Annotated in this window: 96 protein-coding genes and 2 tRNA genes (2 of these 98 running past the window's edge); 29 read left to right on the plus strand and 69 right to left on the minus strand. The window is 70.3% G+C overall.

Annotated elements, in window-relative coordinates:
* On the minus strand, positions 1–3,602 hold the 5' portion of the coding sequence (gene hrpA, locus PROPJV5_RS03050; RefSeq protein ID WP_119714856.1) for an ATP-dependent RNA helicase HrpA. Its footprint begins 295 nt before the window's first position; 3,602 of the gene's 3,897 nt are visible here — the first part of the coding sequence; it begins with the start codon at positions 3,600–3,602; the stop codon falls past the left edge of the window.
* Positions 3,603–3,650: 48 nt separating this feature from the next.
* Positions 3,651–4,604, minus strand: coding sequence for an AEC family transporter (locus PROPJV5_RS03055; protein WP_119714857.1), 954 nt, complete (start codon positions 4,602–4,604; stop codon positions 3,651–3,653).
* A gap of 134 nt (positions 4,605–4,738) precedes the next feature.
* Between PROPJV5_RS03055 and PROPJV5_RS03060 the strand changes: the two genes are divergently transcribed.
* Entirely contained in the window at positions 4,739–5,689 is a 951-nt protein-coding gene (locus PROPJV5_RS03060; protein ID WP_119714858.1) for a sugar-binding transcriptional regulator, read from the plus strand.
* Between the two features lie 21 nt (positions 5,690–5,710).
* Here the strand turns inward: PROPJV5_RS03060 and PROPJV5_RS03065 are convergent, their stop codons facing one another.
* From PROPJV5_RS03065 to glpA, 3 genes are read right to left on the minus strand one after another with little or no spacing between them, the layout of a single operon-like run.
* On the minus strand, positions 5,711–7,072 hold the full coding sequence (locus PROPJV5_RS03065) for an anaerobic glycerol-3-phosphate dehydrogenase subunit C (protein ID WP_119714859.1): 1,362 nt from the start codon (positions 7,070–7,072) through the stop codon (positions 5,711–5,713).
* Positions 7,072–8,370, minus strand: a complete 1,299-nt coding sequence (gene glpB, locus PROPJV5_RS03070; RefSeq protein ID WP_119714860.1) for a glycerol-3-phosphate dehydrogenase subunit GlpB — start codon at positions 8,368–8,370, stop codon at positions 7,072–7,074. Before glpB ends, PROPJV5_RS03065 begins: the two co-directional genes overlap by 1 nt.
* Positions 8,367–10,022, minus strand: coding sequence for an anaerobic glycerol-3-phosphate dehydrogenase subunit GlpA (glpA, locus tag PROPJV5_RS03075; protein ID WP_119714861.1), 1,656 nt, complete (start codon positions 10,020–10,022; stop codon positions 8,367–8,369). The genes glpB and glpA overlap by 4 nt, the downstream gene beginning before the upstream one ends.
* 296 nt (positions 10,023–10,318) lie before the next feature.
* Here glpA and PROPJV5_RS03080 point away from each other — a divergent pair, with 296 nt between their 5' ends.
* Positions 10,319–11,155: a patatin-like phospholipase family protein gene (locus PROPJV5_RS03080; protein WP_119714994.1), complete on the plus strand. Its 837-nt coding sequence runs from the start codon at positions 10,319–10,321 to the stop codon at positions 11,153–11,155.
* Between the two features lie 137 nt (positions 11,156–11,292).
* Here PROPJV5_RS03080 and PROPJV5_RS03085 read toward each other — a convergent pair whose 3' ends face one another.
* The 3 genes from PROPJV5_RS03085 to PROPJV5_RS03095 form a co-directional block, all read right to left on the minus strand.
* Positions 11,293–14,178 carry a vitamin B12-dependent ribonucleotide reductase gene (locus PROPJV5_RS03085; RefSeq protein WP_119714862.1) on the minus strand — a complete coding sequence of 962 codons (2,886 nt, stop codon included), beginning with the start codon at positions 14,176–14,178 and terminating at the stop codon, positions 11,293–11,295.
* Positions 14,179–14,308: 130 nt separating this feature from the next.
* Entirely contained in the window at positions 14,309–14,779 is a 471-nt protein-coding gene (gene nrdR, locus PROPJV5_RS03090; protein WP_119714863.1) for a transcriptional regulator NrdR, read from the minus strand.
* A 355-nt stretch (positions 14,780–15,134) separates the two neighbouring features.
* Positions 15,135–15,698 (minus strand): hypothetical protein, encoded by a 564-nt coding sequence (locus tag PROPJV5_RS03095; protein ID WP_119714864.1) that lies wholly within the window; start codon positions 15,696–15,698, stop codon positions 15,135–15,137.
* A gap of 350 nt (positions 15,699–16,048) precedes the next feature.
* Here PROPJV5_RS03095 and lexA point away from each other — a divergent pair, with 350 nt between their 5' ends.
* Complete coding sequence (lexA, locus tag PROPJV5_RS03100; protein WP_119714865.1) at positions 16,049–16,861, plus strand: transcriptional repressor LexA; 813 nt, start codon at positions 16,049–16,051, stop codon at positions 16,859–16,861.
* Positions 16,862–16,883: 22 nt separating this feature from the next.
* On the opposite strand, the gene PROPJV5_RS03105 is transcribed toward lexA, so the two are convergent.
* The 8 genes from PROPJV5_RS03105 to recA form a co-directional block, all read right to left on the minus strand.
* Positions 16,884–18,908, minus strand: a complete 2,025-nt coding sequence (locus tag PROPJV5_RS03105) for an ATP-dependent DNA helicase (RefSeq protein ID WP_239018372.1) — start codon at positions 18,906–18,908, stop codon at positions 16,884–16,886.
* Positions 18,909–18,960: 52 nt separating this feature from the next.
* Positions 18,961–20,370 carry a GTPase HflX gene (hflX, locus tag PROPJV5_RS03110; RefSeq protein WP_119714866.1) on the minus strand — a complete coding sequence of 470 codons (1,410 nt, stop codon included), beginning with the start codon at positions 20,368–20,370 and terminating at the stop codon, positions 18,961–18,963.
* On the minus strand, positions 20,367–21,272 hold the full coding sequence (dapF, locus tag PROPJV5_RS03115; RefSeq protein WP_420812709.1) for a diaminopimelate epimerase: 906 nt from the start codon (positions 21,270–21,272) through the stop codon (positions 20,367–20,369). The genes hflX and dapF overlap by 4 nt, the downstream gene beginning before the upstream one ends.
* Before the next feature lie 53 nt (positions 21,273–21,325).
* Complete coding sequence (gene miaA / locus PROPJV5_RS03120; protein ID WP_119714868.1) at positions 21,326–22,258, minus strand: tRNA (adenosine(37)-N6)-dimethylallyltransferase MiaA; 933 nt, start codon at positions 22,256–22,258, stop codon at positions 21,326–21,328.
* Complete coding sequence (gene miaB / locus PROPJV5_RS03125; RefSeq protein WP_119714996.1) at positions 22,255–23,754, minus strand: tRNA (N6-isopentenyl adenosine(37)-C2)-methylthiotransferase MiaB; 1,500 nt, start codon at positions 23,752–23,754, stop codon at positions 22,255–22,257. Before miaB ends, miaA begins: the two co-directional genes overlap by 4 nt.
* Before the next feature lie 145 nt (positions 23,755–23,899).
* On the minus strand, positions 23,900–25,654 hold the full coding sequence (rny, locus tag PROPJV5_RS03130; protein ID WP_239018373.1) for a ribonuclease Y: 1,755 nt from the start codon (positions 25,652–25,654) through the stop codon (positions 23,900–23,902).
* 55 nt (positions 25,655–25,709) lie between these two features.
* Complete coding sequence (locus tag PROPJV5_RS03135; protein ID WP_182858550.1) at positions 25,710–26,240, minus strand: regulatory protein RecX; 531 nt, start codon at positions 26,238–26,240, stop codon at positions 25,710–25,712.
* A 5-nt stretch (positions 26,241–26,245) separates the two neighbouring features.
* Positions 26,246–27,304 carry a recombinase RecA gene (recA, locus tag PROPJV5_RS03140; protein ID WP_119714871.1) on the minus strand — a complete coding sequence of 353 codons (1,059 nt, stop codon included), beginning with the start codon at positions 27,302–27,304 and terminating at the stop codon, positions 26,246–26,248.
* 223 nt (positions 27,305–27,527) lie between these two features.
* Between recA and PROPJV5_RS03145 the strand changes: the two genes are divergently transcribed.
* On the plus strand, positions 27,528–27,722 hold the full coding sequence (locus PROPJV5_RS03145; protein ID WP_119714872.1) for a DUF3046 domain-containing protein: 195 nt from the start codon (positions 27,528–27,530) through the stop codon (positions 27,720–27,722).
* 43 nt (positions 27,723–27,765) lie between these two features.
* Positions 27,766–32,403: an Lhr family ATP-dependent helicase gene (locus tag PROPJV5_RS03150; RefSeq protein WP_119714873.1), complete on the plus strand. Its 4,638-nt coding sequence runs from the start codon at positions 27,766–27,768 to the stop codon at positions 32,401–32,403.
* A gap of 26 nt (positions 32,404–32,429) precedes the next feature.
* On the opposite strand, the gene PROPJV5_RS03155 is transcribed toward PROPJV5_RS03150, so the two are convergent.
* The 9 genes from PROPJV5_RS03155 to leuC form a co-directional block, all read right to left on the minus strand.
* A complete protein-coding gene (locus PROPJV5_RS03155) occupies positions 32,430–32,729 on the minus strand; it encodes a helix-turn-helix domain-containing protein (RefSeq protein WP_119714874.1) in 300 nt (99 codons plus the stop codon).
* 94 nt (positions 32,730–32,823) lie between these two features.
* Complete coding sequence (locus PROPJV5_RS03160; RefSeq protein WP_119714997.1) at positions 32,824–33,354, minus strand: CinA family protein; 531 nt, start codon at positions 33,352–33,354, stop codon at positions 32,824–32,826.
* Positions 33,355–33,371: 17 nt separating this feature from the next.
* The gene (gene pgsA, locus PROPJV5_RS03165) at positions 33,372–34,007 is read right to left on the minus strand and encodes a CDP-diacylglycerol--glycerol-3-phosphate 3-phosphatidyltransferase (RefSeq protein WP_119714875.1); all 636 of its coding nucleotides are present in this window, start codon (positions 34,005–34,007) and stop codon (positions 33,372–33,374) included.
* A gap of 266 nt (positions 34,008–34,273) precedes the next feature.
* Positions 34,274–36,859, minus strand: a complete 2,586-nt coding sequence (locus PROPJV5_RS03170; RefSeq protein ID WP_119714876.1) for an FtsK/SpoIIIE family DNA translocase — start codon at positions 36,857–36,859, stop codon at positions 34,274–34,276.
* Between the two features lie 64 nt (positions 36,860–36,923).
* Complete coding sequence (locus tag PROPJV5_RS03175; protein WP_119714877.1) at positions 36,924–37,904, minus strand: thiamine-phosphate kinase; 981 nt, start codon at positions 37,902–37,904, stop codon at positions 36,924–36,926.
* Positions 37,905–37,963: 59 nt separating this feature from the next.
* Entirely contained in the window at positions 37,964–39,085 is a 1,122-nt protein-coding gene (locus PROPJV5_RS03180) for a D-alanine--D-alanine ligase family protein (RefSeq protein ID WP_119714878.1), read from the minus strand.
* 81 nt (positions 39,086–39,166) lie between these two features.
* The gene (locus tag PROPJV5_RS03185) at positions 39,167–39,964 is read right to left on the minus strand and encodes a lysophospholipid acyltransferase family protein (RefSeq protein WP_182858551.1); all 798 of its coding nucleotides are present in this window, start codon (positions 39,962–39,964) and stop codon (positions 39,167–39,169) included.
* A 34-nt stretch (positions 39,965–39,998) separates the two neighbouring features.
* Positions 39,999–40,643 (minus strand): 3-isopropylmalate dehydratase small subunit, encoded by a 645-nt coding sequence (gene leuD / locus PROPJV5_RS03190; protein ID WP_119714880.1) that lies wholly within the window; start codon positions 40,641–40,643, stop codon positions 39,999–40,001.
* Positions 40,644–40,656: 13 nt separating this feature from the next.
* Positions 40,657–42,057, minus strand: a complete 1,401-nt coding sequence (leuC, locus tag PROPJV5_RS03195; RefSeq protein WP_119714881.1) for a 3-isopropylmalate dehydratase large subunit — start codon at positions 42,055–42,057, stop codon at positions 40,657–40,659.
* Positions 42,058–42,109: 52 nt separating this feature from the next.
* Here leuC and PROPJV5_RS03200 point away from each other — a divergent pair, with 52 nt between their 5' ends.
* The gene (locus PROPJV5_RS03200; RefSeq protein ID WP_119714882.1) at positions 42,110–42,835 is read left to right on the plus strand and encodes an IclR family transcriptional regulator; all 726 of its coding nucleotides are present in this window, start codon (positions 42,110–42,112) and stop codon (positions 42,833–42,835) included.
* Positions 42,836–42,851: 16 nt separating this feature from the next.
* Here PROPJV5_RS03200 and PROPJV5_RS03205 read toward each other — a convergent pair whose 3' ends face one another.
* The 7 genes from PROPJV5_RS03205 to PROPJV5_RS03235 all read right to left on the minus strand — a co-directional run bounded on the left by PROPJV5_RS03205 (position 42,852) and on the right by PROPJV5_RS03235 (position 48,529).
* On the minus strand, positions 42,852–43,421 hold the full coding sequence (locus PROPJV5_RS03205) for a DUF2284 domain-containing protein (protein WP_119714883.1): 570 nt from the start codon (positions 43,419–43,421) through the stop codon (positions 42,852–42,854).
* Positions 43,422–43,513: 92 nt separating this feature from the next.
* Positions 43,514–43,589 (minus strand) — tRNA-Glu (locus PROPJV5_RS03210).
* A gap of 97 nt (positions 43,590–43,686) precedes the next feature.
* Positions 43,687–43,761 (minus strand) — tRNA-Gln (locus PROPJV5_RS03215).
* A gap of 66 nt (positions 43,762–43,827) precedes the next feature.
* A complete protein-coding gene (locus PROPJV5_RS03220; RefSeq protein ID WP_119714884.1) occupies positions 43,828–44,691 on the minus strand; it encodes a CPBP family intramembrane glutamic endopeptidase in 864 nt (287 codons plus the stop codon).
* A 203-nt stretch (positions 44,692–44,894) separates the two neighbouring features.
* Positions 44,895–45,737, minus strand: a complete 843-nt coding sequence (locus tag PROPJV5_RS03225) for a fumarylacetoacetate hydrolase family protein (RefSeq protein WP_119714885.1) — start codon at positions 45,735–45,737, stop codon at positions 44,895–44,897.
* A 51-nt stretch (positions 45,738–45,788) separates the two neighbouring features.
* Positions 45,789–47,390: a citramalate synthase gene (cimA, locus tag PROPJV5_RS03230; RefSeq protein ID WP_119714886.1), complete on the minus strand. Its 1,602-nt coding sequence runs from the start codon at positions 47,388–47,390 to the stop codon at positions 45,789–45,791.
* 53 nt (positions 47,391–47,443) lie between these two features.
* Positions 47,444–48,529, minus strand: coding sequence for a branched-chain amino acid aminotransferase (locus tag PROPJV5_RS03235; protein ID WP_119714887.1), 1,086 nt, complete (start codon positions 48,527–48,529; stop codon positions 47,444–47,446).
* 161 nt (positions 48,530–48,690) lie between these two features.
* On the opposite strand from PROPJV5_RS03235, the gene PROPJV5_RS03240 reads away from it, so the two are divergent.
* Both PROPJV5_RS03240 and PROPJV5_RS03245 read left to right on the plus strand, forming a co-directional pair.
* Entirely contained in the window at positions 48,691–49,749 is a 1,059-nt protein-coding gene (locus tag PROPJV5_RS03240; RefSeq protein WP_119714888.1) for a 3-isopropylmalate dehydrogenase, read from the plus strand.
* Between the two features lie 36 nt (positions 49,750–49,785).
* Positions 49,786–50,223, plus strand: coding sequence for a metallopeptidase family protein (locus tag PROPJV5_RS03245; RefSeq protein ID WP_119714889.1), 438 nt, complete (start codon positions 49,786–49,788; stop codon positions 50,221–50,223).
* A gap of 38 nt (positions 50,224–50,261) precedes the next feature.
* Here PROPJV5_RS03245 and PROPJV5_RS03250 read toward each other — a convergent pair whose 3' ends face one another.
* The 3 genes from PROPJV5_RS03250 to PROPJV5_RS03260 all read right to left on the minus strand — a co-directional run bounded on the left by PROPJV5_RS03250 (position 50,262) and on the right by PROPJV5_RS03260 (position 52,608).
* Entirely contained in the window at positions 50,262–50,519 is a 258-nt protein-coding gene (locus PROPJV5_RS03250) for a WhiB family transcriptional regulator (RefSeq protein WP_119714998.1), read from the minus strand.
* Between the two features lie 255 nt (positions 50,520–50,774).
* The gene (locus PROPJV5_RS03255) at positions 50,775–51,482 is read right to left on the minus strand and encodes a hypothetical protein (RefSeq protein WP_119714890.1); all 708 of its coding nucleotides are present in this window, start codon (positions 51,480–51,482) and stop codon (positions 50,775–50,777) included.
* A 46-nt stretch (positions 51,483–51,528) separates the two neighbouring features.
* Positions 51,529–52,608 (minus strand): mannose-1-phosphate guanylyltransferase, encoded by a 1,080-nt coding sequence (locus PROPJV5_RS03260; RefSeq protein WP_119714891.1) that lies wholly within the window; start codon positions 52,606–52,608, stop codon positions 51,529–51,531.
* A gap of 256 nt (positions 52,609–52,864) precedes the next feature.
* Between PROPJV5_RS03260 and PROPJV5_RS03265 the strand changes: the two genes are divergently transcribed.
* Positions 52,865–54,169 carry an LCP family protein gene (locus PROPJV5_RS03265; protein ID WP_119714892.1) on the plus strand — a complete coding sequence of 435 codons (1,305 nt, stop codon included), beginning with the start codon at positions 52,865–52,867 and terminating at the stop codon, positions 54,167–54,169.
* A gap of 17 nt (positions 54,170–54,186) precedes the next feature.
* On the opposite strand, the gene purE is transcribed toward PROPJV5_RS03265, so the two are convergent.
* Positions 54,187–54,696, minus strand: coding sequence for a 5-(carboxyamino)imidazole ribonucleotide mutase (gene purE, locus PROPJV5_RS03270; RefSeq protein WP_119714893.1), 510 nt, complete (start codon positions 54,694–54,696; stop codon positions 54,187–54,189).
* Complete coding sequence (locus tag PROPJV5_RS03275; RefSeq protein ID WP_119714894.1) at positions 54,689–55,855, minus strand: 5-(carboxyamino)imidazole ribonucleotide synthase; 1,167 nt, start codon at positions 55,853–55,855, stop codon at positions 54,689–54,691. The genes purE and PROPJV5_RS03275 overlap by 8 nt, the downstream gene beginning before the upstream one ends.
* A gap of 36 nt (positions 55,856–55,891) precedes the next feature.
* On the opposite strand from PROPJV5_RS03275, the gene PROPJV5_RS03280 reads away from it, so the two are divergent.
* Entirely contained in the window at positions 55,892–56,608 is a 717-nt protein-coding gene (locus tag PROPJV5_RS03280; protein WP_119714895.1) for a Type 1 glutamine amidotransferase-like domain-containing protein, read from the plus strand.
* Positions 56,609–56,644: 36 nt separating this feature from the next.
* On the opposite strand, the gene PROPJV5_RS03285 is transcribed toward PROPJV5_RS03280, so the two are convergent.
* The 3 genes from PROPJV5_RS03285 to PROPJV5_RS03295 all read right to left on the minus strand — a co-directional run bounded on the left by PROPJV5_RS03285 (position 56,645) and on the right by PROPJV5_RS03295 (position 58,648).
* Positions 56,645–57,265: a TetR/AcrR family transcriptional regulator gene (locus PROPJV5_RS03285; protein ID WP_119714896.1), complete on the minus strand. Its 621-nt coding sequence runs from the start codon at positions 57,263–57,265 to the stop codon at positions 56,645–56,647.
* A 102-nt stretch (positions 57,266–57,367) separates the two neighbouring features.
* Complete coding sequence (locus tag PROPJV5_RS03290; protein ID WP_119714897.1) at positions 57,368–57,871, minus strand: PH domain-containing protein; 504 nt, start codon at positions 57,869–57,871, stop codon at positions 57,368–57,370.
* Positions 57,872–57,928: 57 nt separating this feature from the next.
* Positions 57,929–58,648: a biotin--[acetyl-CoA-carboxylase] ligase gene (locus tag PROPJV5_RS03295; protein ID WP_420812714.1), complete on the minus strand. Its 720-nt coding sequence runs from the start codon at positions 58,646–58,648 to the stop codon at positions 57,929–57,931.
* A 145-nt stretch (positions 58,649–58,793) separates the two neighbouring features.
* Between PROPJV5_RS03295 and PROPJV5_RS03300 the strand changes: the two genes are divergently transcribed.
* From PROPJV5_RS03300 to PROPJV5_RS03310, 3 genes are read left to right on the plus strand one after another with little or no spacing between them, the layout of a single operon-like run.
* On the plus strand, positions 58,794–60,371 hold the full coding sequence (locus PROPJV5_RS03300) for an acyl-CoA carboxylase subunit beta (RefSeq protein ID WP_119714899.1): 1,578 nt from the start codon (positions 58,794–58,796) through the stop codon (positions 60,369–60,371).
* Positions 60,368–60,616 (plus strand): acyl-CoA carboxylase subunit epsilon, encoded by a 249-nt coding sequence (locus tag PROPJV5_RS03305; protein WP_119714900.1) that lies wholly within the window; start codon positions 60,368–60,370, stop codon positions 60,614–60,616. Before PROPJV5_RS03300 ends, PROPJV5_RS03305 begins: the two co-directional genes overlap by 4 nt.
* Positions 60,617–60,639: 23 nt before the next feature.
* Positions 60,640–61,278, plus strand: coding sequence for a Maf family protein (locus PROPJV5_RS03310; RefSeq protein ID WP_119714901.1), 639 nt, complete (start codon positions 60,640–60,642; stop codon positions 61,276–61,278).
* 32 nt (positions 61,279–61,310) lie between these two features.
* Here PROPJV5_RS03310 and PROPJV5_RS03315 read toward each other — a convergent pair whose 3' ends face one another.
* The gene (locus tag PROPJV5_RS03315) at positions 61,311–61,781 is read right to left on the minus strand and encodes a hypothetical protein (RefSeq protein ID WP_119714902.1); all 471 of its coding nucleotides are present in this window, start codon (positions 61,779–61,781) and stop codon (positions 61,311–61,313) included.
* A gap of 79 nt (positions 61,782–61,860) precedes the next feature.
* Between PROPJV5_RS03315 and PROPJV5_RS03320 the strand changes: the two genes are divergently transcribed.
* The 4 genes from PROPJV5_RS03320 (at position 61,861) to PROPJV5_RS03335 (ending at position 65,792) form a co-directional block, all read left to right on the plus strand.
* Positions 61,861–62,676, plus strand: a complete 816-nt coding sequence (locus PROPJV5_RS03320) for an Fpg/Nei family DNA glycosylase (RefSeq protein WP_119714903.1) — start codon at positions 61,861–61,863, stop codon at positions 62,674–62,676.
* 147 nt (positions 62,677–62,823) lie between these two features.
* Positions 62,824–64,605 (plus strand): acetyl/propionyl/methylcrotonyl-CoA carboxylase subunit alpha, encoded by a 1,782-nt coding sequence (locus PROPJV5_RS03325; RefSeq protein WP_220474312.1) that lies wholly within the window; start codon positions 62,824–62,826, stop codon positions 64,603–64,605.
* A 127-nt stretch (positions 64,606–64,732) separates the two neighbouring features.
* On the plus strand, positions 64,733–65,197 hold the full coding sequence (locus PROPJV5_RS03330; protein WP_119714904.1) for a Dps family protein: 465 nt from the start codon (positions 64,733–64,735) through the stop codon (positions 65,195–65,197).
* Positions 65,198–65,240: 43 nt separating this feature from the next.
* Positions 65,241–65,792, plus strand: a complete 552-nt coding sequence (locus PROPJV5_RS03335; protein WP_220474313.1) for a 2'-5' RNA ligase family protein — start codon at positions 65,241–65,243, stop codon at positions 65,790–65,792.
* 81 nt (positions 65,793–65,873) lie between these two features.
* Here the strand turns inward: PROPJV5_RS03335 and PROPJV5_RS03340 are convergent, their stop codons facing one another.
* Positions 65,874–66,881 carry a dihydroorotate dehydrogenase-like protein gene (locus tag PROPJV5_RS03340; protein ID WP_119714906.1) on the minus strand — a complete coding sequence of 336 codons (1,008 nt, stop codon included), beginning with the start codon at positions 66,879–66,881 and terminating at the stop codon, positions 65,874–65,876.
* Positions 66,878–70,876 (minus strand): pyruvate:ferredoxin (flavodoxin) oxidoreductase, encoded by a 3,999-nt coding sequence (nifJ, locus tag PROPJV5_RS03345; protein ID WP_239018375.1) that lies wholly within the window; start codon positions 70,874–70,876, stop codon positions 66,878–66,880. Before nifJ ends, PROPJV5_RS03340 begins: the two co-directional genes overlap by 4 nt.
* 217 nt (positions 70,877–71,093) lie before the next feature.
* Between nifJ and PROPJV5_RS03350 the strand changes: the two genes are divergently transcribed.
* Entirely contained in the window at positions 71,094–72,908 is a 1,815-nt protein-coding gene (locus PROPJV5_RS03350) for a DUF2207 domain-containing protein (protein WP_182858552.1), read from the plus strand.
* 21 nt (positions 72,909–72,929) lie between these two features.
* Here PROPJV5_RS03350 and PROPJV5_RS03355 read toward each other — a convergent pair whose 3' ends face one another.
* Together PROPJV5_RS03355 and metG are read right to left on the minus strand one after the other, a co-directional pair.
* Positions 72,930–73,835, minus strand: coding sequence for a Sir2 family NAD-dependent protein deacetylase (locus PROPJV5_RS03355; RefSeq protein WP_119715001.1), 906 nt, complete (start codon positions 73,833–73,835; stop codon positions 72,930–72,932).
* A 97-nt stretch (positions 73,836–73,932) separates the two neighbouring features.
* Positions 73,933–75,726, minus strand: a complete 1,794-nt coding sequence (gene metG / locus PROPJV5_RS03360; RefSeq protein WP_119714907.1) for a methionine--tRNA ligase — start codon at positions 75,724–75,726, stop codon at positions 73,933–73,935.
* 252 nt (positions 75,727–75,978) lie between these two features.
* On the opposite strand from metG, the gene PROPJV5_RS03365 reads away from it, so the two are divergent.
* Positions 75,979–76,902, plus strand: coding sequence for an enoyl-CoA hydratase/isomerase family protein (locus PROPJV5_RS03365; protein WP_119714908.1), 924 nt, complete (start codon positions 75,979–75,981; stop codon positions 76,900–76,902).
* A gap of 21 nt (positions 76,903–76,923) precedes the next feature.
* Here the strand turns inward: PROPJV5_RS03365 and PROPJV5_RS03370 are convergent, their stop codons facing one another.
* Positions 76,924–77,850 carry a ribonuclease HI family protein gene (locus PROPJV5_RS03370; RefSeq protein ID WP_119714909.1) on the minus strand — a complete coding sequence of 309 codons (927 nt, stop codon included), beginning with the start codon at positions 77,848–77,850 and terminating at the stop codon, positions 76,924–76,926.
* A 187-nt stretch (positions 77,851–78,037) separates the two neighbouring features.
* Here PROPJV5_RS03370 and putP point away from each other — a divergent pair, with 187 nt between their 5' ends.
* Both putP and PROPJV5_RS03380 read left to right on the plus strand, forming a co-directional pair.
* Positions 78,038–79,522 (plus strand): sodium/proline symporter PutP, encoded by a 1,485-nt coding sequence (gene putP, locus PROPJV5_RS03375; protein WP_119714910.1) that lies wholly within the window; start codon positions 78,038–78,040, stop codon positions 79,520–79,522.
* A 68-nt stretch (positions 79,523–79,590) separates the two neighbouring features.
* Positions 79,591–80,475 (plus strand): DUF2510 domain-containing protein, encoded by an 885-nt coding sequence (locus PROPJV5_RS03380; protein WP_119714911.1) that lies wholly within the window; start codon positions 79,591–79,593, stop codon positions 80,473–80,475.
* Between the two features lie 61 nt (positions 80,476–80,536).
* Here PROPJV5_RS03380 and PROPJV5_RS03385 read toward each other — a convergent pair whose 3' ends face one another.
* The 6 genes from PROPJV5_RS03385 to PROPJV5_RS03410 form a co-directional block, all read right to left on the minus strand.
* Positions 80,537–81,355: a hypothetical protein gene (locus PROPJV5_RS03385; RefSeq protein ID WP_119714912.1), complete on the minus strand. Its 819-nt coding sequence runs from the start codon at positions 81,353–81,355 to the stop codon at positions 80,537–80,539.
* Entirely contained in the window at positions 81,355–82,104 is a 750-nt protein-coding gene (locus tag PROPJV5_RS03390) for an ABC transporter ATP-binding protein (protein WP_119714913.1), read from the minus strand. Before PROPJV5_RS03390 ends, PROPJV5_RS03385 begins: the two co-directional genes overlap by 1 nt.
* Positions 82,094–82,501: a GntR family transcriptional regulator gene (locus tag PROPJV5_RS03395; RefSeq protein ID WP_239018376.1), complete on the minus strand. Its 408-nt coding sequence runs from the start codon at positions 82,499–82,501 to the stop codon at positions 82,094–82,096. Before PROPJV5_RS03395 ends, PROPJV5_RS03390 begins: the two co-directional genes overlap by 11 nt.
* A 110-nt stretch (positions 82,502–82,611) precedes the next feature.
* Positions 82,612–83,877 (minus strand): phosphotransferase, encoded by a 1,266-nt coding sequence (locus tag PROPJV5_RS03400; protein ID WP_119714915.1) that lies wholly within the window; start codon positions 83,875–83,877, stop codon positions 82,612–82,614.
* Positions 83,874–85,352, minus strand: coding sequence for a hemolysin family protein (locus tag PROPJV5_RS03405; protein ID WP_119714916.1), 1,479 nt, complete (start codon positions 85,350–85,352; stop codon positions 83,874–83,876). The genes PROPJV5_RS03400 and PROPJV5_RS03405 overlap by 4 nt, the downstream gene beginning before the upstream one ends.
* Before the next feature lie 185 nt (positions 85,353–85,537).
* Complete coding sequence (locus PROPJV5_RS03410; protein WP_119714917.1) at positions 85,538–86,752, minus strand: NADP-dependent isocitrate dehydrogenase; 1,215 nt, start codon at positions 86,750–86,752, stop codon at positions 85,538–85,540.
* Between the two features lie 246 nt (positions 86,753–86,998).
* Between PROPJV5_RS03410 and PROPJV5_RS03415 the strand changes: the two genes are divergently transcribed.
* Positions 86,999–87,985: a malate dehydrogenase gene (locus PROPJV5_RS03415; RefSeq protein WP_119714918.1), complete on the plus strand. Its 987-nt coding sequence runs from the start codon at positions 86,999–87,001 to the stop codon at positions 87,983–87,985.
* Positions 87,986–88,079: 94 nt separating this feature from the next.
* On the opposite strand, the gene PROPJV5_RS03420 is transcribed toward PROPJV5_RS03415, so the two are convergent.
* The 8 genes from PROPJV5_RS03420 to pcrA form a co-directional block, all read right to left on the minus strand.
* The gene (locus PROPJV5_RS03420) at positions 88,080–89,009 is read right to left on the minus strand and encodes an LCP family protein (protein WP_119714919.1); all 930 of its coding nucleotides are present in this window, start codon (positions 89,007–89,009) and stop codon (positions 88,080–88,082) included.
* A gap of 20 nt (positions 89,010–89,029) precedes the next feature.
* Positions 89,030–89,893: an LPXTG cell wall anchor domain-containing protein gene (locus PROPJV5_RS03425; RefSeq protein ID WP_182858553.1), complete on the minus strand. Its 864-nt coding sequence runs from the start codon at positions 89,891–89,893 to the stop codon at positions 89,030–89,032.
* 313 nt (positions 89,894–90,206) lie between these two features.
* Entirely contained in the window at positions 90,207–90,560 is a 354-nt protein-coding gene (locus PROPJV5_RS03430) for a DUF3017 domain-containing protein (RefSeq protein ID WP_220474314.1), read from the minus strand.
* Between the two features lie 2 nt (positions 90,561–90,562).
* The gene (locus PROPJV5_RS03435; RefSeq protein ID WP_119714922.1) at positions 90,563–91,420 is read right to left on the minus strand and encodes a bifunctional methylenetetrahydrofolate dehydrogenase/methenyltetrahydrofolate cyclohydrolase; all 858 of its coding nucleotides are present in this window, start codon (positions 91,418–91,420) and stop codon (positions 90,563–90,565) included.
* Between the two features lie 23 nt (positions 91,421–91,443).
* The gene (purH, locus tag PROPJV5_RS03440; RefSeq protein ID WP_220474315.1) at positions 91,444–92,994 is read right to left on the minus strand and encodes a bifunctional phosphoribosylaminoimidazolecarboxamide formyltransferase/IMP cyclohydrolase; all 1,551 of its coding nucleotides are present in this window, start codon (positions 92,992–92,994) and stop codon (positions 91,444–91,446) included.
* Entirely contained in the window at positions 92,994–93,617 is a 624-nt protein-coding gene (gene purN / locus PROPJV5_RS03445) for a phosphoribosylglycinamide formyltransferase (protein ID WP_119714924.1), read from the minus strand. The genes purH and purN overlap by 1 nt, the downstream gene beginning before the upstream one ends.
* Positions 93,618–93,626: 9 nt before the next feature.
* A complete protein-coding gene (locus tag PROPJV5_RS03450) occupies positions 93,627–94,910 on the minus strand; it encodes a cell division protein PerM (protein ID WP_119714925.1) in 1,284 nt (427 codons plus the stop codon).
* 90 nt (positions 94,911–95,000) lie between these two features.
* On the minus strand, positions 95,001–97,469 hold the full coding sequence (gene pcrA, locus PROPJV5_RS03455; RefSeq protein WP_119714926.1) for a DNA helicase PcrA: 2,469 nt from the start codon (positions 97,467–97,469) through the stop codon (positions 95,001–95,003).
* A gap of 129 nt (positions 97,470–97,598) precedes the next feature.
* On the opposite strand from pcrA, the gene PROPJV5_RS03460 reads away from it, so the two are divergent.
* On the plus strand, positions 97,599–98,855 hold the full coding sequence (locus tag PROPJV5_RS03460; protein ID WP_119714927.1) for a phospholipase D-like domain-containing protein: 1,257 nt from the start codon (positions 97,599–97,601) through the stop codon (positions 98,853–98,855).
* A gap of 21 nt (positions 98,856–98,876) precedes the next feature.
* On the opposite strand, the gene PROPJV5_RS03465 is transcribed toward PROPJV5_RS03460, so the two are convergent.
* Both PROPJV5_RS03465 and PROPJV5_RS03470 read right to left on the minus strand, forming a co-directional pair.
* Positions 98,877–99,578, minus strand: coding sequence for a response regulator (locus PROPJV5_RS03465; RefSeq protein WP_119714928.1), 702 nt, complete (start codon positions 99,576–99,578; stop codon positions 98,877–98,879).
* Complete coding sequence (locus tag PROPJV5_RS03470; RefSeq protein ID WP_147385332.1) at positions 99,575–100,948, minus strand: ATP-binding protein; 1,374 nt, start codon at positions 100,946–100,948, stop codon at positions 99,575–99,577. The genes PROPJV5_RS03465 and PROPJV5_RS03470 overlap by 4 nt, the downstream gene beginning before the upstream one ends.
* Positions 100,949–101,086: 138 nt before the next feature.
* Here PROPJV5_RS03470 and PROPJV5_RS03475 point away from each other — a divergent pair, with 138 nt between their 5' ends.
* The 3 genes from PROPJV5_RS03475 to PROPJV5_RS03485 are packed head-to-tail and all read left to right on the plus strand — an operon-like array spanning position 101,087 to position 102,800.
* On the plus strand, positions 101,087–102,217 hold the full coding sequence (locus PROPJV5_RS03475; protein WP_182858554.1) for a PspC domain-containing protein: 1,131 nt from the start codon (positions 101,087–101,089) through the stop codon (positions 102,215–102,217).
* Positions 102,214–102,528 carry a hypothetical protein gene (locus tag PROPJV5_RS03480; RefSeq protein ID WP_119714931.1) on the plus strand — a complete coding sequence of 105 codons (315 nt, stop codon included), beginning with the start codon at positions 102,214–102,216 and terminating at the stop codon, positions 102,526–102,528. Before PROPJV5_RS03475 ends, PROPJV5_RS03480 begins: the two co-directional genes overlap by 4 nt.
* Positions 102,528–102,800, plus strand: coding sequence for a PspC domain-containing protein (locus tag PROPJV5_RS03485; RefSeq protein ID WP_119714932.1), 273 nt, complete (start codon positions 102,528–102,530; stop codon positions 102,798–102,800). Before PROPJV5_RS03480 ends, PROPJV5_RS03485 begins: the two co-directional genes overlap by 1 nt.
* A 119-nt stretch (positions 102,801–102,919) precedes the next feature.
* Here PROPJV5_RS03485 and PROPJV5_RS03490 read toward each other — a convergent pair whose 3' ends face one another.
* From PROPJV5_RS03490 to PROPJV5_RS03520, 7 genes are all read right to left on the minus strand, one after another.
* Entirely contained in the window at positions 102,920–103,624 is a 705-nt protein-coding gene (locus PROPJV5_RS03490; RefSeq protein WP_119714933.1) for an LmeA family phospholipid-binding protein, read from the minus strand.
* 7 nt (positions 103,625–103,631) lie between these two features.
* On the minus strand, positions 103,632–104,369 hold the full coding sequence (gene dapB / locus PROPJV5_RS03495; RefSeq protein WP_119714934.1) for a 4-hydroxy-tetrahydrodipicolinate reductase: 738 nt from the start codon (positions 104,367–104,369) through the stop codon (positions 103,632–103,634).
* Positions 104,370–104,904: 535 nt separating this feature from the next.
* Positions 104,905–107,112, minus strand: coding sequence for a polyribonucleotide nucleotidyltransferase (locus tag PROPJV5_RS03500; RefSeq protein ID WP_119714935.1), 2,208 nt, complete (start codon positions 107,110–107,112; stop codon positions 104,905–104,907).
* A gap of 304 nt (positions 107,113–107,416) precedes the next feature.
* Positions 107,417–107,680: a 30S ribosomal protein S15 gene (gene rpsO, locus PROPJV5_RS03505; protein ID WP_119714936.1), complete on the minus strand. Its 264-nt coding sequence runs from the start codon at positions 107,678–107,680 to the stop codon at positions 107,417–107,419.
* A 103-nt stretch (positions 107,681–107,783) separates the two neighbouring features.
* Positions 107,784–108,713 (minus strand): bifunctional riboflavin kinase/FAD synthetase, encoded by a 930-nt coding sequence (locus tag PROPJV5_RS03510; RefSeq protein ID WP_119714937.1) that lies wholly within the window; start codon positions 108,711–108,713, stop codon positions 107,784–107,786.
* Positions 108,714–108,976: 263 nt separating this feature from the next.
* A complete protein-coding gene (glpK, locus tag PROPJV5_RS03515; protein ID WP_119714938.1) occupies positions 108,977–110,503 on the minus strand; it encodes a glycerol kinase GlpK in 1,527 nt (508 codons plus the stop codon).
* Between the two features lie 103 nt (positions 110,504–110,606).
* Entirely contained in the window at positions 110,607–111,389 is a 783-nt protein-coding gene (locus PROPJV5_RS03520) for an MIP/aquaporin family protein (RefSeq protein ID WP_119714939.1), read from the minus strand.
* Positions 111,390–111,944: 555 nt separating this feature from the next.
* On the opposite strand from PROPJV5_RS03520, the gene PROPJV5_RS03525 reads away from it, so the two are divergent.
* The 3 genes in view from PROPJV5_RS03525 to fdhF are tightly spaced (each overlapping or abutting the next) and all read left to right on the plus strand, a layout consistent with a single transcriptional unit that may run on beyond the window.
* Positions 111,945–112,454, plus strand: coding sequence for an NADH-quinone oxidoreductase subunit NuoE family protein (locus PROPJV5_RS03525; protein ID WP_119714940.1), 510 nt, complete (start codon positions 111,945–111,947; stop codon positions 112,452–112,454).
* On the plus strand, positions 112,447–113,715 hold the full coding sequence (locus tag PROPJV5_RS03530; protein ID WP_119714941.1) for a complex I 51 kDa subunit family protein: 1,269 nt from the start codon (positions 112,447–112,449) through the stop codon (positions 113,713–113,715). Before PROPJV5_RS03525 ends, PROPJV5_RS03530 begins: the two co-directional genes overlap by 8 nt.
* Positions 113,708–114,741: the 5' end (the start) of a formate dehydrogenase subunit alpha gene (gene fdhF, locus PROPJV5_RS03535; protein WP_220474316.1), read on the plus strand. It continues 1,795 nt past the right edge of the window; 1,034 of the gene's 2,829 nt are visible here — the first part of the coding sequence; the start codon lies at positions 113,708–113,710; its stop codon lies off the right edge, out of view. The genes PROPJV5_RS03530 and fdhF overlap by 8 nt, the downstream gene beginning before the upstream one ends.

Here is a 114,741-nt window from a genome sequence, read left to right on the forward strand (position 1 = left end):
GCGGTGAACGAGATGAAGCCGGGGAACACCAGGTTCTCCAGCTGGGCCGTCACGTCCTCGGCGGTGGCGGCCGACACGCCGGGCGCATCGGCGCGGATCTGCCGGGCCCAGCCGAGCGCCGCGGAGGCCGTGGCGACGACGTCGCGCATGACGTCAGCCTGCTCGGCGCGCACCTGGGTCGCCAGCGCGGCGAACCGCTCCTCGTCACGCACCTGGGCCGGGTCGGCGTGCGCCCGGGCGGCCCGGTCGACGGCCTTGAGCCGGGCATCGGCGAGCAGCTCGGGCACGCTCTCGTAGGGATTGTCGCCGAGCCAGAGCCGCTCCTGCCGACCGAGATGGGAGACCACCCAGCGCGTCGGGTCGGGGTTGACCAGGACGAGAAGCCGCCTGATCCCGCGCGCGTGCGAGTCCGCGGCGGCCTGCGGCGTGTCGGCCAGGAAGAGGGCGACGCTGTCGCCGTCATCGCGCAGGGCCGGGTACCCGACGGCCTGCAGGCCGCCGCGGCGGATCGTCCTGGTCGGCTCGATCGTCCCGAACACCCAGCTCGTGGCGCCGGTCCTGGCGGTGTCGCGCGAGGCCCTGGTGAGCGTGCTGGAGACGCGCTCGGCCAACTGCCGCTGCAGCTCGGCGAGGTCCTTGCCCTGCCCGGTGACCCGGTCCTTCTCGACGACCTCGAAGCGCACCCGCAGGTGGTGTGGGACGGCGTCGGGGCGCCACTGGTCGGGTTCGACCACGATGCCGGTCAGGGCGCGCAGGGCCCGGCCGAGTTCATCGTGGAGGAAGCGCGAGTGGTCGGCCCCATTGGCCTTGAGCCAGCGCAGCGCGGCGCGGGCGTGGTCGGGGGCCGGGACGAAACCGGTGCGCACCGCCTTGGGCAGCGCGCGGATCAGCTCGGTGGCGAGTTCGGTGCGCAGGCCCGGCACCTGCCAGCTGAAGGGTTCGGGGCGCAGCTGGTTGAGTTCGGCGAGCCTCACCCGGACCGTCACGCCGTCGGCGCCCGATCCGGGGTCGAAGACATAGCCGACGGGCAGGCGCAGCTCGCCGACCCGCCAGCTGTCCGGGAAGGCGCTGGTGTCGACGTCGTCCGCGTCCTCGCGCACCAGGTCGTCCATCGACAGGTCGAGCAGGTGCTGGTCCGGTTCGCGTGACCACCAGCTGTCGAAGGTGGCGCCCGAGTGGACGGTGGCCGGGATGCGGGCGTCGTAGAACTCGAAGATCGTCTGGTCGTCGACGAGCAGGTCGCGGCGCCTGGTGCGCTCCTCGAGATCGGCGACCTCGTCCCGCATCCGCTGGTTGTGCTCGATGAAGTCGTGCCGGACCCGGCCGCCGGTGGGCTGCCAGCCGTTCTCGACGAGCCCGGTGCGGATGAAGATCTCGCGGGCCTCGGCTGGGTTGACGCGCCCGTAGTCGACGAGGCGATCGGCGACGAGCGGTACACCGTACAGGGTGGCGCGCTGGCTTGCGAGGACGCCTGCCGAACTGCTCGACCAGTGCGGCTCGGCGTAGCCGTACTTGACGAGCGGGCCGGCGACCGACTCGACCCATTCGGGTTCGATCGCGGCGCAGGTGTGCGCCCACAGGCGGGTCGTCTCGACGAGTTCGACGGCCATGACCAGCGGCGGGTTCTGCTTGGCCAGCGCCGAGGCGGGGCTGATGGCGAATCGGGTGCCGCGCGCCCCGAGGTACTCGCGGGGGCCGCGGGGTTTGCGTCGGCCTCGGTGCCGGGCTCCCCTGGTGGTGTTCTCGGCCTCGAGGAGGCCGATGTGCGAGAGCAGGCCCGACAGGACGGATTGCAGGATGGCCTCGGTGCTCCCGGGGCGGTCATTGCGCTTCAGGTGCAGGTCGGCGCCGACTCCTGACAGCTGGCTGCGCAGGTCCTGCCATTCGCGGACGCGCAGGTAGTTGATGAACTCGGCGCGGCACAGGCGGCGGAACTGGTTTCCCGACAGGCGCCTGCGCTGGGCCATCAGATAGCTCCACAGGCGCCAGATGGCCATGACGTCACCGCCCGGGCCGACCGTGACCGGCTCGTCGAACTCGCCCTCGCGGCCGGTCTGCGGGGTGTAGCGGGCCGGCCGGCCCGGCCCAGGGGCGGGTTCGCCGGTGGGGCCGGTCAGGATGTCGTCGGTGAGGAAGCGGCGGTGCAGCTGGTCGGCCTGCTGGCGTTTCTCGGCGGGGCGTTCGCGCACGTCCTGGATGGCCAGGGCGGCGGCGATCACCTCGACCTCGCGCAGGCAGCCACGGCGGGAGGCCTCGATGAGCATGCGCCCCAGGCGCGGGTCGATGGGCATCTCGGCGAGCCGGTGACCGGTCCTGGTCAGGCGCGGTGTGCGCCGGTCCGGCCCCTTGAGGGCGCCGAGTTCGCCGAGCAGGCGCAGGCCGTCGGTGACCTGGGCCCGATCGGGGGCCTCGACGAACGGGAAGTCGTTGATGTCGCCCAGTTCGGCACTGGCCATCTTGAGGATGACCGAGGCCAGGTTGGTGCGCAGGATCTCCGGTTCGGTGAACTCGGGGCGGGTCAGGTAGTCCTCCTCGGCGTAGAGGCGGACGCAGATGCCGGGCCCGAGCCGCCCGCACCGTCCGGCCCGCTGGTCGGCGCTGGCCCGGCTGACGGGTTCGACGGGCAGGCGCTGCACCTTGGTGCGGGTCGAGTACCGGGAGATGCGGGCCAGGCCGGTGTCGATGACGTAGCGGATACCGGGCACGGTCAGCGAGGTCTCGGCGACGTTGGTGGCCAGGACGATGCGCCGGGTGCGGTGCGGGGCGAAGATGCGACGCTGCTCGGCGGCCGGCAGACGCGAGAACAACGGCAGCACCTCGGTGCCGTCCCCCAGATCGGCGCCGTCGAGGGCCGCGGCGGCCTCGCCGATCTCGCGTTCGCCGGAGAGGAAGACGAGGACGTCACCGCTCGGCCCGAGCTCGCGGACGGCCGACACGATGGCGGCGGGCATGTCCGGGTCGTCGTCGTCCACGGCCGGGGGCCGGTAGCGGATCTCGACCGGCCAGGTGCGCCCGGAGACCTCGACGATCGGCGCCGGCGTGCCGTCGGGGGCGGCGAAGTGCTCGGCGAAGCGGACGGTGTCGATCGTCGCGGAGGTGATGATGACCTTCAGGTCGGGTCTGGCGGGCAGCAGCTGTTTGAGGTAGCCGAGCAGGAAATCGATGTTGAGGCTGCGCTCGTGGGCCTCGTCGATGATGATCGTGTCGTAGCGCCGCAGCTGCCGGTCGTGGTTGATCTCGGCGAGCAGGACGCCGTCCGTCATGACCTTGACACGGGTCTGTTTCGTCGTCGCCCTGGTGAAACGCACCTGGTAGCCGACGACGTCCCCGAGCCTCACGCCCATCTCGTCGGCCATGCGTTCGGCGAGGGTGCGGGCCGCGATGCGCCGCGGCTGGGTGTGGCCGATGCGTCGGCGGCCCACCGCCAGGGCGATCTTGGGCAGCTGGGTGGTCTTTCCCGAACCGGTCTCACCGGCCACGACGACGACCTGGTTGTCCCGGATGAGCTCGGCGATCTCGTCGGTGTGGGCGCTGATCGGCAGGCCGGGATCGACCTCGATGTGCGGTTCACCGGAGGCCGGGGTCTCGTTCACGTCAGGCATGTCGGGTCAAGCATAGGTGCCCCGGCGGATCGGCCCGCAGCGGTGCGGTCAGGCGAGGGCGTGGATCACCGAGGCGTAGCAGGTGATCGCCGGGATCGAGCAGATCGTCGTGATGAAGATGACATCCCTGGCCAAGGGCACCTCGGTGTCGTAGCGGGTGCTGAACACGAAGACGTTCTGAGCGGTCGGCAGGCCGGCCATGACCACCACTGCGAGGGTCGTGGCCACGTCGAGCCCGACGACGCGGGCCAGCGCCCATGCGCTCACCGGCTGGACGACGAGTTTGAGCAGGCAGATGAACAGGGTCTCACCCCTGTTCTCGCGCCCGGGCAGCGGGCCGAGCCGCAGCGCGATGCCGAACCCGACGAGCATGCACGGCACGGCGACACCGCCCAGCAGATCGAGGGTGTCGGCGAGGAGCACCGGCATCCGCCAGCCCAGCAGGTTGATGGCCAGGCCGAGCAGGACGCCGATCGTCAGCGGATTGCGGAACGGCATCGTGATGTTGCGCAGCACCGACGTGCGCCGGCCGGTGCGGTGGGCGCTGTCGATGTCGAGCAGGGTCAGCCCCAGTGGTTGCAGGACGATCAACTGGATCATGAGCACGGGCGCCACCCAGCTGGTGTCCTTCATGACGTAGGCGGCGATGGGTACGCCCATGTTGTTGGCGTTGACGTAGGAGGCGCAGAAGGTGCCGATGGTCAGGTGACCGAGACCCGGGCGTTCGTGTCCGCCGAGCCGGGCCCGCAGCAGGCGCGCCCCGAGGTAGCCGCCGGCCGAGACGAGGATCGCCAGGACCGAGACGATGACATGGGTGCCGAACGTACGGCCCAGGTCCGCCCTGGACATCATCATGACCATGAGCGGCGGCAGCCCGATGAAGAAGGCGAAACGGCTGAGGATCCGCTGGGCGCTCTGGTCGAAGAGCCTCAGCTGGGCCGCCAGGGCGCCCACGCCGATCACCATCCAGATGGTGGCGAATCCACTGAGCACGTCCCGCACGGGCCGAGCCTACGCCGCGGGGAACCCGCGGTCACGCCCGCACGAACCGGGTGACGGCACGGCGGAATGACCCGGTCGCCGGCGGAACGTAGAATCCAGCTGGGAGCTGGCGCCGGGTGGAAGGACGGGCGAGCGTGTCGGATCGCGACGACGAGATGTACCGGGCGGCCGTGCTCTACTACGTGCAGGGCGAGTCGATGGACGCCATCGCCCGCCAGCTCGGCGTCTCGCGCTCGACCGTCTCGCGCAGTCTCAAGCAGGCCCGCGACACCGGCATCGTCCGCATCAGCCTCACCCATCCCCGCGACGCCTCCTCGGACGTCGAGCAGGAGTTCACCGAACGCTTCGGGGTACGCGCCCAGGTGGTCTCGGTGCGCGAGTCCGTCTCGGACGTCGCCCGCCTGGACCGGGTCGCCAAGGTGGCCGCCAACGCCATCGGCGAGGCGGTGGACGATCACACGGTCCTGGGCATCGCCTGGGGCACGACGATCGACGCAGTCGCCGCGCACCTGCTGGCCAAACCGGTGCGGGGCTGCACCCTCGTCCAGCTCAACGGCGCCGCGAATGACTCGACGACCGGCATCGACTACGTCTCGAACATCGCCTCCCGCTTCGCCAGCGCCTTCAACGCCCACTCGGTGCTGTTCCCCGTGCCGGCCTTCTTCGACTATGCGAGCACCCGGGACGCCATGTGGCGGGAGCGGTCCATCATGCGCGTCCGGGACACCCAGAAGAAGTGCTCGCTGGCCGTCTTCGGTGTCGGGTCCCTGGTCGGCGGGCTGCCCAGTCATGTCTACGAGTCCGGGTACTTCGACGAGGAGGACCGCGCCCAGATGGCCCGGGACCGGGTCGTCGGTGACGTCTGCACGGTGCTGCTGCGCCAGAACGGCTCCTGGGCCGACATCGAGATGAACACCCGCGCCTCGGGCCTGACCCCCACCCAGCTGCGCCGCATACCCCGCCGGATCGGGGTCGTCGCCGGGCGCGCCAAGGCCAAGCCACTGCTGGCGGCCCTGCGGGCGCAGCTGATGACGGACCTGATCGTCGACGACCAGACGGCCCGTCACGTCCTCACGATGACCTGAGGAGGGCCGAGCCCGCCGGCCTCAGACCTGCGGGCTGTGGATGTCCGACAGGCCGTAGGCCGCGTGGATCACGTGGATCGGGTGAACGATGTCCATCCCGGTGCCGGCGCGGATCTGCCAGCGGCAGGTCTCCGTGTCGCAGGCACCCAACTCGGCGCCGGACTCCTTGAACTTGTCGAAGAGGGGCCTACCGACCGCCTGGGCGACCTCGTACTTCTCCTTCTTCAGACCGTAGGTGCCGGCTATGCCGCAGCAGTTCTCCCCCGACTCGACCACGGTGATGCCCGGCACGAGTTCCATCAGGCGGATGGCGGGCATCCCCATCCCCTGCCCCTTGAGCTGGCACGGGGCGTGGTAGGGGATCGTCATCTCGATGCGTTCGAAGTCGGTGGGCAGTTCCCCGGCATCGGCGAGGGCGAGGAGGAACTCGCTGGTCTCACGCATGCGCGCGCCGATGTCGGTGACGGTCCGGTCCTCGACCCCCATGATCTCGCGGGCCTCGTGCTTGACCATGCCGGCGCAGGAGCCGGAACTCGTGACCACCGGAACGTGGCGGCCGCCCTTGGCGAGGTCACCGGCCAGCTTGACGACCGAGGAGCGGGCCTGGTCGAACAGTCCGTTCGACTGGCTGGCCAGCCCGCAGCAGCCCTGCCGGGGGACGATGACGGTGTATCCCAGGTGCTCGAGCACCTCGATGGTCTTCTTGCTGGTCTCGACCTCGAAGTAGGTGCCGGCGCACCCGGTGAAGAAGACCACCGGGCCGCGGTCGGGCTGTCCGGGACGTCGGGCCATGGGGCCCTCGCGGTGGCGGAGCCAGCCGCGGATCGACTGCGACTGGGCGACCGGCATCGGGGCGTCCCGGTGGACGCCGATGACCTTCTCGACGGCCACGCGCAGCGGCTTGCGCTGGAGCGCCCAGTTGGCCAGCGGCGCCACCGGTGTGAGGACGCGGCCCTCGAGACTGGTCTGGGTGATGAGGCGGTCGCGCAACGGCATGTGCCCCTGCTTCATGACGGCGCGGGCCATGGAGTTGAGTTCGGCGATCTTGACGCCCTGCGGACAGTTCAGTGTGCAGATGCCGCAGCTGGAGCAGTAGTCGAGGGTGTGGTCGACCGACTCGCCGTTGCGGAAGCGCTCGGCCTGCGGGCCGACGAATTTCGGGCCGGCGAACATCTCGGTGACTCGGGTGACCGGGCACTGCGTCTCGCAGATCGTGCACTTGACGCACTGGTCGAGGGAGAGCCGGTTGAGCTGCTGGGCCTCGTAGCTGTTGGGGTTGTTGTTGAGTCGCGGGCTGGCCTTCTTCAGGTGGTTCCAGACCGAGAACGACTCGCTGGGCTGCCCGTCGTTCTGGAGCCCGCGCTCGGCTGCGGTGGTGCTCATCAGGACTCCTTCAGCTGTTCGATGATCGAGTCGGCGGCGCGCACGGCGCTGGCCAGGGCGATGCCCTCGCCGGACTTCTCGTCCCAGCGCTGTGCACCGGCGAGGAAGCCGCCGGCCGCGTAGAGGTTCTCGTGGACGGGTTCGCCGGTGGCCGGTTCGACGACGCGCATCGTGCAGTCGGTGGCGACGCCGGTCCGGAAGATCGGCTGCTCGCCCGCCCAGCTGTCGTTGAGGAGCTCTGCGTCCGGTACCGCCAGGGGCAGCCCGAGCGCGGGCTCGTGCAGGCGCCCGTACGAGTCGAGCTCGATGGCGCCGGACTCGAACCCGCCGGGGGCGAGCAGGACGTAACGGGCCTCCAGGTCCGTCTCGTGCCCGGCCGTGCCGAGCCGCAGGGACCTGATCCGCCCCAGGCCGGTCTCGGCGCCGATGACGCGCGAACCGAGGATCATCTCGACCCGGTACGCCCTCGCCAGGTCGGTGAGTCTGTCGGTCAGGCGCATGCCCGCCACGCCCGGCGGCGGCAGCGGGATCTCGAAGACGGGCCTGCCGAGCCCGTCGGCGATTGCCGTGAAGGTCTCGTCGGTCAGGCCCAGGACGTTCGGGACGGCGATGGTCTCACCGCGGCGCGCGAGCCTGCCCAGCGCCGCCACGAAGTCCCGACGGCGCTCGGGGCGGTCGAGGGCACGGGCGATGGCGACGGCGTTCGAATCGGCCTCCGTTCCCCTGCCGGGGAAGCTGACCGATGCGGAGCGGGTCTCCAGGCGGCCTCCCCCGGGCAGCTCGATGGTCGCCAGGTTCTGGGCGACGAGCTGGCAGGAGAAGTCCTTGAGTTGCTCGATGCCGACGACCACGACCCGGCTGCCGTCGTGCAGCGCACCTGGGTCGGACGGGTCGAGACTCACCGTGCCGGCGGCCATGGAGGCCGGGTACAGGGTGGTGGGGCGCAGCCCGCCGAGAGCGGTCGGCAGCAGCACGTTCGTCTCGATGTCGCCAGCCATGGCCTCACCGACGAGTTCGCGCAGGAAACCAACGCCGACCCGGACGGGTTCGACGCCCAGCAGGTTGTACGGATGGGTGGGGCCGCCGCGGCGCTCCTCGAGTGCGCAGAACTCGCCCAGTTCGGTGAGCGGGTGCGCGACCAGGCTGGGCCGGTAGCCGAGCACGTCGATCGTGCCCTGCCCGAGCTGCAGGCCGCCGCGGCCCATGTGAACGAGCGTGGTGTGCAGGCCGGCGCGGCGCAGGCGCAGGGCGGCGACCAGGCCGGCCAGTCCGCCGCCGACGACAATGACGTCTCTCATGCCGGAACCTCCTGCCCGCCGATCACGGCCCGGGCACGGGCCCGGTCGCGTTCGTCGATCTCGGTGCCCACCGGGTACGGCTCGATGGGGTCGGTCTGGCCCGGGGCGTGGTCGATGTCGAGGGTGCCACGGGCGATCCACTCGTCGAGGGCGGCCTGACGCAGCTGGCCGCCGGCCAGGATCGGCCACAGCCCTATCCAGCGGTGCTTGAGGAAGCCCCGCAGCTCATCGGTGGCCTGCACGCTGCTGCGGGCACCGGCGGCGCACATGAGGCCGGCGGCCCGGGTCGAGCAGAAACCTCCCTGGCAGGGGCCCATGCCGAGGCGAAGCCGGCGGCGCAGGTCATCGAGCGTGGCCGAGGGGTCCTCCTCGAGGAGGTCGAGGAACATCGACTTGCTCATGAGTTCGCACTCGCAGATGATCTGGTCGTCACGCCGGTCCTTCTCCCGGTCCGCCAGCCGGTGCGTCACGGTGTAGGTCGGGGCGCCCTCGGCCGCCGGGACGGGCTCGTCGGCGGTCCGGCAGGGCCGGTCCTCGCCCATCTGCTCGCACATGATGTCGACGATGCGTTCGGCCATGAGGCGGTAGGTGGTGAGTTTGCCGCCGGTGATGGTGAGCATGCCCGCCAGGCCGTCGCGGCTCGCATGATCGAGCACCGACATGCCGCGGCTCATGTGGCGCGTGTCGGAGGCCGAGACGCGGGTGTCCTTGACCAGGGGCCGGGCCCCTGCCCAGGCGTGCACGGCGCGGGCCCGGCGGAAGCCCGGCACGAGCGCCTCGCCGGCGTCGAGCATCTGCTGCACCTCGGCGCGCGGGATCGGCAGCTTGTCGGGATCAGCGGCCTTCACGTCGGTCGTGCCGATGATGGCCACCGTGTGCACCGGGACGAGGATGTCGCCGTCCGCGGGTTTGATACAGCGGTTGATGACGGTGTTCACCAGGCGATGGTTCATCGCGATCATGATGCCGCGGCCCGGTACGACGTCGACGTCCTCGCAGCCGGCCAGGGCGGCGACGCGCCCCGCCCAGGGGCCGGCGGCGTTCATGACGAAACGGCAGGTGATCCGCTTGTCCGCGCCCGCCTTGACGTCGCGGACCGTGACGCCGACGACTCGGTCCCCGTCACGGTGGATGGCGGTGACCTCGTGGTAGGGCAGGATGTGGGCGCCGTAGGCGCGGGCCGACTCGGCCGCACCCCGCACCATCGCCCAGCCGTCGACGGTGCCGTCGAGCACCGCGAAGGCCCGTTTGATACCGGGATTGAGGCGGGGCTCGCGCGCCAGGGCCTGCGCGACGGTGATCTCCTCGGCCGGCACCTGGGCGCTCGCCGCTGCGGCGAGGAAGCCATCGGCGTACTCCTCGGAATCGTCCGGGGTGACGACGAACAGGCCGCCCGTCTGCTCGACCGCGTTCGCGTGGATCCGGGTGACGATCCTGTTCTCCTCAGCGCATTCGCGCGCCGACTCGGGGTCGGAGACCACGTAGCGTCCCCCGGAGTGGAGCAGGCCGTGGTACCGGGCGGTGGTGCCCTGGGCCAGGTCGGCCCGGTCCACGAGGGCCACGCTCAGCCCCCGCATCGCGACGTCACGGGCGACACCGGCGCCGGTCGCGCCGCCGCCGATGACGACGACGTCGACGGTCAGGTCAGCCATACGAACCTCCAAGCAGCTTCGGTTGGCACGGTCTATGCACGTCAGGTTAGGCCGTCGGCTCCCCCGGCCCCACACCGGCCGCCCCTTTGTGCACGCGAACGGTCCGTAATTGCACCGATGCGCAGCTGCGGGCCGCCGCCCTCCCGGGCGCCTCGGGCCCGGTCCGCTGGGCAGATGCCCTGGGCGGCCGGGCCGGTTCCTGGGACAATGGGCGGGTGACACAACCCCATGACACCGGTGGCAGCGCACCGACCAGCAATGTGACCGACACCGCGCTGATCTTCGAGGGCGGCGGCATGCGGGCCAGTTACACCAGCGCGATGGTCGCCGAGATGATTCGCGGGGAGATCTTCGTCGACTGGGTCGCCGGCATCTCGGCGGGCTCCAGCAATACGGCGAACTACCTGTCGCGCGACGCGGCCAGGGCCCGGGCGAGTTTCGTCGATCTGGTGGGCGACCCGCAGTTCGGCGGGTTCGGCACCCTCGTGCGGGGCAAGGGCTGGTTCAATGCCGAGTACATCTACCAGCGCACCGGCGGGCCGGGGCAGGCGCTGCCCTTCGACTTCTCGACCTACCGCACCAATCCGGCCCGGCCGAACTTCGGTGCGTTCCGTTGCGACACCGGCGAACAGGTCTGGTTCACCAAGGCCGACACGCCCACCATGGATGACCTGATGGTGCGGGTGCGGGCCTCCTCGACGATGCCCGGGCTCATGCCGACCGTCACGATCGGGGGTCTCGACTACGTCGATGGCGCGCTCGGCCCCGATGGCGGCATCGGACTCGACAGGGCCCAGGCGGCTGGTTTCGACAAGTTCCTGGTGGTCCTCACCCGGGACCGCGGCTATGTCAAACCGGCCCCGAGCCGTTCCCAGGCCGCGCTCTACCGGGTCCTGTTTCGCAGGTATCCGGCAGTGATCGACGCCCTCATGCATCGCCACGAGGGGTACAACGCGACCCGCGAGGAGCTGTTCGAACTGGAGGCCGCCGGCAGGGCCTACCTGTTCGTCCCCGACATCATGCCGGTCGAGAACGGCGAACGCGACACGGCCAAGCTGGCCGCCAGCCATGCGGCGGGTCTGGAGCAGGCCCGCCGTGAGCTGCCCGCGATCAGGGAGTTCCTTGGGCTGTGAGCCGCACCCCGGCGCCCGGGCGACGACACAGAAGGGCCGGCGCCGCCATGGCGCGTGGGTGGTGCCCCTGAGACGGCCGCAGGGGCCGGGAACTGTCGTCCCGGCCCCTGCCGCGATGCCTCTCCCCCGGGTCGGCGTCAGCTGCAGCCGCTGGTCGACCCGCAGCCCTCGCAGACATAGCAGGAGCCACTGGGACGCATCTTCGTGCCGCAGGTCATGCACAGCGGCGCGTCGAACGCGGTACCCGTGATCTTCTCCATCATCTCCGTCGTGGTGTGCGGAGCAGCGGGCTCGGCACCGGGGCGGGCGGGAGAAGGCGGGTCGATGAGGCTGGGCTGGCGGGCACCGCCGGTGTCCACCTTGATGTCGTCTCCGGCGTCGTTCTTGAGCTGCTCACTCTCGGGCAGCTCGGCCTCCTCCTCCTCGGACAGGTAGGAACCGGTCTCGACGTAGTGGGCGCGCTCGGCCGCGGTGTAGATGCCGAGCTCGGCCCGTTCGTCGAAGTCGAGGTAGTCCAGGGCCAGGCGGCGGAAGACGTAGTCGAGGATCGACTGGGCGATGCGCACATCCGGGTCGTCGGTCATGCCGGCGGGCTCGAACTTCAGGTTGGTGAACTTCTGGACGAAGCTCTCGAGCGGCACGCCGTACTGCAGCCCGATCGAGACGGCGATGGAGAAGGCGTCCATGACGCCGGCCAGCGTGGAGCCCTGCTTGCCGAGCTTGAGGAAGATCTCACCCAGTTTGCCGTTCTCGTACGCACCAGTGGTGATGTAGCCCTCGGCGCCGGCCACCGAGAAGCTGGTGGTGCGCCCGGCACGGCTCTTGGGCAGGCGCCGGCGGCGCGGACGGTACTCGACACGGACCTCCGGTTTGGGGGCCTCGGCCTCGGTCTTCTTGTTGTCGTCCTTGCCCTCGGAGCCGGCGCTCAGCGGCTGACCGACCTTGCAGTTGTCGCGGTAGACGGCCAGCGCCTTCAGGCCGAGCTTCCAGCCCTGCATGTAGACGTCCGCGATGTCCTCGACGGTGGCGCTCTCGGGCATGTTGACGGTCTTGGAGATGGCGCCCGAGATGAAGGGCTGGACGGCCGCCATCATCCGCACATGGCCCATCGGCTCGATCGCGCGGACACCCATGGCGGTGTCGAAGACCTCGTAGTGCTCCTGGGCCAGGCCCGGGGCCCCCACGACGTTGCCGTTGTCGGCGACATAGTCGACGATCTCGTCGATGGCCGCCTCGTCGTAGCCGAGGTTCTTCAGGGCGCGGGACACGGTGCCGTTGACGATCTGCATCGAGGAGCCCCCGACGAGCTTCTTGAACTTGACCAGCGAGAAGTCCGGCTCGATGCCGGTGGTGTCGCAGTCCATCATGAAGCCGATGGTGCCGGTCGGGGCCAGCACCGAGGCCTGGGCGTTGCGGTAACCGTCCTTGGCACCCAGTTCGGCGGCAGCGGCCCACTGGGCGGCAGCGGCCTCGTGGATCTCGCCGTCGAGCGCGGTGAGCGGACGGATCCGGTCGTTGGCCGCGCTGTGCTTGGCGATGACACCCAGGTGGGCCTCGGCGTTGGGCGCGTAGCCGTTGTAGGGGCCGACGACGGCCGCCAGCTCGGCGCTGCGCCGGTAGGCTGCGCCGGTCATCAGGGAGGTGACGGCGGCGGCCAGGGTGCGGCCGCCCTCGGAGTCGTATCCCTTGCCGAGCGCCATGAGCAGGGCGCCGAGGTTGGCGTAGCCGATGCCCAGCTGTCGGTAGTTGCGGGTCGTCTCGGCGATCGCCTCGGTCGGGAAGTCGGCGAAGCAGATCGAGATGTCCATGGCGGTGATGATCAGTTCGACGGCCCTGGTGAACAGCTCGGTGTCGAAGGTGTCGTCGGCGCGCAGGAACTTGAGCAGGTTGAGGCTGGCCAGGTTGCACGAGGAGTTGTCCAGGCTCATGTACTCCGAGCAGGGGTTCGACGCGTTGATCCGCCCCGAGACCGGGTCGGTGTGCCAGGCGTTGATCGTGTCGTCGTACTGGATACCGGGGTCGGCGCACTCCCAGGCGGCCTGGGCGATCTTGCCGAAGAGCTCGCGGGCGTCGACCTGCTCGACGATCTCGCCGGTGGTGCGTGCGCGCAGCCCGAACGTCGTACCGGCCTCGACGGCCCTCATGAACGCGTCGGAGACGCGCACCGAGTTGTTGGCGTTCTGGTACTGCACCGAGGTGATGTCGGCGCCGCCCAGGTCCATGTCGAAGCCCGCGTCGCGCAGGGCACGGATCTTGTCCTCCTCGCGGGCCTTGGTCTCGATGAACTCCTCGATGTCGGGATGGTCGACGTCGAGGACGACCATCTTGGCCGCGCGCCGGGTGGCGCCGCCGGACTTGATGGTGCCGGCCGAGGCGTCGGCGCCGCGCATGAAGCTGACCGGGCCGGACGCGGTGCCGCCGCTGGAGCGCAGGAGCTCCTTCGACGAACGGATCCGCGAGAGGTTCAGGCCGGCACCGGAGCCGCCCTTGAAGATCATGCCCTCCTCGCGGTACCAGTTCAGGATGGACTCCATGGAGTCGTCGACGGAGAGGATGAAGCAGGCGCTGACCTGCTGCGGGCTCGCGGTTCCGACGTTGAACCACACCGGGGAGTTGAAGGAGAAGTACTGGTGCAGGAGCAACCAGGTGAGCTCCTCGCCGAAGACCTGGGCGTCCTCGTCGGAGGCGAAGTAACCCTCGTCCAGACCGACCCGGGTGTAGGTGTTCACCACGCGATCGATGAGTTGACGCAGGCTCGACTCGCGCTTGTCGGTGCCGACGGCACCGCGGAAGTACTTGGTGGTGACGATGGTGGAGGCGTTGACGCTCCAGAAGTCGGGGAACTCGACGTCCTTCTGCTGGAAGACCGTCTCGCCGGTCTTCCAGTTGGTCTGCACCACGTCACGACGCTGCCAGGTGACCTCGTCGTAGGGATGCACGCCGGCGGTACTGAAGGTGCGCTCAACCGTGAGACCCGCGGACCTCTTGTCGTCGGCCTTGGTCGTGGCCACAGTCTGTGTCATCGTTCCCTCTCCGTATGGGTTCTCGGGCGATCCGCGCCCGACATGGTTGTGCTTCACACGTATGTATTCGGTTGTCGTGGCGGAAGGGCGCAGGGGACCTCCGCGGACGGAGTCCCGGTGCGCGTGAGCCTCAGCTGCCGGCCGTCTGCCGCTCCTGCTCGGCGGCCTGCAGCTTGGCGATCTCGGCCAGGAAGTCTTCCACGCACTGGAAGTGCTGGTAGACGCTGGCGAACCGCAGATAGGCAACGGGGTCGAGCTCGCTCAACGGCCCGAGAATGGCCACACCCACCTGGTCGGAGGGGATCTCGGCCATGCCGCTGGCCCGCAGCGACTCCTCGACCTGCTGGCCGAGCCGGGCCAGCTGGGCCTCGGTGACGGGCCTGCCCTTGCAGGCCTTGCGCACCCCGCTGATCACCTTGTCCCGGGTGAAGGGTTCGACGACCCCGGACTTCTTCACGACCACGAGCTGCATCCGCTCGATGGTGGTGAAACGCCGCTCACAGGCCAGGCACTGGCGGCGCCGGCGGATGCTCGCACCGCCCTCGGCGACCCGCGAGTCGAGGACGCGGGAGTCACAGGTGTGGCAGTAGGGACAACGCATACTGCTCGACTCCTTCGACCACTCGAACCCGCCTGTCACGCCCGCAAGACTTCGTGGCCACCCGATGGGGCCCTGTGGGCACCCTGTGGACAAGAACCACAACCTGTGGACGAACAACAGGCGTGTAACTACTAGATGTAGGTACACAGTACACCGTATGACCCAACGACAAGACCGACGCGCCCCGGCGGGTCCACACGGCCTTCTCACCGGGACTTCCCACCAGGTGGCCGCCACCACGGACCGGCCCGCCCCGCAGCGCCGCCGATCAGCACCGATCAGCGCTGAGGAGTCCAGCCGGGAACAGTACACCGGGCAACGCGTCCGGCGCACGGCGCCACTGCGGCGCGACGAATCAGCGTCCCCGATCGACCTGGACGACGGCAGGGCCCTGCCCGACCGGTTCGTCCGGGATCGAGAGGAAGGAGTGCACCACTCCCCCAAGACCCAGCACCAGCACGGCGACGAAGGAGGTCACGACGGCTGCCATGCCACGCTCGGTCAGGCGCCAGCCCCCGCTGCTCCGTGGCGGTTCGTCGCGCCGCGGCCGCGGCACGGCAGGGGGGACGCTCATGACGGGGGGCACGGCGACACAGGCGGCGGCCAGCAACTCGGCGCTGAGCACCTGGACGTGTTCGGCGTCATCGACCGGGTCGTCCCCCTGCACCGGCCCCGGCGATGACTCCAGGGGCAGCCGGCACGAACGGACACCCGCCCCCGGGCCGATCGGGATGAGCGAGGCCCCGGCAAGGCCGTGGCGAGCGGCCGGGGAGACGGGCTGCGCCGGGCGTGCGGGAACGACGGGCTGTGCCGGACGGCCGACCGGAACGGGCGAGCCGCCGCGTATCACGGGCCTGGCCCCGGCGGCGGACCCCTGCGCGACGTCGGTGATCCGGCCGTGCTGGTCGAGCTGATCCATGTCAACCTCCTACGAGCGAAGCGTTCAACCACCTGAACGACTCATCGCTCTTCGAACATCTGTTCGAGTGAAACAATAGTACATCTGTTCGAGATGTCCAGGGGTCCGCGCCGGTCGACGCGGGTGCCCCTGGCGGTCCCGTTCGGACAGCAGGAAGTCAAACAGTCGGCACCGACATTTCTTCGGTGCGCCCGGGGCCGCCGGATCCGGCGCCGGCCCCGGGCCGTGACCTCGACGGCTCGTGGCCGATCGCGTTCGCCGGGTCACCCCTGCGAAGACCGGAGCACGGAGCCGACACGCAGAGTCGAACAGTCGTTTGATTCATGGTGTCCCGGGCGTAGCATGCGGCCATGGGCACACCGAGTCATCCCTCCCCATCCCGGGCCCCGCGCAAGGCCGGCCGCCCGAGCAGGGAGCGCATCGACGCGGAACTGCAGGCGAGCAGCCCCAAACGCCGGATCGAGCGTCACGCCGCGCCCGGCGAGGGGCCGGCCGTGCCCCCCGACCCGGACCGGCTGACCCGGCGCCAGCGCCTCATCCTCGACTTCATCCGGACCAGCGTCGACGCCCGGGGCTATCCACCGAGCATCCGCGAGATGGGGGAGGCGGTCGGCCTCACGAGCCCTTCGAGCGTCGCCCACCAGCTCAAGGTGCTGGAGTCGAAGGGTTTCCTGCGTCGCGATCCGAACCGCCCGCGCGCACTCGAGGTCGTCGAACTCGGCCCGGACGGGCCCGAGGAGCCTGCGGAGGAGGCACTCGATCCCACCGGCCTCGGTGACGCCTTTCCCGAGGCCATCCATGTCCCCCTGGTCGGTTCCATCGCGGCCGGCACGCCGATCCTGGCCGCCGAGCAGGTCGAACAGGTCATGCCCCTGCCCCGCGACCTCGTCGGCTCGGGCACGGTCTTCATGCTCGAGGTGCACGGCGACTCGATGGTCGAGGCCGCGATCTGCGATGGCGACTACGTCGTCGTCCGCCAGCAGCCCACCGCGGACAACGGCGACATCGTCGCCGCCCTCATCGACGACGAGGCCACCGTCAAGGAGTTCCGCCGCGCCGACGGCCACGTCCTCCTGCTGCCGCACAACGCGCGCTACGAACCGATCGACGGCGACCAGGCGGCCATTCTCGGCAAGGTCGTCGCAGTACTGCGCCGCATCTGAGCCACCGCTTCACCGGAGGCCCTCAGGAGGGGCCGGCGAGCCGGCGCAGCGCACTGACCGTGAGCCCCAGGTCCGTCGTCGTCCAGAACCCCGGCAGGGATCTGCGCAGGTACGGTCCGTACCGGGCCGAGACCAGGCGGGAGTCCAGGACGGCCACCACGCCCCTGTCGTCGCCGCTCCGGATGAGCCGTCCGGCGCCCTGGGCGAGCCGCAGGGCCGCGTACGTGGCGGCGACCCGCATGAACCCATTGCCGCCGGCTCTCGCGACCGCCTGCTGACGGGCCTGGATGAGCGGGTCGTCGGGGCGCGGGAACGGGATGCGGTCGATGACGACCAGCCGGCAGGTGTCGCCGGGCGCGTCGATGCCCTGCCACAGCGACATGGTGCCGAACAGGCTGGTCGCGGGTTCGGCCATGAAACGGCGGGTGAGTTCGGGCAGCTGGGCCTCGCCCTGGCACAGGACGGGCAGGTCGGGCAGGGCCTCGCGGACGTGCCCGGCGGCGGTCTCGGCGGCGCGCTGGGAGCTGAACAGGCCCAGGGTGTGGCCGCCGGCGGCCCGGACGAGTTCGGTGAGCTGGGCGAGTGCGTCCTCGCCGATCCCCTCACGGCCCGGCCTGGACAGGTCTGCCGCGGTGTACAGGATCGCCTGCCTGGCGTAGTCGAAGGGGGAACCCACGTCGATGCCCCGCCAGGGCAGCCGGGCGTCCGGGTCGTCCTGGCCGGCGGCGGGCGCGGCACTCTCACCGGCGCCGAGGTGCTCGTCGGCGCGCAGCCCCAGCTGCTGGGCCATGGCCTCGAAGGAACCACCGAGAGCGAGTGTGGCACTGGTCGCGATGGTCGTCGCCCGGGTCATGATCATGCCCCGCAACAGCCCGGCGACCGACAGCGGGGCGACGTTGAGCCGACGCTCGGAACGCTCCGACGCCCCGACCCAGACGACATCGTCGGCCGACAGGGCGGCCATGCGCTCCGCGGTCTCGAAGATCTCGAGGGCGGCCGCGGATGTGGCGACACGCTCCGGGTCGGGCCGGGCCCCTGCCCCCGTCTGGGCAAGCTGGCCGGCGGCACGCCGCGCGGCGTCCCGGACGCGCCCGGTCGTCTCGACGAGACCGGCGTTCGCCGGGCCGATCCGGCCCGGCTCGGTGTCCTCGAGAGCCCCGCGCAGGGCGTCAGCCGCTTCGAGCAGGTCGAGGGCCGTCTCGTCGTCGAGCCAGTCGGCGCCCCGCCGCGCCACCCGCTCGATGTGCTGGGGGCCGAGCTCGGCGCTCGCGGCTGCGGTCACTCGGTCGGTGAGGTCATGGGCCTCGTCGACGATGACGGCGTCGTACTCGGGCAGCACGCCGCCGTGGCTCATCGCATCGATGGCCAGCAGGGCGTGGTTGGTGATCACGAGGTCCGCCTGACGCGCCCTGGCCCGGGACTCCTCGACGAAGCACTCGTCGTGGAAGGGGCAGCGGGCCCCGAGGCACTCGCGTGAGCCGATGGAGACCTGCGCCCAGGCACGCCCGGTGTGGGCGGGGGCGTCGTCGCGGTCGGCGAGGCCGCCGTCGGCCGCCTGCTCCTCGACCCAGGTGCGCAGGGCGAGGACCTCGGCGCCGAGCTCGGTCTGCGCACCCCGCGGGGCGGCCCCGGCCAGGTCGTCCGAGCCCAGCAGGGCGGACTGGCCGGGCGCGGCGCCCCCGCGCGCACGCATGAGGCAGGCGTAGTTGCTGCGTCCCTTGACGACGGCCGCCGTGGGTCGGTGGCCGGTCACCTCGGCGACCGCCTGCAGCGCGTCGGGCACGTCCTTGGTGGCCAGCTGGTTCTGCAGGGCGAGGGTTGCGGTCGCGACGACGACCCTGCTGTCCGTGGTCCGGGCGTGCACGAGCGCGGGCGCCAGGTAGCCGAGGGACTTGCCGGTGCCGGTGCCGGCCTGGACGAGCAGCTGGGTGCGCTCGGTGAGCGCCTGGGCGACGGCGTCGGCCATCGCGCGCTGGCCAGGACGCGCCGATCCCCCGATGGCCCTGACGGCGGCGTCGAGAACGCGGGTGTGCAGGGGCTGGGTCACCGGCACAGCCTATCCGTCCTCTCCGTCCTCGCCCCGGTGGGGCGCCGGGGCGTCACTGCCGGAGGGCGAACCCGGCCAGTTCGGATGCCAGGTCGGCGTGGACCCTGGCGACGAGACGGGTGCCGTTCTCGAGGTACTCGTCGGACTCGATCTCACCGAAGCGGTGGACCCGGTCGACCAGGTCGCCGCGGTCCCACGGGATGAGGACGTCGACCCGCTCGTGCGGTGCGGGCAGGCGCGCCTCGATGGCCGCACGGAGCCGCTCCACGCCCTCACCCGTGCGGGCGCTGGCCAGGACGGCGTCCGGGTACTCGGCTCGCAGCCGGGCGAGGACGTCCGGGTCGGCCCGGTCCGTCTTGTTGACGACGAGCAGTTCGGGCAGCCGGTCGGCTCCGATGCCGGTGAGCACCTCGCGGACGGCCCTGATCTGGCCCTCCGGGTCCGGGTCCGAGCCGTCGACGACGTGGACGAGCAGGTCGGCCTGCACCGACTCCTCGAGGGTGGACCGGAAGGCCTCGACCAGGTCGGTGGGCAGGTGCCTCACGAAGCCGACGGTGTCGGTCATCGTGTAGAGGCGCCCGTCGGCCGCCCTGCAGCGCCGGGTCGTCGGGTCGAGGGTGGCGAACAGGGCGTCCTCGACGAGCACACCGGCGCCGGTCATCCGGTTGAGCAGCGAACTCTTGCCGGCGTTCGTGTAACCGACGATGGCGGCCGAGGGGATGCGGTTGCGGCGCCGGCCCTCACGGCCGATGGCGCGCGTGGCATCCATGTCGCGCAGCCTGCGGCGCAGGAGCGCGATGCGCGTGTTGATACGGCGCCTGTCGGTCTCCAGCTTGGTCTCGCCGGGGCCACGGCCGCCGATGCCGACGCCTGAGGCGGCACGGCCGCCCACCTGACGCGAGAGCGAGTCGCCCCAGCCGCGCAGGCGCTGCTTGAGGTAGGTGAGCTGGGCCAGCTCGACCTGGGTCTTGCCCTCGACGCTGCGGGCGTGCTGGGCGAAGATGTCGAGGATGAGCGCGGTGCGGTCGACGACCTTGACCTGCACCCGGTCCTCGAGGTTGCGCAGCTGCGCCGGGCTCAGCTCACCGTCCGCGATGACCGTGTCGGCGCCGGTGGCGGCGACGATCTCGCGCAGTTCCTCGACCTTGCCCGTGCCCAGGTAGGTGGCCGGCTCGGGGCGCGAGCGGCGCTGGATGAGTCCCTCGAGCACCTGCGATCCGGCGGTCTCGGCGAGCGCCTTGAGCTCGACCATGGCGTTGCGGGCGTCCTCGGCCGTGCCGCTGGTCCACACCGAGATGAGCACGACCCGTTCCAGGCGCAGCTGGCGGTACTCGACCTCGCTCTGGTCCTGCAGCTCGGTGGACATGCCGGGCACGCGGGTGAGCGCCATCCGATCCGCGAGGTCCAGCTGATCACCGTCGTAGTCGCTCGTGCCGGGCGGGAACGGGCCGGTGCCGCTCATGGTCGTCCCGGTTCCGTCTCGGCGGCAGCGGCCTCGGCCGGCGCCGGATCGCCGGCCCGGCGGCTGGCGCGGTCGGGGACGAGTACCTCGCCCCGGGCGACGATGACGGCTGGTCCGATGAGTTCGGCCCGCTCGCCGTCGTATGCCACGTCGAGCCGGCCGCCGGGCACGGTGACCGCGTAGTCCCCGGACGGCTCGCCGATGGCGTGGGCCTGGGCCGCCGCGGTGGCGACGACCCCGGTGCCGCACGAGAGGGTCTCCCCGGAACCGCGCTCGTGGACGCGCATCGACAGGTCGTGCCGGTCGTTGACGTGGACGAATTCGACGTTGGCCCCGGCCGGGAAGACATCCGGGTCGAACTGCGGGGGGTGGCTCAGGTCCAGCAGCGACAGGTCGACATCGTCACCCAGCAGGACGACGGCATGGGGGTTTCCGACGTCGACCGCGGTGGCCTCGTAGCGGGTGCCGTCGTGCGCGACCCAGGTGGGTTCCGGGCCAACGCGGACGGCGCCCATCTGGGCGCACATGCGCCCGTCGGGCATCTCACGCACACCGCGCAGGCCGGCACGCGTGGCGATGACGAGTTCATTGGAGTCGACGAGGTCCTCCTCCATGAGGAAACGGCCGAAGACCCGCAGGCCGTTGCCGCACATCTCGGCGAGCGATCCGTCGGCGTTGCGGTAGTCCATGAACCACAGGTCGGGCTCGCCGTCCCAGCCCGGCACATGGCCGGCCTTGATCGCGCGGATGACACCATCGGCGCCGATGCCGCCGTGACGGTCGCACAGGAAACGAACCTGCTCGGCGGTCAGCGGCACGGAACCGGTGCGGTCCTTGAGCAGGACGAAGTCGTTGTGCGTGCCGTGCCCCTTGGCGAAACCCCAGGTCTCCATGTGACTCATTCTCCCACCCCGATCCAGTACGACCGCCCAGGGCGGCGCGTCGCCGGGACGGTTCAGGACCGGTCCGGTGGGAACAGGTCGGCGGCGATCGTCTGCGGCAGGCCGGGTGCGGTCGCGTCCAGCCAGCTGATCCGCGGGTCATGACGGAACCAGCCGAGTTGCTTGCGGGCGAATCGCCTGGTGCCGTCGATGGTCGCCCTGATCGCCTGGTCGAGGTCGATGCGTCCGTCGATCAGGTCGAGCACCTGCCGGTAGCCGAGCGCCCGGCTCGCGGTGGCGCCCTCGCGCAGACCAGCGGCCGCCAGCTGCCGCACCTCTTCGACCAGGCCCTGATCGAACATGGCGTGGACGCGGGACGCGATGCGTTCGTCCATGAGGTCCCGGTCGAGTTCGAGCCCGTACTGGTGGACGTTCTCGAGCAGGTACCGCGGCTCGGGCAGGCGCGGACTGTAGCGGCCAGTCAGTTCGATGACCTCGAGGGCCCTGACGATGCGCCGGCCGTTGCCCGGCAGGATCGCCCGGGCGGCCTGAGGCGAGGTGGCGGCCAGCACCTCGTGCAGGCCGGCCGGCCCGAGCCGCTCGAGTTCCGCCTCCCAGCGGGCCCGCACCCGGGGGTCGGTGCCCGGGAACTCGAAGTCGTCGGTGACGGCACGCACGTAGAGGCTGGAGCCGCCGACCAGGATCGGGATGACGCCCCGGGCGCGCAGTGCTGCGATCCGTTCGCGCGCCATGGCCTGGAACCCGGCGACAGTGCTCGTCTCGCGCACGTCGAGGACGTCGAGGAGGTGGTGCCGGACGCCGCCGCGCTCGGCCTGCGAGGGCTTGGCCGTGCCGATGTCCATGCCCCGGTAGAGGGCCATGGAGTCCGCGTTGACGATCTCGGCGCCATGCCCGTCCTCGGCCAGCAGCCGTGCCAGGGCGACGGCCAGGGCCGACTTGCCGGAGGCGGTCGGGCCGACGATGACGACCAGCGGTACGACGCTCATGCGCGGGGCATCGCGGGCAGCCCCAGGCCCACGCCGGCGGGCACGGGGGCGGGGTCGTTGCGGGCCGCCCAGGCGTCGCCGCCCGGGGTACGGCGAAGAGCGCGCAGGGGCGCGTCGGCCACCAGGTAGTGGGGGGCGCCGCGGGTGACCTCGACCTCGGCGATGTCGCCTGGGCGGGGGCGCTGCGCCGGATCGTCCGGGACGGCGACGTGGACGAGCCTGTTGTCGCGGGCGCGTCCGGACATGCGCTCGCGTTCGTCGTCCTTGCGACCCTCGCCGGTGGCGAACATGACCTCGACGGTGCGCCCCTCGAAGGCCCTGTTCTGCTCCCAGCTGATCTGTTCCTGCAGGGCGACGAGACGCTCGTAGCGCTCCTGGACGACCTCGCGGGGCACCTGGTCGGGCCGGGCGCCTGCCGGGGTGCCGGGGCGCACCGAGTACTGGAAGGTGAAGGCGTTGGCGAACCGGGACTGGCGCACCACGTCCATGGTGGCTTCGAAGTCCTCGTCCGTCTCCCCCGGGAAGCCGACGATGATGTCCGTGCTGATCGCCGCGTCGGGCATGGCGGCGCGGACCCGGTCGAGGATGCCGAGGAATTTCTTGGCGCGGTAGGAGCGTCGCATGTCCCGCAGCACCCGGTCGGATCCGGACTGCAGGGGCATGTGCAGCTGGTGCATGACGTTCGGTGTGGCGGCCATGGCCTCGATGACGTCATCGGTGAAGGCGGCCGGGTGCGGACTGGTGAAACGCACCCGTTCCAGCCCGGTGATCTCTCCGCAGGCGCGCAGGAGCTTGGCGAAGGCCGCCCGGTCGCCGAACTGCACGCCGTAGGAGTTCACGTTCTGTCCGAGCAGGGTGATCTCCTGAACGCCCTGGTCGACGAGCATCTCGACCTCGGCCAGGATCTCGCCGGGGCGGCGGTCGGTCTCCTTGCCGCGCAGCGCGGGGACGATGCAGAAGGTGCACGTGTTGTTGCAGCCGACGCTGATCGACACCCAGGCGGAGTAGGCGGACTCGCGCCGGGTCGGCAGGGTGGACGGGAAGGTCTGCAGTGCCTCGGTGATCTCCACCTGGCTCGCCTGCTCGACGCGGGAGCGCTCCAGCAGGACGGGCAGGGAGCCGATGTTGTTGGTGCCGAAGACGACATCGACCCAGGGGGCCCTGGCGGTGATGAGGTCACGGTCCTTCTGGGCCATGCAGCCGCCAACGGCGATCTGCATGCCCGGGCGCCTGGCCTTGATGGGGGCCATGTGGCCGAGGTTGCCGTAGAGCCTGTTGTCCGCGTTCTCACGGACGGCGCACGTGTTGAAGACGACGACGTCGGCCTCGGCGAGTTCGCCGCGCACCGGTTCGGGCGCGCGCACGTAGCCGGCCCCCTCGAGCAGGCCGGCGATGCGCTCGGAGTCGTGGGCGTTCATCTGGCAGCCGTAGGTGATCACCTGATAGGTGCGTCGGCCGTCGGCCGTGCGGCCGGTCAGGGCTGTGTCGTCGAGCATGTCCATGGCGGGTCCATGGTACGCGGCAGGGGACGTCCTGCCCCAGCCCTGGCCGATGCGGGCGGCGCACCGGTGGGAGCCGGCGGGCTGGGGCGCGGGTCGGTCCTGGGAGTGGGTGGCCCGGAGCCGGGTGTCGCGGGGCGCCTCAGTGGGCGAGCCGGGTGGCCCGTGACTCCCTCACCACCGTGATCTTGATGTTGCCCGGATAGGTCAGTTCCTCCTCGACCTGGCGGGCGATGGTCTCGGCGAGTTCGGCGCCGGCGGCGTCGTCGACGACCTCCGGGACGACCATGACGCGCACCTCGCGCCCCGCCTGCATGGCGAAGACCTTGTCGACGCCCTCGTGGGAACCGGCGATCTGCTCCAGGCGTTCGAGGCGCTGGACGTAGGCCTCCAGGCTCTCCCGGCGCGCACCGGGCCGTGACCCGGAGATGGCGTCGGCGGTCTGGGCTATGACGGCCTCGACGCAGTCCGGTTCGATCTCGTGATGGTGGGAGCCGACGGCGTTGACGACGGCGTCCGACTCGCCGTGACTGCGCAGCAGCTCCGCGCCCTCGAGGGCGTGCGAGCCGGCCCCGTCGGTGACGACGGCCTTGCCGATGTCGTGCAGGAAGGCCGCCCGCTTGCAGCTGGCGGGGTCGAGGCCGAGTTCGGCGGCGATGGAGCCGGCGATGCGACCGCATTCGATCATGTGGTCCAGGACGTTCTGGCCGTAGCTGGTGCGGTATCGCAGGGCGCCGATCGTGGGGTGGAGGTCGGGGTCGATGTCGGCGAGTCCGAGGTCGAGGCAGGCCTGCTCCCCCAGCCTGCGGCACCCGGACACGACCTGTTCGCTGCAGCGCTCGTGGACCTCCTCGATACGCGCCGGGTGGATACGGCCGTCGGCGATGAGCTCGACCATGGTGACGCGGGCGATCTCGCGGCGGACCGGGTCGAAGCAGCTGAGCAGCACCGAGCCGGGCGTGTCATCGACCATGACATTGACGCCGGTGGTCTGCTCGAAGGCGCGGATGTTGCGGCCCTCGCGGCCGATGATGCGGCCCTTCATCTCGTCGCTGGGCACCTCGACGGTCGTGACGACCGCACCGCTGGTGACCTCGGAGGCGATGCGCTGGATCGTCGTGATGATGATGCCACGGGCGATCCGGTCGGCATCGGCCTGGGCCTCCGCCTCGATGCGGCGGGCCCGCAGGGCTGCCGCCCGGCGGGCGTCCTGCTCGACGCGGGCGATCAGTTCGGCACGGGCCCGTGCGGCGCTGAGACCGCCGATCCGCTCGAGCTCCGCGGCGACGGCGGTGCGTTCGGCGTCAAGGGCCCTCCTGTCCTGTTCGAGCTGCTCCTGCCTGGCGTCGAGGCGGTCTGCGCGTGACTGCGCGGTGGCGCGCTCGGCCCCGAGCTGATTCTCCCGCTCGTCGAGGCGCCGGTCCCGCTGCCTGAGCGTCTCCTCGCGGGCTGCCAGCTCCGAGCCCTGCCGGGTGATCTCGGCCTTGAGTTGTTCGGCCTCGTCACGGGCCCGCTGGACCCTCCCGTCGAGCTCCAGCACAGCCCGCTCCCGCTCCGACAGGCCGGCGAGCCTGTCCCGGGCCTCCCGTTCGACCTGCTCGGCCCTGGCGCGGACGGCCTCCGTCTCCCGCCGCAGGGATTCCAGCTCCTCGGCCCTGGTCTCGAGCGTCCTGAGCCGCTCGACCAGCTCATCGGCCTGCCGCCCCGTGGAGTCCTGCCCGGCGGCATGCTCGGCGCCTGATGATGCCTGCCCGCCGCCTGGGGTGCTCAGCGCGCCGAGCGTTCTCACGAGAAGGACTCCCAGGACGGCGACGAGCAGCACGAGCACGATGAGAATCGCTGACGTCATCTTCGCCTCACTGCCGGTCGTTGTGCGGCGGGCACGCTGCCCGCTCATCCCGGCAGGATAGCCCCCGCCCCCGTGCCCGGCCGGCCGAGGGTGGGCGCGCGTGTCAGTCCTCCAGCTCGGAAAGCGCCCGGTCCGCGGCGTCGAAGGACACCGAGGGACCGTAGCCCTTGCGGGCCAGGGCCGCCGCGAGCCGCCGGTGTGCCGTCCGACGGTCCAGCCCCCTCATGCCGCGGGCCCTGGATCGTGCCAGGTCCAGGGCGGTGGCGGCCTCGCTCCCCGGGTCGAGGGCGGCGAGTGTCTCGGTGATGATCTCGTTGCTGACCTGCTTGGCCCGCAACTCCCGGGCGATGGCGCTGGCGGAGAGCCTGCGTGAGCGACGACGGGAGGCGGCCCAGGCCTCGGCGAAACGCCGGTCGTCGACGAGGCCGACCGATTCGAGACGATCGAGCACCTCGTCGACGTCTCCCCGGTCGCATCCCCGGCGTCTCACCAGGTACTCGGTGAGTTCGCCACGCGAATAGTCCCGGCGATCAAGACGGCGCAGAGCGATCTGTCGGGTGACCTCGACCGGGTCGGCGTCGGGTTCGTCGTCCCCGCCCCCGCCGGCACGGCGCGGAGCGGGCTCGCTGCTCACCGTGCTCACGCCCCGGTCGGCTCGCGCATCTCGCCGGTCTCGGGATCGACGCCCTCGGGCACGTCGGGGTCGGGGACCAGACCCAGTGCGACACGGATCCTGCCGTCGATCTCGTCGGCGACCTCGGGGTGGGCGATGAGGAAGGTCCGGGCGTTCTCCTTGCCCTGACCGAGCTGGTCGTTGCCGTAGGTGAACCAGGCGCCGGCCTTGCGGATGATGCCGGCGTCCACCCCCATGTCGAGCAGGCTGCCCTCGCGGCTGATGCCCTTGCCGTAGAGGATGTCGAACTCGGCGCGCTTGAACGGTGGGGCGACCTTGTTCTTGACGACCTTGACCCGGGTGCGGTTGCCGACGACCTCGCCGCCGTCCTTGAGGGATTCGATGCGGCGCACGTCGAGACGGACCGAGGCATAGAACTTCAGGGCGCGCCCGCCCGTGGTCGTCTCGGGGTTGCCGAACATGACGCCGATCTTCTCGCGCAGCTGGTTGATGAAGATGGCCGTCGTATTGGCGTTCTTGAGCGCGCCGGTCATCTTGCGCAGGGCCTGGCTCATCAGCCTGGCCTGCAGGCCGACGTGGCTGTCGCCCATCTCGCCCTCGATCTCGGCTCGTGGCGTCAGCGCCGCGACGGAGTCGACGACAATCAGTTCCAGCGCCCCCGATCGGACCAGGGTGTCGGCGATCTCGAGGGCCTGCTCGCCGTTGTCGGGCTGGCTGACGAGCAGCGCGTCGGTGTCGACGCCGAGGGCGTGGGCGTAGGTGGGATCGAGGGCGTGCTCCGCGTCGATGAAGGCGCAGATGCCGCCCTCGGCCTGGGCGCTGGCTATCGCGTGCAGGGCGACCGTCGTCTTGCCGCTGGACTCGGGGCCGTAGATCTCGACGATGCGCCCGCGCGGCAGCCCACCGATGCCCAGCGCGATGTCGAGCGCCACCGAGCCGGTGGGGATGCTCTCCATCTGCTGGGCCCCCTGGTCGCCCAGGCGCATGACGGAACCCTTGCCGTGGGCCTTCTCGATCTGGGCGAGCGCGGCCTCGAGTGCCTTCTGCCGGTCTGCAACGGCCATGTCTGTTTCCTCTCCTCGCGTCGGAGCGTGCCGACGAGTTCTCTCGACGCTTGCGACTGTAGGGACGGGGCCTGACAATTTTCCGCGCCACCCGTGCCTGTGGACAGCCTTGGGTGCCGCGCGCCGGGAACCGTCCCCACCCACTGTATACGAACACCCGTTCGAAGACCAGCGGCGGTTCGCGCACCAAGGGGACCCGGCGGAGCGGCGCTAGGCTGGCCGCATGCGCGAGACCGAGTTCTGGCGGCGGATGACGCGCCATCTGGGGGCGGGTTACGCCCGCGTGTGGGCCGACCAGACGGTGCTCACCGAACTCGACAACCGTACCGCCAGTGAGGCCCTGGCGGCCGGGGTCCCGTTCAAGACGGTGTGGCGCGCGGTGTGGGCCTTCCTCGAACTGCCGGACCGGGAGAGGTAGTTCCCGCCCGGAACTGTCAGCGCCTCGCGCAAGACTTGTACCCATGGCAGAACCAGGACGCGCACCGGCCCGGGCCCTCGACGGGTTCGGCCCCGCCACGCGCACCTGGTTCGGCTCGGTCTTCGACGCCCCCACCACCGCCCAGGCGGCCGCCTGGGCCGCCATCGGCTCGGGGGCGCACGCGCTCGTCATCGCGCCGACCGGCTCGGGCAAGACGCTCGCCGCCTTCCTGCACAGTCTTGACCGCCTCTCACGCGAGGCGTCGGCCCGGCGGCGGCTGTCGGCCCCGGACGGGGGCGCGGGCGTCAAGGGGCGCGAGTCCGCCGAACCAGCCTCGCGCCGGGGCGTGCGGGTGCTGTACGTCTCGCCGCTCAAAGCCCTCGCCGTCGACGTCGAACGCAATCTCACCGCACCGCTGCGCGGCATCGCTGCGACGGCCGAACGGCTCGGCCTGCCCACCCCCGAGGTCTCGGTCGCGGTTCGTTCGGGCGACACGCCCGCCAAGGGCCGCCAGGCCCTGATCACCCATCCCCCGCAGATCCTCATCACCACCCCCGAGTCGCTCTTCCTCATGTTGTCGAGCCGGGCGGCGGGCACCCTGCGCGACCTCGACACGGTGATCGTCGACGAGATCCACTCGCTGGCCGGCACGAAGCGCGGCGCGCACCTGGCACTGAGCCTTGAGCGTCTGTCGGCGATGCAGCGCGGCGACGACTTCCAGCGCATCGGCCTGTCGGCCACCGTCCGGCCGCCCGAGCGGATCGCCCGGTTCCTGGGCGGCGACCGCACGGTGCAGGTCATCGACCCACCGGCGGAGAAGAACCGTGAGCTGCGCATCCAGGTGCCGGTCGAGGACATGACGAACCTGCGGGTCGAGAGTCCCGCCGATGACCAGGGCGCCCAGGCGGTGCGCCAGTCGATGTGGCCTCCGATCGAACGGCAGATCCTCGACCTAGTGCACGCGCACCGCTCCACCATCTGCTTCGTCAACTCACGCCAGAGCGCTGAGCGGCTCACCGCCCATCTCAACGAACTGCACGCGGCCGACCTCGGGGTGCCGCCCGACGAGGACGTCGAGCCACCGGCCCAGGTGATGATCGCCTCGGCCGCGTCCAGGGGCATGGACGGCACCCGGGCCCCGGTCGTCGCCAGCGCCCACCACGGCTCGATCAGCAAGACGCGCCGGGCCCAGATCGAGGACGATCTCAAGGCCGGACGGCTGGCCTGCGTCGTGGCCACCAGCTCGCTCGAACTGGGCATCGACATGGGCGCCGTCGACCTCGTCATCCAGGTGCAGGCTCCCCCGTCGGTCTCCAGCGGACTGCAGCGCATCGGTCGCGCCGGCCACCAGGTCGGGGCCCTCTCGCAGGGCGTGATGTTCCCCACCTCGCGCGGCGAGGTGCTGCAGTGCACCGTCATCGCCGAGCGCATGGACGCCGGCCTCATCGAGCAGACCCCCGTCCTGCGCAATCCCCTCGACGTCCTCGCCCAGCAGATCGTCTCGGCCTGCCTGTCCGGGCCGGTGACGGCCGACGAGCTGTACGCCCTCGTGCGCAGGGCCCAGCCCTACACCGCCCTGCCCCGTTCGGCCTTCGACTCGGTCCTCGACATGCTGGCCGGCCAGTACCCGAGCGAGGACTTCGCCGAGCTGCGGCCGCGAGTCCACTGGGACCGGGTGAGCGGGTCCGTGGAGGCCCTGCCCGGGGCCCGGCGCCTGGTCACCACCAGTGGCGGCACGATCCCCGATCGCGGCCTGTACGGCGTCTTCCTGGTGGGCACCGAGAACGCCTCCGGGCGGCACGAGCCGGGTCGGCGGGTCGGCGAACTCGACGAGGAGATGGTCTTCGAGTCCCGTGTGGGGGACGTCTTCACCCTCGGCACGAGCAGCTGGCGCATCGAGGAGATCACCCCCTCGCAGGTCATCGTCACGCCGGCCCCGGGCCGGCCCGGGCGTCTCCCCTTCTGGCGCGGCGACTCGCTGTCGCGCTCGGTCGAGTTGGGCCGAGCGATCGGGGCGCGGATCCGTGAGCTCGGCTCCGTCGGGCGCGCCACGGCCCTCGCCGATCTCGAGGCCGGCGGGCTCGGGGTGAACGCCCGCGGCAATCTCATGGCCTACCTCGACGAGCAGCGCGAGGCCACCGGGGTCGTGCCGGATGACCGCACGATCGTCGTCGAGCGGTTCCGGGACGAGATCGGCGACTGGCGCCTGTGCGTGCACAGCGCGCTGGGCATGAGCGTTCTGGCGCCGTGGGCGCTGGCGATCCAGGCGGGGCTCGCCGACCGCTACGGGGTCGAGGCCCATGTGAACGCGACCAATGACGGCATCATCATCCAGCTGCCCGACGTCGACGCCGACCCGCCCGACTCCTCCTGGCTGGTGGTCGGGGCCGAGGAGGTCGAGTCCGTCGTCACCGAGCAGGTCTTCGGCTCCGCTCTGTTCGCCGCCCGGTTCCGAGAGTGCGCGGCCCGCGCCCTGCTCCTGCCGCGCAGGACCCCCGGCCGGCGTTCGCCGCTGTGGCGGCAGCGGCACAGGGCGGCCCAGCTGCTGGCCGTGGCCGCCGGCTACCGCGAGTTCCCCATCGTCGTCGAGACGATGCGCGAGTGCCTGCAGGACGTCTTCGACCTGCCGGCGCTGGTCCGGCTCATGAGTGACGTCGCGGCCCGAAGGGTTCGCCTGGTCGACGTCGAGACGGCCCAGGCCTCGCCCTTCGCGCGTCACATGCTCTTCGGTTACGTCGGCGAGTTCGTGTACGACGACGACCAGCCGCTCGCCGAACGCCGCCTCGCCGCGCTCAGCCTCGACGCCGGCATGCTCGCCGAACTCCTGGGCCGCGAGGGCGGCGGCGAGCTCATCGACGAGGAGGTCGCCGCCGCCTACGAGGCCCAGCTGCAGTACCTCGCCGCCGAGCGCAGGGCGTCGACCGCCGAGCAGCTGTGGGAGCAGATCCGCACGGCCGGGCCGTTCACCCTCGCCGAGTGCGTGGCGCGCTGTCAGGCCGATCCCGGGCCGTGGATCGACGAGCTGGTCGGTGCGCACCGCCTGGCGCGGGTACGCATCGGCGGCACGGCCATGTACTGCGTCGACACCGACGCGGGGCTGCTGCGCGACGCGCTGGGCGTGCCCGTCCCCACCGGCATCGGCGCCGGGGCGGTCCGCGAGGGGCCGCAGGCGCTCGCCGATCTCGCGGTCCGCTGGGCCAGGCGCCATGCGGCCGTCACAGCGGCCTCGTTCGCGCGCCGCTACGACATGGCCGAGGCGACGGCCGCGCAGGTGATGGCCCGGCTCGCCGACGACGGCACCCTGGTCACCGGGGCCGTCCTGGGCGCCACGGCGAGTGGCGGTGCGCTGTCCGCCCTGACCGGCGAGGGACCGCAGTACATCCACCACAATGTCCTGACGGTGCTCAAGAGGCGCACCCTGGCGGGGCTCCGCGCCCAGGTCGAGCCCGTGGAGCAGCGTCAGTTCGCCCGCTTCCTCGACGCCTGGCAGCAGCTGCCCGATCCCGACGAGGCACCCGGTGGCGACGCCGAGTCGACCCAGCGGCTGCTCACCGCGGTCGACGCCCTGGCCGGCTACCGGATCCCCGCCTCGATGCTCGAGACCGTCGTCCTGCCCGCCCGCGTCCCCGGCTACCGGCCGGCCCTGCTCGACCAGCTCCTGAGCTCGGGGCAGGTGAGCTGGAGCGGCGCCGGTGCCCTCGGCGCGAGCGACGGCTGGGTGTGCCTGTGGCCTGCCGACCTGTCCCCCACCGAGCCGAACGAACCCGTCGGACTGAGTGAGCCGGCCGGTCGCATCCTCGAGCGCCTCGATGCCGGCGGGGCCTGGCGCAGCACCGACTTCACGAGCGAGGACACGAGCCTCGCAGCGGCCCAGGACGCCCTGTGGGAACTCGTCTGGGCCGGCCTGGCCACCTCGGACAGCTTCGCCCCGTTGCGTGAGCTCAGCGCACGGGGCGCGGTCAGGCGCCCCCGGCCCGCCGCGCCGCGCCGCCGCCTCATGAGACCACGCGCGGCACGCTCCACGCCACCTGCGCCCGGGGTCCGCTGGTCACGAGTGACGACCGCCGAACGGACTTCCCAGGTGTTCCTCGACCAGGTCGACACCGAACTGGCCCGCTACGGCGTCCTCACCAGGGGCAGTGCCCTGACCGAGCCGGCCACGAGCAATTACTCTCAGGTCTACCGGGTGCTCAGCACCCTCGAGGAATCCGGTGCGGTGCGCCGCGGCTACTTCGTCGAGGGGCTGGGCGGGGCCCAGTTCGCCGTGCCGGGAGCGGTCGACGAACTGCGCAGGGCGCCGACCTCCCCGATGCGGCTGCTCGCCGCCTGCGATCCGGCGAACCCCTATGGCGCCGGACTCGAGTGGCCAGAGACGAACGCCCACCGCCCGTCCCGCAAGGCCGGCGCGCTCGTGGTCCTCGACGACGGGGCCCCGGTCATCTACCTGGAGCGCGGCGCGCACACGCTCGTCACCTTCGCCGGCGCCGAGCCCGAGGCGACGGGCCGCGCCCTGTCACTGGTCGGGGACCTGGTCGATGCCGGGCGTCTCGTACCGGTGGCGATCGACCGCATCGACGGTCGCAGCGCCCTTGAGGCGGCAGGCCTGCGCGGCGCCCTGGAGTCCGCCGGCTTCGTGATGAGCCCGCGTGGTTACCGACGCCGGCGCGTGGCGCGGGACTGATGAGCAGCGGCTTCGGCGTCCGGGCCTCACAACGCCGCCGGCACCTGACGCCTGTGCTGGGTGCCGAGGTCCTCGCCGTTCTCGATCTCGGCGACGAGCAGCTTCTCACTGACCCGACGGAAGATCTCCGACATCGGTACGCGGAGGGCCTCGCAGATTGAGAACAGCAACTCGCTCGAGGCCTCCTTCTGGCCCCGTTCGACCTCGGAGAGATAGCCGAGACTCACGCGGGCGGACAACGAGACGTCACGGAGGGTGCGCCCTTGACTCATACGGTGTTCGCGAAGCGCCTCACCCAGCAGTTCACGTACCAGCAGCGGTTTCACAGTGTCTCCCCTCAGGCCCGCGGAGCCGCCCTCGTGGCAGTCATTCCTACGGTCACGTCCTGGTTAACGCTCCGAGGTGCCATTTCATTCCCGCTCAGCGAACATCTCTCGACTCCGGTGGCCGCGTGGGGCCGCAGAGCTGGAGCGTCCCAGCGGCCAGCTGCAGGGCGCGCCGGATGGCGGCCCGCCTGATCTGGGCGCGTCCGCCGCCTGCCAGCAGGCGGTGGGCAGTCGTACCGTCCGGGGTGCGGATGCCGATCCACACGGTGCCCGGAGCCGTTCCGTCCTGGCCCAGTGGCCCGGCGGTGCCGGTGGCCGAGATGGCCACGTCCGCCCCGCAGGCCCGCGCCGCGCCATTGGCCATCTCACGGGCGGTGCGTTCATTGATGACCCCGTGCTCGGCGATGAATGCAGGGTCGACCCCGGCCAGCCGCGCCTTGAGCTCACTCGCATAGGTGATGAGCCCGCCCCGGAAGACGTCCGAGGCGCCCGGCACGCTGGTCAGCGCCCATCCGATGCCTCCCCCGGTGATGGACTCGCAGGTGGCCAGTCCCAGGCCGCGGCGGCGGCAGGTCTGGAGCAGCTGCTCGGCAGCGGCGCGGGTGGGCTCGTCGATTTCGCTCATCCCGGTCACGTCCGGCGTCAGTGCTGAGCGCTGTAGTCGATGGGATGACCGGCTCTGATGGCGTCACGACGCAGCTTGTAGGCGTCGACGACGTAGTCGATGCCGGTCAGCACGGTGAGCGCGAAGGCCGCCCACATGATGAACCAGCGCAGCGCCCAGAACCAGGTGACGGCATCGGGCACCCAGACCAGGAACATGGCCAGTGCGATGCCCTGCAGGGTCGTCTTGAGCTTGCCGCCCTTCTTGGCGGCCATGACACCGTACTTGAGCATCCGGAAGCGCATGAGGGTGATGCCCCATTCGCGCAGCAGGATGATGAGCGTGACCGGCCAGGCCAGTTCGCCGATGATCGACAGCCCGACGAAGGCCATCCCGGTGAGCGCCTTGTCGGCCACCGAGTCCCAGATCTTCCCGAAATTGGTGACCTGGTTGTACTTGCGGGCGATCTTCCCGTCGGCCAGGTCGGTGAGAATGGCGATGACGAAGACGACCGTCGCCCAGATCCGCCAGGGGTGGCTGTGGGGGTGTGTCAGCAGGACGACCCCCAGGACCGGCACGAAGATCAGGCGCAGGATCGTGAGGATGTTCGGGACGTTCCAGGCGAAGGCCAGTGTCGTGTCCTGTCCGGACTCAGTCACCTCAGGCTTGCTCATGCGCGCTGCCCCCTGCCCCGGCTCGTTCTGCGGACCCGCACCGGAACCGGCTGCGGGCTCGGCGGCCACATCGGCGCCGCCCGATGCCACAACCGTAGCCGCAACGGGGTCGCCGACACGAACAGGCGCACCGGATGAGTCGATGCGCGGTGCGGTGCCGCCATCGTCCTCGGGCCGGCGCACCAGTCCCGCCGGCCGCTGGAGGGCGGACCCGGCCCCCTCCGGCCGGATGGGACCGGTCCCCCTCGCCGCGCGGGGAGAACCGCTCAGCCCGCCTCGCCGGACAGGGAGGCGAGCACGCCATCGAGGTCGTCGGGTTTGACGAGCACGTCACGGGGCTTGGAGCCCTCCGAGGGGCCGACGACACCGCGCGTCTCGAGGATGTCCATGATGCGTCCGGCCTTGGCGAAACCGATGCGCAGCTTGCGCTGGAGCATCGAGGTGGAGCCGAGCTGGAGTTCCACGACCTGCCGGCAGGCCTCCAGGACCAGGTCGAGGTCGTCGCCGATGTCCTCGGCGACCTTCTTCTCGCCGGCCGCCGGAGCCGTCACGTCATTGCGGTACTGGGGTTCCAGCTGCGCCTTGACGTGCTCGACGATCTCACGGACCTCGTTCTCGGTGACCCAGCTGCCCTGGACGCGCTTCGGGTTCGCGGCGCCCATCGGCAGGAACAGGCCGTCGCCCTGGCCGACCAGACGCTCGGCTCCGGTCTGGTCGAGGATGACCCGGGAATCGGTGGCCGAACTCGTGGCGAAGGCCAGCCGCGAGGGGATGTTGGCCTTGATGAGGCCGGTGACCACGTCGACCGAGGGGCGCTGGGTGGCGAGCACCAGGTGGATGCCGGCGGCCCGGGCGAGCTGGGTGATGCGGACGATCGACTCCTCGACGTCGCGGGGGGCGACCATCATGAGGTCACTCAGCTCGTCGACGACCACGAGCAGGTACGGGTACGGGGCGAGTTCGCGTTCGGAGCCGGGCGGCAGCTGCACCTGGCCGGCGCGCACCGCCTTGTTGAAGTCGTCGATGTGGCGGAAACCGAAGGCGGCCAGGTCGTCATAGCGGTGGTCCATCTCCTGCACGACCCATTCGAGGGCCTGGGCGGCCTTCTTCGGGTTCGTGATGATGGGCGTGACCAGGTGCGGGATGCCCTCGTACTGGTTGAGTTCCACGCGTTTGGGGTCGACGAGGATCATGCGGACCTCGTCGGGGGTGGCGCGGACCATGATCGAGGTGATCATCGAGTTCACGAAACTCGACTTACCCGAGCCGGTGGCGCCCGCGACGAGCAGGTGCGGCATCTTGGCGATGTTCGCCAGGACGACGCGCCCCTCGACGTCCTTGCCGAGGCCGACGATGAGCGGCTTGTCGCTGTTGCGGGCCTGGGGGCTGCGCAGCACGTCGCCGAGCGAGACGACCTCCTTGTCCTTGTTCGGGATCTCGATGCCGATGGCGGACTTGCCGGGGATCGGGGACAGGATCGTCACGTCGGGTGAGGCCACGGCGTAGGCGATGTTGCGCTGCAGCGCCGTGACCTTCTCGACCTTGACGCCGGCACCGAGTTCCACCTCGTACTGGGTGACGGTCGGGCCACGCGTGTAGCCGGTCACCTGGGCGTCGATGCCGAACTCGGCGAACACGGACTGCAACGCGTCGACGAGCCCGTCGGAGGCCGCCGTCCGGGCCCTGGGCGCGGACCCGGGCTTGAGCAGGCCGAGATCGGGCAGCGTGTACTGCACGTCACCGGACAACTGCAGTTGCTCGACGCGTGAGGGCATCTGGGCGTGCTCCGGTGCGGCCAGGTCCGTCTCGTCGTGGTCGCGGGCCTGCGCCCCGGTGGCCGGCAGTGGCAGGGAGTGCTGCTCCGGCTCCGCGGCGGGTTTCTCGACGGCAGTCGCGGCGGCGGGACCGGAATCGGCGAAGGCCTCCGCGTCGAAGACCTCCTCGGGCTCGGTGGCGGGCGGCTGGGGCTTCTTCTGCCTGCGGGTCCGGGGTCTGTGTTCCTCGATGATCGGCGTGTCGTAGGCCTCGTCGACGCCGTACTTGAGTGCCCTGCGCTCCTGGCGCGCCGCCATGGCCTTGTCACGGCGTTCCTGAGCGCCCGAGAACGCGTCCCGGACCTGGTCGACGATCTCGTAGACCGGCTTGCCGACGATGACGAGCAGGCCGAAGAGGGCGACGAAGAACAGCAGGACCCCGGCAAGCCAGGCGGGCATGAGCTGGTTGAGCATGGAACTGGAGATATACCCGACGATGCCGCCACGGGCCCGCATGCGGTCTGCGGCGGCGGGATCGGGCAGCGGCGACTCGGTGACGTTGATAAGCCCCAGCAGGCCCATGAGGAACAGTGTCCAGCCGACGACCTGGCGGCCGGCCGGGCCGTTGGCCTCCGGGTTGCGCAGGGTGCGCCACGCCATGGCACCCAGCAGGAAGGGCAGGGCGTGGCTGACGGCGCCGAAGACCGTGCTGAAGGCGATGCGTACGCCGTGGCCGAACGCCCCGGGCACACCGAACCAGAATTCGGCGGCGACGACGATGGCCAGGACGAGCAGGCCCAGGCCGGCGCCGTCGCGCCGCAGGGCGGGGTCGATGTCCCGCGCGGACCGGCCGATACGGCGCACACCGGAGCCGAGTGCGCCCGCAATACCGGACCAGACCACCCCGAGCACGTGGAGCAGCGGGTTCGGGCGTGATGCAGCACCCCGTGCCCGGCCCTTGGCGGACCGTGCACGGGTGGACTTTGACTTACTGCTCCCGCCAGTGCGCGTGCCCGCGGCACGACTCGACGCGCTTGAGGAGCGCTTCGAGTTGCCGTGGGCGCCGGACCGCGACGGGGAAGACACGCGGGTCGCCATGGCGTTCAGGCTACTCTCCCTGCCGTCGGGGCTGCCAGCTCACGCGCCGGGCGGGGACGCGGTCTCAGGACCTGAAGTGCTCCCAGCCGCCGTCGGCACCGGTCCACGCGCCACCGTCCACGGTCACCTGGGGCGCGCTGTCCTCAGCGGCCTCGCGGACAACCCCGATCTCGACCCACTCGGATGGCACCGCGCCCGCGGGGAAGGTCGCGGCGAGCGCATGGTCCTCTCCCCCGGTGAGGACGAAACCGAGCGGGTCCTTCCCCGTGGCGGCCGCGACGGCCTGGACCGGATCGGGCACCTCGAAGGCGTCCGACCGCAGGTCGATGCGCACGCCCGAGGCGGCTGCGATGTGGCCGAGATCGGCGATGAGGCCGTCGGAGACGTCGAGCATCGCGGTGGCGCCGGCCTGGGCCGCCTGTCGTCCCGCCCCGTAGGGCACCAGTGGGACGCGCTGGGAGTCGACGGCGGCACGGGGGCTGCGGAAGCCACGACCGAGAGCCGCCAGACCCGCCGCCGCCCATCCGAGTCGGCCACGGTAGGCGACGACGTCACCGGGGCGGGCACCGCTGCGCAGAATGGGTTCACGGCCGACGGTCTGGCCGATGACAGTGACGCTGATGGTGACGTCCCGGGCACTGGTGGTGTCGCCGCCGACCAGGGTCAGCCCGGCGGCGTCGGCCTCGGCGCGCAGGCCCGTCGCGAAGTCGTGGACCCACTGCACGGGGAGATCCGCGGGGACGCCGAGCCCGAGTGTCAGGACCAGGGGGGTGACCCCCATGGCCTCGAGGTCGGCCGCGTTGACGGCTGCCGCCTTGCGACCGATCTCGGTGCCGCTGGACCAGTCGCGGCGGAAGTGCACGCCCTCGATGAGCATGTCGGTGCTCGTCACGGCCGAACCGTTCACGAGGTAGACGGCCGCGTCGTCGCCAGGCCCGACCGAGACGGCCGGTGGCATCGAGAGATCACGGATGATGTCGGCGATGATGCCGAACTCGCCGACATCGGCGACGGTACGGACATGGGAGGACGGACTGCTCGGCATGGGTCAACGCTAGCGTGGTCCGGCCCGCGGCTCACGCATGGACCCGCGGTGGGTCCGGGTCAGCGCAGCACCGTGGCGGGTCGCGTGAGCGCCTGGTCGACGAGTGCGTCGACCAGGTCCGGGTACTCGATCCCGGTGGCCCGCCACATGCTCGGGTACATCGAGTACGGGGTGAATCCGGGCATCGTGTTGATCTCGTTGACCACCACACGCCCGTCGGGCTGGACGAAGACGTCCACGCGGGCCAGCCCCTCGCAGTCGAGGGCCTCGTAGCAGGCGACGGCGATGGCCTGCACGCGTTCGGTGACCTCGGGCGGCAGGTCGGCCGGCACCTGCAGCTCGACCTGTTCCTCGGGCAGGTACTTGGCGTCGAAGTCGTAGAAGCCGTCCGCGGTGTGCATGACGATCTCACCGGGGCGGGAGGCCCTGGGTGCGGCGCCGGTGACGCCCAGGACACCGCACTCGATCTCCCGGGCACCCGTCACGCCCTGTTCGACGATGACCTTCGGGTCGGCGGACCGGGCCACCTCGATGGCCTCGGCGAGCCCGGCCGGATCGGTGACGCGGCTGATGCCCACCGAGGAACCGCCCCGGGCGGGTTTGACGTAGACGGGATACCGCAGCGCGTCGTTGACTCGATCGAGACAGCCCTGGCGGTCATCGCGCCACTGGCCCGGCGTGATCGTCACCCACGGCACGAGCGGCACACCGGCCTGTTCGAAGCAGGTGCGCATGAAGGCCTTGTCCATGCCGTTGGCGCTGCTGGCGACGCCGCAGCCGACGTAGCGCAGGCCGAGGATCTCGAAGTGACCCTGGATGCACCCGTCCTCGCAGTAGGCGCCGTGCATGACCGGGAAGGCCACGTCGATGCGGACCGACTCGGTCATGCGGTCGCCCTCAAGCGTGGCCAGGCGCACGCCGTCGAGGTCCCGCACCATGATGGCGCGCGGGTGATCGCCGCTGACCGACGGCAGCCGGCCGTCCTCGACGCGGAAGGCCTTGATCTCATCGGCCTCGTAGCGGCGCCAGACGCCCTGCTGGTCGATGCCGACGCCGTGCACCTCGTATCGGGACGGATCGAACGCGCCGAGCACGCCTGCCGCCGTCAGGCACGAGACCTGGTGTTCACTGGACTGACCACCGAAGACGACGGCGATCTGGATGCGTTCTGGTGCACTCATCGAGCGATTCCCTTCTGCAGGACAGCCCCCAGCCTATCGGCCGGGCCCCGGTCCGGCTCCCCGGTCGGCCGTGCGGCCCGCTCAACGCACTGCCTCGTCGGCCGGCACGCGGCTCCTGCGCCCGGGGTGCCAGCGTCCGGCAGGCGCCGTCGCGCCCCGGGCCAGCTCGGTCTGGGCGCAGATGGCGTCCATGATGCGCACCGTGGCCTCGCGAACCGCCTGACGGTCGTGTTCGCCGCGCCCGCTCAGGTCGGACAGGTCGACGGCACGACCCGCCCGGACCGTGACGTCGGTGCGCCCGATCAGGTGCGCCCTGCGCTTGTGCCGCGGCGGGATGATGAGGTTCGCGCCCCACTGCCCGATGGGGACGACGGGAGCGCCGGTGGCCAGCGCCAGCCTGGCGGCACCGGTGTGGCCCGCCATCGGCCACTCGTCGGGATCGTAGGTGAAGGTGCCCTCCGGGTAGACGATGACGGCCCGCCCCGCGGCGAGCATCTGCTGGGCCGCGGCGAGCGAGCCGGCTGCCCGCACCGAACCGCGCTCGACGGGGATCTGCTCTATGCCGCGCAGCAGGGGGCCGAGGCCCGTGACCCGGAAGAGGTTGGCCCTGGCGAGGAAGTGCGGCCAGCGTCCGGCGTAGGCGGTGTAGTGCCCCACGACCACGGGGTCGAGGTTGCACAGGTGATTGGGTGTCAGGATGAGTGGCCCGGTGTCCGGGATGTTCTCCTGGCCCGAGTAGTGCAGCCGGCACACCGGCGCCAGCAGCGCGCCGGCGATGGGCGGCAGCGACGCGAAGAGCCTCGTCGTCGGTTCCGTGTTGGAGCGCCCCAGCCTGCCCCGGTAGGGACGCGGGGCCGGGGCGCTCAGTGCTGTTCTCACCGCGTCAGGTCGTGGCAGCGGACCCCCACCGTCATCAGCCGCGGACGTCGACGGTGGTGGGAAGACCGGTGGACAGGGACTGGATGACGTGTTCGGGGGTGGTCGGCTTGAAGGGCAGGCGGCAGGCCTCATAGGCCGCGATGTCGGCCTCGTGCTGCAAGGTGACGGCGATGTCGTCGAGTCCTTCGAGCAGACGGTGCCTGGTGTAGTCGTCCAGGTCGAAGCCGTACGACGTGTCGCCGGCCCTGATGGCGCGGTCGACGAGGTCGATGGTGATGGCGCGGCCCGGCTCGTTCTCGCAGAAGGCCCACAGTTCCTCGACGACCTCCTGCGGCACGGTGGCCAGCAGCAGGCCGGCCTTGCCGGAGTTGCCGCGGAAGATGTCCCCGAACCGCGAACCGACGACCGCCTTGAAACCATAGTTCTGCAGGGCCCAGACGGCGTGCTCGCGGGAACTTCCGGTGCCGAAGTCCGGTCCGGCGACGAGAATCGAGCCGTGCTTCCAGGCGGGCCGGTTCAGCACGAAGTCGGGGTCGTCGCGCCATGCGCTGAACAGTCCGTCCTCGAAACCGGTGCGCTGGATGCGCTTGAGGTAGACGGCGGGGATGATCTGGTCGGTGTCCACGTTGGACCGGCGCAACGGGACCGGGACACCGGTGTGGGTCGTGAACTTCTCCATGTCAGTGTCTCCTTCAGTCCAGGTCCGCCGGGGTGGACAGATGGCCGGTGACGGCGGTCGCCGCGGCGACCGCCGGGCTCACCAGGTGGGTACGGCCGCCCTTGCCCTGGCGCCCCTCGAAGTTGCGGTTCGAGGTGGATGCACTGCGCTGGCCGGGGCTCAGCCGGTCGGGGTTCATGCCCAGGCACATCGAGCAGCCGGCGAAACGCCACTCGGCGCCGGCCTCGGTGAAGACACGGTCGAGGCCCTCGTCCATCGCCTGCTGACGCACCGCGGCCGAACCCGGCACGACGAGCATGCGTACCGAATCGGCGATCTTGCGGCCCTTTATGACGTCGGCGGCGGCCCGCAGGTCCTCAATGCGTCCATTCGTGCACGAGCCCAGGAAGACCGTGTCGACGGCGATGTCGCGCATCGGGGTGCCGGCCTTCAGGTCCATGTACTCCAGGGCCCGGGTGGCGGCTGCGCGGGCCGACTCGTCGGGGAAGTCCTCGGGGAAGGGCACTCGGGCGTCCAGCGGCACGCCCTGTCCCGGGTTGGTGCCCCAGGTGACGAAGGGGCTCAGCGCGGAGGCGTCCAGGTGGATCTCCTTGTCGTAATGGGCGTCCGGGTCCGAGCGCAGCGACCTCCAGTACTCGACGGCCGCGTCCCAGGCGGCGCCGCTGGGCGCGTGCCGGCGCCCCTTGACGTACTCGAAGGTCGTCTCGTCGGGGGCGACCAGACCGGCCTTGGCGCCCCATTCGATCGACATGTTGCAGATCGTCATCCGGCCCTCCATCGACATCTTCTCGATGGCCTCGCCCCGGTACTCGACGACGTATCCCTGGCCGCCGCCGGTGGTCTCCTGGGCGATGAGGGCGAGGATGACGTCCTTGGGCGTGACGCCGGGGCCGAGCTCGCCGTCGATGAACACGCCCATCGTCTTGTGCCGCGCCTGGGGCAGGGTCTGGGTGGCGAGCACGTGCTCGACCTCGCTGGTGCCGATGCCGAAGGCGAGAGCGCCGAAGGCGCCGTGCGTGGCGGTGTGGGAGTCGCCGCAGACGATCGTCATGCCCGGCTGGGTCAGACCCAGGCTGGGACCCATGACGTGGACGATGCCCTGTTCCCCGTCTCCCAGGGAGTGCAGCGGAACGTTGAACTCGGCGCAGTTCTCGCGCAGCGTCTTCACCTGGAGGGCGGAGACCGGGTCGGCGATCGGCTTGAGGATGTCGATCGTGGGGACGTTGTGGTCCTCGGTGCCTATGGTCAGGTCCGGGCGACGCACGGCACGTCCGGCAAGACGCAGGCCCTCGAAGGCCTGGGGACTGGTCACCTCGTGGACGAGGTGCAGGTCGATGTAGAGCAGATCGGGCCCGCCATTGCCCGACCGGACCACATGGTCATCCCAGATCTTCTCAACCAGTGTTCGTGCCATGCGGTCAGCCTAACCCTTGCCATATCAAAATTCGAGATGTTAGTCTCACTCCATGGACAAAACGAGTGGTGTCGGCGTTCTCGACAAGGCGGCTCTCGTCCTCACCGCCCTCGAACAGGGGCCGATGACATTGGCCGAACTGGTGCAGACCACGAGCCTGGCCCGGCCGACCGCCCACCGGCTGGCCGTCGCCCTGGAGCATCATCGCCTCGTCGGGCGCGACCTGCAGGGCCGCTTCGTCCTGGGGCCGCGCCTGGTCGAACTGGCCTCGGCCGCCGGTGAGGACCGTCTGCTGGCGACCGCCGGCCCGATCCTCGCCAGGCTGCGGGACATCACCGGTGAGTCCGCCCAACTGTACCGCCGCCAGGGCGACATCCGCATCTGCGCCGCCGCGGCCGAGCGGCCCAGCGGGTTGCGCGACACGATCCCCGTCGGCGCTCAGCTGACGATGAACGCGGGGTCGGCCGCCCAGGTGCTGCTCGCCTGGGACGAGCCCGAGCGCATCGCCGCGAGCCTGGTCAGCGCCAGTTTCTCGGCGATGGCGCTGACCACCGTGCGGCGACGCGGGTGGGCCCAGTCGGTCGGCGAGCGCGAGGCCGGCGTCGCATCGGTCTCGGCCCCGGTCCGCTCCCCCACCGGCAAGGTCATCGCCGCCGTCTCGGTCTCGGGCCCCATCGAACGCCTCACCCGCCAGCCCGGCCGCCTGCACGCGCCGGCCGTCATCGCCGCCGGTGAACGTCTGTCGGAGGTTCTGCGTCGCGCACACGGCGACGAGTGATTTCGCGTCCGCGCCCTTACAGCGCCGGCTCGTCACTGAGCAGGCCGACCGTCAGGTAGTAGGCGTCGGGCAACCGGGTTCCGTCGCTCCAGCTCATCTGGATGCCGAACAGCTCCCGCACCAGCTGCACGACGTCCCCGCCGATCGACTCGATCGAGTGCATGAGCTGCTCGGGGTGAGTGCAGGGCCTGCCCTCGAGACGGGTGCAGTGCTCGCACAGCTCGCAGGATCCCGCGAGCAGGGGCACCGATCCGGGGTGGGCCGCGCGGAGCACGGCGACGCGGTGACGCAGGCGCCGTTTCTCGCGGGTGAACATCGCCATGACCTGCGGCTGCAGCTCATCGGGGTCGAAACCGTTACGGCGTTGTCCGGCGGTGAAGGTGATGGTGCGGGTGATGACGTGGAACCAGCGTCGGCTCGTCCAGACCTCCAATGGATCGAAGTCGAACTCCGGGCAGGCCCAGGTGCGGCCGTAGGCGGGGCACTCGCGGCAGTAGCCGAGGAACCTGGGCACGTCGACGAACCGCTCGATGCACTGCGCCGTGTCAATCGTGCGTTGCTCGTCTCGGACCGCGTAGTCCAGCATGGTCCCAGGCTAGGTCGTTGCGGACCGGACCCTCAACGGTGCAGCGGGGTGCACACAGGGGCCGGCCCATGACGGGCCGGCCCCTGATCGCCTGGTAGCCCCGAGCGGATTCGAACCGCCGTTTCAGCCTTGAGAGGGCCGCGTGCTAGGCCGCTACACAACGGGGCCAGGATCATTGTTCACTTGTCCGGCCGGGATCGCCGACCGAAAGGCTAGCGTCCCGCGAGCCGCGTCTCAAACCCGTCTCGGGCCGATGCCGCTGCTCTGGCTGGGGTACCAGGACTCGAACCTGGACTGACGGAACCAGAATCCGTAGGGCTGCCAATTACCCCATACCCCATCGACCTCGGCGGGTCTCCCCGCGTCGGCGACGGACCAGAACTCTAGTGTATGCATGCACCAAGAATCAAACGGGGCCCCGGCCCGTTGTCCGATGCGCGCCCAGCAGCCGCGCCACGACCACCATGAGAGCGCCGCACACCACGTACGCCACGAGATTGGACGCCGTCGTGGACCACGTGGTCTCGGTGAGCTGGCGGGTCTGGGTGAGGGTCCCGGCGGCGATGGCGTAGCAGAAGCTGCTCACGTTGTTCGCCGCGTGGACGGCGATCGAGGCCTCCAGGCCACCGGTCGCCACGACCATGACCGCTGCCACCAGGCCGAATCCGAGCCGGTCCGCGAACAGGGCCGCGTTCTGGGTGCCGTGCATGAGGGCGAAGACCAGGGCACTGGCCCCGACGGCGATCCAGGCGCGGCCGGTGAGCGCCCCGACCGCCTGCTGCACGTACCCGCGGAAGAGGAACTCCTCCCCGGCCGCCTGCAGGGGCGAGGTGAGCACGACGAGCAGCACCCACACCCAGGCGTGTGCGGGCGGGTCGTGGTCCCACGCCTGGCCGAGACGAGTGAGCAGGTAGACGCCGTTGAGGACGACGAGACCGACCGCGAGACCGCACCCGACCAGCGCCGGTCGCAACCGCCCCTGCACCGAGCAGACCCAGCCCGGGGCGCGTCCGTTGACCCAGCGGGCGACGGCCAGGACGACGAGGATCATCGAGGCCAGCGCCAGGTTGACGACGACCACGCCCTCGACGACGCCGTAGGAGGCGACGAGCGCGTAGGCCTCGGTGAACGAGCCGTCGCGACCGCGGGCCAGCCATGAGACGGCACTTCCGGCGTACATGAGCAGTGTCGTGACGACCAGGTATCCGAACGCCACCGAGATCAGGCCCACCGCGGCCCGCGTACGGCAGGCGCCCGAGCCGTCGATCATCAGGGCGGTGTACCCGGCATCGGGGCCGGGAACACCGGGCCGAGCGCCGATGAGCGGTTCGGGGACCGGGCGGGCCTGAGGCGCGGGGCTTCTGCGCGCCGGTCGGCCGTCCGCCGGCCCGTTCGTCCCCGCGCCTTGCCGCGCAGGACGTGGCCGGGCGCCGGACCGCCCGCCCCTGGGGGCCCTCCCCCTCTTGCCGCTGCTCACCGGGACGCGGGTCCGTCCGGGACGAAGCTGTGGTCGTCCGCCGCGTCGATGACCGGATTGGTCAGGGTGCCGATCGACTCGATCTCGACGCTGACCTGCTGGCCGGGTTCCATCGGCCCCACCCCGACGGGGGTTCCGGTGAGGATGACGTCACCGGGCAGCAGGGTCGTGAACGCCGAGATGTACGAGATGAGCTCGGCGATGGAGTGCACCATGTCGGCGGTGTTGCCATCCTGACGCAGCTGACCGTCGACGCTCGTCCGGATGCCCAGGTGGGCTGCCGAGGCCAGATCGATGTGGGCGGCGATCCACGGTCCGAGCGGGCAGAAGGTGTCGAAGCCCTTGGCGCGCGTCCACTGGCTCTCGGCTCCCTGGATGTCACGGGCGGTGACGTCGTTGGCGCAGGTGAAGCCGAGGATGACCTCGCCGGCCCGTTCGGGTGGGACGTGACGGCAGATCCGCCCGATGACGACCGCGAGCTCGCCCTCGTAGTGCAGGTCGTGGGTCTGCACGGGTTTGACGATCGGTTCACCGGGGCCGATCACGCTCGTATTCGGCTTGAGGAAGAGCAGCGGCTCCTCGTCCACATGGTTGCCCAGCTCCGCCGCGTGCTCGGCATAGTTGCGGGCCACCGCCACGACCTTGCTGCGCGGTATCACCGGGGCGAGCAGGCGCACCTCGTCGAGCCGGTGGCGGGCGCCGGTGAAGTTGACGGGCCCGGCCAGTGGATCACCGGTGATCACGGCGATCGTGTCGGGATGTTGGCCGTCGTCGGCCGCCAGCTCGACGATTCCATAGGCCGGGTCCGCACCGGCCGCGGCGAAACGGGCAATACGCATGGGCCAAATCTATCCCGCACCCGGCGGCCTCAGGGGCCCGTCCGGTCCGGGTCAGGCCTCACCCGGGCCGTGGCCCTTGACCAGCCCGTACAGGAATGCCTCGGCGAGCGCCTCCCAGCTGGCCTCGATGACGTTCTCGCCGACACCCACCGTCGTCCAGGTGCGCCCCTGGCAGGCGGTGTCGATGAGCACCCGCACCGTGGCGTCGGTGCCGCGTCCGGCCCTCAGCAGGTTCGCGCGGTAGTCGACGAGTTCATAGGCCGTCACCTGCGGATGAGCGGCGCCAAGAGCACGGCGCAGTGCCTGGTCGAGGGCGTCGACGGGTCCCCTGCCCTCGCCCGCACTGGACCGTCGGAGGCCGTCGGCGAGGAGCCGGACGACGGCCCTGGTGGGGGCCGGCGCGTCGGAATCGTCGCCCTGCTGCTCCGTGGTGACGCGCCAGCCCAGCACCGTGAAGGGCGGCGTGTCGAGTTCTCCCCGCATCCGGCGCACGAGGAGTTCGAAACTGGCCCCGGCCGTCTCGTAGGCGTACCCGCGGGCCTCGCGCTCGCGGACGGCCTCGGCCACGTCGCGGGCGATGGCGTGGTCGGCCAGGTCGAGGCCGAGCTGGGCGCCGGCGACCTGGATGTTGGCGCACCCCGTCATGTCGGTGATGAGCAGACGCATGTCGTTGCCGACGCTGCGGGGGTCGGCGTGCTCGTGAAGATCGGCGTTGACCCTCGTCGCCGCCGCATGCCGACCGGCCCGGTGGGCGAAGACCGACTCCCCCACGTAGGGCTGACGCGGGTCGACGGGCTGGGCCGTGATCTCTCCGACGACCCGCGCCGTGCGCGTCACCTCCCTCAACTGCTCGGCCGTGACCACCGGCCAGCCGTACTTGAGTTGCAGATCGGGGATCAGGGTCGTCAGGTCCGTGGTGCCGGCGTGGGCTCCGTACCCGTTGACGGCGCCTTGAACGTGCACGACACCGGCGTCGAGCCCGGCGAGCGAGTTCGCCACGGCACAGCCGCTGTCGTTGTGGCAGCGCACGCCCAGGTCGACACCGATCGACGCGGCCGCCGACACGGCGTCACCGATCCAGCCGGGCACCATGCCGCCGTTCGTGTCGCAGAGCACGACGGTGCGGGCGCCGGCCTCCGCGGCGGCGCGCACCACCTCCAGGGCGTAGGCGGGGTTGCTCATGCACCCATCGAAGTAGTGCTCGGCGTCGACGATGACCTGCTTGCCCTCGGCGACCAGATGGCGGACCGTGTCCGACAGCATCGCCAGGTTCTCGTCCAGGCTGATCCGCGATCCCCGACTGACATGCTGGTCATGTGCCGTGGCCATGACGGTCACGAAACGCGTCCCGGCGTCGCACAATGCCCGGACCTGGGGATCGTCCCCCGCAGTGAGCCCCGGGCCGCGGACCTGACCGACGGCGACGAGGCTGGCGCTGCGCAAGGGGGTGCGGGTGGCCTGGGCGAAGAACTCCCCGTCCCGCCGGGAGGCGGCCGGCCGGCCCCCCTCGATGAAGGTGACGCCCATGGCATCGATCCGACCGAGCATGCGGATCCTGTCATGCACCGTCAGGGGCACACCGGTCCGCCAGGTGCACTCACGAAGAGTCGTGTCGTACAACTCCAGTGAGTCCGGGCGCAGCGGAATCATCATCGTCGTGGCGTCAGCTCGCGCATCGAGGGGGAAGGAGGAGACGGCGCCGGGGCTCAGCAGACCCGCTGCATCCAGCCGCGGGTGTCCTCGATACGCCCGTACTGGATGTCGAGCAGCCTGTTGCGCAGGGCGATCGTCTTCCCGCCGTCGGCGGGCACGGGCACCTCGTGCCGACCCTCCTCGTTGACGAGGGTGCCGATGGGGGTGATGACCGCGGCCGTGCCGCAGGCGAACATCTCGGCTATGGTGCCGTCAGCGATCCCGGCGTAGACCTCGGCGATGTCGACCGGGCGCTCCACCGGTTCGAGACCGAGCTCGGGGGCCAGGGCGAGCAGCGAGTCACGGGTGATGCCGGGCAGGATGTTGCCGTTCAGCGCGGGGGTGACGAGCTTGCCGTCGGCGGTGACGAGGCAGACGTTCATGCCGCCCAGCTCCTCGAGCCAGCGATGCTCGGCATTGTCGACGAACATGACCTGACTGCAGCCCTTGGCGTAGGCCAGCTCCTGCGGCAGGAGGCTGGCCGCGTAGTTGCCACCGCACTTGGCCGAACCCGTGCCGCCGTTGGCGACCCGGCTGTAGTGCGACTCGACCCAGATGTCGACGGGGACGATGCCGCCGGTGAAGTAGACCCCGACCGGTGAGGCGATGACGGCGTAGCGCACCTGGCGGGCGGGGCGGACCCCGAGATAGGCCTCGCTGGCGACCGAGAAGGGACGCAGGTAGAGGCTCTGCTCATGCCCGGAGGGCACCCAGGCGGCGTCGGTCCTCACGAGCTCGCGCACCGAATTCACGAAGTCCTCGACGGGCAGCTCCGGCAGAGCCATCCGCCTGGACGAGTCGGCGAACCGCCGCCCGTTGCTCTCGGGACGGAACAACCAGATGGAGCCGTCGGCGTGACGATAGGCCTTGAGCCCCTCGAAGACCTCCTGCGCGTAGTGGAAGACGGCGCCCGCCGGCGTCAGCGCGTAGTCGTTGACCGGCTCAACCCTGGCGTCGGCCCAGCCCTTCTCGTGGTGCCAGTCGACGACCGCCATGTGATCGGTGAAATGGGTTCCGAAACCGGGATCCTCATTGATCACCGCAATGTCCTGCTCGCTGGTCGGTGTGGACGTGCGCTGGATGCTGAACGTGAGTGCCATGGCAGACAGGTTAGTCCGCCCCCGGCCGGTCCGAACGGCAGGTTCACCTGCCGACTCGGCCCCCAGGACGGGCACGGCCGCAACGCACCGGCGGGTGAGCTGGGAGCCTGCGGGATGAGATCGTGGCCCAGCCGGTGAGGCGCTGACCCTACTCTTGGGCCATGACTTCTGATCGTCCATCCATCGCGGTGGTCCCCGGTGACGGCATCGGCCCCGAGGTCGTCGAACAGGCCCTCAAGGTGCTCGCCGCGGCGTGCGGTGAACAGGCCTTCGACCTGACCCATTACGACCTGGGCGCCCAGCACTGGCTCGAGACCGGCGAGGTCCTCGACGAGGAGACCCTCGCCGCTCTCGCCCGGCACGACGCGATCGTCCTCGGCGCCGTCGGCGCCGCACCCGGGTCGTCACAGGTGCCCTCGGGGCTGCTCGAGCGAGGGCTGCTGCTGAAACTGCGCTTCGCCTTCGACCAGGACGTCAACCTGCGTCCGGCCCGCCTGTACCCCGGCGTGCCCACCCCGCTGGCCCCGTCGGTCATCGACAGGGGCCCGATCGACTTCGTCGTCGTCAGGGAGGGCACCGAGGGGCTCTACGCGGGCAACGGCGGGACCCTGCGCAAGGGCACCGCGCACGAAGTGGCGACCGAGGTCAGCGTCAACACCGCGTTCGGAGTCGAACGGGTCGTGCGCCATGCCTTCGATCTGGCCGCCACCCGCAACAACAAGGTGACCCTCGTGCACAAGCACAACGTGCTGGTCAACGCCGGCGGCCTGTGGCGACGCATCGTCGACCAGGTCGCGCAGGACCATCCCGGCGTCGAGCACGACTACCTCCACGTGGACGCCGCGACGATCATGCTCGTCACCGACCCCCAGCGCTTCGACGTGATCGTCACCGACAACCTGTTCGGCGACATCATCACCGATGAGGCCGGGGCGGTCACCGGCGGCATCGGCCTGGCCCCGAGCGCCAACATCAACACCGCGGGCGACTTCCCCTCGATGTTCGAGCCGGTCCATGGCTCGGCGCCCGACATCGCGGGGCGGGGCATCGCCGACCCCACCGCCGCGATCAGCTCGATGGCCCTGCTGCTGCGCCACCTGGGCCGGCCGGCCGATGCCGACCGCATCGACGAGGCGGTGAGCGCCGACATCGCGTCGAACCGCTCCACACCGCGTTCCACCGGCCAGATCGGTGATGCGATCGCCGCCGCGTTGAGCTGAACCGGTGACGCCCCGGTGCGCACTAGGCTTGGTCGCATGCGCACCAGGGACCGTCATGAGCGGGGCATTCGTGGGCCCATGGCCCTGCCGAACGATCTGACCGACCGTCCACTGCGCGTGCCCTCACGCCCCCGGGGCCGCGAGTACTTCCTGCTGTGCGTGCGTGATGCCATCGCCCGCATCGCCGAGCACTGCCCGGATGTCATCGACACCATCGACATCGGCGTCGACGAGGTACCCGACGCACGAACACTGTGGCATGACCTGGGCGAGCACGACACCGTGCCCCTCGCAGCGGCGATCGAGTCCTCGCAGGCCCGGCACGCCCGCATCGTCATCTACCGCCGCCCCCTGGAGCATCGGGCGCTCGACCGCGCCGACCTGCCTGCGCTCGTTCACGAGACGCTCGTCGAGCAGATCGTCGCGCTCACCGGACGCAGCATCGACGAGATCGACCCCGAGAACGGGACGTGAGTGCCCAGACGCTCACCCCTGACCGGCCGGACCGGCCCTCACACGGCGCGGCGGCGCAGCTTGCGCCGCTCCCGCTCCGACAGCCCGCCCCAGATGCCGAAGCGCTCATCATGAGTGAGCGCGTACTCGAGGCACTCACCACGCACCGAACAGGCCTGGCAGACCCTCTTGGCCTCGCGCGTGGAACCGCCCTTCTCGGGGAAGAAGGCCTCAGGATCGGTCTGTGCGCAGAGGGCGCTCTCTCGCCATGAGAGCTCGCCGCTCTCACCGAGGTCCACCAGCGACAGCTCGTGCATCAGCACATCCTCTCCATCCGATCAGGGTGCCGCCGACATGCTGACACACGTCACCGGGATGGGCCGGGGCCTGCCTCATCACGGATGAACCCGCGAAACACGTCAGCGGAATTACATGGATGAAAGCTACCATGCACGCCATTGCGGCGCATGTCGAAGAAGATTCAAGCACTTCCCCGGCGCTGTGCCCCCGGCCCGGGCTGGACATCGGAAATACGGCCATGGCCAGGTGTTTCACACCCAACCGAGGTCGACTCATTCAGCTCTGAGAGAACGCCATCCCTGTGACTGCGGTGGACCGGTGGGGGCCTGCTCACCCGATGCCACCTGCCGGGCCGTCAGCCACGGCACGGCAGGTCCGCCGTCGCCGGACGAGGCCGGGGGTTTCAGCTCGGGCCCGTCATCGCGGGTGGGCCGCGGGTCCTCCCCCGCTGCGCCGGGATCGGCCGGAGCGGGAAGGGCGGCATCGCCCGCTCGGGCCCAGGTGCGCCCCGTGGCCCGTTCCGGGGCCCACAGGACCCCCTGGGCCGGCGAGCCCGGCTGGGCGTCCCGTTCGACCCCGGCGGGCAGGAGCCTCCACAGCACAACGGCCGCCGCGAACTTGGCGGCCGTCTCGAGCAGCCCCCCGACCGTCTCGAGGACGCGGGAGAAGACCGGGGCCTGGGCGCCGAGAACGCCCACGGCGAGGATGAAGACGTCGTAGCAGGCGGTGATCGACACGACGACCGCGGCGCTGCGCGTCAGCGCCCTGGCCCGTTCGATCGCCGCCGTACCGAAGATGCAGACCAAGACCATGGCGACGTCGACGAGTACCCAGACGAGCGGGACGGCCGTGCCGGTCCGGCGGGCCGAGGCCGACAGGCTCAGCGACTCGTGCACCATGTTCCACCCGAGATTCACGCCGCCGAGCACGACGTAGCCCACCGTGACGGCCAGGACGAGCCAGGCGATCGGCTCGCGCATCCGCAGCAGGGTACCGACGGTTCTGCCCCGGGACCTGCGGGACGGGTCAGGCGAGGTCGGCACCGTAGTGCTCCCTGACCTGCGCGACGAGGGACTTGACCTGCTGGGAGTCCGCCAGCGGGCAGACCAGGGTGGCGTCCGCGGTACGAACGACTGCCATGTCCCGCAGGCCGGAGACGGCGAGCACCGACTGCCCGGGGTCGGCGTTGACGAGCAGGCAGCCGGTGCTGCCCGAGACGACGACATTGCCCTGTCGGACATTGCCCTGGTCGTCCTGGTCGAGTTCGTCGTGCAGATCGGCGAAGCTTCCGACGTCAGCCCAGCGGGCGGCGAGCGCGACACCGATGACATGCGCGTCGGTCCTGCCCTGGCTCACCGGTTCCATGACCGCGAAATCGACGGAGGTCTTGTACAGCTCGGGATAGATCTGTTCGAGCCGCTCGGGATGGGCGGCGAGCTCAGTGATCTTCGCGTAGCTGTCGGGAAGCAGCACGCGCACCTGGTCGAGCAGGGTCCTGGCCCGCCAGACGAACATGCCGGCGTTCCACCAGTACTCCCCCGAGGCCAGGTACTGGGCGGCCAGGTCTGCGTCGGGCTTCTCCTTGAACTCGGCGATCCGAGCCACGTCCGTGAACCCCTCGACGGCGTCACCGCGGCGCAGATAGCCGTAACCGGTGTGCGGGCCGGTCGGGACGATGCCGAAGGTGACGAGCGCCCGGTCATCGGCCTCGGCGACCTCGAAGGCAGTGGTCAGCCGGGACGCGAACTCCTCGACCGGTTCGATGATCTGGTCAGCGGTGACGGTGGCGACGACGGCGTCCTCGTCGCGGCGGGCGAGCACGGCTGCCGGCCAGATGACCGCGTTGAGGGAGTCGCGGCCGACGGGCTCACCCAGCAGGTTCGCCGGGGACAACCCGGGCAGCTGGGCACCCACCTCATCGGCGTAGGCGGCACCCGTGCACACCAGGACGTTCTCCGGGCCGACGACCGCGGTGACCCGTTCGAAGGCCAGCTGCAGCAGGCTGCGGCCGTTGATCATCCGAAGAAGCTGCTTCGGCTCGCCCTGACGACTCAGGGGCCACAGCCGGGTACCGGAGCCGCCGGCCATGATCACTGCATATCTCACGCATTCACCATAGGGCTGCCGCGGGCGGGCGGGGCGGCAATCACGCCGCGCCACGCCGATCATCGGGAAACCCTGAAGGGTATCCCCCATGGTTCCCCCAGGCCCCGGGGTCGGTTTGTCACGGGTCGGTGTGCCATCCGGCACATGGTGGGTGAGCGGGGCGAGCCACCGGTCCCAGGCGTCGGCGGCCCGTCCCTGGCACGCCGTGGCGGGCGGTCTGCCCCATGTGGCGGCCTGCTGCCGCTAGGTTAGGTGCATGGCCGACAGCAGGGACGAATCGAGCCGCCAGGAGGACCTGGACTGGCTCTACCACCGTGCGCCCGGGGACGAGGCGACGGGAGTCCCCCAGGCCGCTCCGGCCACCAACATCGCCAATGACGCCGACATCCGGCGCCGCGAGCAGGCGTTCCTGGAGCAGCACCGCCGCCAGCAGGCCGCGCAGCACCGCCCCGACGCGACGAGCCGGTACGCCCATCAGCAGGGTTGGTCGACGGCCCCGCGCGCGACGGCCCCGACCCGCGGTGACATTCCCCGTGAGCCCGTCGCGCCGCCCGCACCCGCCCGGCGGCGTCGTGCGGCGCAGCCGGCGTCGCCCCGGCGGAGGCGCCACCGGCTGCGCCGCACCATTGTCACCCTCGTCCTTGCCTGGCTGGTCTTCACGATCGCCACACCCGCGTACGCCTGGGGCCAGATGGCAACCGCCGAGTGGGAGCCTGACGATGCGGTCCGTGTCGCCAACCAGCCGGGCTCGGCGGTCCTGCTCGTCGGCTCGGACTCCCGGGAGGGCCTCACGGACGAGGAGAAGGCCGAGCTGGGCACCGGTGACGCCGAGGGGCAGCGCACCGATTCGATCATGCTGCTCTACACCCCCCTGTTCGGCGACGCCGTCCTCATCTCGATTCCCCGCGACTCCTATGTGAGCATTCCCGGCTACGGCATGGGGAAGATCAACGCCGCCTACAGCTATGGCGGCCCGCAGCTGCTCACCGAAACCGTCGAGCAGGCCACCGGTCTGCGCATCGACGGGTACATGGAGGTCGGCTTCGCCGGCTTCGCCGACATCGTCGATGCGATGGGTGGCGTCGACGTCTGCCTGGACGAGCCCATGGCCGACGAGAAGGCCAACATCGACCTGCCCGCCGGCTGTCAGACGCTCGGCGGATCGGACGCGCTCGGCTACGTGCGTCATCGATACGGCGACGCGGAGGGCGATCTGGGGCGTGCCCGACGTCAGCGGGAGGTCATCTCGCAGATCGCCGGCAAGCTCAAGTCACCGTCCACCGTGCTCAACCCGGTGAAGTGGTGGCGCATCAACATGTCCATGTCGGGGGCGATCAGCCGGGGCGAGGACATGGGCGTCCTCACGATGGGGGCCATGGCACGGGGAGTGCTGTCCGTCGCAGGAGGCAGCGGGACGAGCCTGCAGGTGCCCCTCGAGACGGCGGAGGGCTGGTCCGACGACGGCCAGTCCGTCGTCATCTGGGACAGCGAACGCGCCTCGGCCATGTTCCAGGAACTGTCCGAGGGGGACACGAGCAACATCGACCAGTACGCGGGCTGATCGGCGCGGCCGACCGCTCAGGCCTCGGCCCGACGGCCCCGCACCTTCGCGCCCTTGTCGAGGGCGACCTGGCGCAGGCCTGCCTGGAAGTCGAGCATCTTCGCGGTGAGCCCCGGATCTGCGCTGGCCAGGATGCGGACGGCGAGCAGGCCCGCGTTGCGCGCATTGCCGATGGCCACGGTGGCCACGGGCACGCCGGAGGGCATCTGGACGATCGACAGCAGCGAGTCCATCCCCTCAAGGTGCTTGAGAGCGACGGGCACGCCGATGACGGGCAGTGGCGTCAGGGCGGCGAGCATGCCCGGCAGGTGAGCCGCTCCCCCGGCTCCTGCGATGATGACACGCAGGCCGCGTTCGTGGGCCCGGCGCCCGTAGGCCACCATGTCCTCGGGCATGCGGTGGGCCGAGACGACATCGGCCTCGTAGCCGACACCGAATTCCTCCAGCGCGGCGGCGGCCGGTTCCATCGTCGGCCAGTCCGAGTCCGAACCCATCACGATGCCCACCACGGGCGTGACCTCAGTCATCGTCTGCTCCCATCAGATAGGCGGCCGCGGCGCGGGCGCGGGCCTGCACCTGACCGCAGTCGTCACCATAAACCGTCACATGACCGCGTTTGCGGCCCGGACGCAGGCTCTTGCCGTAGAACTGCACGCGCAGACCGGGATCGGCTGCCGCCACGTGGGCGAAATCGCCCACGACGTCGTCGCTGCGCCCGCCCAGCACGTTGCGCATCGTGCACCACGGGGCCCGCGCGGCGGTCGATCCGAGCGGCAGGCCGGCGACGGCGCGCAGGTGGTTCTCGAACTGGCTCGTCACCGCGCCGTCGATCGTCCAGTGCCCGGTGTTGTGCGGGCGCATGGCCAGTTCGTTGATGACGACACGACCATCGGGGCGCTCCATGAGCTCGACGGCGAGCAGGCCGACGACGTCGAGCGCGTCGGCGATGCGCAGACCCAAGTCCTCGATCCCGGACCGCTGGGCCGCTGTCAGGCCCGGCGCGGGGGTGGTGGTCTCGATGCAGACGCCGTCGTCCTGGATGGTCTCACTGACCGGGTAGGAAAGGGCCTGGCCGTCGGGGGCGCGCGCGACGATGACCGACAGCTCGCGGGTGAAGTCGATGTATTCCTCACCGAGGATGACGATCGGCTCGCCGGCGCTCGCCGCACCGGACTCGCGGAAGGGACGCTCGGCGTCCCCGGGACCGTCGAGCCTCCAGACGCCGTGACCGTCGTAGCCGCCTCGGGAGGCCTTGGCGATGATCGGCCAGCCGATCTCGGCGCCGAAGTCCCGCAGCGCGTCCGGGCTGCCGCAGACCCGCCACGTCGGGCACGGCAGGCCGAGCTCGCCGCCCAGGCGGGAGCGCATCAGGTACTTGTCCTGGGCGTGGACGAGGGCCTGCGTTCCGGGACGGACACCGACCCCGGACGCCTCGAGTCCGGCGAGCAGCGCGGTGGGGACGTGTTCGTGGTCGAAGGTGATGACGTCGCAGTTCGCGGCGAAGGCCTCGACGGTGGCCCGATCGGTGTAGTCGCCGACGGTCACGTCACGGACGACCCTGGCCGCACTCACGTCGGGGCCCTCGGCGAGCAGCCTCACCGACAGATCGAGCCCGATCGCCGCCTCGTACATCATGCGGGCCAACTGCCCGCCGCCGATGATCCCGATCGTGCGCACCGCTCTCACGTCTCAACCCTAACGGTGGCGTGAAAGGATGACCCCATGAGCACTCACATCGTGGCAATGGGCGGCGGCGGTTTCTCTATGTCGAGCAATGGCGCCCCGACGAGCCTGGACCGGTACATCGTCGACCTGGCGGACAAGAGCGCCCCCCTCGTCTGCTTCGCCCCCACCGCCTCGGCGGACAACGCCACCTACATCAACCGTTTCCTCATGGCCTACTCCGGGCTCGGGGTCCGGACGATGGTGCTCACCCTGTGGCAGGGCGCGGCCGAGTCGGTGCGGCGTCTACCCGAGGCCGACGTCGTCCTCGTCGGCGGCGGCAACACCGCCAATCTGATGGCCCTGTGGGACGTGCACGGCGTCTCCACCGTCCTGCGCCGGATGGCGGAGGAGAACGGCCGGACCACCGTCTTCGGCGGCATCTCGGCTGGGGCCGCCTGCTGGTTCGAGGGCTGCCTGACCGACGCCTTCGGCGACCTGCGCGGCTGGCGTGGCGGACTGGGTCTGCTGCCGGGCAGCTTCTGCCCGCACCTGGACGGGGAGGACCGCGGAGCGGTCTACACCCAGGCCGTCGCCACCGGCATGGTCCCGGGCGGTTTCGGAGTCGATGACGGAGCGGCCCTGCACTTCGTCGATGGCCGGCTGTCGCGGGTCGTCGCCGAACGTGAGGGCGCCCGCGCCCTGCACATCGTGCCGAGCGATGAACCGACCGCATCCGGGGTGCTCACGGAGATCCTCACCCCCGAGCTGCTCTGAGCGGGCCCCGCGCCGTCCGGGCGCGGGGCCGGGGTTTCAGGGGTCGAGACGGTCCGTTACGACATCGGCCTCCTGCTCGAACATCTCGATGAGCAGTCGCACGGCCCTGCCGAGATCTGTTCGCGCCTCGTCGAGCCCGATCGTATGGCGCTCGACGGCGTTCATGGTGGACATGAGCAGGCCCTGCGTCATGACGCCGGCCATGCGCGCCTTGGCAGGGTTGATCTGGGCCCAGAGGCGGCCGAGACCGCTGAACAGCGCGACGTGGGCCCGGCCGACGTTCCGGGCGGCGCTCGGCTTGAGCCGTCCGTCACCGACGCGCATCAGCCAGCCATGTCCGGCGATGGTGGCCTGCTCCAGGTTGGCGATGGTCCAGGCGACGATCTGCTCGCGGGGATCGTCGCTGGCGCTCAATGCCTCCTCGACCGCCTCGAACCAGCCCGGCATGTAGCGCTCGACGACGAGACCACGCAGGTCGTCGACGGATTCGACGTACCGGTAGATGGAGTTGCGGGCGACACCGGCCCTGGAACTCACGGCGCCCGCGGTGAGGGCGGCGGGTCCCTCCTCACGAAGGATCTGCTCGGCGGCGTCGATGAGAGAGGCCATGACCTGCTCGTGGTGCTCGCGCACGGTCGGTGCGTTGATCTTCGGCATGTGCCCCTCTTCCTGAGTCCGGCGCCCATGGCTCATCCACGCGGGACGGGGCTCCGGCGTTGAACCGATGGTATCGGGCGTCGCCGCTCGGCCTCAACGGTTTCACATGTCACGGTACTGCTCGGCGTCGGCCACGTAGACCAGTTCCCCGAGCACGCGCCGCACCCCGGCCAGGTCCGGTACGCTGCGCAGCTGAAGCGGGGTCGGGCCATGGGTGGCGACGAGGACCGTGCCCGAGCCGAAGAGCCTGTCGGCGAGGCTGCGACGGTAGGAGACCTCGCTCACCCGGTTCAGTGCGACATCGACGCCGGCGCGGCGGAGCAGGCCGGTGCGCACCATGATGCGGCGGCTCGTGATCGTGTACGTGGTGGACGCCCAGCGCAGCACCGGCAGGAGCACGAGGGCGACGGCGAGGAACGCGAAGACCGCGACGAGTACCCAGGTGCCGACCGGTTTCACGGTGGCCGGCAGTGCCGCGAGCAGCACGCCCAGCCCGGCTGCGAAGACGAACAGCACGAGGACGGGCCAGGCCAGGGCGCGCCAGTGCGGTCGACAACGGACCACCACGTACTCGTCATCGGCGAACTCGCCGCGTCGTCTGCGCATCACCCCATTGTTGCGCACTCAGGGCGAGGTGTCCCGGGGCCCGGGCGCGTGAGGGGCTCAGCGCAGGTGGATGACATCGCCGGCGCCGTAGGCGCGTCGCTCACCGGCGGCGTCCTCGATGATGATGGCCCCGGTCTCGTCGACGCCGACGGCAGTGCCCTCGACGATGCCGGCCGACGCCGACTCGACGTCCTGGTGGAGCCGGACGACCCGGCCCATGGTGTCGCAGGCGGTCGTGAACTCGTCGCGCAGCTGGCCGGTGCGCTGCCAGCGCTCGAACCAGCGCTGCAGGCTCGTCAGGACGTGGGCGGTGACCTCGTCCTTCCCGTGCGGCAGGTGGGCCAGGTACAGCGAGGTGGCTGTCGGTACCGGCAGCTCGCTCTCGTCCATGGAGAGGTTCAGCCCCCAGCCGAGGACCGCCATGTCGCCGACGCGCTCGCACAGGATGCCGCAGATCTTCTTTCCGTCCACGAGCACGTCGTTGGGCCATTTCAGGCTGACCCGGCCGGGCGCGGCGCCGGTGCAGGCCTCGACGCCCTCCCGCACGGCCAGGCCCACGAGGATGCTCAGCCACCCCCACTGGGCCGGTTCGGGGTCCGGTGCGACGAGCGCCGAGATGGCGGTCGAGGTGCCCGGCACGTCCCGCCACTGCCGGTCGAATCGAGCACGGCCGGTGTCCTGGTGCTCCGCGACGAGGACGAGGCCAGGCCGGGCCCCGGCGCGGGCGCGGTCGGCGAGATCCTCGTTGGTCGAGCCGGTCCGCTCACACCACTCGATGGGACCCCAGCAACTGTCCGGGCCGAGCAGTTCGACCAGGTGGGGCACGTTCAGCGCAGCGGTGGTGGGCACGGCGTGCAGTCTATGCGCACTGGGGCACACGTGCGCGGCCGCCCGGCCGGGGCCGCCCGCTAAGGTTGGCCCCATGGCAATGGATCCGCACACCACAGCCGGGAAACTCGCGGACCTCGGCGACCGTATTGACGAGGCAATCCACGCCGCGTCCCCGCGCAGCGTCGAGAGACAGCACGCCCGCGGCAAGATGACCGCCAGGGAGCGCATCCTGGCCCTGCTGGACGAGGGCACCTTCACGGAGATGGACGAGTTCGCCCGCCACCGCTCGCACGCCTTCGGCATGGAGAGGCACCGCCCCTACTCCGACGGCGTCATCATCGGTCTCGGCAACATCCACGAGCGACCGGTCTGCGTCTTCAGCCAGGACGTCGGCGTCTACGGCGGCTCCCTCGGCCAGGTCTACGGCGAGAAGATCTGCAAGATCATCGACTTCGCCGTGAAGACCGGTGTGCCGCTCATCGGCATCAACGAGGGCGGGGGCGCGCGGATCCAGGAGGGCGTCGTCTCGCTCGGCATGTACGGCGAGATCTTCCGCCGCAATACGATGGCCTCCGGCGTCATCCCCCAGATCAGTCTCATCATGGGCGCCGCGGCGGGCGGGCACGTCTACTCGCCGGCCCTCACCGACTTCGTCGTCATGGTCGACCAGACCAGCCAGATGTTCATCACGGGCCCCGAGGTCATCAGGACCGTCACCGGCGAGGACGTCTCGATGGAGGAACTGGGGGGCGGCCGTACGCACAACGCCATCGCCGGCAACGCCCACTACCTGGCCACCGATGACGCGGACGCCATCGAGTACGTCCGTGATCTCATCACCTATCTGCCCCAGAACAACCTCGAGGACCCGCCGGTCTACGACTACCCGGACGACATCGACGTGCCGATCACGGACCGCGACCACGCGCTCGACGTGCTGATCCCGGACTCGCCCGCCCAGGCCTACGACATGCGTGAGGTCATCCGGCCCATCATCGACGACGAGGAGTTCCTCGAGGTCATGGAGCTGTACGCGCCGAACATCATCTGCGGTTTCGGCCGCGTGGAGGGACGCACGGTCGGTGTCGTCGCCAACCAGCCGACGAACCTGGCCGGCTGCCTCGACATCAACGCCTCGGAGAAGGCGGCGCGCTTCGTCCGCACCTGCGACAGCTTCAACATCCCGGTGCTGACCTTCGTCGACGTCCCGGGGTTCCTGCCCGGTGTCGAGCAGGAACACAACGGCATCATCCACCGCGGCGCGAAACTCATCTACGCCTATGCCGAGGCCTCGGTGCCGAAGATGACCATCATCACCCGCAAGGCCTACGGCGGCGCCTACATCGTCATGGGTTCGAAGCACCTGGGCGCCGACGTCAACCTGGCCTGGCCGACCGCGCAGATCGCGGTCATGGGCGCCGAGGGGGCGGTCAACATCCTGTACCGCAAGCAGCTGGCGGAGGCGAGCGATCCCCAGGCCGAACGTGAGCGCCTCAGGCAGGAGTACGACGACGAGCTGTCGAATCCGTACATCGCGGCGGAACGCGGCTACGTGGATCAGGTGATCTACCCGCACGAGACGCGCTCCCAGGTGGTGCGCTTCCTGCGTCTGCTGCGCTCCAAGCGCGAGGCCCTGCCCCCGAAGAAGCATGGGAACATCCCGCTATGAGCAACATCCCGCACACGCCGCCGCACAGTATCGTCGAGTCCGCCGAGGGCGTGCGGGTCGCGCGCGGCAACCCGACCGACGAGGAGCTCGGCGCGCTCACGGTCGTCCTGGCCGCCCAGCTCGCGGAGGCCTCGATCCACGAGAACCAGGACCGTAACGAGATCCCGGGGTGGAAGTCGTACTGGCGGGTGATCCGTCAGCCGCTGGTCCCGGGGCGGGAGTTCTGGCGCAGCTCGCTGCGCTGAGTCCGGCTGCGAAGGAGGAGACCATGCAACTCGTCCTGGCGTCCTCGTCACGGGCCAGGCTCGCGACCCTGCGCGCCGCCGGCCTGCAACCGGTGGCGATCAGACCCGAGATCGACGAGACCGCCCGCATCGACGAGTCCGTCACCGAACTCGCCTGCCGCCTGGCCAGGCAGAAGGGCGAGAGCGTCCTGCGGATCCTGCGCGAACGCGATCTGCTCGACCGCGAGACCGTTCTGCTGGCCTGCGACACGATGCTCGAGTTCGAGGGGCGCACCTACGGCAAGCCGGGGACGAAGGCCTCCGTGATCTCGCGCTGGATGCGCATGCGGGGGCGGCAGGGGGTCGTCCACACGGGCCACTACGTGGCGGTCATCCGCGGCGGGCGCATCACCGAGTCGACCCGCGAGGCGGTCACCGTGCTGTCGTTCGCCGACCTGACGGAGCAGGAGATCGCCGACTACGCGGCCACCGGCGAACCGGAGGCGGTTGCCGGCGGCTTCACCATCGACTCCTTCGGAGGCCCCTTCATCACCCGCATCGAGGGCGACCCGCACAACGTGGTGGGGCTCTCGCTGCCGCTCGTCCGTCAGATCCTGCTCGACCTGGGCGTCGCCTGGTTCGACCTGTGGCCGGTCCCGCCGGGCACCCAGGTCCGCGGCTAGGCCGCCACTGCTCCGGCCGACCGGGCCGGCCCTCAGCCCGTCTCGAGACGGCGCAGCGTCAGGCCCGCCTGCCCCGCGGTGACGGTGAGGGCGCCCTCCCACTCGCTCGTGGAGAAGACGATCGAGTCGTCGCTGGAGCCCTCGATCGTCCAGCCCGCACCGGGCAACGTGGCCATGAGGTGGTCGTGCACCCGCCGGCCCTGCCCCTGGTCCATGAGGAGGGTCACCACGTTGTCCTGGTCGACGCGGCCGGTCAGCACGAGCCCGGCCGGGACGGTGAAGTCCGCGGGCCCATTGCGAAAGCCCAGTTCGGTGAGCCTCACGCCTTCCTGGTCGATGGTCGTCGCGGTCCGGCCCCCGGCGGGGGACGTGACGGCCGGGCTCTGCGTGGGCGCGGCGGCACCCGCCGAGCAGGCGGCCACGGACAGCAGCGCACCGGCTGCGCCGAGGACGACGCCGGTCCGCAGGCGGTTCAGCCGGAGCAGGGCGCTGGTGATGTTCACCCCTCCAGGCTAGAGGCACCCGCTGCCGTGACCGTGGACACGACCGGATGATGCTTCGGGGGTGCGGCACAGTTGGTACATGCCCGAAGGTCATGTGATCCACCGTCTCGCCAACCGAACCAATGAGTTGTTCGCCGCCCAGCAGGTCGCCGTGAGCTCCCCGCAGGGACGCTTCGCCGAATCGGCGGCTCTCATCGACGGCACCACGCTGGAGCACGCCGAGACGTGGGGCAAGCACCTGTTCATCACCTTCGACGCCGACACGCCCTCGAACATCCTGCAGATCCACCTGGGGCTCATCGGCCGGCTGACGTTCACGCCGCTGGCCGACCCGGTCGGGCAGGTCCGGGTGCGCATCGCCGACGACACGTGGGCCGCGGACCTGCGCGGACCCCAGATGTGCCGCCTCATCACCGCCACGGAACAGGCCCGGGCGACCGCGAAACTCGGCCAGGACCCGCTGCGCGCCGACGCGGACCCGCAGAAGGCCTGGGCGAAGGTGCACCGGTCGTCCAAGCCGATCGCCGCGCTACTGCTGGACCAGGGCATCTTCGCCGGCGTCGGCAACATCTACCGCGCCGAGGTGCTCTTCCGCCACCACATCGACCCGGCCTGCCCGGGCGGCCAACTCGAGCGCTCCAGTTTCGACGCGATCTGGGCCGACCTGGTCGAGCTCATGCCACTGGGGGTGCGTGACGGCCGCATCGACACCGTCTACCCCGAGCACACGCCCGAGGCGATGGGCCGGCCGCCCCGTGTGGACGCCCACGGCGGTGAGGTCTACGTCTACCGGCGCTCCGGCCAGCCCTGCCTGGTCTGCGGCACGACGGTGGAGGAGACCGACCTGTCCGGCCGCCACCTGTTCTGGTGCCCGAACTGCCAGCGCCGTCATTGAACGGGCCGACTCGTCGTGCCCGGCACATCGGCGGAACCCCAGGCCGGCATGGGGGGCGACGGACACCGGTACCATGATTGCCCTACACTCGCCGTGTAGTGGGGGCGGGTTCAGCGTCCGCTCAGGCCTGACCGTTCAGGAGGAAACGTGGCTCTTGCCCGCAGCACACGCACCATCTCGAAGGTTCTCATCGCCAATCGTGGTGAGATCGCGGTCCGCGTCATCCGCGCGGCCAGGGACGCCGGGATCGATTCCGTCGCCGTCTACGCCGATTCCGACTCGCAGTCGCTGTTCGTCCAGCTGGCCGACGAGGCCTTCGCGCTGAACGGGGCGACGCCGGCGGAGACCTACCTCGACGTTGAGAAGATCCTGGCGATCGCCGACCGCAGTGGTGCCGATGCGATCCATCCGGGCTACGGCTTCCTGTCGGAGAACCCCGACTTCGCCCGTGCGGTCATCGACGCGGGCCTGGTCTGGATCGGCCCGCCTCCGGAGGCCATCGAGAACCTCGGCGACAAGGTGTCGGCCCGGACCATCGCGACGAGGGTGGGCGCGCCGCTCGTGCCGGGAACCGTCGACCCGGTGAACGGCCCCGAGCAGATCATCGAGTTCGCCACCGAGTACGGGCTGCCCGTGGCCATCAAGGCCGCGTACGGCGGTGGCGGGCGCGGCCTGAAGATCGCGTACACGCTCGATGAGATCCCGGCGATGTACGACTCGGCGACCCGCGAGTCCATCGTGGCCTTCGGCCGTGGCGAGTGCTACGTCGAGCGGTTCATCGACAGGCCCCGGCACGTCGAGACCCAGTGCCTCGCCGACCAGTACGGCAACGTCGTGGTCGTCTCCACCCGCGACTGCTCGCTGCAGCGCCGTCACCAGAAGCTCCTGGAGGAGGCACCGGCCCCGTTCCTCACCGACGAGCAGGTCGAGCGCCTCTACTCCAGCTCGAAGGCCATCTTCAAGGAGGCCGGGTACGTGGGTGCCGGCACCTGCGAGTTCCTCGTGGGCCGGGACGGCACGATCAGCTTCCTCGAGGTCAACACCCGTCTTCAGGTCGAGCATCCGGTCACCGAGGAGATCAGCGGCCTGGACCTCGTCCGTGAACAGTTCCGCCTCGCCTGCGGCGGCGAGATCGACTACCCGGACCCGCAGCTGTCCGGCCACGCGTTCGAGTTCCGCATCAACGCCGAGGACCCGGGTCGCGGCTTCATGCCGGCCCCCGGCACGCTGACGCGGTTCCGGCCGCCGTGCGGCCCCGGGGTCCGCATGGATGAGGGCTACCGCAGGGGCATGAGCGTCCCCGGCGCGTTCGACTCGCTGGTCGCCAAGCTCATCGTCACCGGCCCCACCCGCGACATCGCCCTTGAACGCGCCCGCCGCGCCCTGGACGAGATGCGCATCGAGGGCATGCCGACGGTCCTGCCGTTCCACAAGAAGGTGGTCAACGACCCGGCCTTCACCGCCCCCGGCGGCGCCTTCAACGTCTTCACCACGTGGATCGAAACCGAGTTCGACAACGACATCGAACCGTATGCCGGTGAACTCGGCGTCGCCGACGAGGCCCCCGAACGACGCCACGTCGTGGTCGAGGTCAACGGCCGCCGCCTCGAGGTCGTCCTGCCCTCCGGCCTGCAGGCCGCCTCGGGCCGCAGCGCCGAGAAGCGCCGCAAGCCCACCAAGCGCGGCCGGGGCGGCGGCAAACTGGTCGTCACGGGCGCAGAACTCACCAGCCCGATGCAGGGCACCATCGTCAAGACCTCGGTCACCGAGGGGCAGCACGTGGAGGAGGGCGACACGGTGGTCGTGCTCGAGGCCATGAAGATGGAGCAGCCGATCGCCGCCCACCGCGCCGGCGTCGTCCACGATCTCGTGGCCGAGGGCACCGCCGTGGCTTCCGGTGACGTGCTCTGCCAGATCGCCGAGGAGTGATCTCGTGCCCGCCCCGAGCCGGGGGCGGGCACGACACAACATTTGTTTTCCACGGAATAGGATCCGTCCTCGCGCGGTTGTACCGGATGTCACGCACATCAGAGCAACTCGAACGAGGAGAAGAAGAATGAGCGCTACCGTCGTCGCCCCTGCCACCACCGACACCGTCGCCAAGGCCCTCCAGCAGGCCCTGGTCGACCTCACCGACCTCCACCTGCAGGCCAAGCAGGCCCACTGGAACATCAAGGGCGAGGGTTTCCGCTCGCTGCACCTCTTCCTCGACGAGATCGTCGATGGCGCCCGTGACGCCGCCGACGAGGTCGCGGAGCGTCTCGCCGCCCTGGGTGGCACCCCGGACGGGCGCGCCGCCACTGTTGCCGCCACGAGCAGCCTCGACACCGTTGAGGGCGGCGACCTGAAGGTCGCCGACGTCTACGCGCAGTTCGCCGAGCGCACCGCCAAGGTCGCCGACGTCATCAAGTCCACGCTCGACGCCGTCGACGCCGAGGACCACCTCACCAATGACCTGCTCATCGGCATCGCCTCCGAGCTGGAGAAGCAGGCCTGGATGCTGCGCGCCTCGCTCGCCTGAGGCACCGCGCACCCGCCCGGCAGGGCTGGTCCATAATTCCTTCGTGGCCGCGCCGAGGACAACCCGAACCCATGACGGGCAGGGGTCCTGGCGCGGCCACTTCGTGCTGCTCATCCCGGTCCCCCGGCTCGAGTCCTTCGTCCGGGCCCGGACCATCTTCTACGACGCGTCCTTCCTGAGCGACGACCCGGCGTTCACGCACGCTCACGTCACGCTGCTGGCACCACTGGACTCACCACCGGGCCACGAGGAGGTGGCCCGGGTGCTGCGGGGCCACGAGCCCTTCGACTTCGAGCTGTCGCGCCTGGGCGTCTTCCGCAATGGGGGCATCCACCTGAAACCGGATCCGGCAGAGCCGTTCAGCGCGCTCATCCATGCCCTCATGCGAGCCTTTCCGCAGGTGAGACCCTTCGGCGGGCCGGACCCCGAACCGCACCTGACGCTCGACATGGTCTCCGACGAGGTGGACGTCGCCTCGACGCGCGCCCTGCTGGGCGACCTCGTCCCGGCACACTGCAGGGCCGACCGGGTCGAGCTGCACCGTTACGAGGCGAACGCCTGCCGGGTCCTCGACAGCTGGCCGCTGCTCGGCTGAACAGCCTGTCCCCCGCCCGAGACGACCGCCAGCTGGCAGCCCATCGACCTCATCGAGCACGAGCTGCGGGCCTGACCGGGCTCACGCCCAGGAGTACAGCACCTTCATGTACTGGGCTCGTTCGAAGGCGGCCGGGTCCTCGACGGACTGGGCGTCCATGGCACCGCGCAGCTGGTCGACCGACTCGTAGTCCCTCGAGGCCAGCCAGTCGCGCGCCTCGTCGATCATCGCCGTGACGGCGCCGGGCCCCGCGGTGAGTACGGCCGAGGTGGTGCAGGCCACCTGGGCTCCGACGATGAGGGACTTCACCACGTCGATCCCGGTGTGAACGCCTCCGGTGACCGCGATCTGCAGACCGGGGCACTGGGCGGCCAGGATGGCGGTCCAGCGCAGACGCAACGGCAGCTCGGCGGATGTCGACAGGGCCAGCTGCGGGGTGACGGCCAGCGCGGCCAGGTCGATGTCAGGCCCGTAGAAGCGGTTGAACAGCACCAGGGCGTCGGCGCCCTCCTCGTAGGCGCGCGGGGCGAAGCTGGACAGCGAGGACAGGTACGGCGAGATCTTCAGGGCCAGCGGCAGGTCGCCGACGGCCGCCTTCACCTCGGCGATGACCTTCAGATAGCCGTCTTCGACGTCGGCCGAGGTGCGAGCGGGGTCGGCGGCGACGTCGTAGAGGTTGAGTTCCAGGGCGTCCGCACCGGCCTCGGCGAGCAGCCCGCCGTAATGCGACCAGTCGCCGGGGCGGGTGCCGTTGAGTGAGGCGATGACCGGGATCGACAGGGTCCGCTTGGCGTCGGCCACCAGGGTGACGTGGCGGTCGGTGGCGGCCGAACCGACCATGGGTATGTCGGCAAGTGGGGCCGAGTCGAACTCGGCGAAACTGTCGCCCATGTCGAGCACGGAGTTCGCCGCCATCTCCTCGGCCTCGATCTCCTCGGCGAAGAGGCTGGGCAGGACGACGGCGCCGGCGCCGGCCGCCTCGAGTTCGGCCAGCGTGCCGGTCCCGTTGGTGTGCGGGCCGGCCGAGGCCACGACGGGGCTGGGCAGGTCGAGCCCGAGGTAAGAGGTGCCCATCCGCGGAGAGCTCATTCGGAATCCTCCCTCTCGGCCTGCGCCGCCCGTTCGGCGGCGAGCCTCGCCCGGCGAGCAGCAATCGCCGCAGCACGCTCCTCCTTCGACGGACGAGCACCCGACTCCTCGGTGGAGCCCCCACCAGCAGCAGCCCGTTCAGCAGCGAGCCTCGCCCGGCGAGCAGCAATCGCCGCAGCACGCTCCTCCTTCGACGGACGAGCACCCGACTCCTGGGCGGTGCCGTCTGCCGGGCCCCGGGCGCCGCCGGCGGCCGTGGCCTGGGGGCGGTTCGCCCGGGCCGCGTCGCCGTCGGGGTTGGCCCTCATGGCGGGTCGGGCGACGACGTCGCCGTCCTTCCGCTCAGGGTCCTGGTCCTGCGACCTGCCGGTGGGCAGGGCGCGTTCGATGCCGGCGACCTGACTGTAGTAGCGCCAGCGCTCGTCGGCGTCGGCCTGGGCGAGTTTCTCGAGCTCCGCGGCACGTTCCGGGTTGGATCGTTTGAGCATCGCGAAACGAGCCTCTTTCGCCATGAAGTCGCCGATCCGGCCAGTCGGCGCCTTCGAGTCGAGGTGCAGCGGCACCGCGTGCTCGTCCTCGCTCGGGCGGAAGCGGTACAGCGGCCAGTAGCCGCTGGACACGGCCTCTGCCTGGTGGGTCATGGACGTGCCCATGTCGATGCCGTGGGCGATGCAGGTGGCGTAGGCGATGATCAGGCTCGGCCCCGGCCAGGCCTGGGCCTCGAGCAGCGCGCGGACCGTCTGCTGCTGGTTGGCGCCCATGGAGACCTGGGCGACGAAGACGTCGCCGTAGGCCTGGGCGATGAGCCCCAGATCCTTCTTGGCGCCGCCCTTGCCCTTCGCCGCGAACTTCGCCGCCGCGCCTCGCGGCGTGGCCTTCGAGGCCTGGCCGCCGGTGTTCGAGTAGACCTCGGTGTCGAGCACCAGGATGTTGACGTTGCGGCCGCTGGCGAGCACGTGGTCGAGGCCGCCGTAGCCGATGTCGTAGGCCCACCCGTCGCCGCCGATGATCCACACCGACTTCTCGACGAGCTCGTCGGCCAGTGAGGCCAGACGCACGGCGGCGGCGTCGCTGCGCCCCTCCAGGGCCTTCTTCAGCTGGGCGACGCGTTCCCGCTGGTCGATGACGCCCTGCTCCTGACTCATGTCGGCCCCGAGCAGCGCCGAGACCAGGTCGGGGTCGAGCCCCGGCAGCTCGCCGACGAGCCGCCTGGCCTCGTTGTGCTGCTGCTCCCAGGCCAGGCGCATGCCCAGGCCGAACTCGGCGTTGTCCTCGAACAGCGAGTTGCTCCAGGCCGGGCCGCGCCCGTGCGGATCCATCGCGTACGGGGCGGTCGGCAGGTTGCCGCCGTAGATGGACGAGCAGCCAGTGGCGTTGGCCACGAGCATGCGGTCGCCGAACAACTGGGTGAGCGTCCGGATGTACGGAGTCTCGCCGCAGCCGGAGCAGGCCAGCGAGAACTCGAACAACGGCTGCAGCTGGGCGACTCCCTTGACCTGGTCGTGACGCACCTTGGTGCGATCGATCTCGGGCAGGCCGAGGAAGTAGTCGTAGTTGGTGCGTTCGGTCTCCAGGTGGTCCCGGCGCGGCTCCATGTTGATGGCCTTGTGCTTGACCTCGGTCTTGGACTTGGCGGGGCAGACGTCCACGCAGATGGAGCAGCCGGTGCAGTCGTCCGGGGCCACCTGGACGACGAGTCTGTGGTCGGTCAGCTTGCGGTCCCGGTAGTTCTTCGACTTGAAGCCCTCGGGGGCGTCGTCGAACTCCTCGGCGGGGGCGACCTTGATGCGGATCGCCGCGTGCGGGCAGGCGATGGCGCACTTGCCGCAGTCGATGCACAGGCTCTCGTCCCAGATCGGGATCTCCTCGGCTATGCCGCGCTTCTCGTACCTGCTCGTGGCGATCGGCCAGGTGCCGTCGACGGGCAGCAGGCTGACCGGCAGGCGGTCGCCGTCGCCGCGCAGCATGGCGCCGGTGACGCGCTGGACGAAATCGGGGGCCTCGTCAGGCAGGGGCTTCATGCGTGCCAGACCGGAGAACTCCTCGCCGGGGGTGATGCGGATCATGTTGTCGATCGCCGCGTCGACCGCCTTGAAGTTGCGTTCGACGATGATGCGCCCGCGCTTGCTCAGATAGGTCTTCTCGATGCTCTCCTTGATCCTGGCGATCGCGTCGTCCCGGTCCATGACGCCCGACAGGTAGAAGTAGCAGGGCTGCATGACCGTGTTGATGCGCTGGCCCAGCCCCGCCTCGTGGGCGACCTGGGTGGCGTCGATGACCCACAGGTCGAGTCCGCGTTCGGTGATGATCCGCTGGATGTCCTCGGGCAGCCGGTCCCAGGTGTCGGCGCCGTACGGGGAGTTGATGAGCACCGTCGCCCCGGGCTTGGCGAGGTCGAGGGTACGCATCTTCTCGAGCATCTCGAACTGGTGCACGGCGACGAAGTCCGCCTCGTCGACGAGGTACGGGGCATCGATGGGTTCGCTGCCGAAGCGCAGGTGGCTGACCGTCGTGGCGCCCGACTTGCGGGAGTCGTAGACGAAGTAGCCCTGGGCGTAGCGGCCGGGTTCGGAGGCGATGATCTTCACCGAGTTCTTGGCCGCGCCGACGGTTCCGTCGGCGCCCAGCCCGTAGAAGACCGCGGTCAGGCCCTCGGGCGTGATCTGGAAGTTCTCGTCGACCGGCAGCGACAGTTTCGTCACGTCATCGTCGATCCCGACGGTGAAGCGGCGGTGGCGTTCAGGGCCGGCGAGATCGTCGAAGACCGCCTTCGCCATGGCCGGGGTGAACTCCTTGGAACCCAGCCCGTAGCGGCCACCGGTGACCTGTGGCAGGCCGCCCGTGAAGTGCTCCGCCGCCTCGGCGACCGCCATGACGACATCGGCGAACAACGGTTCGCCGGCGCTGCCGGGCTCCTTGGTGCGGTCGAGGACGGCGATCCGGCGCACGCTGGCGGGCAGGGCCGCGATGAGGGCCTGGGCGGGGAAGGGCCGGTACAGCCGCACCTGGGCGACACCCAGCCGGGCTCCGGCGGCGTTGAGGGTCTCGACCGTCTCGCGGACGGTCGCCCCGCCCGAACCCATGATGACGATGACATCCTCGGCATCCGGGGCGCCGACGTAGTCGACCAGGTGGTACTGGCGTCCGCAGCGGGCGGCCAGCTCGTCCATGACCTCCTGAACGACCCCTGGCGTCACATCGTAGAAGGGGTTGACGGCCTCACGGGCCTGGAAGTAGACGTCGGGGTTCTGCGCCGTGCCGCGCAGCTGGGGGGCGTCGGGGGTCAGCCCGCGCTCGCGGTGCGCCAGGACGTCCTCCTCACGGACGAGCGCGGCGAGATCCTCCTTCGTGAGGGTGTCGATGGTGTTGATCTCGTGGCTGGTGCGGAAACCGTCGAAGAAGTGCAGGAAGGGCACGCGGGTGCGCAGCGTCGCGACGTGCGAGACGGCCGCGAAGTCGTGCGCCTCCTGCACGTTCGATGCGCACAGCATGGCCCAGCCGGTCTGTCGGCAGGCCATGACGTCGGAGTGGTCGCCGAAGATCGACAGCGCGTGCGTCGCGATGGCGCGGGCGGCGACGTGGATGACGGCCGGGGTGAGTTCACCGGCGATCTTGTACATGTTCGGGATCATGAGCAGCAGCCCCTGGGAGGCCGTGAAGGTCGTGCCCATGACGCCCTTGGTGACGGCCCCGTGCAGGGCACCGGCCGCACCGCCCTCGGACTGCATCTCGACGACATCGGGCACCCCGCCCCAGATGTTCGTCCGCCCCGCGGCGCTCCAGGCGTCGCAGCTCTCGGCCATCGCCGAACTCGGGGTGATCGGGTAGATCGAGATGACCTCGCTCATCGCGTGGGCGACCCGGGCCGCCGCCTCGTTGCCGTCCATGGTCTCGCGACAGCCCTGCGGCTGGGGCGCGCCTGAAGCGCCTGCCCTGGTGGGCACCGCCTGGTCAATGGTCCCCGCCGAACCGGCGGGACGGGCATACGTGGTCATACCGAACTCCTTCTGCCCCCCCAGAATCCCACAGATCCCAAATCGGTCCGTATCTCGCCGGGGAGCGTGCGAGACGGCCTCACACCAGCCGGTGCTCACCCGTGATGACACGCAGCCGAGCCTCAGCGGACGAATCGGGCGCGAGGCCCCCGACGGAAGCGTCTCGGCCGCCCGTTCCCGCTTTCCGAGCCCGCCCGCGTGGACTAACCTGCCCAACGTGACCGTCTTGCCCGTCCACGGCGGTGCGCCCCGTTCACGCTGGGCGCGGCTGCTTGGTGTCCTGTGGTCGTCGCTCCTGGTGAGCACGGTGCTGCTCGCCGGGGTTCCCGCACGCGCCATGGCTGCTCCACGCCCCGACTCCGGGCGCGTCGTGAGCATGGACGAGCGCATCGAACTCGACGAGCGGGGCGTCGCGCGGGTCCGCGCCGAGCTCGTCTTCGACGCCGGCCAGACGCCCCTCGACGGCCCCGTCATCCAGATGCCGCGCCGCATCAGGGTCGCCGATGACGACGGCCCCCAGCGCTACCGCATGATCGGGACCAGCGACGTGAACGTCACGAGCTCCAGTGGCGCGAACACCGAGCTGCGCATGGACAGAACACTGGACAAGCGCATCTACAGCATCGGCAGCCGCACCGCGAGGGTCACCGGCGTTCAGCGCTACACGATCACGATGACCGTCTCGGGGCTCCTCACCCCGGGCAACGAGCTGGACACGTTCTCCTGGCCGATCATCCTCGACGGCGGCCCCGCCTGGGACCGGTTGACAGCCGTCGTCATCGCCCCGGCGGCCTCGCGCGATGACGGTTGCAGCTCGTCCGGCACCGCAACCTGCCAGACCTTCGCCTCGGGCACCGTCACCCGCTTCTCGGCCCGGGACGTGGCGGCCGGGGACACCCTGACCATCCAGACCCACTACCCGCAGGACTCCTTCCAGGACGTCGACGAGTCGTACACGACCGTCAAGACTCTGGCCGATCGCTTCCCCCTGGACGGCCCCGACCTCATCGGCGCGGTGGTGATCCTCGTCGTCGGTTTCGGAGCCGTCCTCGCCTATGTCGTCCTGGTCAGCCGCGACCACCGCTGGGCCAGCCCGGTCCCGGGCACCATTCCCCCGCCCCCGGGCACCCGGGTCGTGCGCGGTGTCGCCCGTCACGTGCCGCAGCGCTCCAGCCCGCCCGACGCCCGCCCGGCCGAGGTGGGCATGCTCATCGACGCCCGGCCCGAGTTCTCCCACATCACCGCGACGATGCTCGACCTGGCCGTGCGCGGTTTCTTGACGATTCACCGCGAGGAGGATCACGCCTGGACCTTCCGGCGCACCACCAAGGAGGCCGGTTCACTGGAGATGTACGAGCGGACGGTGCTGAAGAAGATGTTCCCGAAGGTGAAGGGGCGCATCGTCACCGTCACCAGCACCCAGCAGATCTGCAACACCAAGGGCGGCTTCCTCACCACCATGGAGGGCATCGAACGACGCATGAGCGAGCTCGGCTGGTTCCGGGTGGCGCCGAACAAGGCACGCACCCGCTGCCGCGCGGTCGGCACGATCGTCGGTCTGAGCGGTCTGCTCTCGGTCGTCCCCCTCGCGGGCCTGTTCGGCCTGGGCCTGTGGTCGGTGGCGATCACCATGATCGGTCTGCTCATCCTGGCCATCATCCCGTTCATGCCCTCGCGCACCCCGGTGGGCAGCGCGGTGCGCGAACAGGCGCAGGGCTTCCGCTCGTTCCTGGCCGACCTCGACCCCGACAGCGTCGACTGGGTGGAGTCCGGCAACATCTTCGGCCGCTACCTGCCGTGGACGGTCACGTTCGGTGTCTCGAAGGCCTGGATCGATCGTTTCCAGGAACTCACCGACGAGGGCCGCTACCGGCCGAAGTTCATCTGGTATGAGGGATTGTCGGCCTCCCCCCGGCGTGACCAGGGCGAGCTCGAGGCGCTCAACCACTTGGTGTCCGACTTCTCGTTCGCGCTGGCCCTGGCTGCGCGCTACGCCTCGACGGGTTTGGCGGAGGACGGCAGCACCCCGTAGGGGATTCGCGCGGGACCGGTTTCAGCCCGCCGGGGCGAGCAGCCGGGGAAGCACCTGCGTCAGGGGCTCGTCTAGGCGGATGTCGGCCAGCTCATCGGCCCTCGTCGCCCCGTGGTTGATGATGACGACGGGTTTTGCGGCCCTGGCCATGGCCCGGACGAAACGCAGCCCCGACATGACCGACAGGCTCGACCCGGCCACGAGCATCACCTCGGCGGCGTCGCACCAGGCGAAGGCGGAGGCCACGCGGGCCCTGGGCACCGGCTCCCCGAAGAAGACGACGTCGGGCTTGAGCAGGCCACCGCACCAGGGGCAGTCCGGGACGACGAAGTCCTGCCAGGCCTCGACCTCTGCGTCGGCGTCGGGGCGCAGCTCGGCCTGCACGACACCGCCATCGGGCGACACCGCCGGGTTGAGTTCGGCCATGCGCTCCTGCAGGCCCCGGCGGGCCATGATCCGCCCGCAGCCCAGGCACACCACGTCGGCGCTGCGTCCGTGCAGGGTGATGAGCTGCCGGCTGCCGGCGGCCTCGTGCAGCCCGTCGACGTTCTGGCTGATGATGCCGATCATCGGACCGACCGTGTCCTGGTGCTCCCAGCGGGACAACGCGTGATGCGCCTCGTTCGGCACGGCCCGGTCGAGACTGGCCCAGCCCTGGAAATTCCGGGCCCAGTAGCGCCGCCGGGTCGCCGGATCGGAGATGAAGTCGCCGTACAGGATCGGTGTGGCGCGCACCGCATGGGGCCCCCGGTAGTCGGGCACACCCGAGGCCGTGCTCATGCCCGCACCGGTCAGGACGACGGCCCGCCGACCGCTGAGCAGCTCACGGGCCTGCTCCCAGGTGCCGTGCACATGGGTGGAGGGCCGCCAGCTGCTCGTCGCCTGGCGCGCGTGGAGCCGGATCCCGGCCGTCGGTGCATCGGTCACGCCCACCAGGGTAGCCCCGCGCCCCCGTCGCTCATCCGGACGCCGGGGCGGGCGGGGCGCGCGAGGCCCGGGTCACCGGGCGCGAGTGACCGGTGCGTCAGACGCGGGCCCACTCGGGGCCGGTGGCTGCGAGCTCCTCGTCCAGCTTGCGGAACAGCGGCACCGGTTTGCTCAGCGGAGTACCGGCCGCGACGGGCCGGGAGGCCCACACCGCCTGCTGGCTGGCGTAGTCGCCCGTGAGCACCGGGTAGCCGTGGCCGGCCTCGCCGTCGTCCTCGGCGACGTGCTCGATCCGGGGCTGGGCGGCCCAGACGCCCTCACCGCCCAGCATCTCGAAGACCTTCTGCGCGGCGTGCGGCATGAAGGGCGTGAGCAGCGTGTTGGCGTCCTGGACCACCTGCAGCGCGGTGTTGAGGACGGTGTCCCGCCGGGCGGGATCGTCCTTGAGCTTCCAGGGCTCCTGCTGGGAGATGTACTGGTTGGCCAGGCCCACGATGCGCATGGCCTCGGTGATGGCGGCCTTGAACCGGCACTGCTCGATGAGGCCGCCGACGGTGCCGAAGGCGTCCTGGGCGGCGTCGAGCAGCTCCTGGTCGGCCCGGGTGCGTTCACCGGCCTCGGGGATGGCGCCGTTGTTCTTGAAGGCCATCGAGATCGAGCGGTTGACGAGATTGCCCCACTCGTTGGCCAGTTCGTTGTTGTTGCGGCGGACGAACTCGTCCCAGGTGAAGTCGGTGTCCTTGTTCTCGGGCCCGGCCACGGCGATGTAGTAGCGCAGCGTGTCGGGGCCGAACTCGCGGAGGAAGTCGCCGACGTAGATGACCACGCCGTGGCTCGTGTCGACCTTCGAGCCCTTCATCGTGAGGAACTCGCTGGAGACGACCTCGGTGGGCAGGTTGAGCGCGCCGAGTTCGGCGCTGCGGGTTCCGCCGCGGCTGCCCTCCCCGTTGAGACCGAGCAGCATGGAGGGCCAGATGACCGAGTGGAAGACGATGTTGTCCTTGCCCATGAAGTAGTAGGAGCGGGCCTGCGGGTCCTGCCACCAGGCCTTCCAGGCGTCGGGGTCGCCGGTGCGCCGGGCCCACTCGATGGAGGCGGACAGGTAGCCGATCACCGCGTCGAACCACACGTAGATGCGTTTCATGTCCTCGTCCTGCCAGCCCTCGACCGGCACCGGGACGCCCCAGTCGAGGTCGCGGGTGATGGCGCGGGGCTTGAGTTCCTTGGCGAAGTTGTAGCTGAAGTTCAGCACATTCGGCCGCCAGTCGGTGCGCGAGTCGAGCCAGGCCATGAGGGCGTCGGCGAGTGCCGGCAGGTCGAGGAAGAAGTGCGTGGTCTCTACGAACCTCGGTTCCTCCCCGTTGATCCTGCTGCGCGGCGAGATGAGGTCGGTGGGGTCGAGCTGGTTGCCGCAGTTGTCGCACTGGTCACCGCGGGCGCCGTCGAAACCGCAGATCGGGCAGACGCCCTCGACGTAGCGGTCGGCCAGGGTGCGGCCGGTGCTCGGCGAGATGGCGCCGAGCTGGGTCTGCTCGATGATGTAGCCGTTCGCGTGGAGGGTGCGGAAGATCTCCTGTACCACGTGCTGGTGGTTGCGGGTCGTGGTGCGGGTGTACAGGTCGTAGCTCAGCCCCAGGCCGGCCAGGTCCTCGACGATGATGCCGTGGTACTTGTCGGCGGTCTGCTGGGGTGTCAGGCCCTCGGCCTCGGCCTTCACCTGGATCGCCGTGCCGTGCTCGTCCGAGCCGGACACCAGCAGCACCTGGTGACCCGCCATGCGCATGTAACGCGCGAAGACGTCGGAGGGGACGCCGAACCCGGACACGTGCCCGATGTGGCGGGGTCCGTTGGCGTAGGGCCAGGCAGCAGTCGCGAGGATATGGGCGCACATGCGGCCAAGAATAGTAGGAGCACCCCTGGCCACGCGCACCTGCTCAACCGCGCGCTCCCCCGCCGCGGTACCCGGTCGGCGCCTGCGCACACGCTCGGTGGCCGTGTCGTGGTCCGCAGTCGGCGCCCGGCGGACGACCCGGCCTCGCGGTACACGCCCGCGGGCATGGAGGAACCGCGGGCGAGCCGATAGTCTCGGGGCATCCCATCGGGCCGCCCCCGCCGGCCCGCCCCTGCCGGCCCAGGAGGTCACATGAGCAACGATGTCGTGTTCGAGGTCGCTGACGGCTCGGCGGTCCTGCGCCTGAACCGGCCGAGAGCGCTCAACGCCCTGACCACCGAGATGTTCGAGGCGATCGCCCCTCGGCTGACGGCTTGGCGCGACGATCCGTCGATCACCTCGCTGCACCTGTACGGGGAGGGGCGGGGCTTCTGCGCCGGTGCCGATGTGCGCGCCATGCGCCAGATGATGCTCGACGGCGGCGTGGCGCCGGCGTTGGAGTTCCTGGCCCTCGAGTACGCCACCGACAAGCTCGTCGCCGGCTTCGGCAAGCCCGTCACGGCGCACCTGCACGGCATCGCGATGGGCGGCGGCCTGGGCCTGTCGATGCACGGCACCCGCCGCGTCGCGGCCGCCGACCTGGCGATGGCGATGCCCGAGGTCCAGATCGGCCTGTGGCCCGACGTCGGCATGACCTGGGAGCTCTCCCGGCTGCCGGGGCAGGCCGGCGCGTGGCTGGCCATGACCGGACGGACGATCGACGCGGCCACCGCCTACGGGCTGGGGCTGGTCGACGAGGTCGAGGGCATGGACGCCGCGCCGGTGCTCGACCTGGGCTGGGTGGACGAGTGCTTCGCCGGCGACGACCCGGCCGCGATCCTCGCGCGGCTCGAGTCCAGCAGCGACGAACGGGCACAGGAGGCGGGCCGCGAGATCCGGGCCAAGTCGCCGCTGTCGGTGTGCGTGTCCCTGGCCGCGGTGCGCCGCGCGGCCTCGATGGCCGGGCCGGCCGAGGTGCTCGACCAGGACCTGCGGATCGCCCGCGGCCTGCTGCCCGACTGCGACTTCGTCGAGGGCGTGCGCGCCCAGCTCGTCGACAAGGACCGCGACCCGCACTTCGGGCACGCGCGCATCGAGGACGTCGACCCGGCCCGGGTGCGGGCCATCGTCGGCTGAGACGCCCCGCATCGCCCGGTTTCAGGACCTGGCCGCGGTGCCCTGGGCGAAGAGCAGCCGCCAACGCGGGCGGCCGAGCGCGTCGTCACGCACCCACACCGAGCTGCGCAGGCTCGACGCCGTCCTCGTGACGGCCCGCCAGCGCAGCAGCACGGCGTCGGCGCCCAGGCGGGTGGCGCCCAGCTGCTCCAGCCGGGTCTCGCGTTCGAGCGGGGCGATCTGGGCGATGAGCCGGCTGCGCGTCCAGATCCGGCCGTTGGCGTCGTACTCGACGTAGTCGGGGTGCAGCAGCACGCGCAGCAGGTCCTGGTCGGACCTGACGGGGGCGGTGAGCAGGCTGCGTTCGGCGTCCCAGACCTCGGCCAGCTCGTCACGGGGCCTCGGGGGCTCGCTGAACAGGTCCGGTTCGGCGGCGACGGGGTCCGGGGCGCCCAGCACGCTCGGCGCGGACGGGGCGCGTCCCGCGGTTCGGTCCGCGGCGGCGCCGGGCCGGTAGCCGGGACCGGGATCGGGTTCGCGGTGCTGCTGGTAGGCGGTGGCCGCGGCACGGGCCCTGGCATCGGCGGCCTCGTTCATCCGGTGCCCGGCATGGCCCTTGACCCACTCGAAACTCACGTCGCGGCCCTCGAGGGCCTCGTCGATGGCCTGGAGCAACTTGACGTTGAGGACGGGCTTTCCGTCCTTCTTCCGCCAGCCGCGTCGCTTCCAGCCTGGCATCCACTTGGTGACCGAGTTGATGACGTACTGCGAGTCGCACAGGATCCGCAGCCCCTGGTCGGCGTCGACCGCGGTCGCCCGCAGCAGGTCGAGGACGGCCATCAGCTCGCCCATGTTGTTGGTGCCGCGCGGCCAGCCGCCGCTGGCCCAGTGCTCGTCGTCGATGTACCAGGCCCAGCCGGCCGGGCCGGGGTTGGACAGGGACGAGCCGTCTGCAGCAGCGATGATCACGGACCCATTGTGCCTGGTGGCTCCCTTCGGAGCGCGGCACCGCTCGCGGACCCGAGGAGCGGACCTACACGACACCCGCTCCCGTCGTGCGCTACCCTGCCCTGGGCTTAAGCAGGTATTCAGTTCTGCTTAACACCCGCACCCCCACCACTTCCATGAGGACGACCGGCAGGACGGAGCACACCGCATGAGCACCATGGCATGGCAGATCGTGGCGATGGTCGTCTACTTGGCGGCCATGGTGTGGATCGGCTTCTGGGGCAACCGGCAGACGGTCGACCTGGGCGACTACATGCTGGGTGGGCGGCGCCTGCCCCCGGCCGTCTCGGCGCTGAGCGCCGGAGCGGCGGACATGAGCGGCTGGCTGCTCATGGGCCTGCCCGGCGCCGTCTACGCGTCGGGCCTGGTGGAGGCCTGGATCGGCGTCGGCCTGACCGTCGGCGCCTGGTTCAACTGGAAGGTCGTCGCCCCGCGGTTGCGCGCCTACACCGAGATCGCCCGCAACTCGATCACGATCCCGAGCTTCTTCGGCAACCGCCTGCACGACACCAGTGGCGTCCTGCGCATCGTGACGGGCCTGATCATCCTGGTCTACTTCACCTTCTACATCTCCTCGGGCATGGTCTCCGGCGGCACCTTCTTCGAGTCGAGCTTCGGCCTGCCCTACATGTGGGGCATGCTGCTGGTCGCCGTCGTGACCGTGGGCTACACGCTCGTCGGAGGTTTCCTGGCCGTCTCGTGGACCGACGTCGTCCAGGGCCTCATGATGCTGGTCGCCCTCGTCGGACTGCCCATCGTCGGCCTCGTCCACGTCGGGGGCCCCGGCGCGGCGATCGCCCAGATCCGCGCCGTCGACCCCGATCTGACCTCGCTCATCCGAGGCGGCACGGTCATCGGCATCGTCTCGGCCCTTGCCTGGGGGCTGGGCTACTTCGGCCAGCCGCACATCCTCGTCCGTCTCATGGCGCTCAGCTCGCCGGCCGAGGCGGGCCGCGCCCGCCGCATCGGCATCGGCTGGATGATCCTGTCCTACCTCGGCGCCGTCGCCACCGCCCTCATCGGCGTGGCCGTCTACCGGCACGACACCGGGCGACTGGACAACCCCGAGACCGTCTTCATCACGCTGGCCCAGCTGCTCTTCCACCCGCTCATCGCCGGATTCCTGCTGGCCGCGATCCTCGCCGCGGTCATGTCGACGATCTCCAGCCAGCTCATCGTCACCTCCTCGGCGCTGGTCGAGGACCTCTACCGGGGCATCACCCACCGGCAGCTCTCCCCCACCGGCGGCGTGTGGGCCGGGCGCATCGGCGTGCTCGCCGTGGCACTCGTCGCCATGGCGCTGGCCGCCGGGCGCAACGACACGATCCTCGGTCTCGTCGCCTTCGCCTGGGCGGGCTTCGGCGCCGGCTTCGGCCCGACCACCCTGCTCAGCCTGTGGTGGCGCAGGCTGACCACGGCCGGCGCGGCGGCCGGCATGATCGTCGGCGCCGCCCTCGTGTTCATCTGGGATCACCTCGGCGACGTCTACGGCGGCATCTTCGAGCTGTACGAGATCCTGCCCGGCTTCTGCGCGAACCTGGTCGTCGCGGTCGTCGTCTCGCTCCTCACCCGCCGGCCGGACGACGCGATCGACGCGGAGTTCGCCCGCGCCGTGGAACTGGCCGAGGCCTGACCCCTGCCCAAGCCGCCGGTTCTCTGACACAATCCGAGTATCCGAACCCCCCGGCCGTCAGGAGCCCCATGTCAGTACCCGGCACACCCCCACCCGGCTGGTACCCCGACCCGGCCGACCCCGCCTCCGGGCGCCTGCGGCACTGGGACGGCGCCGCCTGGGGTCAGGACACCCGGGGCGGGCAGGGCACGCCAGGCGGCGGGTCCTCCGGCGGCTGGGGGCGCCGCGTCCCATGGCTCGTCGCAGTGATCGCCGTGCTCGTCGTCGCCGCGGTCGCCGTCGTGCTCATCGGGCGCGGACGCGGTGCCCCGGACGTCGAGGACACGAACACGGCGGCGCCGACCGGCACGCCCTGGGACGAGATGAGCACCCCGGCGCCGTCATCGCCCGACTCCTCCAGCGCCACGCCCGGCGGTCCCTGCCTCACCGTGATGACCACCACCGACGCGACCCCGGCGAGCGGCGAACCGCTCACCGCCGGCGCCCTGACGATGCCCGCCCCCGACGGCTGGTCCGGGCCGATCCGCGAGTCACGGGTGCCGAACTCGGACACCGGCTGGGCCTACTACACGCGGCTGGGCATCGACATGCCGGGCTGGGTGGCCCAGCAGACCGTCGGCACGATGCGCCCGGAATCGTTCACCACGACCGAGCAGACCGCCCTCGACATCCTGACGTGCCTGCCCGGCAGCGCGATGTACCGGTCCGTGACGGCGACGGTCACCGAGCAGCAGGCCACCTCGATCAGCATCGACGGCGTACCGGCCAGCCAGGTCGACGCCACCCTGGCGATCGAGAGCGACCGGCTGGCGACCGAGGCCTCGGCGATCCGCATCATCGTCGTCGAGGCCGACGACACGGCGAGTTTCTACCTCTCGGCGATCCCCGTCGAGCGCCCCGATCTGCAGGCGATCGCCGACCGGACCGCCGGCGCGCTGAGCATCGCCGGCTGACCGCCTCGGCACCACCTGGGGGCGGCTCGTGTGGTCGGCCGGCGATGCCGGGCAGCGGGTGTCAGCGCAACGAGGTGTGGTGCTCGATCGAGTCGACCGCCCAGACCGCCAGGACGGCGGCGAGCAGGAGCGGCATGGCCATCGACCCGATGCCCATGACGGTGGGTTCCCCATTCGTGCGGATCGCCTCGAGCAGGGGCGTCGCCATGTCGCCGAGGACGATCCGGCGCTCGGCCATGTCCACGCCGACCGGGATGAAGAGGGTGCCCACCACCGACAGCACCTGGCTGACGACCTCGAGCAGGACGAAACCGATGACCGGGGCGCCGATGCCGAGCCGGTTCCACCGGGACCGTGCGCCGATGCTCATCACCGCCGCGCACTCCACGACGAGGCACAGCGTGGAGACGATCATGGCGCCGACCCCGGCCCAGAAGAAGCCCTTGCCGATGAGATCGATGGGCTCCCACAGCAGCTCGTCCAGCACCTCGCCGATCGTGCCGTCGGCGGGCAGATAGTGCAGCCAGCCGCTCAGCAGCAGCATGGCGGGGACGAGGACGAAGCAGGCCAGGGTCCAGATGCCGGCATGGGTGAGCTTGGCGGCGAAGATCTGCCGGCCGCGCACCGGCAGGGCGAAGGTGAAGTAGCCGCGCTGTCCGTACATCGTCTGCCAGTAGGCGAGGCCCAGGTAGACGAGCAGGATGGCGGGCATGGCGAGGAGGACGACCAGGGCCAGTACCGCGCAGAACTGGCCGAGGACGGGCACCGGGAGCATGCCGAGCCCGGTGAGGAGCAGGCCGGTGAGCGAGTCCAGGCCGACGATGACGAGGCAGGTGCGGCCGTGCGAGCGGAACTCCTGGCCGACGAGGGTGGTGAACATCAGCGGTACTCCTTGCGGAAGAGGGCGTCCAGGCTCATGCCGTGGCGTTCGCGCAGGTCATCGGCGTCACCGGCCATGAGGACGGCGCCGTCGCGCATGAGGACGACCGAGTCGACGATCGCCTCGATGTCGGCGATGAGATGGGTGGAGATGAGCATGAGGGCGTCCGGGTCGAAGTCGCGCAGGATGCCGCCGAGGATCACCTCGCGCGCCACCGGGTCGACGCCCGAGATGGGTTCGTCGAGCAGGAAGACCCGGGCGCGCCGGCTCATGACGAGGGCGATCTGGAGCTTCTGACCCATGCCCCGGGACATCTCCTTGAGTGAGCGGTCCGTGGGCAGGCCGAAGAAACGCACCGTCTCCCAGGCCTTGTCGGCGTCGAAATCGGCGAAGAACCTGCTGTACAGCTCGATCGCCTGCCCGGGTCTGAGGGCCGGGTCGAGGAAGTCGGCGTCCCCCAGGAACGAGACGATCGCCTTCGTCTCGGGGCCAGGCGCCGAACCGTCGATCGTGACCTCGCCGGTCCAGTCGGCGAGCAGGCCGGCCAGCACCTTGATGAGGGTGGTCTTGCCGCACCCGTTGGCGCCGAGCAGCCCGACGATGCGCCCGGCGGGCAGGTCGAGGTCGAGCCCGGACAGGGCCGGTGTGTGCCCGTAGCTCTTGGACAGGGCGGCCGCGTGGACGAGCGGCGGGGAGCCGTCCGGGGCCGGTGGGATGGCCAGTGGTTCACGCCTGGGGTCAGTGTTCATCGGAGTCGTCCTGGTTGTCGTCGTGGTCGCCGGCACCGGCGCCGTGGGCGCCCGGCCAGCACTCGGTGAGCAGGTCGACGGCCTGGTCGAGGTTGAGGCCGACGGCCGCCGCGTCGTCCCGGTAGGCCCTGGCGGCTCCCATGGCGAGTTCGCGGCGGATCGCCTCGACCGTCCCGGCGCCCGCCGCGACGAAGCGCCCCGCGGTGCGCTCGGTTGCGGTGAGACCGGTGCGGTCGAGCTCGGTGAGGGCGCGCTGCACGGTGTTCGGGTTGACCCCGGCCTCCTGGGCCAGCTCGCGCACGCTGGGTACGCGCGATTCCGGCGCCCACTGGCCAGTGACGATGCGGCGCCGGAACTCCTCGACAAGCTGAACCCAGATCGGCCGGGTGTCATCCACCTGCACAGGTGTCCTCCTGCTGATTCGCATGGCCCGGGAAACCCCGAACCATTTGTATTAATACACTAATACAAAGATACAGTCGTCGGCAACCGATGGGCCGTCCGGTCTCAGCGGCCGCCGGCGGCGTGGATGAGCGCCTCGGCGGCATCGAGGATGTAACGGGTCTGGCCCTGCCAGTCGACCTCCTGGCCGCGGTACGGCCCAGTGGCCAGGGAGATGGCGACCCCGGCGGCCCTCAGACGCAGCTGGACGGGGTCGACGCGGTGGTCGAAGACCTCCAGCAGGTCGTTGCGCAGCACCGTCACCCGGGCCGTCTGCACCGGGTCCATGCGCTGCACGGTCGACAGGTGCGCGATGAGGCAGGCCAGGTCGTCCACGCGCTGACCGGGCCCGCAGGCGTCGACGTCGAGGAGTCCGACGATCCGCCCGGCGGCCAGATGGACCTGGCCCTCGTGGAAGTCCCCGTGGGTGGGTTCGGTGCCGTAGCCCGAGCCGGTGATGCCGCCGGCGATGGTGGACGTCATGGCCTCCAGGCGCTCCGTCTCGGCGGGCAGCTGGGTGGCGACGATGCCCGCGTAGTGCGCCGTGGCGTCGGCCCACGCGGCACGCCGCGGCAGGGTGGAGAGCTCACTGGGCAGGGCGTCGAGCAGCGCGACGATCTGCTCACCTCTCACCTGCGGTTCCGGTTCGAAGAGCAGACGGGCCATGGGCAGGCCGGGGAGGGCCTCGGTGATGAGCAGATGGTCTGCGGTGACCCCCATGATCCGGGGCACGGGCAGGCCGGCGCGGGCCAGGATCTCCTGCCGCGAGACGGTCCGGTCGAGCTGCTCGGGCCCCTGCGCCTTGACGTAGAAGCTCGACCCGCCGGCGACATCGATTCTGATGACGGCACGCCGCCTGGGCCGGTAGCTGATGACGGTGATGGTCAGCCTCGCCGGATCGAGGTCACCGGCGATCAGCCCGCGGCGGGCCAGGATGCCGAGGGCCGAGTCGGCCCGGGTGATGCGCGCCAGCCCCGGCAGGTCGGGGTCATCGGGGTAGATCCAGGTGGCCACCCGGTGGCCGTGTCGTTCGAAGATCTGGGCGCCGGCGTCCTCGGCCGTGGGCCCGCCGAGGCGGGCGGTGATGCCGACGAGTTCCGTCCGTCCCGCGTCACCGGCGATCTGCGCCTGGTAGGTGACGGTGAGTGCCCTGCCGGGCTCGTGATCGACGTGGTCGAGTCTGGCACCGGTCATTTCACGGCCCCGCGCGGCCAGCACGGCCGAGACGAGCCCGATGGCTCCGGGTCCGGTCAGCTCCGCCACGATGCGGGCGTCCTCGCGCGCGGCGCGCGCCGACGCGCCGATGTGGGGGGCTGACCGGTCGAGTATCACGGGATCACACCCGGGATCCGTTCATCGGCGTGCTCCACCCCGGCTGCCGGGTGGGCGAGCGCCCGTGGGTCAACGGCTGGGACGGCCGGGCTGGAGTCCAGGTCACCGGCGGCCTGATCGCCGGTGGGGGCCGCGGGGTGACTGCCCTCGGCGGGCAGGGCCTGGACACTGAGCCAGGCGATGCGCCGCCCATCCATCTGGGTGACGCTCATCTGGAACAGGTCCTCGGGTGCGGCCTCATCGCCGGAGCCGTCGGCCCCGGCCGGGGCCAGGGCGACGGTGATCGTCTCACCGACCTTCGGGATGGCCCCGACCCGGGCCATGAAGTATCCGGCCAGCGTGTCATAGGGCCCCTCGGGGAGCAGGTGACCGGTGAGGTCGGCGAAATCCTCGAGTGTGGTCATGCCGTCGATGTCACGTTCCAGGCGGTGACGGCGGGTCTCGGGGTCGATGACGTCGTACTCGTCGGTGATGTCCCCGATGAGCTCCTCGACGAGGTCCTCGAGCGTCACGATGCCCGCGGTGCCGCCGTACTCGTCCAGGACGATGGCCAGGTGCGAGTGGGCTCGGCGCATGTCGGACAGGGCGCGCGGGACGCGCACCGTCTCGGGCAGGCGGAGCACCGGGCGGACGATGCGGTGCAGCCTGGTGCCGCGGGCATTCGCCGCGGGTCCCATCAGGTCGCGGACGTGCAGGAAACCGAGCACCTTGTCGGGCGAGCCGTCGATGACGGGATAACGGCTGTGCGGGAAGCTCTGAACCCGGGCCATGGCCTCCGCGACGGTCATGTCACCGGGCAGGAACTCGACCTCGGTGCGGGGCACCATGACCTCGCGGATCGAGTGCTCGCCGGCGCTGAAGACCTCGTCGACGATGTGCTTCTGGTCGGCGCCCAGCGAGTTCGCGTTGATCACCATGGCGCGCAGTTCCTCGTCGCTGACCGCCTCCTTGCTGGCCTCCGGGTCCATGCCGGCAAGCCGCACAAGCAGGTTGGTGCAGAAACCGAGCGCCCAGATGAGGGGACGGAAGAAGCGGGCGATCCCGTTGATGAAGGGGGCCAGGGCAAGGGCGATCGTCTCGGGGCGCTGCAGGGCGAGACGTTTGCTGAACAGCTCGCTGATGACGATGGAGCCGAACGAGATGAGTGCCGTGACGACGATGACGGCCAGCACCCTGGCAGCGGACGCGCTGAGACCCCAGCCGGCGAGCAGGGGCGCCACCCACTCCCCCGCCAGCGAGTCGGAACCGAACGCCGATGACAGGAAACCGGCCAGTGTCACGCCGATCTGCACCGCGGAGAGGAAGCGGTTGGGGTTGCCCGTCAGCTGCTCGACGGCCCTGCCGCGGCTGCCGCGCCGGGCGAGCGAGGCGATCTGGCTCTCGCGCAGGGAGACGAGGGCCATCTCGGCGGCCGAGAAGACACCGCCGATGAAGAACAGCAGGAGGATCAGCCCGATGGACGCCCACAGCGGCATGTCAGCATCCCCTCGTGGCGTCGGCGGCGGAACGAGCCTGACTGTGCCCCTCCGAATCGGGGCCGGCCTCGAGGGAGACGCTTCGGGCGTGCAGGTGGCTCACGTGTTCAGGATATCCGCACCGCACGGGCCCTGGGCGGATGACGCGGGTCCGCCTCCGGGTGGGCCCCGTCCGGGGCGGACCCTCAGGCCAGCGCCCGGGCCAGTTCCTCGTCGAGAGCGGCGAGGAACTGTTCGGTGGTCAGCCAGGGCTGGTCGTCACCGACCAGCAGCGCCAGGTCCTTGGTCATCCGCCCGGACTCGACGGTCTGGACGCAGACCCTCTCGAGGGTTCTGGCGAACTCGGTGACCTCGGGGGTGCCGTCGAGGGCGCCGCGGTGCTTCAACCCGCCGGTCCACGCGAAGATCGAGGCGATCGGATTGGTGCTGGTGGCCTCGCCGCGCTGGTGGGCGCGGTAGTGGCGGGTGACGGTGCCGTGGGCGGCCTCGGCCTCGACGGTGCGCCCGTCGGGTGTCATGAGGACGGAGGTCATGAGACCCAGCGAGCCGAAGCCCTGGGCGACGGTGTCGGACTGGACGTCGCCGTCGTAGTTCTTGCAGGCCCACACGTAGCCGCCCTCCCACTTGAGGGCGCTGGCGACCATGTCGTCGATGAGGCGGTGCTCGTAGGTCAGCCCGGCGGCGGTGAACCGGTCCTTGTACTCCTCGTCGAAGACGCGGGCGAAGATGTCCTTGAAACGGCCGTCGTAGGCCTTGAGGATCGTGTTCTTGGTGGACAGGTACACCGGGTAGCCGCGCTGCAGGCCGTAGTTGAAGCAGGCGCGCGCGAAGCCCTCGATGGACGTGTCCAGGTTGTACTGCACCTGGGCGATGCCGGAGCCCGGGTAGTCGTAGACGACGTGCTCGATGGGTTCGGACCGGTCAGCCGGGGTGAAGGTGACGGTGAGGCGGCCGGGGCCGGGCACACGGAAATCGGTGGCCCGGTACTGGTCGCCGAAGGCGTGACGGGCGACGACGATCGGCTTGGTCCAGCCGGGCACCAGGCGCGGGATGTTCGAGATGACGATGGGCTCGCGGAAGATCGTGCCGCCCAGGATGTTGCGGATCGTGCCGTTGGGCGAGCGCCACATCTTCTTCAGGCCGAACTCTTCGACGCGGGCCTCGTCCGGGGTGATGGTGGCGCACTTGACACCGACGCCGTGTTTCCTGATCGCCTGGGCGGCGTCGATGGTGATCTGGTCGTTGGTGGCGTCCCTGCTGGTGATGCCCAGGTCGTAGTACTCGAGGTTGACGTCCAGGTACGGCAGGATGAGGCGGTCCTTGATGAACTGCCAGATGACACGGGTCATCTCGTCGCCGTCCAGTTCGACGACGGTTCCCTCGACCTTGATCCTGCCCATTGCTGCGCCTTCCGCCTCGGTGCCTCTCGATGTCAAGATATCCGACGGCTCTGGTTCGCGGCCTCCCCGACCACGCACTGGGCCATGCCGCGACGACCCCGGCGCCGGCGGACGGCAGACCCAGCCACGGGGCCGGAGCGGTTCGGGCACGACCGCACGAATGAGCGGCCCCCTGCCCGCCACGAGAACGCCGTCACGCGGTAGTGTCAGCGTTAACTCACCTACTCGATGGACGAGGAGAATCTCTTGAGCACTACACCCGTCAAGGTTGCCGTCACCGGCGCCGCCGGCCAGATCTGCTACAGCCTGTTGTTCCGCATCGCCTCCGGTTCGCTGCTCGGCGACACCCCAGTCGAACTCCGCCTGCTCGAGATCACCCCGGCTCTGCCGCGCCTCGAGGGCGTCGTCATGGAGCTGGACGACTGCGCATTCCCGAATCTCGCCGGCGTTGAGATCGGTGACGACCCCGAGAAGGTCTTCGACGGCGTCAACCTGGCCATGCTCGTCGGCGCCATGCCCCGCAAGGAGGGCATGGACCGCAGTGATCTGCTGAGCGCCAACGGCAAGATCTTCACCGCTCAGGGCTCGGCCCTCAACAAGGTCGCCGCCTCGGACGTGAAGGTGCTCATCACCGGCAACCCGGCCAACACCAATGCGCTGATCGCCATGGACAACGCTCCCGACATCCCGAACGAGCGGTTCAGCGCCCTGACCCGCCTCGATCACAACCGCGCCAAGACGCAGCTGGCGAAGAAGCTGGGCGTCAACGTCGGCGAGATCACGAACATGACCATCTGGGGCAACCACTCCAACACCCAGTACCCCGACCTGTTCAACGCCAAGGTCGGCGGCAAGTGCGCCTACGACCTGGTCAACGACCAGGCCTGGTACGAGAACGAGTACATCCCCACCGTCGCCAAGCGCGGCGGTGCCGTGATCAAGGCCCGCGGCGCCTCCTCGGCTGCTTCGGCGGCCAATGCGACCGTCGAGGCCATGCGCGACTGGGTGTACGGCACGCCCGAGAATGACTGGGTCTCGATGTCGGTCGTCTCCGACGGCTCCTACGGGGTCCCCGAGGGCCTCATCTCCTCGTTCCCCGTCACCGTCACCGACGGCAAGTACCAGATCGTCCAGGGGCTGGAGATCAACGACTTCGGCAAGCAGAAGATCGCCGAGACCGTCGAGGAACTCCAGACCGAGCAGGGCGCCGTGCGCGAACTCGGCCTCATCTGATCACTGTTCTGCGACCGCATCGGCGGGTCGTCCCCGGTGGGCGGCCCGCCGATGTGCGTTGGCGCCGACTGCGGCCTCGTCCTGGCAGGCGGGTTCAGAGGTGACAGGTCTGGGTGTAACCGATCTGCTCGGTGTAGGCGCGGGTCTCCGGGGTGACCTCGGAGAAGGAGCCGTCGGCGCTCTCGGCGAGCGGCAGTTCCCGCGCCTCGGCATCGGAGGCCCCGGCGAGCGAGGCCAGCTGCCACAGATGGGTTCTGGTGTCGAGCTGGATGTCCGGGGCGATCCGCCATCCCAGGCGGGCCCAGCTGCCCGGCTGCGTCTTCAGCCGGGCGGCGATGGTGCCGAAGACCTCGCCGGCCCGGCGGGCGCGACCGGCCTGGCCCTCCGGGTCGTCCACCCAGGCTCCGTCGATGAGCACCTGGCCCTGACGGCTGCGCACGTAGGCCAGCGCCGTCTGGCCGTCGACGTGATGCGTGCCGGCGGTGATGTCGAGACCGGCCCGCTCGTCGCGCTTGTCGTGCTGGACGGTGATGTCGATGCCGCCGAGGGCGTCCACGAGTTCGACGAAGGCCCGCAGGTTGACCGCCACCACGTGGTCGGCGGGGATGTTGAGCGTCAGGCAGGTCTGGTCGACGAGGGTCTGCGGGTCGTCGCGCCAGGCCAGGCCGAGCCGGCCCGGCAGGTTCTTGGCCGCTTGGTAGTGCACGTCGCGTCGAACGCTCGTCAGGTGCCACTGGCCGCCGCTGCGCGTGGCGACGAGGATGACGTCGGCGTTGGCGACGGCATCGCGGTGCCCGTCCTGGTCGCCGATGTCGGTGCCCTCGGCCTGCTGCGTCCGGTCGTCGAGCCCCAGGATCAGCCACGTGCTCGGCCCGTCGGCTTCGGGCATGCGCAGCTCGGCGTCGGCGAAGCGACGATCGGCCACTCCCACCGCGGTGGCGCACAGCAGGGCGAGAAGAACGACCAGGGCCACCAGGCACGACAACACCCGGTGGCGTCGGATGAGACCACCGGGTGCTGTCATGGTGATGGACGCGCGGGGCGTCAGTGCTTGCGGCGCAGGACCGCGGCACCGGCACCGGCCGCGATCACGCCGGCCAGGCCGAGACCGGCCAGGTCAGCGGCGTCAGAACCGGTCTTCGGCAGGGCCTGGGGGCGGTCGCTGCTGGTGTTGGTCACGGGGGTGTCGCTCGGAACCGACTCATCGGTGCCGGCAGTGGCCTCACTGTTGTCACCGGCGGTCTCGGGGGCGTCCCAGTAGTAGCCGGTGCTGGCCATGATCGAGTTGCCCCCGGCATCGGTACCGACGGCCTCGAGACGGAAGTTGCCGCTCTCGTCGTAGGGCAGGACGACGGACAGCGTGATGTTGCCGCTCTCGTCGGCGGTGATGGTCCAGGTGTGCAGGACGGTGTCAGAGGCGCGGTTGTAGTCGGCATCGGCGTCGTACAGGTTGACCGTCACCTCGGAGTTCGGGGCGTAACCCGAGCCGGTGATCTCGACGGTGTCGCCCGAGGTCCACGAGGACGGGGTGATGTCGAGCACGCCCTCCTGGTTCACCGAGTCGCTCGCCGAGGCCTCGGTGGCGTTGGCGTCGTAGGTGTTGCAGTACAGCTCGGCGGTGACGACGCCCGTACCGATGTAACCGATCTGGACGGTGTCAGTCTGGGCGGTGCCGTCGTGGCTGGGCACCTCGACGGCACCCTGCTCGACGCCGCCGAGGGAGACGACGATGTTGCCGCCCCAGCCGTCGGCGCAGTTCACGTCGGCCGTGATGTCATGGGCCGAGGGCTGGTTCAGGGTCAGGGTGTCGGCGGGGTTCGCCATGGCACTGCCCGCGCCCAGCACGATCCCCGCGCCCACGAGGGCTGCGGTGGAAAGACCGGCCGCGGTCTTCTTCAGAATCGACATAGTCAGGGTTCTCCTAGTGGTTCTGGGCGCACCACCCTGGCACACCCGGAAGTGATCCCACCCTAAGACAATTCTCGGATTTCTCTCAAGAAACCCACGAAAATGGCTCCTCACTTTCTCCACCTGATATAGCATAATACCTTGTCGCGTTAGCTTTGAGATAATAAATTGAATTATCCATCATCTCAGCTGGAGAGAAGAATTTCTCAGTAGAACGCCCTGATGAGCCGTAGGGGGAAGCCATTCGGGGCGGCCTCACCGGCACGTCCGTGAGCACGACGCGGGGCCCACGGAGACGGCAGCGCGGTCGGCGTCACTGGGGCGGGACGACGAGCGCCACGAGCCAGATGATGGCGCCTGCCCCGAGCATGCACAGCACGTCGAACCAGCGTTTGCGCACCGCGAGCATGCCGGCCCACCGGGTCGGCAGCGCCCAGCGGACGATCCCCGCGGCCAGGGCGGCCGCCCCCATGACGAAGGCGCCGCGCCGCCAGTGCCCCGAGGCGGCGACGACCATACCGGCGACGAACAGGGCCAGAACGGCCAGGGCCGGCGCCTGGAACCGGCGCGGTCCGACCGCGGGGTCGGCTCCGAGCGGGGCGACCCGCTCGGCCGGGGGAAGATCCGTGGGCAGCATGGGCTCCTGCCCGGGCTCGGTGGTGCTCACGGCTACTGCAGGACCGCCAGCGCCTCGGCGCGGTCGACCACGTTGGCCAGCAGCATCGCACGCGTCATCGGGCCGATACCGCCGGGGTTGGGCGTGACATGACTGGCGACGTCCCACACGTCATCGGTGGCGTCTCCGACCGGCTTGCCGTTGACGCGGGTGACGCCCACGTCGACGACGACGGCGCCCGGTTTGATCATGCTGGCGGTGATGAGCCCGGGGCGGCCTGCGGCACCGATGACGATGTCCGCCCGGCGGGTGTGCTCGGCGAGATCCCTGGTACCGGTGTGGCACAGCGTGACCGTCGCGTTGTTCTCGCGCGCGGTGAGCAGCAACCCCAGCGGACGCCCGACCGTGGTCCCGCGCCCGATGACGCACACGTCCGCTCCGTCGAGCGGGATCTCGTAGCGGCGCAGGAGCTCGACGATGCCGCGGGGCGTGCACGGCACCGGCCCGGGCTGGCCGAGGACGAGCCTGCCGAGGTTGTCCGCGGTGAGGCCGTCGGCGTCCTTGTCGGGGTCGATGAGCTCGAGCACCCAGGTGGGATCGATGTGGGACGGCAGCGGCAGCTGCACGATGTAGCCGGTGCACATGGTCGAGTCGTTGAGCACCCGGATCGACCGTTCGACCTGCTCGGGGGTCGCGTCGGCCGTCAGATCGACCCGGAACGACTCGATGCCCACCTGTTCGCAGTCACTGTGCTTGCCGTTGACGTAGATCTGGCTGGCGGGGTCGTCCCCGACCAGGACGGTGCCCAGACCCACGGTCACGCCCTGCTCGCGCAGGGCGTCGACGCGCACCTTGAGCTCGGCCTTGATCTGGTCGGCAACGGCCCTGCCATCCATCCGAATTGCTGTCATACGGCACACACCTTGTCTCGAGGTCAGTGGAAGAAGTGTCGGTTACCGGTGAGGTACATCGTGACGCCGGCCTGCTGCGCGGCCTCGATCGTCTGGTCGTCACGGATCGAGCCGCCGGGCTGCACGATGGCGCGAACGCCGGCATCGATGAGGATCGCCGGGCCGTCGCTGAACGGGAAGAACGCGTCCGAGGCCGCCACCGCGCCCGCCGCGCGCCCCGCGGAGCGTTCGACGGCCAGGCGGCAGGAGTCGACACGGTTGACCTGCCCCATGCCGATGCCGACGGAGGCGCCGTCACGGGCGAGCAGGATGGCGTTGGACTTGACCGATCGGCACGCCTTCCAGGCGAAGAGCAGGTCGGCCAGGGTGGCCTCGTCCGCCGGGTCACCGGCCACGAGCCGCCACCCGGCGATCTCGTCGCCCGGGGCGTCCAGCCGGTCCGGCTCGCTGAGGAGGAGGCCGCCGGAGACCTCACGCCACATGTACGGGTCCGGGCGGTAGTCCTCGGCCTTGAGGATGCGCAGGTTCTTCTTGGTCTGCAGGAGTTCCAGGGCGGCCGGATCGTAGTCGGGTGCGACGATGACCTCGGTGAAGATCTCCTTCACCGCTTGGGCCATCTCCAGGCTGACGGGGCGGTTTGCCGCGATGACACCGCCGAAGGCCGACAGCGAATCGCAGGCGTGGGCCTTGCGGTGGGCCTCGGCCACATCGGCGCCGACGGCGATGCCGCACGGGTTGGCGTGCTTGATGATCGCCACGGCCGGCTCGTCGAAGTCGTAGGCGGCGCGGCGGGCGGCGTCGGTGTCGGTGTAGTTGTTGTAACTCATGGCCTTGCCGCCGAGCAGTTCGGCGCCCACCAGGCCGGCGCCGGCGGTCGCGTAGACGGCGGCCCGCTGGTGCGAGTTCTCGCCGTAGCGCAGGTCACGGACCTTGGTTGCGGCGAGACCGGTGAAGGAGGGCATGCCCTCGTCGGTGGTCTGCTCGGCCAGCCAGCTCGCGACGGCCGTGTCATAGGCGGCGGTGTGGGCGAAGGCCCGTGCCGCCAGGGCGCGACGCTGGGCGAGGGTGAAGCCGCCATCGGCCAGGGCCTGGATGAGCTGGGGGTACTGGTCCGGGCTGGTGACGATCGCCACCGACGGATGATTCTTGGCCGCTGCGCGAACCATCGAAGGACCCCCGATGTCGATCTGCTCGATGCAGGCGTCCGCGTCGGCGCCGGAGGCGACGGTCTGGGTGAACGGGTAGAGGTTCGACACGACCAGGTCGAAGGGCTCGACGCCGAGTTCACGAAGCTCGTCGCGGTGCGCCTGGAGGCGCCGGTCCGCGAGGATGCCGGCGTGGATCATCGGGTGGAGGGTCTTGACCCGGCCGTCGAGGCACTCGGGGAATCCGGTGACCTGCTCGACCGGGGTGACGTCGAGACCGGCGTCGGCGAGCCTGGCGGCGGTCGACCCGGTGGAGACGATCTCGACGCCCGCCGCGGCCAGGGCCTGGCCGAGCGGGACGAGCCCGGTCTTGTCGTAGACGCTGACCAGTGCGCGCCGGATCTGGGTGCGGGTTGTGTCCTCGCTCATCATGTGCCCTTTCTCGTGGCGGGCTGCCGCCCCGCCGTGTGCCGGGCCGCCAACTCGTTGACGGTCTTGACCAGCAAGGTGCGTTCTGACACCTTGATTCGCTCGTGCAGTGTCGGCTCGTCGTCTCCGGGGAGGATCTCGACGGGAACCTGGGCGATCATCTGCCCCGTGTCGACGCCCTCGTCGACCCAGAAGATGGAGCAGCCGGTGCTCGTCGCCCCCGCCTCGAGGGCGTCACGGACGGCATGGGCTCCGGGGAATGCGGGGAGCAGTGAGGGGTGCGAGTTGATCATGCAGCCGCCGAACCGACTCGTGAACGGTGCACCGAGGATCTTCATGAAACCGGCCAGGACGACGAGATCGGGCCGGTACTCGGCCACGGCGTCGGCGAATGCCCGGTCCCAGGCCTCGCGTTCGACCGAACCCCGGGCGAGGAGCCTCGGCATGGGCACGGTGAAGGTGGGCACGCCCGCCTTGCGGGCGCGCTCCATGCCGGTGCAGCTGCCATTCTCCGAACCGACTGCCACGACGTGGGCCTCCAGACGGCCCTGCGACTGTGCGTCGAGAAGGGCCTGCAGGAGCGTGCCGGAGCCGGAGACGAGGACGACGACGCGATAGGCCACGGCGTCAGTCTAGCCCGCGGCGGTCCGACCGGCGGTGCCCCGACCCCGGCGGCAGGCCGTGAGGAAGCCCCCGAGCATGCCGCCGGCCCCGAGGACGGTGGGCGCCAGGACGAGCAGCCGCCCCAGCTCCGGCCCCATGACGGCGAGGCGCTGGGTACCGAGCCCGCCGTGGGAGAACTGGGCGAGCAGGCACAGCAGCAGACCCGAGAGGACGCCGACGACGAGTCCGTACAGGGCTCCTTCGTCCGCACCCGGGTCGCGTTCGGGCAGCGCCCGGCGGGCCTCGTCCCGGCGGGCTCGCACGCAGATGCAGGCGCCGAGGGCCCCTGAGGCCGCGGCGAGCAGGAGCCAGCAGGCGATCGTGACGGGCCGGGCGTCCTCGGTGGCCATGGCGGCCAGGAGCGGTATCGAGGGGAGATTCCCGGTCGTTGAGCCGAGCGGGGCGATGAACGCGCCCTGTCCGAGCGAGAAGCCCGCACCGAGCACCCACGAGCAGGACCAGATGACCATCGACGGCACCCAGAGCATCTGGAGTACCGCGAGCAGCACCGAGCCCGGCCCGCCGGCATCGAGCAGCTCGTGCACGCCGGTGATGGTTGGGCCTGCGGTGACCAGGACGACAGCGAGCCTCGCGCATCCGACCAGGACGATTCCGCAGAGTCCGGCGGTCGCCCCGGCGAGGACACCGGTCGACCAGCCGCCCTGGCTGAGGCTGACGGGCTCCCAGCCCAGGGCCCTTCCGGAGGCGAACAGCGAGCAGAGACCGCCGATGAGCATCCCGCTGATGAAGGCGCGGCCGGTCTCGTCGGGCTGGCCGGCGAGGACCGTCACGGCGATGAGGATGAGGGCGTACGAGCAGCCGGACCACAGGGCCAGCCGGCATGACAGGGAGCGCAGGTCCGACTGCCGACGCCCCCGGACTGGACCCTCGATGAGTTCGTCGGCGGTGCGGCGGGCGATGGTGCGGGACAGCCTGCCGACCATGAGCACGATGACCGCCGTGAACCCCAGCGGGACGAGGTGGAACACGCCGCCGTCGGGATGCGCCGGCACGCCGTTGGCGAGCAGCCAGGCGCGGGCCGAGGCCACGAGGACGGCACCGAACCCGGCCTGTGGCCTGGCGATCCAGCCGAGACAGCAGACGACGAGGACGGGCAGCCAGCTGATGAAGGCGACGCCGAGCGAGGCGACGATGATGGCACTGCGCCAGGACAGCCCCGCGAGAAGGGCCCTGGCTCCCCGGCGGCGGGCATCCGCGGGGCCCTCGCCCTGATCCTCGACGACGGATGACATCGCACCTCCCCTTGATCGGTCCCGACGATACCGAACCGGGCATGCGCGACCTGCCAGGAGCACGGGCGCGCGGTGACCGGCCCGCTCCGCTCAGAGTTTCTCGAGGGGGGCGAACCTCAGGGCCAGCCGTTTGATGCCGCTCGATCCGAAGTCGACGTCTGCCTTGGCGTCGTCGCCGCTGCCACTCGCCGCGACGACCGTGCCGAGCCCGAAACTCGTGTGCAGCACGCGGTCTCCGACCTCCAGCGAGACGACCCGGGGCGTCCTGGGCATCCGACCCGTACCCGAGCCGAACGCCGTGGCAGTGTCGTCCCGATGGCCCGACGAGGACGCACCGCGGCGCAGGGATCCGGTCCGGGCACCGGCACGGATCGCCCAGGTGTCCAGTTCGGCGCCGGTGCGCTGCCAGTCGATGAGGTCGGCGGGGATCTCCTCGAGGAAACGGCTGGCCGGGTTGTACTGCGGGGCCCCCCACGCGGAGCGGACGGCCGCGCGTGAGCAGTACAGGCGGCGCCGGGCACGGGTGATGCCCACGTAGCTCAGGCGGCGCTCCTCGGCGAGGTCGGCCTGGCTGGCCAGGGTCCGAAGATGCGGGAAGACACCGTCCTCCATGCCGGTGAGGAAGACGTTGTCGAACTCCAGGCCCTTCGCGGTGTGCAGGGTCATGAGGGTGACCAGGCCCGGGGAGTCGGGGTCGGCATCGGGGATCTGGTCGGAGTCGGCGACCAGGGCGATGCGTTCCAGGAAGGCGCCGAGCGAGTCGTCGCCGTCCAGCACCTGGGCGTCCAGCGCCTCGTCGTCGCCGGCGGCCCGGTCGGCCTGCAGGTCCACGACGTGGGCCTGGGAGACGAACTCCTGGGCGACCGCCACGAGCTCGACGAGGTTCTCCACTCGGGTCTCGTCCTGCGGGTCCTTCGACGCCTTCAGTTCGTCGAGCATCCCGGAGTCCTTCAGGACGGCGGCCAGGACCTGGTCGGCCGGGGCCCCCTTGTCGACGAGGCCGCGGAACCCGCTCATCAGCTCGCCGAAGGCCCTGACCTGCTTGAGCGAGCGGGCGGCGATGCCGGGCACCTCGTCGGCACGGTCGACCGCCTCGGCGAAGCTGATCTGCTCGTTCGCCGCGAAGACCTCCAGGGCGGCCTCGGTGCGTGCCCCGAGGCCGCGTTTGGGGACGTTCAGGATGCGACGCACCGAGACGTCGTCGGCGCGGTTGGCGATGGCCCGCAGATAGCTGAGGGCATCGCGCACCTCGCGCCGCTCGTAGAAGCGCACACCCCCGACCACGCGGTACGGCAAACCGAGGCGGATGAAGACCTCCTCGAACGGGCGGGACTGGGCGTTGGTGCGGTAGAAGACGGCCGTGTCGGAATACCGGCAGCCCTCCTCGTCGTGCAGCCGGTCGATCTCATCGGCGACCCAGCGCGCCTCGTCGTGCTCGGTGTCGGCGACGTAGCCGATGATGTGCTCACCGCCGGGCACGTTGCTCCACAGCTTCTTGGCGGGCCGGTCCGGGTTGTTACTGATGACCGCGTTGGCCGCCGAGAGGATCGTCTGGGTGCTGCGGTAGTTCTGTTCCAGCAGGATCGTCCGGGCCCCGGGGAAGTCGTGCTCGAAGTCGAGGATGTTGCGCACGTCGGCGCCCCGGAAGGCGTAGATCGACTGGTCGGAGTCGCCCACGACCATGAGTTCGGGCGGTGGCATCGTGGGGGCCCCGGGCAGCGGATCGATTGGTGAGCACAGCTCACGGATGAGCATGTACTGGGCATGGTTGGTGTCCTGGTACTCGTCGACGAGCACCTGGCGGAAGCGGCGCCGGTACTTCTCGCGGATGTCCGGGTGGGACTGGAAGAGCCTGACCGTCATCATGATGAGGTCGTCGAAGTCCATCGCGTTCGCGGCGCGCAGGCGCCGGTCGTACTCCGCGTAGGCGCGCGCGTAGAGCTCGTCGTTGCCGCTGGTCGAGGCGGCGAGCGCCTCGTCCGGTCCGCGCAGTTCGTTCTTGGCGTTCGAGACCCAGCCGAGCACGGTCCGGGGCGGGAACTTCTTGGCGTCGATGTTCTCGTCGCGCAGGACGAGGGTCATGAGCCGGCGGGCGTCGGTGTCGTCGTAGATCGAGAAATTGGGGCGCAGGCCGAACTCGGGGGCCTCGCCCAGCTCGGACCGCAGGATGCGGACGCAGGCCGAGTGGAAGGTGGAGACCCACATCGCGCGGGCGCGCCGCCCGACGAGCCCGCTGACGCGGGCGCGCATCTCGGCGGCCGCCTTGTTGGTGAAGGTGATCGCCAGGACCGAGCCCGGGTGCACGCCGCGCTGGGAGATGAGATGGGCGATGCGCCGGGTCAGGACGCGTGTCTTGCCCGAACCTGCCCCGGCCACGACGAGGACGGGCGCGCCGGTGTGGACGACGGCCTCGCGCTGGGGGTCGTTCAGGCCATCGAGCAGCCGATCGGCGTCCGCCAAGGCGGCGGCGCCGGAGGCTGCCGGCGCCGGGGATTCGTCGGCACGGGCGAGGCCGGCGGCGAAGGCGGCGAACAGGTCGGGCGAGGCATCTTCAGTCATGGCGTGTCAATGGTAGGCGCACCCGCCCCACCGACGCCGGGCCCGGTGGCTCGCACGTGATCGTCGGCACCGGCACTCCCCCGCGCGTTCCGGGCGGCGGCGCCCGGCTCTGCCCCTAGAATCGTCGGCATGCCCCTGATCCCTCGCCGTGTGAAGCGCATCATCGGCACCACTGCGATATCGGTCTTCGCCGCCCAGGTCACCGCGGCCGCAGCCGTCATGGTCAACGACCACCTGCGCAAGCGCCGCAAGGGCCCGCCCGAGTTCCCGCACCACCCGGTGACGGAGGCCACCGCTCGCCGCAACGAGGTGACGGTCTACTCGTTCGGCGAGGATCTCTACTCGGACATGCTCGCCGCCATCGACGCCGCCACCGAGCGCATCTACTTCGAGACCTTCATCTGGAAGGGCGACGAGATGGGCCGGCTCTTCAAGCAGGCACTCATCCGGGCCGCCGAGCGGGGCGTCGAGGTCTACGTCGTCTACGACACCTTCGCGAACATGGTCGTCGACCCGCGCTTCTTCGAACTGCCGAAGTCGGTGCACGTCAAGACGCACCCGCTGGTCCAGTCGGCCGCCTTCTGGAACCTGCGTTACTCGGGCCGCGACCATCGCAAGCTCCTCGTCGTCGACGGCGAGGTGGCCTTCATGGGCGGCTACAACATCGGCTCGCTGTACGCCGACTCCTGGCGCGACACGCACGGACGTTTCGTCGGCCCGTGCGTCACCGAGTTCGAGAACGCGTTCATCGACTACTGGAACATGCGTCCGGTGCACCTGTTCTGGTGGCGCCCCTCCTCGCGCGTCGAGCTGCCCGAGACGACCGACCGCGACTGGGGCGGCCCGATCACCCTGCAGCGCAATGTGCCGCGCTGGTCGGTCTACCCGATCCGCAACATGTACCTGGAGGCCATCGACCGGGCCCGGAAGAACATCTGGCTGACGACCGCCTATCTGATCCCGGACGACGACTTCCGGACGGCCCTGGGGCGCGCCGCGAAGCGCGGCGTCGACGTGCGGATCATCGTCCCCGCCGAGTCGAATCACATCCTCACCGACTGGCTGAGCCGCGGCTTCTACTCCGGCATGCTGCGCGACGGCATCCGCCTGTTCCTCTTCCAGAACGCCATGGTGCACGCGAAGACGGCGACGATCGACGGGCAGTGGTCGACGATCGGCACCGCAAACCTCGATCGTCTCTCACTGGTGGGCAACTACGAGATCAACGCCGAGATCATCTCGCCGGCCGTCGCCGCCGCGTTGGAAGAGGTCTTCGTCACCGATCTGACGAACTGCCGGGAGATCGACCTGGAGAGCTGGGAGCGGCGCAGCCCGGTCGCCAAGTTCACCGAGGGGCTGCTGGCCCCTTGGCGTCCGTTCTTCTGACCGGATCCGCGGCGAACCCGTTCAGACCAGCTTGCGGTCGGTGGCCCACTTCGTCAGCTCGTGGCGGTTCGACAGCTGGAGCTTGCGCAGCACGCTCGACACGTGCGTCTCGACCGTCTTGATCGAGATGAACAGCTCCTTGGCGACCTCCTTGTAGGTGTAGCCGCGCGCGATGAGCTTCATGACCTCGCGCTCACGCTGGCTGAGCCGGTCGAGGTCCTCGTCGACGCTGGCGACCGAGATGGACCCGGAGAAGGCGTCCAGGACGAACCCGGCCAGGCGGGGGCTGAACACCGCGTCACCGGTGGCGACGCGGCTGATGGCGTCGACCAGGTCGTCGGTGCTGATGGATTTGGTGACGTAGCCGCGGGCCCCGGCCCGGATGACCCCGATGACGTCCTCCGCCGCGTCGGAGACCGACAGGGCCAGGAAGGTGATCTCCGGCTCGCTCCTGTGCACCCGCGTCACGACCTCGGCGCCGCCGCCGCCGGGCAGGTGGACGTCGAGCAGGACGACGTCGGGTTTCGTGTCGAGGATGACGCTGACGGCGCTCGACACGTCCTCGCCCTCGCCGACGACGTCGACCCGGTCGGGCGCCGAGCTGGTGAGCTCGTGGCGCACGCCCGCACGGAAGATGGCGTGGTCATCCACGAGGACGACCCGCCAGGGGCCCTCGTGCTCGGGCTGGTCGGGGCCCACGAGGGCCTGCGGGACATTGGTCATCGGGTCATCTCCAGTCTCACTTCGGTGCCTTCACCAGGGGCCGTACGGATGACCGCCCGGCCGCCGTAGCGTTCCATGCGTTCAATGATCGATCTTTTCACACCCATGCGGTCATCACCGATCTGGTTCGGATCGAAACCCCTGCCCCGGTCGCGAATGAACACCTCGACGAGTTCGGGGCCGACCTCGGCGTAGACGTCGATCTTGGCCGCCCCGGAGTGCTTCGAGGCATTCATCATGGCCTCCCGGGCCGCGCGCAGCATGGCCTCGAGTCCCGGGGTGTTCTCCGCGTCGCCGACGCAGACCACCTCGATGGGTACGCCGAGTTCGTCCTCGACCGCGGCGCCCGCCTCGACGAGGGCGGCCTTGACGGTCTCGGGGCCGGGCTGCTCGCCGTACAACCAGGCGCGCAGCTCGCGTTCCTGGCGGCGGGCCAGTGAGGCGACGGCCTTCGGGTCATTCGCCTGGCGCTGGATGAGGGCGAGCGTCTGCAGGACCGAGTCGTGCAGGTGAGCGGCCATGTCGGCCCTGGCGTCCGAGACGATCTTCGCCTCCCGAGCGGCCGCGAGGTTGTTGCGCATCCGGTTCACCGCGGGTGCCGCGACGACGCCGAAACCGATGAGGGTCAGTGCCGCGACGGCCAGCATGGACGGCAGATAGGGCTGGCCCACCTGGCTGTAGGCGAGCAGCGAGATGGCCGCGCCGAGCAGGATCAGGGCCAGGCCCATGCGCACGAGCAGGGCCCAGCGCTCCTGGCTGACGAGCGGGGCCAGCCAGCGCGGGGTGCGGTAGTCCTCCTCGGTCTGCTCGGGCGACTCGGCCTGTCGCCAGACCAGGGCGACCCCCAGGCAGGCCAGGATGATCGGCCAGAAGAATTCCCCGCCGGTGTTGACGTTCGCCATGCGCACGAGCATGAGCACGCCGGTGCACAGCACCAGAACCGCCAGGGCGCCGCCGGTGTTCGCGGTGCGGGTCGTCCGTGACGGGCGCCTCATGTCGGCGCGGCGGGCCATCTCCAGCCCGGGCGCCTCGTGTTCCGGGGCCTTGGCGGGGATCATCAGCCAGGCCAGTCCGTAGAAGATGATGCCGAGGTAGTCCGCGCCCACGAGCAGGACGAAGCACACCCGCACGATCCACACCGGCCAGCCGAGGTGGGCGGCGACGCCGGCGCACACGCCGCCGAACCATCGCTGGTCCAGCGGGCGGCGCAGCCTCGGGCGCTCCGGTCGCCGGCCGGGGGCCGGATCATCGGCGGCCCTGGCCGGTCCGAGGTCGCGTGGGTGCGGGGTGGGGCCACCGGCAGCGGCGCGAACGGGCTCCATGGCGCCCGCCGCCTGCTGCCCGCTGAAGGGCCCCTCCGGATTCCTCACGCCACAATTTTTGCGCACCGCTGGGCCCGGTGGAAACGGTGCCGCCCTCGGATGCGACGAGAGGACGACCCGGGTCTGGGGGCTTTTCAGGGGTCCCCGGCATGGGTGGGGGCGGGGGCGTGCACGACACTTGAACGCATGGACAGCGGGCACGGCCGGGGCGACGAGGAGGCGCCCGACGCCGTGCGGGCGCCGGCCCGGGGCCCGGCCCGGCTGTTCGTCCGCGATCCCGACAACGGCATCATCGGTGGCGTCTGCGCCGGTGTCGCCGCTCGCACCGGGATCGATCCCCTCCTCATCCGCCTGGTCGCCGCGCTGGCCGGTCTCAGCGCCGGATTCGGCCTCGCCTGCTATGTCACGCTGTGGGTCACGACGCCGACGCCTCGCGACGATCGCAGCCCCGTCGAGCGGGTGTTGCCCGGCTTCAGGCGTACGGGCTGGTTCGGTTTCTCGGTGCTGCTCCTGGCCGCCTGCGCGGGCACGTTCCTGACCGTTCGCGGCCTCGTGCCCCTGGCATGGTGGCCATTCGCCCTCGTCGTCCTGGTCGTCGTCGCCATGTGGGTGCTCCGGCCGGTGGTCGCTGCCAGTGAGCGGCGACGCCGGATCGCCGCCGCCCGGCCCGCCCCGGCGCGCAGCACGAGACCCGTCACCGTCATCACCTGGATCGCCCTCCCCGCGGCGGCAGCGGCCGGTGCGGGCATGTTCCTGCTCGTGGACGCGAGCCCGCTGGCCCAAGTGGTCTGCGCGGTCGCGGCAGCCCTCGGCACGATCGGCATCGGCCTGGTGCTGACCAGCCTGTGGGGCATTTCCCGTCTGCTGCGCGACGTGGGGGTCCTGCTCGGTGTCGTCATCCTTCTTCTCGACACGCCCTTCATCACCACCCTCGGCGTGCAGGCCCAGTCCGATGGCGCCGACGGCTCCGGCCCGGACTGGGACGCCTCCGGCGCTGTCGTGGTCGATGGCCAGAACATGATCCTCGACCTGGGCGCCCTGCCCCCTCAGGACACCGAGATGACGGTCCAGGCGCACGACTCGAACATTCACGTCATCGCGCCCGACACCCGCGCCGTCACGATCGAGTACAGCTGCCTGTTCTCCGAACTCACCCTGCCCTCGGGGGGCGGCTGCACCAGCATCGGCTCCGGCGTCTGGACGAGCGGCATTCCCTCGGCCCCACCGAGCCAGGCCGGCGACGCCGAGGCCCGCCCGGCCGACGCCCTGCACGTGAAGATCAAACTCGTGCGCTCCCAGGTGGAGGTGGCGCGATGAGCCACGCCGACAACGGGCGCGCCCCGCAGCGCTCCGCGTCCCTCGTGTGGGGTTTGCTGTTCATCGTCGTTGCCGTCCTGACGGTGCTCACCTCGAACCACCTGGTCGGCCACGAAGCCGTCCGAATCGGTTTCCCGCTGGCCCTCATCGCCATCGGGCTGCTGGGGCTGGTGGTCGGCAACACCGGCTCGAGGAGCAGAATCAAGAACGTGGGGGTGGGTGCGCCCGGCACCCCCGAAACGGCCCCCGGCACGTATGAACCGGTGCGTGACACAAGAGAGCACGACACGAGAGAACAAGGAGAACCCTGATGGCCGCCAAGAAACTCACCAGGAGCCGTGACCACCGGATGATCAGCGGTGTTGCCGGTGGTATAGGCGATTACCTCGGCATCGACTCCAACATCGTCCGCCTCGTCTTCGGCCTCTTCGCCGTGATCACCCTGGGCGGCGCCATCCTCGTCTACCTGATCGGCTGGTTGCTGCTGCCCGACGAGTTCGACGACGTGCGCGGCTTCGATCAGGTCAAGAAGAAGTTCGACGAGTTCGGGGGCAAGAAGTCAGACGGCTACCGGGGCCAGTGATGTCCCGCCGTCTTGCCGACGGTGACACCGGCACACGCCACGACAGGCGGTGAAACCAGTGAGGGGCGGGCCCAGAAGGGCCCGCCCCTCAGCGTCGTCCGGGGGCGCCGTGACGCCGATCAGAACAGTGTCGACAACCTGACGTCCTGGCCGCTCACGGCGACCTCGATGCCGTCCGCGGTGGCCTCCAGCCCCGAGTAGCCGAGCCCACCGGGCAGGTCGGGCAGGACGAGCCGGTCCTGGGTGTTGGCGAGGACCGCCTGGACGAGGGTGTCGGGCAGGTCCACCGTGGCGACCGAGACCTGGGCGTCGGTGAGCGTGATCGCCCCGCCGGGCGCGACCGTGGGCACCGCCGTCACGGTCACCGGAACCTCGGCGCCCAGGACCTCCACCGTGGTCTCCGCCTGGATGGTGCCGCCGGTTCCCCCGCTCACGGACATGCCCGAGGCCGTACTCACGTCGTCCCAGCTCATGACGGCCGAGGCCTCCAGGGCGCCGGCCGTCAGCTCGTCGGCCGACTGCACATGGCTCAGATCGGTGAAGTCGCCGTGAACCGACTGCAGCGAGAGGTCGGAGCCCTGAACCGTCACGGGGGCCCGGTCGATGTCGAGACTCAGGTCGTCGAGTGTCCCGGAGGTGAACACCGACAGCAGGACCCACTGGGAGGTCGAGGCGTGGACCGTCGAGGGGTCGACGCCCAGCTGGCCGGCGACCCGGGACTGCACGGTGCGCATCGCGACGTACCGGGAGACACCGACCGCCGCCCCGGCGAGCACCAGGACGACGACGAGGAGGCCGCACAGGACTTTCAGGCCACGGGACATGAGCGGCTCACAGCCCGAGGATCTCGTCCATGCCCACGGTGAGGCCGGGGCGGCCGACGACGGCCCGCACGCCGGCCAGGACGCCGGGCATGAAGGAGACCCGGTCGTAGGAGTCGTCGCGGATGGTCAGGCTCTCGCCGGCGGTGCCGAGCAGCACCTCCTGGTGGGCGACCAGGCCCTGGAGACGGACGGAGTGGACCGGCACGTCGTCGACCCGGCTGCCCCGGGCCCCGTCGAGCGCGGTCTGCGTGGCGTCGGGCATCGGCGCGCAGCCGGCCGCCCGGCGTGCCGCGGCGACCCGGCGGGCGGTGCTGGCGGCCGTGCCGGAGGGGGCGTCGAGCTTGCGGGGGTGGTGCAGCTCGATGATCTCGACGGAGTCGAAGAAGGGCGCGGCCTTCTCGGCGAAGGCCATCATGAGGACGGCGCCGATGGAGAAGTTCGAGGCGATCAGGACGCCGACGTCGGGGTCGGCCCCGAGCCAGGAGCGCACCTGGTCGAGCCGGTCCTCGTCGAAACCGGTGGTGCCGACGACCGCGTTGACGCCGTGATCGATGCACCACTTGATGTTGTCCATGACGACGCCCGGCTGGGTGAAGTCGACCATGACCTGGGCGGCCTCGGCCGGCGCACGGTCGTCGCCGGCGTCGATGCGGGCGACGAGCTCGGTGTCGGGCGCCCCCTCGACCGCATCGCAGACGGTGGAGCCCATGCGGCCCCTGGCACCGAACACACCGACCTTGATCATCGCTACCTCGCAGTCCTCGTCCAACAGGTCGCCGACCAGCCTACTCGCCGGGGTCCGATCCGCTGCGCCACTGCCTGATCTGCCGGTCCCTTGGCCCAACTGGCCGGGACCGGTGCGCTTCGCGGGTGGGTTCGCCGGGTTCGTGGTTGGGGTTGTTGCGCCGGGTTGGGTTCGCTGCGCCTGTGGGGGCCTTTCCCGCCCGCTGGCGCACAGGTTCGCTGCGCGAACAGGTGCGCCAGATGCCCGGAGCCGAGCCCTGAAAGGCCCCCACAGGCTCCACTCGGCCCGCACCGGGTTGGCTGTGAGCGGAGTTCGGCAGGCCCCTCAGGGCTCGGCATCGGGCATTGTGATTCACATGTTCGCCTCGGCGAACCTGTGAATCACAGGGCGGGAGGGGCCTGCCGAACGCAGCGAACCCACCCACTCGACGCAGCAACCCCACGGAAGCGGCACGGCTCTCAAGGATCCGGTAGCGCACCGGCCCCAGGGGCAACGCCCCTGGGGCCGGTGGTGACCGAGCGGACCGTGAGGAGGATCAGGCCTCGTCGGCCTCCTCCTCGAGCACCGGGGTCAGCGAGAGCTTGCCGCGGTCGTCGATGTCGGTGATCTCGACCTGGAGCTTCTGGCCGACCGACAGCACGTCCTCGGCGTCCTCGACGCGCTTGCCGCCGTTGAGGGCGCGCAGCTTCGAGATGTGGAGCAGACCGTCCTTGCCGGGCAGCAGGGAGACGAAGGCGCCGAAGCTCGTGAGCTTCACGACGGTGCCCAGGTAGCGCTCGCCCATCTCCGGCATCGTCGGGTTGGCGATGGCGTTGATCATCGTGCGCGCGGCCTCGGCGGATTCGCCGTTGTCGGCACCGATGTAGATCGTGCCGTCCTCCTCGATGGAGATATTGGCGCCGGTGTCGTCCTGGATCTGGTTGATGACCTTGCCCTTGGGGCCGATGACCTCGCCGATCTTGTCGGTGGGGATGTGCACGGTGATGATGCGCGGGGCGAACTCGCTCATCTCGTCGGGCGCGTCGATCGCATCGCTGATGACGCCGAGGATCGTGGTGCGGGCCTCGCGGGCCTGCAGCAGGGCCTGGGCGAGCACGTCGGCGGGGATGCCGTCGAGCTTGGTGTCGAGCTGCAGGGCGGTGACGAACTCGCTGGTGCCGGCCACCTTGAAGTCCATGTCGCCGAGGGCGTCCTCGGCGCCGAGGATGTCGGTGAGGGCCAGGTACGTGGTCTCGCCGTCCTCGCCGGTCTCGCTCATGAGGCCCATGGCGATGCCCGCCACGGGGGCCCGCAGCGGCACGCCTGCGTTGAGCAGGGACAGCGTCGAGGCGCAGACCGAACCCATCGACGTGGAGCCGTTGGAGCCGATCGCCTCGGACACCTGGCGGATGGCGTAGGGGAACTCGTCGCGGGTGGGCAGCACCGGGACGATGGCGCGTTCGGCGAGGTGGCCGTGGCCGACCTCGCGACGCTTCGGCGAACCGATGCGGCCGGTCTCGCCGGTGGAGTACGGCGGCATCTCGTACTGGTGCATGTAACGCTTGGAGCGCACCGAGCTGAGGGTGTCGAGCTTCTGCTCCATGTCGAGCATGTTCAGCGTCGTGATGCCCAGCACCTGGGTCTCGCCGCGCTGGAACAGGCCCGAGCCGTGGACGCGCGGGATGACGCCCACCTCGCTGGACAGGGCCCGGATGTCCTTGGGGCCCCGGCCGTCGATGCGGATGCCCTCGGACAGGACACGGCCGCGGACGATCTTCTTCTGCATGGCCTTGAAGGCGCCGGAGATCTCGCCCTCACGGCCGGCGAAGGCCTCCTCGGCGGCCATGGTGTCCTTGATCTCGTGCTTGAGCTCGGACTCGGCGTCCTGGCGCTCCAGCTTGGCGGCGATCTGCTCGATCTCGTCGAGCCTGTCGTAGCCGAGCTCGTTCACGCGCTCCCAGACGTCCTCCTCGTACTCCTTGAAGACGGGGAAGTCGTAGGTCTCCTTGTTGACCTCGGCGGCCAGCTCGGCCTGGGCGTCGCAGAGGGCCTTGATGAACGGTTTGGCGGCCTCCAGGCCGGCGCCGACGACCTCCTCGGTGGGGGCGGTGCGGCCCGCCTTCACCAGGTCCCAGGTGGCCTCGGTGGAACCGGCCTCGACCATCATGATGGCGACGTCGCCGCTGGCCAGGACGCGGCCGGCGACGACCATCGAGAAGGTGGCCTCGTTCTCCTGGTCGACGGTGGGGAAGCACACCCACTGGTCGCCGATGAGGCTGATGCGCACCCCGCCGATCGGGCCGGAGAAGGGCAGACCGGAGATCTGCGTGGACATGGACGCGGCATTGATGGCCACGACGTCGTACTCGACCTTCGGGTTGAGGGCGAGGACGGTGATGACGACCTGGACCTCGTTGCGCAGGCCCTTCTTGAAGGCCGGGCGCAGCGGACGGTCGATGAGACGGCAGGCCAGGATGGCGCCCTCGCTGGGGCGGCCCTCGCGGCGGAAGAACGAACCGGGGATGCGCCCGACCGCGTACATCTTCTCGTCGACGTCGACCGTCAGCGGGAAGAAGTCGATGGACTCACGCGGGGACTTCTGGGCGGTGGTGGCGCTCAGCAGCATGGTGTCGCCGTCCAGGTAGACGGCGGCGGAGCCGTCGGCCTGCTTGGCCAGCTTGCCGGTCTCGAAACGGACAACGTGCTTGCCGAACGAGCCGTTGTCGATGACGGCCTCGGCGAACTTGACGTCGGGTCCCTCCATGGGATTCCTTCCAGTAGGAGAAATCGCCGCAGGCATGGACGCTCGTCAGAACCGGTCTTCGATCGAGGACGCCGGGACGGGGCCCGGGATCCACCACCGAGGACCGAGGCCTGATCGTGGCGGCCATGACGGCAGCGTCAATGGGTGCGCATCGGACGCACCGCCCACCAGGGTAACCGACGATGACCGATTCCACCCATTTCCTCCGGGTTTCCTGCGGCAACCGGCCGAAATCCGGTGTTCCGCGGCGAACAACGGCGAACCGCCCGGGAGTTCCCGGGCGGTTCGCGATGAGATCCGACGTTCAGCGGCGCAGGCCGAGGCGCTTGACCAGCTCGCGGTAGTGGTTGATGTCCTCCTTGGCCACGTAGTTGAGCAGCCGGCGGCGCTGACCGACCATGAGCATCAGGCCACGGCGGCTGTGGTGATCGCCGCGATGCTCCTTGAGGTGCTCGGTCAGGTGCGAGATCCGCTTGGTCAGCAGGGCGATCTGGACGTCGGGGGAACCCGTGTCGCCAGGATGCGTCGCGTACTCTTCGATGATCTTCTTCTTCTCTGCGGCGTCCATGCGTCGCTCCCCTTTCCTGTTCCCGCTGCGCGGCGCCGCCCCACCCGGTACGTGAGCGGCTCTTGGTGTTCCGCGGCCGATCGACGGCAACTTGGGGAGTTTATCAGGCGGTCGGGGCATTGGACGAATCGGACAGCAGACGTCTGGTCTGCTCCACGTCGCGCCGCATCTGCGCGACGAGTTCACCGGCCCCGTTGAACCGCAGCTGGCCGCGCAGCTGGGTGACGAACTCGACACGGATCCGCGCGCCGTACAGCTCGAGGTCGGTGCGGTCGAGCACATAGGACTCGACCCGGCGCTCCACACCGTCGAAGGTCGGGTTCGTCCCGACACTGACGGCCGCCGGCCAGATCCCGGCGCCGGGTTCGTCCAGGCGGCGCAGCCAGCCGGCGTAGACGCCGTCGCCCGGCGTGGCGAGTTCGGCGGGGACCGGCAGGTTGGCGGTCGGGAAACCGAGCCTGCGGCCGCGCTGGTCGCCGACGACCACGACGCCGGTGAGACTGAACCAGCGTCCGAGATGCTGCGCGGCGCCCGTGACGTCACCGTCGGCCAGGGCCGTGCGGATCCGGCTGGACGAGATGTCGACACCTCCGACGCCGACCAGTTCGAGGGCAGAGGTCTCGTACCGTCCCGCCCCGAGCTCGGCGAGCGTCCGGGGATTGCCGGCGGCGCCCTTGCCGAAGGTGAAGTTCGTCCCGACGATGACGAGCCGTGGATCGAGGGGATCGATGATGCGCCGGACGAAACGGGTCGGTGACCAGGCGGCGACCTCGCCATTGAACTGGACGACCCGCACCTGCGTGGCGCCGTAGCGTTTCAGCAGCTCGATGCGGTCATCGAGGGTGGTGAGCAGGCGCGGCACCCGGTCGGGGGCGAAAACGGTCATCGGGTGGGGCCACAGGGTCACGGCGATGACGGGCAGGGGGGGCGCCCCGCCGAGAGCCGCGGCCCGCGCGCGAGCGTGCTCGAGCAGCGCCTGGTGACCGCGGTGCACGCCGTCGAAGGTGCCGATGACGACGACCGATCCAGCCATGCCGTGCCTTTCCGTTTGGTGTGGTGGAGGGCGAGCGGGATCCGCTGCGCCGGGGTCGGGCCGGCCACGCCCGGCGAGGGCCGGACCGAGTCTAGTACGGCTCCCCCGCCCTCGCCGGACCCTCCAGGCACTCCGGGCGACCAGCGGGCCCTCCGGCGGGACCCGGCGGCGTGCCGGTGGGCGCCGCCCGAGACGGACGAGGGGCCCGGACACGGTGCAGGCCCCGGGAAGTCCCGGGGCCTGCACCCATGGGTTTCACACGGTCACTCGACGACGTCCTCGTCGACCCAGTCCAGGGTGCGCTGGACGGCCTTCTTCCAGTTGCGGTAGAGCCGGTCGCGCTCGGCCGGATCGGCCTTCGGCTCCCACCGGGTGTCCTCGGCCCAGTTGTCGATGACGTCCTGCTCGCCGCCCCAGTAGCCCACCGCGATACCGGCCGCGTAGGCGGCCCCGAGGGCCGTGGTCTCGGCCACGACCGGGCGGATGACCGGAACATCGAGCTGGTCCGCCTGGAACTGCATGAGCAGCTGGTTGGCGGTCATGCCGCCGTCCACCTTGAGCTCGGTCAGGGGGACGCCGGAGTCGGCGTTCATGGCGTCCAGCACCTCGCGGGTCTGGTAGGCCGTCGACTCGAGCACTGCGCGGGCGATGTGGCCGCGGTTGACGTAGCGGGTCAGGCCGACGAGCGCACCACGGGCGTCCGGACGCCAGTACGGCGCGAACAGGCCGGAGAAGGCCGGCACGAAGTAGGCGCCGCCGTTGTCCTCCACCGACGCGGCCAGGGCCTCGGAGGCCGGGGCGCTCTCAACCATCTTCAGGTTGTCGCGCAGCCACTGCACGAGCGAACCGGCCACGGCGATGGAGCCCTCGAGGGCGTACACGGCGGGCTGGTCGCCGATCTTGTAGCACACGGTGGTGAGCAGGCCGTTCTTGCTGAAGACGGGCGTGGTGCCCGTGTTCTGCAGCATGAAGCAGCCGGTGCCGTAGGTGTTCTTGGCCATACCGGGCTCGAAACAGGCCTGACCGAAGGTGGCGGCCTGCTGGTCACCCAGGATGCCGGCGATCGGCGTGTCGACGAGCAGACCGTTCTTGCGGCCGTAACCGTAGATCTCCGAACTCGACTTGATCTGCGGCAGCATCGAGGCCGGGATGCCGAGGGCGTCGATCATGCGCTCGTCCCACTGCAGGGTCTCGATGTTCATGAGCATCGTGCGGGAGGCATTCGTCACGTCGGTGACGTGCACGCCGCCGGCGAGACCACCGGTGAGGTTCCACAGGACCCAGGTGTCCATGGTGCCCATGAGAAGCTTGCCGGCCTCCGCCCTGGCCCGGGCGCCCTCGACGTTGTCGAGGATCCACCGGACCTTGGGGCCCGCGAAGTAGGTGTTGAGCGGCAGACCGCAGATGTCCTTGAACCGGTCGGGACCCTCGTCGCCGCCGAGTTCCTCGCAGATCTTCTGCGTCCGGGTGTCCTGCCAGACGATGGCGTTGTAGACGGGCTCCCCGGTCTCGCGGTCCCACACGACGGTGGTCTCGCGCTGGTTCGTGATGCCGACCGCGGCGAGCTGGTGACGGTTGATCTCGGCCACCGACAGGGCCTGGGCGACGACCGCGCGAACAGCCTCCCAGATCTCGATCGGGTCGTGCTCGACCCAGCCGGCGCGCGGGAAGATCTGTTCGAACTCCTGCTGGCCGGTGGCAACGATGCGTCCGGCGTGGTCGAAGATGATGGCCCGCGCCGACGTGGTGCCCTCATCAATGGCCAGGATGTACTTCTCTGCTTCAGCCATGGGACTGCTCCTTTCAGCTGTGGCGCGCTCGCCTGTGAGCGCACCCGATCAGATAAGCGAAGTGCCCGCCGCAGGCACGTGCTTGCGGCGGGCACTCAACGGATCACCAGAAGATCTGGTAGGTGAGACCGGCGAGGAGACCGCCGATGATCGGGCCGACGACCGGGACCCAGGCGTACGCCCAGTCGGAGCCGCCCTTGCCCTTGATGGGCACGACCGCGTGGGCGAGCCGGGGCATGAGGTCACGGGCCGGGTTCAGGGCGTAGCCGGTGGGCCCGCCCAGGCCGTTGCCGATGCCCACGATGACGAGCATGACACCCAGCGGTCCGATGACCGAGCCGGAGATCTGCTCGATGCCGTCCGCCATGGTGATGGACGCCACGTTCGTGTAGCCCGAGATGATGACCCAGATGACCAGGACGTAGGTGGCGACGGCCTCGACCAGGCAGTTCCATCCGTAACTGCGGATCCGCGGGGCCGTGCAGAAGGTGCCCAGTTTGACGGCGGGCTCGGCGTCCTCGTCGTAGTGCTTCTTGTAGACCAGCCAGGCGAAGACGGCGCCGACGAAACCGCCGCAGAGCTGGGCGATGATGTAGAGCGCGATGTTGGCGCCGGTCGCCGGGATGCCCGGCGCGAGGTCGTTGCCGGAGGCGGCGAGGCCGAGCGTGACGGCGGGGTTCAGGTGACCGCCGGTCTGGTAGGCGCCGTAGACGCCGACCATGACCGCGATACCCCAGCCCCAGTTGATGAACTGCGGCCCGCCGCCGTGCCCACCGGTCTTGGGAAGGCTGTGGTTCGCGACAACACCCACGCCAAGCAGCATGAGCAGTGCGGTACCGAAGAACTCGGAGCCGAAGATGGCCGCCGAGGAGACAAGAGGAATCATGAAGTACTCCCTTGTGTCGGGTTGAACATGTGCCTGACGACGTGTGGTCGACAGTTGGCCGACCCGGTCATGCACCCCGTCAGGGCCTCTCGCACACGCGGGCCGGACCGCCTCCCGGGGTCGTGCCCCGAGGGAGCCTGGAACAAACTTTCATCCCACCGGGGGTCCGATTCCAGCTCAGCAGGGCGTTTCGCTTGAAAATTGCAATATGTGCACTGGATTTTGCAAGGGCTTGCACTTCTTCCCAGCCGCGGTGCACGAAGACCCACGGAGGGTTCTCAGGGCTCCGGCGGTGACCTTCCACACCCCACCGGGAACAGCCGCCCAGGCTCCCGGGCATTCACGCGACGGCCCCGGGACCGGACGTCGCGATGCACTCGTGAACACGGCCTTGCACCACCACGTGAGGGGTTATCGTGGAAGCCACAGGAACAAAACGGACCAATTCGGACCGAATCGGCAGGCAGGCCCGGCGACGTCGTCCGGGAGGCCCGCCCGGCGGCCCGGTGGACGAGGGGTTCGGCGAGCAGGGTGAGTTCGGAGGTAGAGCCAACGATGACCGATCCGACCAGGGATGAGGTCGACGAGATCCTCGCGCGCTGGGACCACTCGCGCGAGCACATCCTGTCCATCCTCCAGGACATCCAGCACGTCAGCCCGGAGCACTACGTCAGCCGGTCGGCCGCAGCCCAGGTGGCCGAGGACCTGGGCATGACGGTCACGGCGATGTACGAGATCGTGACCTTCTACCACATGCTCCACGCGACACCGCACGGCCGGCACAGCGTCGAGATCTGCGAGAGCACACCCTGCTACTTCCAGGGCGGCGACGCCCTGCAGAGCACGGCCGCCGAACGGCTGGGCATCGCCATGGACGAGGTGACCGAGGACGGTGCCCTGTGCGTCGAGACCGTCCCCTGCTTCGGCCGCTGCGCGACCGCGCCGAACGTCAGGATCGACGGCGCGGTGCACCACCGGGTCTCCCCCGCCGTGCTCCGCGACCTCATCGACCGGCTGGTCGCCGGCGACCGCGCAGATCAGGAACAGGTGAGCCAGCATGTATGACCGTCTCCTCGAGCACGTCGGCGACGACGCGGACCAGAAGCAGCTGTCGGTCTACCTGTCCCAGGGCGGCTACGAGGGCCTGCGCAGGGCCGTGGAGGTGGGCCCCGACGCGGTGATCGAGGAGATCTCCACCGGTCTCGTACGGGGCCGGGGCGGCGCCGCCTATCCCACGGGCAGGAAGTGGGGCCAGCTGGCGCGCATCGAGGGCGACCCCAAGTACATCGTCTGCAACGCCGACGAGGGCGAGCCGGGCACCTTCAAGGACCAGGTCCTGCTGGAGAAGAACCCCTACGCGGTCATCGAGGGCATGACGATCGCCGGCCGCGTCTTCGGCTCCCCGAAGGGCATCATCTACGTACGCGGGGAGTACCCCGAGGAATTCGGCATCCTCCGCTCATGCCTCCAACAGGCCCGCGAGGCCGGCCTGCTCGGCCACGACATCCTCGGCATCGAGGGCTTCGACTACGACATCGACACGGTCGCCGGCGGCGGAGCCTACGTGTGCGGTGAGAACTCGGCCATGCTCAACTCCATCGAGGGCAAGCCGGGCCGGCCGCGCATCAAGCCCCCTCACCTGGCGGAGGTCGGCCTGTACGGCAGGCCGACGCTGGTCAACAACGTCGAGAGCTACGCCGCCGTGACACTCGTCGTGGCCAACGGCGGGGAGTACTACCGGAGCCAGGGGTCGGCCAACGGCGGAGGCACCAAGCTCATCTCCATCTGCGGGCACGTCGCGCACCCGGGCGTCTTCGAGGTGCCCTTCGGCCGGTACACGCTGCGCGAGCTCATCTGGTCGCCCGAGTTCGGTGGCGGCGTCATCGGCGGCGACTTCGGCTTCGTCCACTGCGGGGGCCATTCCGGGCCGATCGGCTTCGAGAACATCCTGGACGCGCCCTACGACTACGACGACGCATGGTCCGGCGGCAAGGCGATCGGTTCGGGGGCGATCGTCGTCATGAACGACACGGTCGACATCGTCGACTACCTGCGCCAGGTGATGGTCTTCTTCCGCAAGGAGTCCTGCGGCAAGTGCACGCCCTGCCGGCTCGGCACGACCCGTGTCTGGGAGGTGCTCGACCGGCTCGCCTCCGGCCGCGGCGAACCCGACGACATCCAGCGGCTGCGCACGACCACCGAGCAGGTCCACAAGCTCTCGGCCTGCGGGCTGGGCCAGTGCATCGACGTCCCGATCCTCAGCGCCCTGGATGGCGCCGGACCCGCCTTCGAGGCGGCACTCGTGAAGGAGCCGACCCGTGTCTAACACCATGGCACCGAACCCCATCCGGATCGACGGCGAGCAGGCCGGCCTGGCAGGCGCCGAGCCCACCAGGACCGTCGGCGTCGTGATCGACGGCCGCGCGCACGACGTGCCCGAGGGCCTCACGGTCCTGCAGGCCTGCCGCGCGCTCGGCATCGAGATCCCCACCCTGTGCGAGATGCGTGACCTGGCACCCGACGGGTCCTGCCGCATGTGCATGGTCAAGATCACCCAGCGGGGCCGTACGGCGATGAAGATCTCCTGCGCCGAACCGTTGTCCGAGGGCATGGAGATCGTCACGATGGACGACGAGATCTTCGAGTCCCGGCGCTTCATCCTGGACCTGCTCTGCTCCAACCACGAGTTCGACTGTTTCAGGTGCGCGGCCAACAGCGACTGCCGCCTGCAGGACTACTCGATGCAGTACCGCATCGACCGCACCGACTTCCCCGACGGCCGCTTCATCGGGCACAAGGTCGACTCGTCCAACCCGTTCCTGACCTTCCACGCCGACCGCTGCATCATGTGCCGCCGCTGCGTCCGCGCCTGCGGCGAGCTGCAGGGACGCAACGTCATAGCCCTGACCCAGCGCGGCTTCGACACCCAGATGTCGACGAGCTGGGAGATGCCCTGGGAGCTCACCAACTGCGAGTCCTGCGGCAACTGCGTCTCGGTGTGCCCCGTCGGGGCACTCGAGGCCAAGGACCACCAGCGCGGATACCGCGACTGGCAGGTCGAGGACAAGGTCGTCACCACCTGCCCCCACTGCGGCGTGGGCTGCCAGCTCGAACTGCAGGTCCGCGGCGGCAGGGTCGTCGGCGTCGAACCCGCGTACGGACCGGCCAACCGCGGCATCCTGTGCGTCAAGGGCAAGTTCGGGTCGTACAAGTTCGCCTCCTCGTCCGACCGCCTCACCGATCCCCTCATCAAGGAGAACGGCGAGTTCCGCAAGGCCGGCTGGGACGAGGCCCTCGACCTCATCGCCGACCGGATGAAGGCCATCATCGCCAAGGACGGCCCGGACGCCAT

It is taken from the genome of Propionibacterium ruminifibrarum (assembly GCF_900289195.1).
Lineage (GTDB): Bacteria > Actinomycetota > Actinomycetes > Propionibacteriales > Propionibacteriaceae > Propionibacterium > Propionibacterium ruminifibrarum.

Excerpts from the sequence above, each read along its gene's own strand:
- purH (WP_220474315.1), bottom strand. The coding sequence starts at position 92,994 with ATGAGCGAGGACACAACCCGCACCCAGATCCGGCGCGCACTGGTCAGC.
- PROPJV5_RS03475 (WP_182858554.1), top strand. The coding sequence starts at position 101,087 with ATGGACAGCGGGCACGGCCGGGGCGACGAGGAGGCGCCCGACGCCGTG.
- PROPJV5_RS03250 (WP_119714998.1), bottom strand. The coding sequence starts at position 50,519 with ATGCACGAGCTGTCGCTGGTGGACCTCGGTGAGAGCGGCGAGCTCTCA.
- metG (WP_119714907.1), bottom strand. The coding sequence starts at position 75,726 with ATGTGCGCCCATATCCTCGCGACTGCTGCCTGGCCCTACGCCAACGGA.
- PROPJV5_RS03240 (WP_119714888.1), top strand. The coding sequence starts at position 48,691 with ATGACTTCTGATCGTCCATCCATCGCGGTGGTCCCCGGTGACGGCATC.
- PROPJV5_RS03065 (WP_119714859.1), bottom strand. The coding sequence starts at position 7,072 with ATGAGCACCACCGCAGCCGAGCGCGGGCTCCAGAACGACGGGCAGCCC.
- pcrA (WP_119714926.1), bottom strand. The coding sequence starts at position 97,469 with ATGACTGAAGATGCCTCGCCCGACCTGTTCGCCGCCTTCGCCGCCGGC.
- PROPJV5_RS03180 (WP_119714878.1), bottom strand. The coding sequence starts at position 39,085 with ATGAGTGCACCAGAACGCATCCAGATCGCCGTCGTCTTCGGTGGTCAG.
- PROPJV5_RS03220 (WP_119714884.1), bottom strand. The coding sequence starts at position 44,691 with ATGATCGACGGCTCGGGCGCCTGCCGTACGCGGGCCGCGGTGGGCCTG.
- PROPJV5_RS03235 (WP_119714887.1), bottom strand. The coding sequence starts at position 48,529 with ATGGCACTCACGTTCAGCATCCAGCGCACGTCCACACCGACCAGCGAG.
- PROPJV5_RS03450 (WP_119714925.1), bottom strand. The coding sequence starts at position 94,910 with ATGTCATCCGTCGTCGAGGATCAGGGCGAGGGCCCCGCGGATGCCCGC.
- glpA (WP_119714861.1), bottom strand. The coding sequence starts at position 10,022 with ATGGCTGACCTGACCGTCGACGTCGTCGTCATCGGCGGCGGCGCGACC.
- PROPJV5_RS03200 (WP_119714882.1), top strand. The coding sequence starts at position 42,110 with ATGGACAAAACGAGTGGTGTCGGCGTTCTCGACAAGGCGGCTCTCGTC.
- PROPJV5_RS03095 (WP_119714864.1), bottom strand. The coding sequence starts at position 15,698 with ATGGATCAGCTCGACCAGCACGGCCGGATCACCGACGTCGCGCAGGGG.
- pgsA (WP_119714875.1), bottom strand. The coding sequence starts at position 34,007 with ATGAGCAAGCCTGAGGTGACTGAGTCCGGACAGGACACGACACTGGCC.
- PROPJV5_RS03255 (WP_119714890.1), bottom strand. The coding sequence starts at position 51,482 with ATGCGCGAGCCGATCGCCTGGCTCGTCCTGGCCGTCACGGTGGGCTAC.
- glpB (WP_119714860.1), bottom strand. The coding sequence starts at position 8,370 with ATGAGAGACGTCATTGTCGTCGGCGGCGGACTGGCCGGCCTGGTCGCC.
- rny (WP_239018373.1), bottom strand. The coding sequence starts at position 25,654 with ATGAGCGGGCAGCGTGCCCGCCGCACAACGACCGGCAGTGAGGCGAAG.
- PROPJV5_RS03460 (WP_119714927.1), top strand. The coding sequence starts at position 97,599 with ATGCCCCTGATCCCTCGCCGTGTGAAGCGCATCATCGGCACCACTGCG.
- PROPJV5_RS03525 (WP_119714940.1), top strand. The coding sequence starts at position 111,945 with ATGACCGATCCGACCAGGGATGAGGTCGACGAGATCCTCGCGCGCTGG.
- PROPJV5_RS03420 (WP_119714919.1), bottom strand. The coding sequence starts at position 89,009 with ATGACAGCACCCGGTGGTCTCATCCGACGCCACCGGGTGTTGTCGTGC.
- PROPJV5_RS03500 (WP_119714935.1), bottom strand. The coding sequence starts at position 107,112 with ATGGAGGGACCCGACGTCAAGTTCGCCGAGGCCGTCATCGACAACGGC.
- PROPJV5_RS03485 (WP_119714932.1), top strand. The coding sequence starts at position 102,528 with ATGGCCGCCAAGAAACTCACCAGGAGCCGTGACCACCGGATGATCAGC.
- PROPJV5_RS03380 (WP_119714911.1), top strand. The coding sequence starts at position 79,591 with ATGTCAGTACCCGGCACACCCCCACCCGGCTGGTACCCCGACCCGGCC.
- PROPJV5_RS03510 (WP_119714937.1), bottom strand. The coding sequence starts at position 108,713 with ATGGCTGGATCGGTCGTCGTCATCGGCACCTTCGACGGCGTGCACCGC.
- hflX (WP_119714866.1), bottom strand. The coding sequence starts at position 20,370 with ATGAGCGGCACCGGCCCGTTCCCGCCCGGCACGAGCGACTACGACGGT.
- cimA (WP_119714886.1), bottom strand. The coding sequence starts at position 47,390 with ATGATGATTCCGCTGCGCCCGGACTCACTGGAGTTGTACGACACGACT.
- dapB (WP_119714934.1), bottom strand. The coding sequence starts at position 104,369 with ATGATCAAGGTCGGTGTGTTCGGTGCCAGGGGCCGCATGGGCTCCACC.
- PROPJV5_RS03145 (WP_119714872.1), top strand. The coding sequence starts at position 27,528 with ATGCGCGAGACCGAGTTCTGGCGGCGGATGACGCGCCATCTGGGGGCG.
- PROPJV5_RS03080 (WP_119714994.1), top strand. The coding sequence starts at position 10,319 with ATGCGGGCCAGTTACACCAGCGCGATGGTCGCCGAGATGATTCGCGGG.
- PROPJV5_RS03170 (WP_119714876.1), bottom strand. The coding sequence starts at position 36,859 with ATGGCGACCCGCGTGTCTTCCCCGTCGCGGTCCGGCGCCCACGGCAAC.
- PROPJV5_RS03340 (WP_119714906.1), bottom strand. The coding sequence starts at position 66,881 with ATGAGCTCTCCGCGGATGGGCACCTCTTACCTCGGGCTCGACCTGCCC.
- lexA (WP_119714865.1), top strand. The coding sequence starts at position 16,049 with ATGGGCACACCGAGTCATCCCTCCCCATCCCGGGCCCCGCGCAAGGCC.
- PROPJV5_RS03465 (WP_119714928.1), bottom strand. The coding sequence starts at position 99,578 with ATGACCAATGTCCCGCAGGCCCTCGTGGGCCCCGACCAGCCCGAGCAC.
- PROPJV5_RS03310 (WP_119714901.1), top strand. The coding sequence starts at position 60,640 with ATGCAACTCGTCCTGGCGTCCTCGTCACGGGCCAGGCTCGCGACCCTG.
- PROPJV5_RS03480 (WP_119714931.1), top strand. The coding sequence starts at position 102,214 with ATGAGCCACGCCGACAACGGGCGCGCCCCGCAGCGCTCCGCGTCCCTC.
- PROPJV5_RS03225 (WP_119714885.1), bottom strand. The coding sequence starts at position 45,737 with ATGCGTATTGCCCGTTTCGCCGCGGCCGGTGCGGACCCGGCCTATGGA.
- PROPJV5_RS03530 (WP_119714941.1), top strand. The coding sequence starts at position 112,447 with ATGTATGACCGTCTCCTCGAGCACGTCGGCGACGACGCGGACCAGAAG.
- PROPJV5_RS03365 (WP_119714908.1), top strand. The coding sequence starts at position 75,979 with ATGAGCAACGATGTCGTGTTCGAGGTCGCTGACGGCTCGGCGGTCCTG.
- PROPJV5_RS03410 (WP_119714917.1), bottom strand. The coding sequence starts at position 86,752 with ATGGGCAGGATCAAGGTCGAGGGAACCGTCGTCGAACTGGACGGCGAC.
- PROPJV5_RS03245 (WP_119714889.1), top strand. The coding sequence starts at position 49,786 with ATGCGCACCAGGGACCGTCATGAGCGGGGCATTCGTGGGCCCATGGCC.
- PROPJV5_RS03205 (WP_119714883.1), bottom strand. The coding sequence starts at position 43,421 with ATGCTGGACTACGCGGTCCGAGACGAGCAACGCACGATTGACACGGCG.
- dapF (WP_420812709.1), bottom strand. The coding sequence starts at position 21,272 with ATGAGTCACATGGAGACCTGGGGTTTCGCCAAGGGGCACGGCACGCAC.
- PROPJV5_RS03435 (WP_119714922.1), bottom strand. The coding sequence starts at position 91,420 with ATGACAGCAATTCGGATGGATGGCAGGGCCGTTGCCGACCAGATCAAG.
- PROPJV5_RS03175 (WP_119714877.1), bottom strand. The coding sequence starts at position 37,904 with ATGCCGAGCAGTCCGTCCTCCCATGTCCGTACCGTCGCCGATGTCGGC.
- miaA (WP_119714868.1), bottom strand. The coding sequence starts at position 22,258 with ATGAGCGTCGTACCGCTGGTCGTCATCGTCGGCCCGACCGCCTCCGGC.
- PROPJV5_RS03390 (WP_119714913.1), bottom strand. The coding sequence starts at position 82,104 with ATGAACACTGACCCCAGGCGTGAACCACTGGCCATCCCACCGGCCCCG.
- putP (WP_119714910.1), top strand. The coding sequence starts at position 78,038 with ATGAGCACCATGGCATGGCAGATCGTGGCGATGGTCGTCTACTTGGCG.
- PROPJV5_RS03290 (WP_119714897.1), bottom strand. The coding sequence starts at position 57,871 with ATGCGCAGACGACGCGGCGAGTTCGCCGATGACGAGTACGTGGTGGTC.
- PROPJV5_RS03285 (WP_119714896.1), bottom strand. The coding sequence starts at position 57,265 with ATGCCGAAGATCAACGCACCGACCGTGCGCGAGCACCACGAGCAGGTC.
- PROPJV5_RS03520 (WP_119714939.1), bottom strand. The coding sequence starts at position 111,389 with ATGATTCCTCTTGTCTCCTCGGCGGCCATCTTCGGCTCCGAGTTCTTC.
- leuD (WP_119714880.1), bottom strand. The coding sequence starts at position 40,643 with ATGGAGAAGTTCACGACCCACACCGGTGTCCCGGTCCCGTTGCGCCGG.
- miaB (WP_119714996.1), bottom strand. The coding sequence starts at position 23,754 with ATGCTCGACGACACAGCCCTGACCGGCCGCACGGCCGACGGCCGACGC.
- PROPJV5_RS03150 (WP_119714873.1), top strand. The coding sequence starts at position 27,766 with ATGGCAGAACCAGGACGCGCACCGGCCCGGGCCCTCGACGGGTTCGGC.
- nrdR (WP_119714863.1), bottom strand. The coding sequence starts at position 14,779 with ATGCGTTGTCCCTACTGCCACACCTGTGACTCCCGCGTCCTCGACTCG.
- purE (WP_119714893.1), bottom strand. The coding sequence starts at position 54,696 with ATGACTGAGGTCACGCCCGTGGTGGGCATCGTGATGGGTTCGGACTCG.
- glpK (WP_119714938.1), bottom strand. The coding sequence starts at position 110,503 with ATGGCTGAAGCAGAGAAGTACATCCTGGCCATTGATGAGGGCACCACG.
- PROPJV5_RS03305 (WP_119714900.1), top strand. The coding sequence starts at position 60,368 with ATGAGCAACATCCCGCACACGCCGCCGCACAGTATCGTCGAGTCCGCC.
- PROPJV5_RS03320 (WP_119714903.1), top strand. The coding sequence starts at position 61,861 with ATGCCCGAAGGTCATGTGATCCACCGTCTCGCCAACCGAACCAATGAG.
- PROPJV5_RS03265 (WP_119714892.1), top strand. The coding sequence starts at position 52,865 with ATGGCCGACAGCAGGGACGAATCGAGCCGCCAGGAGGACCTGGACTGG.
- nifJ (WP_239018375.1), bottom strand. The coding sequence starts at position 70,876 with ATGACCACGTATGCCCGTCCCGCCGGTTCGGCGGGGACCATTGACCAG.
- PROPJV5_RS03490 (WP_119714933.1), bottom strand. The coding sequence starts at position 103,624 with ATGTCCCGTGGCCTGAAAGTCCTGTGCGGCCTCCTCGTCGTCGTCCTG.
- PROPJV5_RS03330 (WP_119714904.1), top strand. The coding sequence starts at position 64,733 with ATGAGCGCTACCGTCGTCGCCCCTGCCACCACCGACACCGTCGCCAAG.
- PROPJV5_RS03425 (WP_182858553.1), bottom strand. The coding sequence starts at position 89,893 with ATGTCGATTCTGAAGAAGACCGCGGCCGGTCTTTCCACCGCAGCCCTC.
- PROPJV5_RS03300 (WP_119714899.1), top strand. The coding sequence starts at position 58,794 with ATGGCAATGGATCCGCACACCACAGCCGGGAAACTCGCGGACCTCGGC.
- PROPJV5_RS03280 (WP_119714895.1), top strand. The coding sequence starts at position 55,892 with ATGAGCACTCACATCGTGGCAATGGGCGGCGGCGGTTTCTCTATGTCG.
- recA (WP_119714871.1), bottom strand. The coding sequence starts at position 27,304 with ATGGCCGTTGCAGACCGGCAGAAGGCACTCGAGGCCGCGCTCGCCCAG.
- PROPJV5_RS03385 (WP_119714912.1), bottom strand. The coding sequence starts at position 81,355 with ATGTTCACCACCCTCGTCGGCCAGGAGTTCCGCTCGCACGGCCGCACC.
- PROPJV5_RS03085 (WP_119714862.1), bottom strand. The coding sequence starts at position 14,178 with ATGACACAGACTGTGGCCACGACCAAGGCCGACGACAAGAGGTCCGCG.
- leuC (WP_119714881.1), bottom strand. The coding sequence starts at position 42,057 with ATGGCACGAACACTGGTTGAGAAGATCTGGGATGACCATGTGGTCCGG.
- PROPJV5_RS03160 (WP_119714997.1), bottom strand. The coding sequence starts at position 33,354 with ATGAGCGAAATCGACGAGCCCACCCGCGCCGCTGCCGAGCAGCTGCTC.
- PROPJV5_RS03405 (WP_119714916.1), bottom strand. The coding sequence starts at position 85,352 with ATGCCGCTGTGGGCGTCCATCGGGCTGATCCTCCTGCTGTTCTTCATC.
- rpsO (WP_119714936.1), bottom strand. The coding sequence starts at position 107,680 with ATGGACGCCGCAGAGAAGAAGAAGATCATCGAAGAGTACGCGACGCAT.